105 protein-coding genes, 2 tRNA genes and 1 pseudogene (2 of these 108 running past the window's edge) are annotated in these 115,343 nt (G+C 72.9%); 62 read left to right on the top strand and 46 right to left on the bottom strand.

What is annotated here, in order from left to right; all coding sequences use genetic code 11:
• On the top strand, positions 1–39 hold the 3' portion of the coding sequence (locus OG799_RS25365) for a hypothetical protein (RefSeq protein WP_406038218.1). The gene continues 759 nt to the left of window position 1, outside the view; only the last 39 of its 798 coding nucleotides appear in the window; the start codon falls outside the window, past its left edge; it ends in the stop codon at positions 37–39.
• Between the two features lie 184 nt (positions 40–223).
• Positions 224–297 (top strand) — tRNA-Ala (locus OG799_RS25360).
• A gap of 42 nt (positions 298–339) precedes the next feature.
• On the opposite strand, the pseudogene OG799_RS25355 reads toward OG799_RS25360, so the two are convergent.
• From OG799_RS25355 to OG799_RS25340, 4 genes and pseudogenes are all read right to left on the bottom strand, one after another.
• Positions 340–927, bottom strand: a pseudogene (locus OG799_RS25355) (replication initiator); the annotation flags it as partial.
• A gap of 189 nt (positions 928–1,116) precedes the next feature.
• Positions 1,117–2,292: a low temperature requirement protein A gene (locus OG799_RS25350; RefSeq protein ID WP_406038216.1), complete on the bottom strand. Its 1,176-nt coding sequence runs from the start codon at positions 2,290–2,292 to the stop codon at positions 1,117–1,119.
• 716 nt (positions 2,293–3,008) lie between these two features.
• Positions 3,009–3,296, bottom strand: coding sequence for a DUF1905 domain-containing protein (locus OG799_RS25345; RefSeq protein WP_406038214.1), 288 nt, complete (start codon positions 3,294–3,296; stop codon positions 3,009–3,011).
• Between the two features lie 51 nt (positions 3,297–3,347).
• Positions 3,348–4,331 (bottom strand): hypothetical protein, encoded by a 984-nt coding sequence (locus tag OG799_RS25340; RefSeq protein WP_406038212.1) that lies wholly within the window; start codon positions 4,329–4,331, stop codon positions 3,348–3,350.
• Between the two features lie 202 nt (positions 4,332–4,533).
• On the opposite strand from OG799_RS25340, the gene OG799_RS25335 reads away from it, so the two are divergent.
• Positions 4,534–5,058 carry a DinB family protein gene (locus OG799_RS25335; RefSeq protein WP_406038210.1) on the top strand — a complete coding sequence of 175 codons (525 nt, stop codon included), beginning with the start codon at positions 4,534–4,536 and terminating at the stop codon, positions 5,056–5,058.
• Positions 5,059–5,138: 80 nt separating this feature from the next.
• On the opposite strand, the gene OG799_RS25330 is transcribed toward OG799_RS25335, so the two are convergent.
• The 3 genes from OG799_RS25330 to OG799_RS25320 all read right to left on the bottom strand — a co-directional run bounded on the left by OG799_RS25330 (position 5,139) and on the right by OG799_RS25320 (position 7,017).
• Complete coding sequence (locus OG799_RS25330; protein ID WP_406038209.1) at positions 5,139–5,828, bottom strand: hypothetical protein; 690 nt, start codon at positions 5,826–5,828, stop codon at positions 5,139–5,141.
• Positions 5,829–6,209: 381 nt separating this feature from the next.
• A complete protein-coding gene (locus OG799_RS25325; protein WP_406038207.1) occupies positions 6,210–6,866 on the bottom strand; it encodes a 4'-phosphopantetheinyl transferase in 657 nt (218 codons plus the stop codon).
• Complete coding sequence (locus tag OG799_RS25320) at positions 6,859–7,017, bottom strand: hypothetical protein (RefSeq protein ID WP_406038205.1); 159 nt, start codon at positions 7,015–7,017, stop codon at positions 6,859–6,861. Before OG799_RS25320 ends, OG799_RS25325 begins: the two co-directional genes overlap by 8 nt.
• A gap of 183 nt (positions 7,018–7,200) precedes the next feature.
• Between OG799_RS25320 and OG799_RS25315 the strand changes: the two genes are divergently transcribed.
• Positions 7,201–7,419, top strand: a complete 219-nt coding sequence (locus OG799_RS25315; RefSeq protein ID WP_406038203.1) for a hypothetical protein — start codon at positions 7,201–7,203, stop codon at positions 7,417–7,419.
• Between the two features lie 52 nt (positions 7,420–7,471).
• Here the strand turns inward: OG799_RS25315 and OG799_RS25310 are convergent, their stop codons facing one another.
• The 4 genes from OG799_RS25310 to OG799_RS25295 form a co-directional block, all read right to left on the bottom strand.
• Positions 7,472–8,251, bottom strand: a complete 780-nt coding sequence (locus OG799_RS25310; protein WP_406038201.1) for a peptidase — start codon at positions 8,249–8,251, stop codon at positions 7,472–7,474.
• Between the two features lie 2 nt (positions 8,252–8,253).
• Positions 8,254–9,537 (bottom strand): VWA domain-containing protein, encoded by a 1,284-nt coding sequence (locus OG799_RS25305; protein ID WP_406038199.1) that lies wholly within the window; start codon positions 9,535–9,537, stop codon positions 8,254–8,256.
• A gap of 65 nt (positions 9,538–9,602) precedes the next feature.
• The gene (locus OG799_RS25300) at positions 9,603–9,959 is read right to left on the bottom strand and encodes an MmcQ/YjbR family DNA-binding protein (RefSeq protein WP_406038197.1); all 357 of its coding nucleotides are present in this window, start codon (positions 9,957–9,959) and stop codon (positions 9,603–9,605) included.
• 257 nt (positions 9,960–10,216) lie between these two features.
• Positions 10,217–11,923, bottom strand: coding sequence for a dolichyl-phosphate-mannose--protein mannosyltransferase (locus OG799_RS25295; RefSeq protein ID WP_406038195.1), 1,707 nt, complete (start codon positions 11,921–11,923; stop codon positions 10,217–10,219).
• A 92-nt stretch (positions 11,924–12,015) separates the two neighbouring features.
• On the opposite strand from OG799_RS25295, the gene rsmI reads away from it, so the two are divergent.
• On the top strand, positions 12,016–12,855 hold the full coding sequence (gene rsmI, locus OG799_RS25290) for a 16S rRNA (cytidine(1402)-2'-O)-methyltransferase (protein WP_406046399.1): 840 nt from the start codon (positions 12,016–12,018) through the stop codon (positions 12,853–12,855).
• An 85-nt stretch (positions 12,856–12,940) separates the two neighbouring features.
• On the top strand, positions 12,941–14,743 hold the full coding sequence (gene metG, locus OG799_RS25285) for a methionine--tRNA ligase (RefSeq protein ID WP_406038193.1): 1,803 nt from the start codon (positions 12,941–12,943) through the stop codon (positions 14,741–14,743).
• 56 nt (positions 14,744–14,799) lie between these two features.
• On the opposite strand, the gene OG799_RS25280 is transcribed toward metG, so the two are convergent.
• Both OG799_RS25280 and OG799_RS25275 read right to left on the bottom strand, forming a co-directional pair.
• Positions 14,800–15,651, bottom strand: coding sequence for an alpha/beta fold hydrolase (locus OG799_RS25280; protein WP_406038191.1), 852 nt, complete (start codon positions 15,649–15,651; stop codon positions 14,800–14,802).
• A gap of 140 nt (positions 15,652–15,791) precedes the next feature.
• Positions 15,792–17,042: a hypothetical protein gene (locus OG799_RS25275; protein WP_406038189.1), complete on the bottom strand. Its 1,251-nt coding sequence runs from the start codon at positions 17,040–17,042 to the stop codon at positions 15,792–15,794.
• Positions 17,043–17,124: 82 nt separating this feature from the next.
• On the opposite strand from OG799_RS25275, the gene OG799_RS25270 reads away from it, so the two are divergent.
• The 6 genes from OG799_RS25270 to OG799_RS25245 all read left to right on the top strand — a co-directional run bounded on the left by OG799_RS25270 (position 17,125) and on the right by OG799_RS25245 (position 23,136).
• Positions 17,125–18,024: a TatD family hydrolase gene (locus tag OG799_RS25270; RefSeq protein ID WP_406038187.1), complete on the top strand. Its 900-nt coding sequence runs from the start codon at positions 17,125–17,127 to the stop codon at positions 18,022–18,024.
• 32 nt (positions 18,025–18,056) lie between these two features.
• A complete protein-coding gene (gene rsmA, locus OG799_RS25265) occupies positions 18,057–18,926 on the top strand; it encodes a 16S rRNA (adenine(1518)-N(6)/adenine(1519)-N(6))-dimethyltransferase RsmA (RefSeq protein WP_406038185.1) in 870 nt (289 codons plus the stop codon).
• A gap of 84 nt (positions 18,927–19,010) precedes the next feature.
• Positions 19,011–19,967, top strand: a complete 957-nt coding sequence (locus OG799_RS25260; protein WP_406038183.1) for a 4-(cytidine 5'-diphospho)-2-C-methyl-D-erythritol kinase — start codon at positions 19,011–19,013, stop codon at positions 19,965–19,967.
• A 226-nt stretch (positions 19,968–20,193) separates the two neighbouring features.
• Complete coding sequence (locus tag OG799_RS25255) at positions 20,194–21,996, top strand: ABC-F family ATP-binding cassette domain-containing protein (RefSeq protein WP_406038181.1); 1,803 nt, start codon at positions 20,194–20,196, stop codon at positions 21,994–21,996.
• 93 nt (positions 21,997–22,089) lie between these two features.
• Entirely contained in the window at positions 22,090–22,545 is a 456-nt protein-coding gene (locus OG799_RS25250; RefSeq protein WP_406038179.1) for a DUF4383 domain-containing protein, read from the top strand.
• A 114-nt stretch (positions 22,546–22,659) separates the two neighbouring features.
• Complete coding sequence (locus OG799_RS25245; protein WP_406038177.1) at positions 22,660–23,136, top strand: DUF4383 domain-containing protein; 477 nt, start codon at positions 22,660–22,662, stop codon at positions 23,134–23,136.
• Between the two features lie 13 nt (positions 23,137–23,149).
• Here OG799_RS25245 and OG799_RS25240 read toward each other — a convergent pair whose 3' ends face one another.
• Positions 23,150–23,833: a TetR family transcriptional regulator gene (locus OG799_RS25240; protein WP_406038175.1), complete on the bottom strand. Its 684-nt coding sequence runs from the start codon at positions 23,831–23,833 to the stop codon at positions 23,150–23,152.
• 180 nt (positions 23,834–24,013) lie between these two features.
• Positions 24,014–25,018 (bottom strand): acyl-CoA desaturase, encoded by a 1,005-nt coding sequence (locus tag OG799_RS25235; RefSeq protein ID WP_406038173.1) that lies wholly within the window; start codon positions 25,016–25,018, stop codon positions 24,014–24,016.
• Positions 25,019–25,139: 121 nt separating this feature from the next.
• Between OG799_RS25235 and OG799_RS25230 the strand changes: the two genes are divergently transcribed.
• From OG799_RS25230 to cysN, 9 genes are all read left to right on the top strand, one after another.
• Complete coding sequence (locus OG799_RS25230; protein ID WP_406038171.1) at positions 25,140–25,985, top strand: helix-turn-helix domain-containing protein; 846 nt, start codon at positions 25,140–25,142, stop codon at positions 25,983–25,985.
• Between the two features lie 31 nt (positions 25,986–26,016).
• Positions 26,017–26,088 (top strand) — tRNA-Gln (locus OG799_RS25225).
• 110 nt (positions 26,089–26,198) lie between these two features.
• Positions 26,199–27,725 carry a bifunctional UDP-N-acetylglucosamine diphosphorylase/glucosamine-1-phosphate N-acetyltransferase GlmU gene (gene glmU, locus OG799_RS25220; protein WP_406038169.1) on the top strand — a complete coding sequence of 509 codons (1,527 nt, stop codon included), beginning with the start codon at positions 26,199–26,201 and terminating at the stop codon, positions 27,723–27,725.
• Between the two features lie 53 nt (positions 27,726–27,778).
• Positions 27,779–28,759 (top strand): ribose-phosphate diphosphokinase, encoded by a 981-nt coding sequence (locus tag OG799_RS25215; RefSeq protein WP_406038167.1) that lies wholly within the window; start codon positions 27,779–27,781, stop codon positions 28,757–28,759.
• 286 nt (positions 28,760–29,045) lie between these two features.
• Positions 29,046–29,753, top strand: coding sequence for a 50S ribosomal protein L25/general stress protein Ctc (locus tag OG799_RS25210; protein ID WP_406038165.1), 708 nt, complete (start codon positions 29,046–29,048; stop codon positions 29,751–29,753).
• Between the two features lie 94 nt (positions 29,754–29,847).
• Positions 29,848–30,438, top strand: a complete 591-nt coding sequence (pth, locus tag OG799_RS25205; RefSeq protein WP_406038163.1) for an aminoacyl-tRNA hydrolase — start codon at positions 29,848–29,850, stop codon at positions 30,436–30,438.
• A 105-nt stretch (positions 30,439–30,543) separates the two neighbouring features.
• Positions 30,544–31,377: an inositol monophosphatase family protein gene (locus OG799_RS25200; RefSeq protein WP_406038161.1), complete on the top strand. Its 834-nt coding sequence runs from the start codon at positions 30,544–30,546 to the stop codon at positions 31,375–31,377.
• 79 nt (positions 31,378–31,456) lie between these two features.
• The gene (gene cysD / locus OG799_RS25195; RefSeq protein ID WP_406038159.1) at positions 31,457–32,368 is read left to right on the top strand and encodes a sulfate adenylyltransferase subunit CysD; all 912 of its coding nucleotides are present in this window, start codon (positions 31,457–31,459) and stop codon (positions 32,366–32,368) included.
• Positions 32,368–33,678, top strand: coding sequence for a sulfate adenylyltransferase subunit CysN (gene cysN / locus OG799_RS25190; protein WP_406038157.1), 1,311 nt, complete (start codon positions 32,368–32,370; stop codon positions 33,676–33,678). The genes cysD and cysN overlap by 1 nt, the downstream gene beginning before the upstream one ends.
• A gap of 57 nt (positions 33,679–33,735) precedes the next feature.
• Here the strand turns inward: cysN and galK are convergent, their stop codons facing one another.
• Both galK and galE read right to left on the bottom strand, forming a co-directional pair.
• On the bottom strand, positions 33,736–34,911 hold the full coding sequence (galK, locus tag OG799_RS25185) for a galactokinase (RefSeq protein WP_406038155.1): 1,176 nt from the start codon (positions 34,909–34,911) through the stop codon (positions 33,736–33,738).
• Entirely contained in the window at positions 34,908–35,891 is a 984-nt protein-coding gene (gene galE, locus OG799_RS25180) for a UDP-glucose 4-epimerase GalE (protein WP_406038153.1), read from the bottom strand. The genes galK and galE overlap by 4 nt, the downstream gene beginning before the upstream one ends.
• Positions 35,892–36,336: 445 nt before the next feature.
• On the opposite strand from galE, the gene OG799_RS25175 reads away from it, so the two are divergent.
• From OG799_RS25175 to OG799_RS25150, 6 genes are all read left to right on the top strand, one after another.
• The gene (locus OG799_RS25175) at positions 36,337–37,362 is read left to right on the top strand and encodes a hemolysin family protein (RefSeq protein ID WP_406038151.1); all 1,026 of its coding nucleotides are present in this window, start codon (positions 36,337–36,339) and stop codon (positions 37,360–37,362) included.
• Between the two features lie 33 nt (positions 37,363–37,395).
• Positions 37,396–38,421 carry a tryptophan--tRNA ligase gene (trpS, locus tag OG799_RS25170; protein ID WP_406038149.1) on the top strand — a complete coding sequence of 342 codons (1,026 nt, stop codon included), beginning with the start codon at positions 37,396–37,398 and terminating at the stop codon, positions 38,419–38,421.
• Between the two features lie 23 nt (positions 38,422–38,444).
• The gene (locus tag OG799_RS25165) at positions 38,445–39,029 is read left to right on the top strand and encodes a 2'-5' RNA ligase family protein (RefSeq protein WP_406038147.1); all 585 of its coding nucleotides are present in this window, start codon (positions 38,445–38,447) and stop codon (positions 39,027–39,029) included.
• Between the two features lie 57 nt (positions 39,030–39,086).
• Positions 39,087–40,022, top strand: a complete 936-nt coding sequence (locus OG799_RS25160) for a YihY/virulence factor BrkB family protein (RefSeq protein ID WP_406038145.1) — start codon at positions 39,087–39,089, stop codon at positions 40,020–40,022.
• 1 nt (position 40,023) lies between these two features.
• A complete protein-coding gene (locus OG799_RS25155; RefSeq protein ID WP_406038143.1) occupies positions 40,024–40,392 on the top strand; it encodes a GntR family transcriptional regulator in 369 nt (122 codons plus the stop codon).
• Between the two features lie 122 nt (positions 40,393–40,514).
• A complete protein-coding gene (locus tag OG799_RS25150; RefSeq protein WP_406038141.1) occupies positions 40,515–40,958 on the top strand; it encodes a hypothetical protein in 444 nt (147 codons plus the stop codon).
• Between the two features lie 183 nt (positions 40,959–41,141).
• On the opposite strand, the gene OG799_RS25145 is transcribed toward OG799_RS25150, so the two are convergent.
• Together OG799_RS25145 and OG799_RS25140 are read right to left on the bottom strand one after the other, a co-directional pair.
• Positions 41,142–42,779, bottom strand: coding sequence for a glycoside hydrolase family 13 protein (locus tag OG799_RS25145; protein ID WP_406038140.1), 1,638 nt, complete (start codon positions 42,777–42,779; stop codon positions 41,142–41,144).
• Positions 42,780–43,017: 238 nt separating this feature from the next.
• A complete protein-coding gene (locus OG799_RS25140) occupies positions 43,018–44,100 on the bottom strand; it encodes a LacI family DNA-binding transcriptional regulator (RefSeq protein WP_406038138.1) in 1,083 nt (360 codons plus the stop codon).
• Between the two features lie 197 nt (positions 44,101–44,297).
• On the opposite strand from OG799_RS25140, the gene OG799_RS25135 reads away from it, so the two are divergent.
• The 12 genes from OG799_RS25135 (at position 44,298) to OG799_RS25080 (ending at position 59,502) form a co-directional block, all read left to right on the top strand.
• Entirely contained in the window at positions 44,298–45,554 is a 1,257-nt protein-coding gene (locus OG799_RS25135; protein ID WP_406038136.1) for an extracellular solute-binding protein, read from the top strand.
• A complete protein-coding gene (locus OG799_RS25130) occupies positions 45,554–47,194 on the top strand; it encodes an ABC transporter permease subunit (RefSeq protein WP_406038134.1) in 1,641 nt (546 codons plus the stop codon). The genes OG799_RS25135 and OG799_RS25130 overlap by 1 nt, the downstream gene beginning before the upstream one ends.
• The gene (locus tag OG799_RS25125) at positions 47,191–48,090 is read left to right on the top strand and encodes a sugar ABC transporter permease (RefSeq protein ID WP_406038132.1); all 900 of its coding nucleotides are present in this window, start codon (positions 47,191–47,193) and stop codon (positions 48,088–48,090) included. Before OG799_RS25130 ends, OG799_RS25125 begins: the two co-directional genes overlap by 4 nt.
• A 188-nt stretch (positions 48,091–48,278) precedes the next feature.
• Positions 48,279–50,198 (top strand): glycoside hydrolase family 13 protein, encoded by a 1,920-nt coding sequence (locus OG799_RS25120; protein ID WP_406038130.1) that lies wholly within the window; start codon positions 48,279–48,281, stop codon positions 50,196–50,198.
• Between the two features lie 182 nt (positions 50,199–50,380).
• On the top strand, positions 50,381–50,722 hold the full coding sequence (locus OG799_RS25115; protein ID WP_089011257.1) for a hypothetical protein: 342 nt from the start codon (positions 50,381–50,383) through the stop codon (positions 50,720–50,722).
• 276 nt (positions 50,723–50,998) lie between these two features.
• A complete protein-coding gene (locus OG799_RS25110; RefSeq protein ID WP_406046398.1) occupies positions 50,999–52,069 on the top strand; it encodes a BMP family protein in 1,071 nt (356 codons plus the stop codon).
• Positions 52,070–52,269: 200 nt separating this feature from the next.
• Positions 52,270–53,844, top strand: a complete 1,575-nt coding sequence (locus tag OG799_RS25105) for an ABC transporter ATP-binding protein (protein ID WP_406046397.1) — start codon at positions 52,270–52,272, stop codon at positions 53,842–53,844.
• Positions 53,841–55,175 (top strand): ABC transporter permease, encoded by a 1,335-nt coding sequence (locus tag OG799_RS25100; protein WP_406038128.1) that lies wholly within the window; start codon positions 53,841–53,843, stop codon positions 55,173–55,175. The genes OG799_RS25105 and OG799_RS25100 overlap by 4 nt, the downstream gene beginning before the upstream one ends.
• Before the next feature lie 2 nt (positions 55,176–55,177).
• Positions 55,178–56,458 (top strand): ABC transporter permease, encoded by a 1,281-nt coding sequence (locus OG799_RS25095; protein ID WP_406038126.1) that lies wholly within the window; start codon positions 55,178–55,180, stop codon positions 56,456–56,458.
• Positions 56,459–56,580: 122 nt separating this feature from the next.
• Positions 56,581–57,288, top strand: coding sequence for a cytidine deaminase (locus OG799_RS25090; protein WP_406038124.1), 708 nt, complete (start codon positions 56,581–56,583; stop codon positions 57,286–57,288).
• A gap of 144 nt (positions 57,289–57,432) precedes the next feature.
• Complete coding sequence (locus OG799_RS25085; protein ID WP_406038122.1) at positions 57,433–58,713, top strand: thymidine phosphorylase; 1,281 nt, start codon at positions 57,433–57,435, stop codon at positions 58,711–58,713.
• 108 nt (positions 58,714–58,821) lie between these two features.
• Positions 58,822–59,502 (top strand): DUF4272 domain-containing protein, encoded by a 681-nt coding sequence (locus tag OG799_RS25080; RefSeq protein ID WP_406038120.1) that lies wholly within the window; start codon positions 58,822–58,824, stop codon positions 59,500–59,502.
• A gap of 4 nt (positions 59,503–59,506) precedes the next feature.
• Here OG799_RS25080 and OG799_RS25075 read toward each other — a convergent pair whose 3' ends face one another.
• Together OG799_RS25075 and OG799_RS25070 are read right to left on the bottom strand one after the other, a co-directional pair.
• Complete coding sequence (locus OG799_RS25075) at positions 59,507–60,364, bottom strand: putative RNA methyltransferase (protein WP_406038118.1); 858 nt, start codon at positions 60,362–60,364, stop codon at positions 59,507–59,509.
• A 1-nt stretch (position 60,365) separates the two neighbouring features.
• Complete coding sequence (locus tag OG799_RS25070; RefSeq protein ID WP_406038116.1) at positions 60,366–60,866, bottom strand: MarR family winged helix-turn-helix transcriptional regulator; 501 nt, start codon at positions 60,864–60,866, stop codon at positions 60,366–60,368.
• A 58-nt stretch (positions 60,867–60,924) separates the two neighbouring features.
• On the opposite strand from OG799_RS25070, the gene OG799_RS25065 reads away from it, so the two are divergent.
• The 4 genes from OG799_RS25065 to OG799_RS25050 are packed head-to-tail and all read left to right on the top strand — an operon-like array spanning position 60,925 to position 63,653.
• On the top strand, positions 60,925–61,554 hold the full coding sequence (locus tag OG799_RS25065) for a YitT family protein (protein ID WP_406038114.1): 630 nt from the start codon (positions 60,925–60,927) through the stop codon (positions 61,552–61,554).
• On the top strand, positions 61,542–62,111 hold the full coding sequence (locus tag OG799_RS25060) for an NADPH-dependent FMN reductase (protein WP_406038112.1): 570 nt from the start codon (positions 61,542–61,544) through the stop codon (positions 62,109–62,111). The genes OG799_RS25065 and OG799_RS25060 overlap by 13 nt, the downstream gene beginning before the upstream one ends.
• A complete protein-coding gene (locus OG799_RS25055; RefSeq protein ID WP_406038110.1) occupies positions 62,108–62,521 on the top strand; it encodes a PPOX class F420-dependent oxidoreductase in 414 nt (137 codons plus the stop codon). The genes OG799_RS25060 and OG799_RS25055 overlap by 4 nt, the downstream gene beginning before the upstream one ends.
• 55 nt (positions 62,522–62,576) lie before the next feature.
• Entirely contained in the window at positions 62,577–63,653 is a 1,077-nt protein-coding gene (locus OG799_RS25050; RefSeq protein ID WP_406038108.1) for an adenosine deaminase, read from the top strand.
• Here the strand turns inward: OG799_RS25050 and OG799_RS25045 are convergent, their stop codons facing one another.
• Entirely contained in the window at positions 63,654–64,112 is a 459-nt protein-coding gene (locus OG799_RS25045; protein WP_406038106.1) for an ATP-binding protein, read from the bottom strand. It lies immediately after the preceding gene.
• A gap of 342 nt (positions 64,113–64,454) precedes the next feature.
• Between OG799_RS25045 and OG799_RS25040 the strand changes: the two genes are divergently transcribed.
• From OG799_RS25040 to OG799_RS25025, 4 genes are all read left to right on the top strand, one after another.
• Positions 64,455–68,051, top strand: coding sequence for a nitrate- and nitrite sensing domain-containing protein (locus OG799_RS25040; RefSeq protein WP_406038104.1), 3,597 nt, complete (start codon positions 64,455–64,457; stop codon positions 68,049–68,051).
• On the top strand, positions 68,048–68,452 hold the full coding sequence (locus OG799_RS25035; RefSeq protein ID WP_089011242.1) for a roadblock/LC7 domain-containing protein: 405 nt from the start codon (positions 68,048–68,050) through the stop codon (positions 68,450–68,452). Before OG799_RS25040 ends, OG799_RS25035 begins: the two co-directional genes overlap by 4 nt.
• Before the next feature lie 102 nt (positions 68,453–68,554).
• The gene (locus OG799_RS25030) at positions 68,555–68,932 is read left to right on the top strand and encodes a DUF742 domain-containing protein (RefSeq protein WP_145775151.1); all 378 of its coding nucleotides are present in this window, start codon (positions 68,555–68,557) and stop codon (positions 68,930–68,932) included.
• A gap of 1 nt (position 68,933) precedes the next feature.
• Entirely contained in the window at positions 68,934–69,527 is a 594-nt protein-coding gene (locus tag OG799_RS25025) for an ATP/GTP-binding protein (RefSeq protein ID WP_091260490.1), read from the top strand.
• Positions 69,528–69,740: 213 nt separating this feature from the next.
• Here the strand turns inward: OG799_RS25025 and OG799_RS25020 are convergent, their stop codons facing one another.
• From OG799_RS25020 to OG799_RS25010, 3 genes are all read right to left on the bottom strand, one after another.
• Complete coding sequence (locus tag OG799_RS25020; protein WP_406038101.1) at positions 69,741–70,391, bottom strand: ABC transporter substrate-binding protein; 651 nt, start codon at positions 70,389–70,391, stop codon at positions 69,741–69,743.
• A gap of 131 nt (positions 70,392–70,522) precedes the next feature.
• Positions 70,523–72,922 carry a transposase gene (locus OG799_RS25015; protein WP_406038099.1) on the bottom strand — a complete coding sequence of 800 codons (2,400 nt, stop codon included), beginning with the start codon at positions 72,920–72,922 and terminating at the stop codon, positions 70,523–70,525.
• A 42-nt stretch (positions 72,923–72,964) separates the two neighbouring features.
• On the bottom strand, positions 72,965–73,957 hold the full coding sequence (locus OG799_RS25010) for a DNA primase (RefSeq protein WP_406038098.1): 993 nt from the start codon (positions 73,955–73,957) through the stop codon (positions 72,965–72,967).
• 78 nt (positions 73,958–74,035) lie between these two features.
• Between OG799_RS25010 and OG799_RS25005 the strand changes: the two genes are divergently transcribed.
• Positions 74,036–74,377 carry a PadR family transcriptional regulator gene (locus OG799_RS25005; RefSeq protein ID WP_406038096.1) on the top strand — a complete coding sequence of 114 codons (342 nt, stop codon included), beginning with the start codon at positions 74,036–74,038 and terminating at the stop codon, positions 74,375–74,377.
• Between the two features lie 44 nt (positions 74,378–74,421).
• Here the strand turns inward: OG799_RS25005 and OG799_RS25000 are convergent, their stop codons facing one another.
• From OG799_RS25000 to deoC, 10 genes are all read right to left on the bottom strand, one after another.
• The gene (locus tag OG799_RS25000; RefSeq protein ID WP_406038094.1) at positions 74,422–75,090 is read right to left on the bottom strand and encodes a permease prefix domain 1-containing protein; all 669 of its coding nucleotides are present in this window, start codon (positions 75,088–75,090) and stop codon (positions 74,422–74,424) included.
• Between the two features lie 58 nt (positions 75,091–75,148).
• Positions 75,149–77,179, bottom strand: a complete 2,031-nt coding sequence (cydC, locus tag OG799_RS24995) for a thiol reductant ABC exporter subunit CydC (RefSeq protein WP_406038092.1) — start codon at positions 77,177–77,179, stop codon at positions 75,149–75,151.
• Positions 77,176–78,852: a thiol reductant ABC exporter subunit CydD gene (cydD, locus tag OG799_RS24990; protein ID WP_406038090.1), complete on the bottom strand. Its 1,677-nt coding sequence runs from the start codon at positions 78,850–78,852 to the stop codon at positions 77,176–77,178. The genes cydC and cydD overlap by 4 nt, the downstream gene beginning before the upstream one ends.
• Positions 78,849–79,856, bottom strand: a complete 1,008-nt coding sequence (locus OG799_RS24985) for a cytochrome d ubiquinol oxidase subunit II (RefSeq protein ID WP_406038088.1) — start codon at positions 79,854–79,856, stop codon at positions 78,849–78,851. The genes cydD and OG799_RS24985 overlap by 4 nt, the downstream gene beginning before the upstream one ends.
• An 11-nt stretch (positions 79,857–79,867) precedes the next feature.
• Positions 79,868–81,115: a cytochrome ubiquinol oxidase subunit I gene (locus tag OG799_RS24980; RefSeq protein ID WP_406038086.1), complete on the bottom strand. Its 1,248-nt coding sequence runs from the start codon at positions 81,113–81,115 to the stop codon at positions 79,868–79,870.
• A gap of 148 nt (positions 81,116–81,263) precedes the next feature.
• Positions 81,264–82,169 carry a M56 family metallopeptidase gene (locus OG799_RS24975; protein ID WP_406038084.1) on the bottom strand — a complete coding sequence of 302 codons (906 nt, stop codon included), beginning with the start codon at positions 82,167–82,169 and terminating at the stop codon, positions 81,264–81,266.
• 10 nt (positions 82,170–82,179) lie between these two features.
• Positions 82,180–82,641 carry a BlaI/MecI/CopY family transcriptional regulator gene (locus tag OG799_RS24970; RefSeq protein ID WP_406038082.1) on the bottom strand — a complete coding sequence of 154 codons (462 nt, stop codon included), beginning with the start codon at positions 82,639–82,641 and terminating at the stop codon, positions 82,180–82,182.
• 175 nt (positions 82,642–82,816) lie between these two features.
• Complete coding sequence (locus OG799_RS24965) at positions 82,817–83,641, bottom strand: aldehyde dehydrogenase family protein (protein WP_406038080.1); 825 nt, start codon at positions 83,639–83,641, stop codon at positions 82,817–82,819.
• On the bottom strand, positions 83,634–85,064 hold the full coding sequence (locus OG799_RS24960; protein WP_406038078.1) for an aldehyde dehydrogenase family protein: 1,431 nt from the start codon (positions 85,062–85,064) through the stop codon (positions 83,634–83,636). The genes OG799_RS24965 and OG799_RS24960 overlap by 8 nt, the downstream gene beginning before the upstream one ends.
• A gap of 6 nt (positions 85,065–85,070) precedes the next feature.
• Positions 85,071–86,030, bottom strand: a complete 960-nt coding sequence (deoC, locus tag OG799_RS24955) for a deoxyribose-phosphate aldolase (protein WP_406038076.1) — start codon at positions 86,028–86,030, stop codon at positions 85,071–85,073.
• Between the two features lie 136 nt (positions 86,031–86,166).
• Between deoC and upp the strand changes: the two genes are divergently transcribed.
• Entirely contained in the window at positions 86,167–86,799 is a 633-nt protein-coding gene (gene upp, locus OG799_RS24950) for a uracil phosphoribosyltransferase (protein WP_406038074.1), read from the top strand.
• A gap of 98 nt (positions 86,800–86,897) precedes the next feature.
• On the top strand, positions 86,898–87,575 hold the full coding sequence (locus OG799_RS24945; protein WP_406038072.1) for a GPP34 family phosphoprotein: 678 nt from the start codon (positions 86,898–86,900) through the stop codon (positions 87,573–87,575).
• 21 nt (positions 87,576–87,596) lie between these two features.
• Here the strand turns inward: OG799_RS24945 and OG799_RS24940 are convergent, their stop codons facing one another.
• A complete protein-coding gene (locus OG799_RS24940) occupies positions 87,597–89,267 on the bottom strand; it encodes a phospho-sugar mutase (protein WP_406038070.1) in 1,671 nt (556 codons plus the stop codon).
• A gap of 49 nt (positions 89,268–89,316) precedes the next feature.
• Positions 89,317–91,374 carry a serine/threonine-protein kinase gene (locus OG799_RS24935; protein WP_406038068.1) on the bottom strand — a complete coding sequence of 686 codons (2,058 nt, stop codon included), beginning with the start codon at positions 91,372–91,374 and terminating at the stop codon, positions 89,317–89,319.
• 205 nt (positions 91,375–91,579) lie between these two features.
• On the opposite strand from OG799_RS24935, the gene OG799_RS24930 reads away from it, so the two are divergent.
• Positions 91,580–93,163 carry a methylmalonyl-CoA mutase gene (locus OG799_RS24930; RefSeq protein WP_406038066.1) on the top strand — a complete coding sequence of 528 codons (1,584 nt, stop codon included), beginning with the start codon at positions 91,580–91,582 and terminating at the stop codon, positions 93,161–93,163.
• A 639-nt stretch (positions 93,164–93,802) separates the two neighbouring features.
• Complete coding sequence (locus OG799_RS24925) at positions 93,803–95,062, top strand: amidohydrolase (protein WP_406038064.1); 1,260 nt, start codon at positions 93,803–93,805, stop codon at positions 95,060–95,062.
• Here OG799_RS24925 and OG799_RS24920 read toward each other — a convergent pair.
• Positions 95,019–96,026, bottom strand: coding sequence for a DUF4349 domain-containing protein (locus OG799_RS24920; protein ID WP_406038062.1), 1,008 nt, complete (start codon positions 96,024–96,026; stop codon positions 95,019–95,021). The two genes, OG799_RS24925 and OG799_RS24920, sit on opposite strands and share 44 nt — an antisense overlap.
• Before the next feature lie 117 nt (positions 96,027–96,143).
• On the opposite strand from OG799_RS24920, the gene OG799_RS24915 reads away from it, so the two are divergent.
• The 6 genes from OG799_RS24915 (at position 96,144) to OG799_RS24890 (ending at position 100,907) form a co-directional block, all read left to right on the top strand.
• Positions 96,144–96,773 (top strand): MBL fold metallo-hydrolase, encoded by a 630-nt coding sequence (locus OG799_RS24915; protein ID WP_406038060.1) that lies wholly within the window; start codon positions 96,144–96,146, stop codon positions 96,771–96,773.
• Positions 96,774–96,776: 3 nt separating this feature from the next.
• Positions 96,777–97,715 (top strand): hypothetical protein, encoded by a 939-nt coding sequence (locus OG799_RS24910; protein ID WP_406038059.1) that lies wholly within the window; start codon positions 96,777–96,779, stop codon positions 97,713–97,715.
• Between the two features lie 61 nt (positions 97,716–97,776).
• Positions 97,777–98,523, top strand: coding sequence for an SCO6745 family protein (locus tag OG799_RS24905; protein WP_406038057.1), 747 nt, complete (start codon positions 97,777–97,779; stop codon positions 98,521–98,523).
• A gap of 102 nt (positions 98,524–98,625) precedes the next feature.
• A complete protein-coding gene (locus OG799_RS24900) occupies positions 98,626–99,222 on the top strand; it encodes an RNA polymerase sigma factor (protein ID WP_406038055.1) in 597 nt (198 codons plus the stop codon).
• Positions 99,209–99,850, top strand: coding sequence for a hypothetical protein (locus tag OG799_RS24895; protein ID WP_406038053.1), 642 nt, complete (start codon positions 99,209–99,211; stop codon positions 99,848–99,850). The genes OG799_RS24900 and OG799_RS24895 overlap by 14 nt, the downstream gene beginning before the upstream one ends.
• A gap of 97 nt (positions 99,851–99,947) precedes the next feature.
• Entirely contained in the window at positions 99,948–100,907 is a 960-nt protein-coding gene (locus tag OG799_RS24890; protein WP_406038051.1) for a GNAT family N-acetyltransferase, read from the top strand.
• Between the two features lie 92 nt (positions 100,908–100,999).
• On the opposite strand, the gene OG799_RS24885 is transcribed toward OG799_RS24890, so the two are convergent.
• Complete coding sequence (locus OG799_RS24885) at positions 101,000–101,455, bottom strand: gamma-glutamylcyclotransferase (RefSeq protein ID WP_406038049.1); 456 nt, start codon at positions 101,453–101,455, stop codon at positions 101,000–101,002.
• 106 nt (positions 101,456–101,561) lie between these two features.
• Between OG799_RS24885 and OG799_RS24880 the strand changes: the two genes are divergently transcribed.
• The gene (locus OG799_RS24880; RefSeq protein ID WP_406038047.1) at positions 101,562–102,965 is read left to right on the top strand and encodes an NAD(P)H-quinone dehydrogenase; all 1,404 of its coding nucleotides are present in this window, start codon (positions 101,562–101,564) and stop codon (positions 102,963–102,965) included.
• On the opposite strand, the gene OG799_RS24875 is transcribed toward OG799_RS24880, so the two are convergent.
• Both OG799_RS24875 and OG799_RS24870 read right to left on the bottom strand, forming a co-directional pair.
• Entirely contained in the window at positions 102,922–103,557 is a 636-nt protein-coding gene (locus tag OG799_RS24875; RefSeq protein ID WP_406038045.1) for a DUF998 domain-containing protein, read from the bottom strand. The two genes, OG799_RS24880 and OG799_RS24875, sit on opposite strands and share 44 nt — an antisense overlap.
• A gap of 105 nt (positions 103,558–103,662) precedes the next feature.
• Positions 103,663–104,271, bottom strand: a complete 609-nt coding sequence (locus OG799_RS24870) for a DedA family protein (protein ID WP_406038043.1) — start codon at positions 104,269–104,271, stop codon at positions 103,663–103,665.
• A gap of 517 nt (positions 104,272–104,788) precedes the next feature.
• On the opposite strand from OG799_RS24870, the gene thrS reads away from it, so the two are divergent.
• Positions 104,789–106,006, top strand: a complete 1,218-nt coding sequence (thrS, locus tag OG799_RS24865) for a threonine--tRNA ligase (protein ID WP_406038041.1) — start codon at positions 104,789–104,791, stop codon at positions 106,004–106,006.
• 164 nt (positions 106,007–106,170) lie between these two features.
• Here thrS and OG799_RS24860 read toward each other — a convergent pair whose 3' ends face one another.
• The 3 genes from OG799_RS24860 to OG799_RS24850 form a co-directional block, all read right to left on the bottom strand.
• The gene (locus OG799_RS24860) at positions 106,171–108,150 is read right to left on the bottom strand and encodes an ABC transporter ATP-binding protein (RefSeq protein ID WP_406046396.1); all 1,980 of its coding nucleotides are present in this window, start codon (positions 108,148–108,150) and stop codon (positions 106,171–106,173) included.
• 195 nt (positions 108,151–108,345) lie between these two features.
• Positions 108,346–110,079, bottom strand: coding sequence for an ABC transporter ATP-binding protein (locus OG799_RS24855; RefSeq protein ID WP_406038039.1), 1,734 nt, complete (start codon positions 110,077–110,079; stop codon positions 108,346–108,348).
• Positions 110,073–110,594: a MarR family winged helix-turn-helix transcriptional regulator gene (locus OG799_RS24850; protein ID WP_406046395.1), complete on the bottom strand. Its 522-nt coding sequence runs from the start codon at positions 110,592–110,594 to the stop codon at positions 110,073–110,075. The genes OG799_RS24855 and OG799_RS24850 overlap by 7 nt, the downstream gene beginning before the upstream one ends.
• 90 nt (positions 110,595–110,684) lie before the next feature.
• Between OG799_RS24850 and OG799_RS24845 the strand changes: the two genes are divergently transcribed.
• Positions 110,685–111,242, top strand: coding sequence for a TetR/AcrR family transcriptional regulator (locus OG799_RS24845; RefSeq protein ID WP_406038037.1), 558 nt, complete (start codon positions 110,685–110,687; stop codon positions 111,240–111,242).
• 60 nt (positions 111,243–111,302) lie between these two features.
• Here the strand turns inward: OG799_RS24845 and OG799_RS24840 are convergent, their stop codons facing one another.
• Together OG799_RS24840 and OG799_RS24835 are read right to left on the bottom strand one after the other, a co-directional pair.
• Positions 111,303–112,742, bottom strand: a complete 1,440-nt coding sequence (locus tag OG799_RS24840) for a GuaB1 family IMP dehydrogenase-related protein (RefSeq protein ID WP_406038035.1) — start codon at positions 112,740–112,742, stop codon at positions 111,303–111,305.
• Positions 112,743–112,994: 252 nt separating this feature from the next.
• A complete protein-coding gene (locus OG799_RS24835; protein ID WP_406038033.1) occupies positions 112,995–114,746 on the bottom strand; it encodes an acetyl/propionyl/methylcrotonyl-CoA carboxylase subunit alpha in 1,752 nt (583 codons plus the stop codon).
• A 131-nt stretch (positions 114,747–114,877) separates the two neighbouring features.
• On the opposite strand from OG799_RS24835, the gene OG799_RS24830 reads away from it, so the two are divergent.
• Positions 114,878–115,343, top strand: partial view of a PadR family transcriptional regulator gene (locus OG799_RS24830; protein ID WP_406038031.1) — the 5' portion only. The gene runs 164 nt beyond the window's last position; only the first 466 of its 630 coding nucleotides appear in the window; the start codon lies at positions 114,878–114,880; its stop codon lies beyond the right edge, outside the window.

The following is a 115,343-nucleotide window of genomic DNA, read 5'->3' as shown; positions in this document are numbered from 1 at the left end:
CGCCCCTACCAGTCCGGCCGCGGGTCCCACTCGGCTTGATCGGCTCCAGGTGCGGGACATTGCGGCATTCCGGTGCCCATGAGACCGCAACTTGCCGCAGCGGGAGTGGATCAAGGGAGGGCTGCCGGAGGGGCGATTCGCGGCGGGGGCCGGAGACCTGTTAGCCTTGTCGCCGGCCCGCCCGGTGAAAGCCGGGTGGGACCGACGCTGGTTCGCCGGCGGAGGGGCTGTGGCGCAGACCGGTAGCGCACCTCGTTCGCATCGAGGGGGTCAGGGGTTCAAATCCCCTCAGCTCCACCCCAGGTCAAAGGCCGTTTCCCGTGGTGGGAGACGGCCTTTTTCGATGCAGTCCAGGCACAACGGTTGTCCGAGCCGCGGATCGTCAACATCGTGGCGGGCGAAGCAGACCGTGGGCTGCCCGTGCGGGCAGGTGCCGGCGGTGCTCCGGGCGCGGCAGGGGGCCGGGCGGCAGTCGCAGCGCTGCCGGCCGTTGCAGGTGTGGCGGGGGACGTGGCGGTGGTGGACCGCGCCGAAAGAGGGTGCGGTGAAGGTGGCGAAGACGACCGGGTGCTGGCCGACCGAGGCGGGGACGCCCTTGCCGCCGGTCAGGCCGCAGCGGACGAGCTGATAGGCGTCGCCCCGGTAGACCCAGGCGCAGTCTGGGCATTGCGATTCGCGGCGGTTGCCGCACGCCTTGTAGAGCGCCCGGTCGGGCAACTCGTCGGTGTGCTGCTCGCTCAGGATCCGGCCGGTGTCTCGGTCGGCGCCAACGATGGTGCCGGTGAGGCGGATCGGGCGGGAGCAGCCGCCGGCGGGACGGGTGTGCTCCAGCCAGCCGGAGAACTCCGGCGTGGCGGCGCGATGCAGGGCCTGGGCGTCACGACCGACAGCGAGGCCGGGCCGGTACAGGGTGAGCGGGGTGGACATCGGGGCTTTCTCCTCACGGCGTGGCAGGGACGGGAGACGAAGCACCACCAGCCGTAGACGTCTGTCCGCTGGTGGTGTTCGTCGTGTCTCCTGGCACCGCCGAGAGGGCGGCCGGCTGTCGCCAGGCCGCGTCGCGGAGTCCCTCATTGGCACGGATTGCGTTGACCGGGCCGTGACCGCCGCGCCTCGCTACTGCTCCTCCCTCAGGAGCGACTCGTGCAATTCACGGCGGGTGGCCTTGAAGTGCACGACCTCTACCGCGATGAAGCCGACGGCGACCGCCGCCAGCATGCCGAACGCCACGAACGCCGGCACCCGGGCGGCAAGCGGGATCAACGCCGCCAGGAGCACCGCCGCACCCACCCGCGGCCCGCTCGCCCTGCCCGTGGTGCGCAGTTGGAAGGCTGACCCACCGAGCAGGTAGATGATCACGCCGATGTACATGGCACCGAGGCCAACGCTGTCCAGCCGAGCGCCCATGCCGTGCTCCTCGAGGTGCTTGACAAAGTCCAGCGTCTTCTTGAGCCCGAGCGAGAACAGGACGATGCCGGCAATCATCGGCAGATGGAGGTAGCTGTAGGCATCGCGGGCGAGCGCCACCCGCGCTGCCCCGCTCGACCGTTGCAGCGCCCGCTCGCCAGCGAGCGCCGGGATGTCGAAGTAGGCCCACCAAAGCGTTGCCGACACGGCGATGCCGAGCAGGTCTGCCACGATGAGCGTCCAGGAGATCGGTATCTCCGTGCCACCCAGGCCGAGCGCGAGGAACGCCTCGCCCAGCGCGATGATAATAATGATTTTGTGCCGGTCCGCCCACATCTTCGCGGACCGGATCTGCCAGCCCTTGAGAATCGCGAAGCCCGCGCCGAACTCGACGACGATGGCGAACAGCCACAGCAAATCCTGCCCGACGTTGATCCACAGCCGGTCGTCGGTTAGCCGTGGCACTAGCGCGGCGCAGACGAGGAGCGCGCTGGCGACGAGCGCTGGCCCAGTGGCCCCCAGCAGTTGGCGCGACCGGCCGTCGCGGCTGACGTACCAGTAGGTCAGGGCGTGCAGCATCCGCACCGCGAGGTAGCAAGTGATGAGCAACAGGGGCCCATGCAGAACTCCGGGTGTATCGACAAACGCCTCCGGAATCGCCGAGGCTACCAGATACATGATCATCGCCGCCGCGAACATGGCGATCCGCACAACACCCTCGTCGGCCCGTACCGCGTTGCCCAGCCACGCGTAGCAGACCCAGACCCACCACAGCAGGGCCAGGATGACTCCACCCCGCGCCACGCCTATCGAGGGCTCATCGGCCACCACTTTGGTCACGTGAGTGATCGCGAAGACATAGACCAGATCGAAGAAGAGTTCCACCGAGGTGACCCTGGCGTGCACCGTGACCGGTCGCGCCGCCGGTGGTCGGCCCACGCCGCCATCGCTCGCCACTGGGCAAGTCTGGCAGCCGGACGGGGTCGAGGCAGGTCATTGGACAGTTCACGCACCGTCGATCACGGGGCGCATCCGCCGCCCCGGTGGTGCCATCGTTCTTTTGGACCGCCTTCCTGCGCCAGCGGCGAAGAACGCCTGGTCCGAACGCTTCCATGACAGCGGTTGATCTACGAAGACCGAAGGACGGTCACCATCGCATCCCGCATCGATATAGCAATAGACTGAGAAAGCTGGACCACCGGAGCACCTGTTTGCCCCTCTCTTGCGCATTCAGCCAAGGCTTCCGAAAGTTCAGGTGCTGGCCTCCAACTGGCGAATGCACCCCCCACCTCATCATCTCCGCTATCGATCTCCACCTCCGCCCCGGCCAGCCCGTGGCCATCGTTTATCCAATGGACGGGAATACCAGCTAGGTGGAGTGCCCCGCGAACCTGTTCCCCCAGTTCACGCCAACTAGCGATAGTCTCGTCAGAGGCACGCGAAAGGCCAAACACGTCACCCATTTCTGGACGATTGTTCAGGGATGTGAGCTTCAGGTGAAGTCCGCCTGAAGCTCACACCGACACCACTAGCGTCGCCCCCTCATTCGTCGGTGCCATCGTCCGCACGATGCCGCGGACAGCGGCACCCGGGCGGACTGGTTAGACGTCGACGCCGAGACGAACCTGCACGGTGTCCCCCACCTGGAGCCCTTCGGACTTCTGCACGGCCGCCTTCACCGGCATGATGTACCGCCCGTCCTTGGGGAAGAGCGAGGTCTTCCACCGGGTTCCGCCGATCTGAGCCGTGACCGGGATCATGCCCCAGCCGTAGCTCACCAGCCCGGAAGCCGCGTTCAGCTCGTGGCATTCCGCCTCCGGGACGGTGATGAAATGCCACGGCGCCGGGCCTCTCCAGAACCACATCTCGCCGCTGAACTCCAGGTCCATCGGCTCAGCATAGGAGCCCGACCAGGTCCGGCAGCGCGGAGGAGCGCCCGGTCACCGGCCGCACGTCCGGCACGGCCGGCGGGTCCGCTGGTGGAAGCTCAACGCGGCCAGGCCGAGCCCCCGGCCCCACAGCCAGTACGCCGGCTCGGCCACCCAGAAGAACGCCAACGGGAAGCGGCCGTCGCCCGGGTCGAAGGTGCCGGTTGCCGTCTCGACGGTGAGGTCGGCGATGCCGACGCCGAAGTAGACGATCAGCCCGACAGAGAAGACCGCCGCCGGCACGAGCAGTACCGCGCGGGGGATCCGCCGGCCGGCCAGCAGCGGCACCCAGCGGGGCCAGATCCGGCCCCAGGAGTGCACCAGGGCCAGTGGCAGCAGCACCCCGGCGAGCAGGAAGCCCACCTCGAAGGCGACCATCGACGCTCCCTTTGCCAGGGGCATGTCGCCGAAGCCGACCGCCAGCTGGGTGGCCAGGCGCAGCAGGCAGCCGGCGGCGGCGGCGTACGCGGCCGCCCGGGCCCAGCCCGGCACCGCCGCGTCCCCGCCGCGTCGCGCCGCCGGGCCGGTGCGCCCGCAGTCGCGGCAGTCACCCCGGTACCGCCGTCGGTGGCCGACGATCGCCGTGTTCAGCAGCACCGCGCCGGTGAAACAGCCGACCCGGCTGAGGAACGCGGCGACCGTGAACCCGTCGGTAGGCGCCAGGATCAGGAAGCCGACCAGGTCGAGCAGGAGCAGCGCGCAGGAGAGCACGATCGCCGCGCAGACCGCCCAGCCGGTCACGGCCAGCGCCGGATGCCAGGATCGGGCGGTCGCGAGCCCGCCGGCGACCGCCGCGCCGGCGGCGCAGAGCGCCACCGCCCACCAGCCGGTGAAGACCACCAGATCGGTGCCGAGCGGCGGGAACTCCGGCGCCCCGGCCACCGCCCACCACAGGCGGAGCGCGCCGTAGCCGACGGCCCAGGCGACGACGAGGTACGGCAGGAGTGCGCGGCGGGCCGAGTCCGGTGGGGCCTCGGGCGGCACGGTGAGGGTCATGGCCTCAGCCTGTCGTCGGGCGGTTCGCGGCGCCTCCCGCCGGGAGGGGATCCGCTCCCTCGGCCGGAGGAGCCGGCGGTTCGGCCACCGCCGGCCGGCGCTCCGACCCATCCCGTCGTGGGGGAAAGGTCGGCGGCTGATCCCGATCTCGTGGACGACCACGGGTCGGCGACGTGGTCGGGCGGGATGACAGACTCCGCACATGCAGCAGCCACCCGCCATCACGCCAGAGACCACCGACTGGACGTACGTCATCACCGAGGGCTGCGCGGAGTGCGGCTTCTCCGCGCAGGAGGTCACGTCGACGGGGGAGCGGCTGCGCGCCACGATCCCGACCTGGCGGGCCGTACTGGCGCGGGACGACGCCACCGTGCGGCCGGCGCCGACGGTCTGGTCCCCGGTGGAGTACGCCTGCCACGTCCGCGACACCTGCCGGATCTTCCGCGAGCGGCTGGAGCTGATGCTGCGGGAGGACGATCCGGTCTTCGCCAACTGGGACCAGGACGCGACGGCGGTCGAGGAGGACTACTTCCACCAGGCGCCGGCGGAGGTGGCCGACCAGTTGGCCGCGGAGGCGGCGGCGACGGCGGCGGCGTTCGACGCGGTCCGGGCGGACCAGTGGGAGCGGCCGGGCCGGCGCAGCAACGGCTCGGTGTTCACGGTGGCCACCTTCGCGGTCTACTTCCTGCACGACATCGAGCACCACGTGCACGACGTCACCCGCTGACGGAAGGCAATCATCCGCTACCCGACGACGGGGGCCGGTCCTTGCCGGACCGGCCCCCGTCGACTGCGTGCCGTCACGGCTCAGGGCTTCCAGGAGCCCGCCGTCTTGAACTTGTGCTGGTACTCCACGATGCCCTTCTTGTCCTTCACGTCGAAGACCAGTTGGCCGGCCCGCTTGCTGCCGGCGGGGAGGTCGTTGCCCGAGGGGAGCAGCTTGCCGCAGCCGGAGAGCGCGCCGCCCATCCCGCTGGCCTCCGTCCCGTCGGCACCGACCCAGCGGAAGAAGAACGGGTTGAACGAGCCGGTGCCCTTGGTGACCTCCGCGGTGACGTCCGCGATCACGTACATGCCCTCGTCCGGCCCCGGCAGGTAGGTCTTGCAGGCCTTGGCCGAGGTACGGAAGTTGTCGACGGTGAGCTGGATCGTCCCGTCCTCGTCGTCGATGACCAGCGTGGCGCCGGGCTCCATGCTGGACGTCTCGCCGGTGGTCTGGTCGGCGTCCGGTGTCGGGTCCGTTGCGCCCGTGGCCGGCGCGACGGGCGCGTTGGTCAGCGCCGGGGTGGGCAGGCTCTCCGCGGCCTTCTCCACTTTCTTGGCACCGGCGAGGACGGCGATGCCGCCACCGCAGCAGAGCAGCAGGAGTACCGCGGCCACGATGCCGATGGTCAGCCAGACCTTCTTCTTCGACGCGGGCGCGGCGGCCGGCGGGTACGGCCCGCTCGGCGCGTACCCGGCACCGGAGACCGGCGGCGGGTAGCCGGCACCGGGCACCGGCGGCGGGTACGCCGCGCCACCCGGGACCGGCGGGTACGGCGCGCCGGAGACCGGCGGCTGGGGCGGGTACGAGCACCCGGGGCGGGCGGGTAGGGCGGTGGATACGGTGAGCCCGACACGGGCGGCTGCGGCGTGGTCGGCGGGTAGGGATCACCAGCCGGGGCGGACGGCAGCGGCGCGGTCGGAGACTCGGGAGCGCCCGGCGCCGGCGGCAGCGGCGCGGTGGGGAACGCCTGCGTCGGCGGTTCCGAGGGCTGCTGGTTCGGGTCCTGCGGTCCGAACGGAGGCTGAGGGTGGCTCACCGTACTCCTAGGGGCGCCTTCGACGATCTTCAGTCGCACCGACGGTACCGGTGACGGGCACCCGCCCGTCACGGCCTCAGCGCGGCGGCAGGACGGCCGCGGTGCGGACCAGGTCGGCGTCCGTGGTGAATCGTCCGATGACCAGCGCCGGCGGGTCGGCGACCGGGGCCGCGTGCAGCCGGGCCGGCGCGATCCGGGCGGTGAACGTCCCGGCTTCCGGGTCGAGGGTCACCCGGGCGTCGTGGAAGTCCAGCCAGGTGCCGACGACCGGATGCCAGAGCTTGTAGACGGTCTCCTTGGCGCTGAACACCACCGCCGGCCAGGAGACGCCGGCCGGTAGCCCGGCGAGGTCCGCCTCCTCCTCGGGCAGGCAGATCATCCGGCGTACCCCGGCGTTGAGCTTTCGGTGCCGCTCGGCGTCCAGGCCGATCGACCGGATCTCGCCGGACCGGGCCGCGGCCGCCGCGCAGTAGCCGTGGGTGTGGGTGATGGCGCCGACCACGCCGGCCGGCCAGACCGGGGACCGGTCGGGCGCCGTGGGCACCGGCGCCGCCGGCAGCCCGAGCGCGGCCAGCGCCCGGCGGGCGCAGACCCGGCCGGCGGTGAAGTCGCGCCGGCGGCTCGGCACCGCACGCTCGCTCAGGCAGGCCAGCTCGGCGGGGAGCAGGTCGCCGGCCCAGTCGTCGGGGCCGGCCACGGCCACCGCGACCGTCGCCGGCAGCAGGTCACGCATCACCCACCTCCTTCAGGTACGACCGCAGCCGCGCCACCTCGGCGTCGAGCCGGTCGGTCGGCACCGGCGGCGCCTCCGGCCAGAGCCGGACCACCGGGTCGCCGTTCGGCTTCGGCGAGGCCTGCTCGACGGTCAGGTTCGGGACGGCCATGACCGGTGAACGTACCGCAACCATGTAACACCGGAGAGTTCCGAGGCGCTGAACTGGCGTCACTGGGGGGATCGCGATCCACACTCGACGCCGGCCTCGCGCCCGGCTGTCCGGGCGACGGTGAGGGGACATGGGATGACAGGTGGGGACGAATCCGGAACAAGGCCGGACGAGCACGCTCCGGTGACTCCCGACTGGACCTGCGGATCGTGCGGCGACGACTGGCCGTGCGCCACGAAGCGGACCCGGCTGCTCGACGAGTACCAGGTGGACCGGGCGTCGCTGAGTGTCTACCTCGGATCGTGCCTCGCCGCCGCCAGTCAGGACCTGCGCACCGCACCGGTGTCGTCCCTGCGGGACCGGTTCATCGGCTGGGTGCCGCGGACCCCACGGACCATCTGACCTCCCGCGCGTGGTGGCCGCCCCGAGCGGCGGAACGGCCACCACGGGCGGCTCACCGGCGCCGGGGCCGCCGGGTCAGGGCGAAGCCGACCACCCCGGCCACCGCGGCGAGGACGCCGCCGGTCGTGGTCCAGACCCAGCGCGAACCGGGCTCGGGGAGCCAGCCGGTGAGGATGCTCTCCTCCTTTGCCACGGGCTCGGCGGTCGGCTCGGTGGTGAGCACCGTCCCGGCCCGGTTGTTCGGCACCAGCGGTGCCTCCAGCTCACCGTCGTCGCCCGACGCGCCGCCCTCGCCGTCCGCCGCGACCAGCAGGTCCACGTCGATCGGCAGGCCGAGGTCCGGCTCCGGCAGGTCGAGAACGGAAAGCCGGACGTAGTAGGTGCCCGGCAGGGGATCGGCGGACCACGACTCGGCCCACGGCCGGACCCGCCGCAGCGTGCAGCCGAGGGTCACGGTGGTCGCCGCCGCGTCGACGGTCGGCGTCTGCGCCCCGGCCGTGCAGGCCTGCCGGCGGCGCAGCCCGTCGAAGACGTCGACGGTCCAGGTGGAGGCGCCGCTGCGGCCCTTGGGGAAGGTGACCGTGGCGCTGACCTGGTGGACCTGCCCGGCCTCGGCGGGGAACGCCCAGTAGAGGTGGTCACCGGTGGACGCACCGACCCGGACCGGCTGGCCGGCGGTGATCGCGGTGGCGGTGAGGAAGGAGGTGCCGGCCTTGGTGACCGTGGCCGCGCCCGGCGAGGGAGTGGGCGTGGGGGCGGCCGAGGCCGCGGCCGGGGCGAGGGTCAGTCCGGCGGCGGCCAGCGCCGCGGCGGACCTGAGCAGGGTACGCATCCTCAGTTCTCCCTCCAGGTGGCGACCCACCAGCGGGTGAGCAGCCCGGCGACCAGTCCGGTGAGCAGCCCGGCCAGGGTGAGCAGGAGCAGCAGGGCCCAGCCGCGGCCCAGGTCCGGGCCGTCCGGGGCGGGCGAGGAGGCGACCACGTCGACGGTCAGCTCCACCGGCATGCCGGGCGTGGCCTCGGTGCCGGGGCGGGGCGCGAAGGCATTGCTGACCACCAGGCAGACCGTCTGCGCGGGTCGGGTACCGCTCGGTTCGGGGCTCGGCGTGGCGGCGTCCTCCGCCGCCGACCAGCGCAGGCCGGCGGAGATCACGTCGGTGCGCCCGCTGCCGGCATCCACGCCCCGGACGAGTTCCCGGCCGTCCGGCGCGGTGGCCCGCAGCAGCACCCCGTAGTCGGGGTTGACCGGCCGGTCCAGTGCCACGCTGACCGAGGCGCGCAGCTCCTGGCCGGACCGCACCGGCACGCGGTACCAGCGGTGCTCGGAGAACGCCTCCCGGTCGGTGTAGACGCCGGGGGCGAGCAGCGGGGCGTTGTCGCACTCGGCCGCGCCGCCGACGACGGTCGGGGTGGCCGTGTACGTGTCCCGGGCCCGGTCCACCAGCTGCTTGATCCGGCCGGTCAGCTCGTCGGCGCTCTGCGCCGCCGTGTACGTGCCGCCGGTCGCGCCGGCGATGCAGAGCAGCTGCCGGCGGACCTTTTCGTCGGGGGCCAGGCCGAGGGTGTCGACCACCAGCCGGGTGCCCTGCGCGGCCAGCTCCCGGGCCACCGCGCACGGGTCCGGCGGGGCGCAGGTGTCCTCGCCGTCGGTGATCAGCACGATCCGGCGGGCGGTGGCGCCGGTGCCGAGGTCCCGGGCGGCCGAGCGGAGCGCCAGCCCGACCGGGGTGAAGCCGGTGGGCCGCAGGGTGGCCACCGCGGCCTTCGCCTGCGCCCGGTCGACCGGGCCGACCGGCACGATCTGCTGGGTGTCCAGGCAGCCCTGCCTCTTGTCCTTGCCCCGGTAGGTCGCGCCGAGCACCCGGATACCGAGCTGGGTCTCGTCGGGCAGCGCGTCGACCACCTCGTTGAACGCCTGCTGGGCGACCGAGATCCGGCTGCGCCCGTCGATGTCCCGGGCCCGCATCGAGCCGCTGACGTCGAGCACCAGCTCGACCTTGGGCGGCTCGGCGGGGGGCTCGGTGGTCTCGTCGTCGGCTGCGGCGGGGGCCGGACCGATCAGCGCGGTCGCGGCCAACAGCCCCAACAGGACGGCCGTCGATCGTCTCTTGTTGATCACGGCGGGAAGTGTAGTGAGATCCACTTTAGATGATCATCCGGGTCGGGCCGTCCCGGCTGTGGCGCTCAGTCCAGGAGCGCGACCAGCCGCTTCGGCGCCACGGCCCGGTACGCGTCGCGGCACAGCTCGTCGATCTCGGCCCAGTCGACCGTGCCGTCGAGGCGTACGCCGAGCCACCCCCGGCCGCCGACGTAGGGCGGGCGGAAGAAGCGGGCCGGGTCCTCCGCGACCAGTTCCTGCTGGGCCCCCGGCGGCGCCGCGCACCACAGGTGCGGGAAGTCGTTGTCGTGGTGCCCGTGGACGTGCAGCGTGACGAAGGTGCTCCGGCCGCGGACGAACCAGGTGGGTGCGCCGTGGCTGGGGCGCTCGGTCACCTCCGGTAGGGCGAGGCAGCTGGCGCGTACCCGGTCCAGCAATTTCATCGGCGCGCCCTCCGGTCCCGAGGAATTCGTAAGGTTCCCGTCAAATTACCCGTCGTCAGTTGCCGGATGTGAACCATTCGACCGGTGGTGCATCCGTCGGAAATCTGCCCTAACTCCACCCGTTGTGAAGGTGCTGGAGTGTGGTTAAGCTCTTCATGCGCGCCCCAATCGCCCGCTTCCCCCGTGGCAGGCGATCGGGGCGCGCTTCTCTGTGCCCGACCCGCTCCGGTGGCCCCACTGGCCCGGCCGCGCCGGCCTCAGATCCAGCGGCCGTCCAGCCACATCCGAGCCGACCAGTCCGCGTACGGCAGCAGCCGGCCGACGAAGATCGGGTAGAAGTACGCGAAGCAGAGGGCCACCAGCAGCACGTACGCGCCGGCGATGAGCCCGCCGACCAGCCGCCGGTCGGAGACCTCCTCCGCTCCGGGCGCCGCCACCCCGGTCGATCCGACGGGTGCACCGGCCGGCGACATGATCGCGCCGAGCGCGTACACCACCGCCAGGACCAGGAACGGCAGCGCGGGCGCGGCGTAGAAGGAGAACATCGTCCGCCCGTCCAGGGCGAACCAGAACCAGGGCAGCAGACCGGCCGCCGCGCAGAGCAGGATCGCCCCGGCCCGCCAGTCCCGCCGGGCCGCCCCGAGCCAGACCGTCGCCGCCAGCGCCGGCAGGAACGACCACCAGAGCAGCGGGGTGCCCAGCAGCAGGATCTCCGAGGCGCAGCTCGGTGCGCCGCAGGCGCCCTCGCCCGACCAGTAGAAGGCGACCGGCCGGCCCAGCAGCAGCCACTGCCACGGCCAGGACTGGTACTTGTGCGGGTCGTCGAGCTGGGTGTGGAAGCCGTACGCGGCCTTGTGGTACTCCCACAGGTTGATCAGCGGGCCGATCACCGGGGCGTCGCTCAGGCCGGGGGTGTTCGGGTAGCGGCTGGCCAGGCGGTAATAGCCGTCGTCGCTGAGCAGCCAGCCGGACCAGGTGACCAGGTAGGTGGCGACCATCAGCACCCCGGCCGCCAGCAGCCAGGGCAGCTCGTCGAGGAGGGCGTCCCGCCACGGGCGGCGCACCCCGGCGGACCGGCGGACGCCGACCTCCCAGAGGATCACCAGCAGCGCGAAGGCCGGCACGAAGTAGAGGCCGCTCCACTTCACCGCGCAGGCGCCGCCGAGCAGCACCCCGGCGAGCAGCCGCCACCACGGCCAGTCCCGCCAGCCCGACGCCGGCCGGCCGGCCCGCCCCGGACGGGACGGGTCCAACCCCGCGTCCAGCGCGCGGGCCCAGCGGCGCCGTCGAGCGTCCCGGTCGAGCACCAGGGCGCCGAACGCGGCCAGCACGAACAGCAGCAGGAAGATGTCGAGCAGGGCGGTGCGGGAGAGCACCAGGTGGAAGCCGTCCAGGGCGAGCAGCAGCCCGGCCGCGCAACCCAGGGTGGTGGAGCGGAACAGCCGGCGGCCGATCCGGACCAGCAGCAGCACCGACAGCGTCCCGGCGACGGCCGCCGCGAAGCGCCAGCCGAACTCGGGGGCGGTGGTCATCAGGTGCCCCGGAACGGAGATCTTCGTCTCGGCGTCCTGGTACCCGAAGGCCCACTCGCCGAGCCCGATCAGCCACTTGCCCAGCGGCGGGTGCACCACGTACGACGGGCCGTTGTCCTTGTAGTTCCACTCGACGCCCCGGTCGATCAGGCCGTACGCGTCGCGGGCGTAGTAGATCTCGTCGAAGATCTTGCCGTTAGGGCCGCTGAGGCCGACGAACCGCAGGATTGCCGCGATCAGCACGATCACCCCGGTGGCCAGCCAGGCGTGCCCGTCGAGCCGGGCGTCGACGGTGGCGAGTCGCCGTCGGACGATGGCCGGGACGCCGCCGCCCGTCGCCGCGGACTCGTCGGCCGGGTCGGTGGCGTGTCCGGTCGTCGCCGGGTCCGACCCGGACCGGCCCGCGCTCTGTGCTGTCGACGCGCTCGTCACCCGGCGATCGTAGGCTGCGAAGGTGCCCGGTGGCGCCCGTCGTCTCCGAGATTGGTACCGCCGTCGATGAAGGAGCGCCATCCGTGGGTGAAATGTCCGAGGTAGGCCGGCTGGTTCTGCTCGGCGCGCCGCTGGGCAACCCGGCCGACGCCTCGGCCCGGTTCCGCGAGGTGCTCGCCACCGCCGACGTGGTCGCCGCCGAGGACACCCGGCGGCTGATCCGGCTCGCCCGGGACCTGGGCGTCACGGTCCCCGGCCGGATCGTCTCCTACTTCGAGGGGAACGAGGAGCGCCGCACCCCGGAGCTGGTCGAGGTGCTCACCGCCGGGTACGTGGTCGCCGTGGTCACCGACGGCGGCATGCCCAGCGTGTCCGACCCCGGGTACCGGCTGGTCCGGGCCGCCCTCGACGCCGGCGTCCCGGTCACCGCCGCCCCCGGGCCCAGCGCGGTGACCACCGCCCTGGCGCTGTCCGGGCTGCCCAGCGACCGGTTCTGCTTCGAGGGCTTCCTGCCCCGCACCCCGGGCGCCCGCCGGTCCCGGCTGCGGGCCCTGGCCGCCGAGGAACGCACCCTGGTGCTCTTCGAGGCGCCGCACCGGATCACCGCCGCGCTGGCCGACCTGGCGGCCACCTTCGGCCCCGACCGGCCCGCCGCGCTCTGCCGGGAGCTGACCAAGACGTACGAGGAGGTGGTCCGCCGGCCGCTGGGCGAGCTCGCCGACTGGGCCGCCGAGGGCGAGCCACGGGGCGAGATCACGCTGGTGGTGGCCGGCGCGCCGCTCACCGCAGCGGCCCGGCCCGACGACGACACGCTCCGCGCGGCGGTGGCCGAGCGGGAGTCCGCCGGGCTGTCCCGGCGGGACGCCATCACCGAGGTCGCGAGCGAGTACGGGCTGCGGCGCCGCGAGGTCTACGGCGTCGTGCACAGCTGACCGGCGGCCCGCGGCCGGTCACCGGCCACCCCGGCGCGCCTATTGATTCGCCGGCACCCCGGGACGGTCACTAGGCTTGCTGGTCATGAGTCACGTTCTCGCCGCGGTCGCCTGGCCCTACGCCAACGGCCCGCGCCACATCGGCCACGTATCCGGATTCGGCGTTCCCTCCGACGTCTTCGCCCGGTACATGCGGATGGCCGGTCACGACGTGCTCATGGTCTCCGGCACCGACGAGCACGGCACGCCGATCCAGGTGCAGGCCGACGCCGAGGGAGTCACCCCGCGCGAGCTGGCCGACCGGTACAACCGGGTGATCGTCGAGGACCTGCACGGCCTCGGCCTCTCCTACGACCTGTTCACCCGGACCACCACCCGCAACCACTACGCCGTGGTGCAGGAGCTCTTCGAGGGGATGTACCGGAACGGCTACATCGTCCCGAAGACCACCATGGGGGCGATCTCCCCGTCCACCGGCCGGACCCTGCCCGACCGGTACATCGAGGGCACCTGCCCGATCTGCGGCTACGACAGCGCCCGCGGCGACCAGTGCGACAACTGCGGCAACCAGCTCGACCCGATCGACCTGATCAACCCGAAGTCGAAGATCAACGGGGAGACCCCGAAGTTCGTCGAGACCGAGCACTTCTTCCTGGACCTGCCCGCCCTCGCCGACGTGCTGCGGCAGTGGCTGGACACCCGGGAGGGCTGGCGTCCCAACGTGCTGCGCTTCTCGCGGAACCTGCTCGACGACCTCCAGCCCCGGGCGATCACCCGCGACCTGGAGTGGGGCGTGCCCATCCCGCTGGACGGCTGGCGGGACCGCACCGACAAGCGGATCTACGTCTGGTTCGACGCGGTGATCGGCTACCTCTCCGCCTCCATCGAGTGGGCCCGCCGCTCCGGCGACCCGGAGGCCTGGCGGAAGTGGTGGTCGACGGACGGCGAGGGCAAGGACGCCCTGGGCTACTACTTCATGGGCAAGGACAACATCGTCTTCCACTCGGTGATCTGGCCGGCGCTGCTGTCCGGCTACTCCGGCGAGGGCAGCCGGGACGGCGAGCCGGGCCAGCTCGGCCGGCTCAACCTCCCGACCGAGGTGGTCTCCAGCGAGTTCCTCACCATGGAGGGGCGCAAGTTCTCCTCGTCCCGCAAGGTCGTCATCTACGTCCGGGACTTCCTACAGCGGTACGACGCCGACGCGCTGCGCTACTTCATCGCCGTCGCCGGCCCGGAGAGCAACGACACCGACTTCACCTGGGCCGAGTTCCTCCGCCGCAACAACGACGAGCTGGTCGCCGGCTGGGGCAACCTGGTCAACCGGTCCGTCTCCATGGCGGCGAAGAACTTCGGGGCGATCCCGCCGGTCGGCCCGGCCGGGCTCACCGAGGCCGACCAGGCGCTGCTCGCCACCGCCCGGGCCGGCTTCGCCGTCGTCGGCGACCTGATCGCCAGGCACCGGCAGAAGCAGGCCATCGGCGAGGCGATGAAGGTGGTCGCCGAGGCGAACAGGTACCTCTCCGAGCAGGCCCCGTGGAAGCTCAAGGACGAGGCCGAAAAGCCGCGGATGGGCACCATCCTGCACGTCGCCCTCCAGGTGGTCAGCGACGCCAACACGCTGCTCACCCCGTTCCTGCCGCACTCCGCGCAGCAGGTCCACGAGCTGCTCGGCGGCACCGGGGTGCACGCGCCGATGCCCTCGATCGTGGAGGTGGAGGACCTCGACGGCGGGCCGGGCTACCCGGTGCTGACCGGCGACTACACGGTCGGGGCGCGTTGGGAGTCGGTACCGCTGGCGGCGGGCATGCCGCTGGCCGCGCCGAAGCCCGTGTTCCGCAAGCTGGAGCCCTCCATCGTCGACGAGGAGCTGGCCCGGCTCGCCGGCTGAGCCGTACGCGTACCGAGGCGGCCCCGGGTGTATCCCCGGGCCGCCTCGTGCGTCGATCAGGCGCGGGCCATCGTCGGCGCGCCGATGAACTCCATGATCGCCTGGTTCACCTCGGTCGGGTGCGTCCACGGGGTGCCGTGCGGCGCCCCCTTCAGGGTGATCAGCTTGCAGTTGGACAGCATGTTCTGCAGTCGCTGACCCGTCTTCGGGTACGGCAGCACGTTGTCCTTGTCGCCCTGGATGATCAGCACCGGGACGTCGATCTTGGGCAGGTCGCCCCGGAAGTCGGTCTGCCAGGCGTCCACCGAGTCGTGGGTGCCCTTCGCCGACGCCCGCGCGCCGATCTCCCAGTGCCCCCGGAAGGCCTCCTCACTCACCCACTTGCCCTTGTTCTCGCTGTAGTTGAAGAACGCGTCGCAGAACTGCGTCAGGTAGGCGAACCTGTCGGCGATGATGGCCTGCTGGAACCCCTCGAACAGGCTCTTCTCGACACCCTCGGGATTGTCGGCGGTCTTCAGCAGGAACGGCGCCAACGGCGCCATCAGCACCGCCCGGTCCACCCGGTTGGAGCCGTACGACCCGAGGTAGCGGGTCACCTCGCCGGTGCCCATCGAGTGCCCGATCAGGATCGCGTTGCGCAGGTCCAGCTCGGTCATCAGCACGTCGAGGTCCGCGGCGAAGGTGTCGTAGTCGTAGCCCATCGTCGGTTGGGCGGAGGCGCCGAAGCCGCGCCGGTCGTAGGTGATCGTCCGGTAGCCGGCCGCCATCAGCGGACCGCTCACCTTTTCCCAGGTCGCCCCGTTGAACGGGAAGCCATGGATCAGCACGACCGGCTGACCCGAACCGTGGTCCTCGTAGTACAGGTCGATGGGGGCGGAGTTCTCCGTCCCCACAGTGATGAAGGGCATGGTCATCTCCTGATCCGGTGCTGCGTCTCGGCCGCCCCGCGCATTCCCGGACCATCCCCGCTTATGCCCGCCGACCGAAGGGCATCGCGGTTTCCTGATCCGTGGCCGTCGGACCGCCCGCTTTCCCGACCCGCCCCGCGTCATGCCCCCGGGTACGGCAGGTCCACCACCCGGTCGTCGGTCAGCTCGGCGCCCGGCGCCCACGTCTCGTAGACCCCCCGTTCGTGGCACTGTGCCCCGGTCGTGGCCACCGCGTCCGCGTCCGGGCGGCACAGCCGCAGCCGCAGCCAGCCCGCCTCCTCCCGGAGCACCAGGCAGGGCACGCCCCGCCAGGCGGCGTGCCGCAGCCGGCGGGCCGCCGCGTCCACCGGGTAGCGGGCCGCCCGGGTCATCGCCAGGACCCGGAACCCGCCGGGCTGGTCGGCCACCGCCTCGTACTCGCCGCCCGCGTACGCGCCGACGAGCTGGGTGGAGCGGGGTGCGTCGCCGGTCGGCACGTACTCCTGGTCGGGGGAGAGGCCGGGCACCGCGGCGAGCAGGTGCCGCCACTGCGGGCCGACCATCCGCAGCCAGCCGCGCTGCTCCGCCTGGTAGGTGTAGAGCACCACCTCCACCCCCTCCGCCGGGTAGGCGAGCAGCGTGGCGTTGGCCGGCATCGGGAGGTCCGCGAAGTCCCGGGTGATGAACTCCGGGATCAGCTGGGCGTTGCTCGGCACGAACCCGGTGCCCAGCACCGGCGGCCCGAGCCGGTCCCGCGGCGGCAGCGCGGTCAACCCCCGGTGCGCCGCACCCACCGGCACGTCGTAGTCCTCGGGGCCGGCGGCCCGCCAGCGCAGCGCGTACGCCACGTCGGTGCCGTCCAGGCCGCCCTCACCGTCGCCCCGCAGCACGGCCATCCCCACCGGGGTGCGCAGGTGGGCGACGTCGTGCTCCCGGTAGCAGAAGCCGTGCGGCAGCCAGCCCCGCACGTACCCGCCGAGCTGGCGGGCGGAGAGCACCTTGACCATCCGGGTGCCCGGCCGGATCACCGCCGAGGCGCGGACCGCGGCGAGCACCGGATCCTCGGCCCCGGCGGGCTGCTGGCTGAGCTGGTGCACCTGCGCCCAGCCGCGCTCCCGGTGCACCGGCATCAACAGCGGCGACTCCGTCTCCTCGGTGGACTCGGTCCCCCCGTGCACCGCGGTCACCTCGGTGACGTGCACGAACTTCCGCCACGGGTGGGTGGCCCCCGGCCGGGGCGCCCACTCGAAACCGGGCACCTCGGCCGCGCTGAACAGCTCGTACGCCGCGCCCCGGGCGATCTCCTCCGCCGGGTGGACGCGGCCGTCGTACGTCACGTGCAGCCCGGCCCGCTCCGACGCGGTACCGCTGGCCTGGGGGGTGACGGTCACGACCGGAACGCTAAGCGTGACAGATGTTGCGCACGTGAACAGTCGGTGGCGGTCCGGGAACGCAGCCGCCCGTCGGTGTGTGATGCTGGCCGCGATGACCGAGCAGACCGAATCCCGCAAGCAGCGCGCGGCCCGCCGGGCCGGGGAGTTCCCGCCCGCCCCGGAGGCGCTGCCCCGGCCCGTGCTGGACAGCCACACCCACCTGGACATCACCGTCAGCGAGGCCGGTGTCCCCGGCGGTGGCCCCGCCGACGACCCGGTCGCCGCGGCGATCGAGGTGGCCGCCGGGGTCGGCGTGGACCGGCTGGTCCAGGTCGGCGTCGACCTGGACTCCTCCCGCTGGAGCGCCGACGTCGCCGAGAAGTACGGCGTCGTGGTGGCCACCGTCGCGCTGCACCCCAACGAGGCGCCCCGGCTGGCCGACCTGGACGAGGCGCTGCGCGAGATCGAGGCCCTCGCCGGCCGGGACCGGGTGCGCGGCGTCGGCGAGACCGGGATGGACTTCTTCCGTACCGGCGACGAGGGGCGGGCCGCGCAGGAGGAGAGCTTCCGCGCGCACATCGCCATCGCCAAGCGGTACGGCAAGGCGCTGGTCATCCACGACCGGGACGCGCACGCCGACGTGCTGCGCGTCCTCGACGACGAGGGCGCCCCGGACACCGTGGTGCTGCACTGCTTCTCCGGCGACGCCGAGTTCGCCGCCGAGTGCGTCCGCCGGGGCTACCTGCTCAGCTTCGCCGGCACGGTCACCTTCGGCAGCGCCGGGGCGCTGCGGGAGGCCGCCGCGATCACCCCGCTCGACCAGCTGCTGGTGGAGACCGACGCGCCGTACCTGACCCCGATGCCGCACCGGGGACGGCCGAACGCGTCGTACCTGATCCCGCTGACGGTCCGGTCGCTCGCCGCGACCACCGGCGCGGACCTGGACGAGCTCTGCGCGGCGATCTCGGCGACCGGCGACCGCGTCTTCGGCCCGTGGTGAGCGGGCCGGAACCCGCCGCTACGCTGCGGAGCATGACCGGTCTCCTCGGCCCGGCGGAGATCCGGGAACTCGCCGCCCGCCTCGGCGTCGCGCCCACCAAGAAGCTCGGCCAGAACTTCGTGCACGACCCCAACACGGTCCGCCGGATCGTCACCACCGCCGGGCTCGCCCCGGACGACGTGGCGCTGGAGGTCGGCCCCGGCCTCGGCTCGCTCACCCTGGCCCTGCTCCCGGTCGCCGCGCACGTGCACGCCGTGGAGATCGACCCGACGCTGGCCGGTGCGCTGCCGGAGACCGCCGCCCGGCACGCCGGCCCGGACGCCGCCCGGCTCACCGTGCACCACGCCGACGCGCTGCGCGTCCGCGCGGCCGACCTGGCCGAGCCGGCGCCCACCGCGCTGGTGGCGAACCTGCCCTACAACGTCGCGGTGCCGGTGGTGCTGCACCTCCTCGCCGAGCTGCCCACCCTCCGGCACGGCCTGGTGATGGTGCAGAAGGAGGTCGCCGACCGGCTCGTCGCCGGTCCCGGCTCCAAGGTGTACGGCATCCCGTCGGTCAAGCTCGCCTGGTACGCCCGGGCCCGGGCCGCCGGCAAGGTCCCGCCGAACGTCTTCTGGCCGGTGCCGAACGTCGACTCCGGCCTGGTCGCCTTCGCCCGCCGCGAGCCGCCCCGCGCCGACGTACCCCGGGAGGCGGTGTTCGCCGTGGTGGACGCGGCGTTCGCGCAGCGCCGCAAGACCCTGCGCGCCGCCCTCGCCGGCTGGGCCGGCGGCGCGGACCGCGCCGCCGCCGCGCTCACCGCCGCCGGGGTGGACCCTGGCGCCCGCGGCGAGTCACTCACCGTCGAGCAGTTCGCCGCCATCGCCGCGTCGGCCCCGACCGCCGCGCCGGCCGCGCAGTAGGCTGGCGCCGTTGTCCGACCCCGCCGAGGAGCTGACCGTGGAGAAGCCGTTCGACATCCGCCTGCGCCCGCGGGACATCGCCCCGTGACCGAGGCCTGGCGACCGGACGACGAGGACGAGCAGCAGCGGCGCGGGGCCAGCGGGCCGGTCAAGGTCCGGGTGCCCGCCAAGGTCAACCTGCACCTCGGGGTGGGCCCGCTGCGCCACGACGGCTACCACGAGCTGAACACCGTCTACCACGCGATCTCGATCTACGACGAGCTGACCGCGCGGCGGGGAGACACCCTCACCCTGACCATGGAGGGGGAGGGGGCCGGCGAGCTGGCCCTGGACGACACCAACCTGGTGATCCGGGCCGCCCACGCCCTCGCCGGGTACGCCGGCGTCCTGCCGCACGCCCGGCTGCACCTGCGCAAGCAGATCCCGCTGGCCGGCGGGCTGGCCGGTGGCAGCGCCGACGCGGCCGCCGCCCTGGTCGCCTGTGACGCCCTCTGGGGCACCGGGCTGTCCCGCGACGAGCTGGCCGGCATCGCCGCCGACCTCGGCTCCGACGTGCCCTTCCTGGTCCACGGCGGCACCGCGCTCGGCACCGGCCGGGGCGAGGCGGTCAGCCCGGTGCTGGCCCGCCCCACCTCCTGGCACTGGGTGGTGGCGGTCGCCGACGGCGGCCTGTCCACCCCCGCCGCCTACCGGGAGCTGGACCGGCTCCGCGACGCCGGCACCGCCGGCGAGCCGCTGGGCAGCACCGACGCGCTGCTCGGCGCGCTGCGCCAGCGCGACCCGCGGGTGCTCGCCGCCGCCTTCGGCAACGACCTGCAGGCCGGCGCGCTGAGCATGCGCCCGGCGCTGGCCGACACCCTGAAGGCGGGGGAGGCGGCCGGGGCGCTCGCCGGCCTCGTCTCCGGCTCCGGGCCGACCTGCGTCTTCCTCGCCGCCGACGAGGCGCACGCCGGCCGGATCGCCGCCGAGCTGGAGGCCGCCGAGGTGTGCCGGGAGGCCCGGGTCGCGCACGGCCCGGTGGCCGGAGCGCGCATCGTCTGAGCCGGCCGGGCCACCCTGGCCCCGCGTCATCGGGCCGGCCCGGGGGCGCCGCGGCGGGTACGTCACGCCGCGGCCGGGACGGAACAAGCGGGCGCCGGGGCCGGTTGACCCCCAGGGGCCCGGCGCTCGGCCGGACGGCCAGGTGCCCGCGTACCCTGAAACGTCGCAGGCGTCCCACGTGCCCCCGGGCACCGGGACGCCTTGATCATGGGAGGTAGGTGAGGTCGTGGCCAACATCGTCAACCTGGACCGGGTGTCCAAGGGGTACGGCGCCGCCGGGCCGCTGCTCACCGACGTCTCGCTCGGCCTGGACGACGCCGACCGGATCGGCGTGGTCGGCCTCAACGGCGCCGGCAAGTCCACCCTGCTGCGGCTGCTCACCAAGCAGGAGGAGCCCGACGACGGCCGGGTCACGCACCGCCGTGACCTGCGCGTCCTCTGGCTGCCGCAGAGCCTGACCCTGGCCCCCGACGCCACCGTCCGCGACGTGGTGCTCGGCACCGCCTGGCTCGGCCAGAGCATGGGCGCGGAGCACGAGTGGGCCGGCGACGCCGGCGTCCGGGCCATCCTCGACGGCCTCGGCATGCCGCACCTCGGCCTCGACCAGCCGGTCGGCCCGATGTCCGGCGGCGAGCGCCGCCGGGTCGCCCTCGCCGCGCTGCTGGTCCGCGAATCCGACCTGCTGATCCTCGACGAGCCCACCAACCACCTCGACGTCGGCGGCGTCGACTGGCTGGCGAAGTACCTGGTCACCCGCAAGGGCGCGCTCGTCGTGGTCACCCACGACCGGTGGTTCCTCGACGCGGTCTGCACCACCACCTGGGAGGTCGCCGACCAGACCGTCCGGGTGTACGAGGGCGGCTTCGCCGCCTGGACCCTGGCCCGCGTCGAGCGGGAGCGGGTCGCCGCCGCGACCGAGGCCCGCCGGCAGAACCTGCTCCGCAAGGAGATCGCCTGGCTGCGCCGCGGCCCGCCCGCCCGCACCTCCAAGCCGCGGTTCCGCATCGACGCGGCCAACGCGCTGATCGCCGACGTCCCGCCGCCGCGCGACACCATGTCGTTGCAGCGGATGGCCACCGCCCGGCTCGGCAAGCAGGTGTACGACCTGGAGAACGTCCGGCTGCACGCCGGGCCGAAGGAGATCCTGCACGACACCACCTGGCAGGTCGGCCCCGGCGACCGGATCGCCGTGCTCGGCCGCAACGGGGCCGGGAAGACCACCCTGCTGCGGATGCTGGCCGGCATCACCCGCCCCGACGGCGGGCGGTTCCACACCGGTTCCACGGTCAAGCCGGCGTTCCTCTCCCAGGAACTGGCCGAACTCCCCGGCCACCTGCGCGTCCTCGAAGCCGTCGAGGAGGTCGCGCGCCGGGTGCAGCTCGGCGACCGGGAGATCTCCGCCGCCCAGCTCGCCGAAGTCTTCGGCTTCGACGACCGGCGGCTCTGGACCCCGGTCAGCGACCTCTCCGGCGGTGAGCGCCGCCGACTGCAGATGCTCCGGCTGCTCGCCGGCGAGCCCAACGTGCTCCTCTTCGACGAGCCCACCAACGACCTGGACACCGACACCCTCGCCGCGCTGGAGGACCTGCTCGACTCGTGGCCCGGCACGATCATTGTGGCCAGCCACGACCGCTACCTGATCGAACGGGTCACCGAAACCGCGTACGGGATGTTCGGTGACGGGCGGCTGGTGCACCTGCCCGGCGGGGTCGACGAGTACCTGGCCCGGGCCGACCGTCCCGGCCCGGCGCGCGGCGAGGTCACGCCCGGTCCGGCAGCGCCGGTCGCCGCCCCGAGCGGGATGTCCGCCGCCGAGGTGCGGGTGGCGAAGAAGGAGCTGAGCCGGCTGGAACGGCAGGTCGGCAAGCTGGAGCAGAAGGAGGCGACCCTGCTCGACCAGCTCGCCGCGAACGCCACCGACTACGCCAAGGTCGCCGAGCTGGACGCGCAGCTCAAGGAACTGCGGACCGAGCGGGAGCGGACCGAGGAGGCCTGGCTGGCCCTCGCCGAGGAGCTGCCGGCCGGCTGAACCCCGCACGGGTGGGGGGTGTGCGGCGTCACTCCCCGCCGTGCGGGACAATCGTCGCCGACCCCTCACTCGAACGGTCTTGGAGACTCAGACATGGCCCACACCCCCGTCAACCACCCCGCGCGGCCGATCTACCGGGCGATCGGCGGGCTCGTTGGTCTGTACTTCGTGGTCTTCGGCGTGCTCGGCATCATCACGAGCGCCGGCAACGACGTCCTCGCGCAGAACGGCACCACGGTCCTCGGCCAGGGCACCAACACCGGCTACTCGCTGCTCGCCGTCCTGCTCGGGCTCGTGATCCTGGCCGGCACCGTCATCGGCCGCAACCTCGACGTGGCGATCAACCAGTGGCTGGCGTACGTGCTGATTGTCCTCGGCCTGGCCGAGCTGGCCTTCATCCGGACCGACGCGAACATCTTCAACTTCTCCATCGCCACGGTCATCGTGACGCTCATCCTCTCCCTGGTCCTGCTGATGGTCGGCATGTACGGCAAGGTCGGCAGCGAGCAGGAGAAGGAGGCCTGGGAGAAGGCCCGTCTCGTCCTGTAGATCTTCCTGCGCTCGCGGGGCCCGGCTGGTTGCCGGGCCTTCGGCGTTTTCGGGGACAGGCCCCCCACGGCCAAGTGACAATGTGGCAAATCGGTCACTTGACTGGAGGAGCTCATGCCGCACTTTCCGGTGAACCATCCCGCGCGGCCGCTCTACCGGGTCCTCTCCGGGCTCGTCGGGCTCTACATCCTGGTCTTCGGCGTGTACGGGGTGGCCGCGACCTGGGGCGACCCGCTCTTCGACCGCAGCTCGAACTACGCGCTCGGACTCCGCACCAACCTGGCCTTCTCGCTGGTCTCCGTGGTGTTCGGCATCGTGCTGATGATCGGCGCGTCCCGCCGGGGCAACCTCGGCCACTACATGAACCTCACCGCCGGGGTGGTCTTCCTGGTCACCGCCATCCTGATGATGTCGGTGCTGCAGACCTCGGCGAACTTCCTCAACTTCTCGATGTCCACCGTCCTCGTGTCCCTGCTGTTCGGGCTGATCCTGCTGGCCACCGGCCTCTACGACAAGGTCGGCACCGCGGAGCACGCCGAGGCCGAGCGCCGCCGCCGCAACCACTCGATCTCCGAGGCCGGCACCCGCTGACCCCGCCGACCGGTCAGCCCGGCTTGCGGACCGTGATCAGGCCCGGCTTGGCCTCGAGGTGCGAGAGCCCGCTCCAGGCCAGGTTGACCAGGTGGGCGGCGACCGTCTCCTTGCGCGGCTTGCGTACCTCCAGCCACCAGCGGCCGGTCAACGCCACCATGCCGACCAGCGCCTGCGAGTAGAGCTCCGCCAGCTTCGGGTCGTACCCCCGGCTGGAGAACTCCGCGCCGAGGATGTGCTCCACCTGGTGCGCGACGTCGTTCATCACGCTGCTGAAGTTGGCCGTCGCCGACAGCGGCGACTCCCGGACCAGCACCCGGAACCCGCTGGTCTCCTCCTCGATGTACGTCAGCAGGGTCAACGCCGCCTGCTCCAGCAGCTCCCGGGGGTGCCCGGCGGTCAACGCGGAGGTGATCCGCTCCAGCAGCGAGCGGACCTCCCGGTCCACCACCACCGCGTAGAGCCCCTCCTTGCCACCGAAGTGCTCGTAGACCACCGGCTTGGAGACCCGGGCCCGGGCCGCCACCTCCTCGATCGAGGTGGCGTCGAAGCCGCGCTCCGCGAAGATCTGCCGGGCGATCGAGATCAGCTGCTCGCGCCGCTGCGCCGCGGACATCCGTACCCGGGAGGAGGACTTCGCCGCCGGGACGGCCCGCCGCCGTGCGGCGCTGGCGTCGTTGCCGGGAACCTCGGTCATCTCGTCACCTCACTGGCGCTCGGTGACGCCCCTGCCGTGGGATCTGCGTGCTCATGTCGTGGACCCGCCGGCGCCGCCGCGGCGCCGGACCGGGTCGCCGGGCCGTCCTGCCGGTCGGCGGCGCTCAAGCTCGATCACCCGGCCATCCTGCCAGGCGACACCGACACACACCGACCGGTTTCAGCGCTCCGGCTTCGCCGTGACCCCCTCCGGCGTCGCCCGTCGATCGGTGGCCCGCTCCGGCGTGACCAGCTTGGCCGTGATCCGTTCCGGCTTCGGCCAGCGCACCGCCCAGGCGGCGCCGGCCTTCTCCAGCAGCCAGATCACCCGCGCGGACAGGTCGATCTGGCCGCGCAGCACCCCGTGCCGGGCGCTGGTCGGCTCGGCGTGGTGCAGGTTGTGCCAGCTCTCCCCGAACGACAGGACCGCCAGCGGCCAGAAGTTCGACGCCCGGTCGCCCTGGCGAACCGCGAACGGCCGCTCGCCGTAGACGTGGCAGACCGAGTTGATCGACCAGGTGACGTGGTGCAGCAGCGCGATCCGGACCAGGCCGCCCCAGAAGAGCGCGGTGAGCGCGCCCGACCAGGACCAGGTCAGCAGCCCGCCCAGCGCCGCCGGCCCGAGCACCGAGACCACCACCAGCAGCGGGAAGAGCCGGTCGACCCGCCGGGTCGCCGGGTCGGCGAGCAGGTCCGGGGCGAACCGCTCCCGGTTGGAGAGCTCCCGGTTGAACAGCCAGCCGACGTGGGCGTGGAACAGCCCCTTGGCCAGCCCGCCGACGCTCGCCCCGAACCGCCACGGCGAGTGCGGGTCGCCCTCCAGGTCGGAGAAGGCGTGGTGGCGGCGGTGGTCGGCCACCCACTGGATGATCTCGCCCTGGACGGCGAACGAGCCGGCGACGGCCAGCGCGACCCGCAGCCACGGCTTGGCCTTGAAGGAGCCGTGCGTGAAGTAGCGGTGGTAGCCGACGGTGATGCCGAGCCCGGACAGCACGTACCAGAAGCCGGCCACGGCGATGTCGGTCCAGCTCAGCCAGCCGCCCCAGGCGACCGGTAAGGCGGCGAGCAGGGCGAGGAACGGGACGACCACGAAGGCCCAGAGGGCGACCAGGATGCCCCGGGACTGGTGACCCTGGGTCAGCGGCTTCGGACCGGTGGCGTTCGGGTCGGTGAGGGCGGTCGACATGGCACCTCCCAGCGGTACGGCTTACGCCAACGTCACCGTAACCGGGGGCCTTCTAGATCATCAGGGAGAGTGTCGATCGTGGATGGAGTTACTGTCGTACGCCCGTTCTAATCTACGCGTCGTGACCGATCCCCTCGCCGCCGAGGCGCGCCGGCTGCGCGTCGTGGAGCAGCTCTCCGTCCGTCACATCCAGGCCCGCCTCGGCGTCGGCCGGGACCGGGTGTACGCGCTGCTGCGCGGCGTCCCGCCGCCGGAGTGGACCCGGCGTCCCCGCGCAAAGGACGAGCTGCGCGCCGAGGCGGTGCGCCTGCGGGCCGAGGGACGCTCAGTCAACGACATCGCGCAGCGGCTCGAGGTGGCCAAGTCGACGGCGTACCAGTGGGTCAGGCACATGCCGCTCGATCCGGACGACGCCGCGGCGGCACGCCGGCGGGCCCGGTCGAAGCTCATGACCGACGCCCGGTGGTCCGCTCACCGGGAGGCGCGCGATGCGGCGGCGGTGGCCGAACGGGCTCGCGGCGCGGAGGCTGTCGGCTCGCTCGACGAGCGGGACCTGTTGCTCCTCGGGGCGGCGATCTACTGGTGCGAGGGCGCCAAGTCGAAGCCGTGGCGCCAGCAGGACCGCCTCCAGTTCATCAACAGCGACCCGGGGCTGCTCGCTCTGTTCCTCCGCTTCCTCCGGGTGTGCGGGATCGAGGCTGACGTGCCGGGCTACCGGGTCAGCATCCACGAGTCGGCGGACGCGGACGCGGCGGTGCGCTGGTGGGTGGCGACGCTCGACCTTCCGGTGGAGCGGTTCGGGCGCCCGACGCTGAAGCGGCACAACCCCGCCACCGTCCGCCGCAACACCGGCGACGACTACCACGGGTGCCTGATGATCACCGTGCCGCGTAGCCGCGAGCTGTACTGGCGAATCGAAGGTATGATCGCCGAGCTGTTCCGGATCGTGGACGACATGCTGGCCTGATTCGATGGGCTGTAAGGTCTTGACACGGCGATGGGGTGTGGGGTAACGGCAACCCGCAGACCTTTGGAGTCTTGAGCTCCTGGTTCGAATCCAGGCACCCCAGCTCTGCGTCAAGCGGGTGCTGACGGCATTTGTGCGGCCGGGTGGGAATCGCAGCGAGCCGCGTGGTTAGCATGGCCGCGAGACTGTCGCCGTCCCGACGGGAGCCACGTCGTGCCCGAGCCCCACCTCCGCACCGTTGTCGTGCTCGCCGCCGGTGAGGGCAAGCGGATGAAGTCGTCCCTGCCCAAGGTGCTGCACCCGCTGCTCGGTCGTACCCTGCTGGGCCACGTGCTGGCCGCGGCCGCGCCGCTGCGCGCGGACCGCACCGTGGTGGTGGTCGGGCACGGCGCCGACCAGGTCGGCGCCCACCTGGCCGAGGTCGCCCCGGAGGCCACCCCGGTCCTCCAGGCCCAGCAGCTCGGCACCGGGCACGCCGTGCGCATCGCGCTGGACGCGGTGCCCGACGCCGCCGGCACCGTCGTGGTGATCAACGGGGACGTGCCGCTGCTGCGGCCGGAGACCGTCGCCGCTCTCGTCGAGGCGCACGAGGGCGCGGGCGCGGCGGCGACCGTGCTCGCCGCCGAGGTGCCCGACCCGACCGGCCTGGGCCGGATCGTGCGGGACGCCGTCGGCCGGCTGGAGCAGATCGTCGAGGAGCGCGACGCGACCCCCGAGCAGCGGGCGCTGCGGGAGATCAACGCCGGCATCTACGCCTTCGACGTGGCGCGGCTGCGCGAGGCGCTGGGCAAGCTCTCCACCGACAACGACCAGGGCGAGGAGTACCTGACCGACGTCTTCGGCCTGCTGCGCGACGCCGGTGAGCCGGTGGCGGTGTACTGCGCGGCGGACCACGTGGAGACACTGGGTTGCAACGACCGGGTGGAGCTGGCCGCGCTGCGCCGGCTGCTGCGCGACCGGGTCAACGAGGGCTGGATGCGCGCCGGGGTGAGCATCCTCGACCCGCACACCACCTGGATCGACGTGACGGTGACGGTCGAGCGGGACGCGGTGATCGACCAGAACACCCAACTCCAGGGCGCCACCGCGGTCGGCGCCGGCGCGGTCGTCGGGCCGGACGTGACGCTGATCGACACCACGGTGGGCGAGGGCGCCAGCGTGGTGCGCAGCCACGCGGTGGGCGCCGAGGTCGGTCCGCAGGCCACCGTCGGGCCGTACGCGTACCTGCGGCCGGAGTCGCGGCTGGCCCGCAAGGCGAAGGTCGGCACGTTCGTGGAGACCAAGAAGGCCATGATCGGCGAGGGTTCCAAGGTGCCGCACCTGTCGTACGTCGGGGACGCCACCATCGGCGAGCACAGCAACATCGGCGCGGCGACGGTGTTCGTCAACTACGACGGCGTGCGGAAGCACCACACCACGATCGGCAGCCACGCCCGGACGGGGGCGGACAACATGTTCGTCGCGCCGGTCGAGGTGGGCGACGGCGCGTACACCGCGGCCGGGTCGGTGATCATCGCTGACGTGCCCCCGGGCGCGATGGCGGTGGCCCGGGGGCAGCAGCGCAACGTCGAGGGCTGGGTGCTGCGCAAGCGGGCCGGTACGCCGGCCGCCGAGGCGGCGCAGCGGGCCCGCGAGGGTGCGTCGGGCGGGGCCGTCCCCGCAAGTGAAGGTGAGCCACTGCACGGGGGGCCGGAGACGGTGGGTGGGTCGTTGAACACGGGGGATACTGCAACCGAATAGTCCCCGGCTCCACCGCCGCCGGGAACCACCGACCAACGGGAGCAGACGGGCCCATGGGCAGCATCGTCGCCGAAAACCGCAAGAGCCTGATGCTCTTCTCCGGACGTGGCTTTCCGGAGTTGGCCACGGAGATCGGTGAGGTGCTCGGCGTCGCGCCGACGCCCTCCGACTCGTACGAGTTCGCGAACGGTGAGATCTTCGTCCGGTTCAAGGACTCGGTGCGTGGTTCGGACGCCTTCGTGGTGCAGTCCGTGACGCACGGGGTCAACACCTGGGTCATGGAGACCCTGATCATGATCGACGCGCTGAAGCGCGGTTCGGCCAAGCGGATCACCGTGGTGCTGCCGTTCTACCCGTACTCGCGGCAGGACAAGAAGCACCGCGGCCGCGAGCCGATCTCGGCCCGGCTGGTGGCGGACCTGCTCAAGACCGCCGGCGCGAACCGGATCCTCACGGTCGACCTGCACACCGCGCAGATCCAGGGCTTCTTCGACGGCCCGGTGGATCACCTCTTCGCGATGGACGTGCTCGCCGAGTACGTCGAGCGCAAGTACGCGGGCCGGCCGATGACCGTGGTGGCGCCGGACTCGGGCCGGGTGCGCGTCGCCGAGCGCTGGACCGACCGGCTGGGCGGTTGCCCGCTGGCCTTCATCCACAAGACCCGTGACCCGCTGAAGCCCAACCAGGTGGTGGCGAACCGGGTGGTCGGTGATGTCGAGGGCCGGGTCTGCCTGATCGTGGACGACATGATCGACACCGGTGGCACGATCACCAAGGCGGCCGACATCCTGCAGGAGTCCGGGGCGGCGGAGATCGTGGTGGCCTCCACCCACGCCCTGCTCTCCGACCCGGCGACCGAGCGGCTGAAGAACAGCCCGATCAGCGAGGTCGTGGTGACGAACACGCTGCCGCTGCCGCCGGAGAAGCAGCTCGACAAGATCACCGTGCTGTCGATCGCGCCGCTGCTGGCCCGGGCCATCCGGGAGGTCTTCGACGACGGCTCGGTGACCACCCTCTTCGGTGGACTGAGCTGACGTTCGCGCTGCGGCGACATCCGTCTGGCGGTATCGTTCCCGTCGGCCTCTGCGTCGGCGGGAACGGTGATACGGGGACTGCCGGAAGGCTCGGAAATCCCTCGGGTAGACTGGTGCGGTTGCCACGGCGAGGGTGCCCGGCGGGCCGCTGAAAAGCACCGCACGGAGGCGCCGTCATCGACGCGGTGCTCCGGGCAGTCGTTCATGACGCATGAGCCCCAGCGAGCCCCTCGCCCAGCACCGCAAGACGACAAGCCGCCGTAGCGACAGCATCAGGAGTTTCCCCGTGTCCGAGGTAAAGATCAGCGCCGAGCCCCGTACCGAGTTCGGCAAGGGTGGTGCCCGTCGTACCCGCCGGGCCGGCAAGGTGCCCGCCGTGCTGTACGGCCACGGCGAGAAGCCCAAGCACATCGCGCTCCCGGCGCGTGAGTTCGCGGCCGCGATCCGCAAGGGCGGTGCCAACCAGCTCTTCGCGATCGAGGTGAGCGACGGCACCCAGGTGCTGGCGCTGCCGAAGGCGATCCAGCGTGACCCGATCAAGGACACCTTCGAGCACATCGACCTGCTGCTGGTCCGCCGTGGCGAGAAGGTCACCGTCGACGTCCCGGTCCAGCTGATCGGTGAGGCCGCGAAGGACACCCTGATCGTGCACGACCACGACACCCTCTCGGTGACCGCCGACGCCACCAAGGTGCCGGACCACCTGGAGGCCTCGATCGAGGGCATGGAGGCCGGCACCCAGGTCACCGCCGCCGACGTGGAGCTCCCGGCCGGCGTCGAGCTGGTCGCCGACCCGGAGCTCGCGGTCGCGTCGGTCACCGCCGCGCCGACCGCCGAGCAGCTCGAGGCGACCCTCCCCGAGGTCGAGGTGGCCGACGAGGAGGTCGAGGCCGGGGTCGGCGAGGAGACCGCCGAGGGTGCCGAGGGTGCCGAGGCCGGCGAGCCGGCCACCGCCGGTGGCGAGGAGACCGCCGAGGCGAAGACCGAGGCCTGATCGGTTCGCAACGTTTGCGACAGGCGTCCCCGGATGGTCGGGGGCGCCTGTCGGCGTATCGGGACACGGACGGGGACGACCGGAGGGACGGGACGTGACGGACGAGGCGGGGCCGTGGCTGGTGGTCGGCCTGGGCAACCCCGGTCGGGAGTACGCGGGTAACCGGCACAACGTCGGCTTCCTGGTGGCGGAGCTGCTCGCCGGCCGGGTGGGCGGGAAGTTCGGCCGGCACAAGCGCGCGGTGGCGGAGGTCGCGGAGGGGCGGCTCGGCTTCGGCGGGCCGAAGCTGGTGCTGGTGAAGCCGCTGACGTACATGAACCTCTCCGGTGGCCCGGTCGTCGCGCTGGCGCAGTTCCACAAGATCCCGCCCGGCCGGGTGATCGCGGTGCACGACGAGCTGGACATCCCGTACGGGCAGCTGCGGGTGAAGTGCGGCGGCGGCGAGGGCGGGCACAACGGCCTGCGGTCGATGTCGAAGTCGCTCGGTACGAAGGAGTACGTCCGGGTGCGGTTCGGCATCGGCCGGCCCCCGGGGCGGCAGGACCCGGCCGACTACGTGTTGTCGGATTTCTCCGCCGTGGAGCGCAAGGAGTTGGAGTTCCTCGTCGACCGCGCGGCGGACGTGGTGGAGTCGGTGATCACCCGGGGTGTGGAGCCGACGCAGAACCTCTACCACGGCGGCTGACCCGGGCGGGGCGTACGCGGTGCGGGCGGCTCGGGCCGGTAGTCTGCGCCTTCTGGCCTGGCGGAGCCGACGACGCGGGTCGCGGCGGGGCGACGGGAGCGGTAGATGGGCAGTCCTCCGATGATCGACGGCGCGTTCGCCCGGTGGTTGGCGGCGCAGGCCGGTCAGGCGCTGGTCAAGCTGCGCGCGGAGCTGGGTTTCGCGGACCCGGGGGCGTTGAAGTCGGCCGGGGACAAGGTCTCGCACGACCTGATCCGCACCGAGCTGGCGAAATGGCGCCCGGCCGATGCGGTGCTCTCCGAGGAGGACGAGGGCTCCCGGCTGGCCTGGGTGGCCGAGGTGAGCAGCGAGGCGGTGTCCCGGCTGAACGCCGACCGGGTGTGGATCATCGACCCGTTGGACGGGACCCGGGAGTTCGCCGAGGAGGGGCGCTCGGACTGGGCGGTGCACGTGGCGCTCTGGTCGCGCAACGCGCCGACGCCGCACGGTCTGGTGGCGGGCGCGGTCGGCCTGCCGGCGCAGCACCGGGTGCTGGGCACGGACTACCCGCCGGCGTACCCGCCGATGACGTTGGAGGCGGCGACCTCGGCCGGTACGCGGACCATCCGGTTGGCGGCCAGTCGTAGCCGTCCGCCGGTTTTCCTGACCGATCTGGCAGCGGACGTCGGCGCGCATCTCGTGCCGATGGGCTCGGCGGGCGCGAAGATCGCCGCTGTGGTCACCGGCGAGGTCGACGCGTACATCCACGCCGGCGGTCAGTACGAGTGGGATTCGGCCGCTCCGGTCGCTGTGGCGACGGCCACCGGACTGCATGCTTCCCGGATCGACGGTTCTGCGCTGAAATACAACGAGGCCGACCCGCGTCTGCCGGACCTGCTGGTCTGCCGCAAGGATCTCGCCAGCCGGTTGCTTGCAGCGCTGCAGCGGCATTCCGGGTAACCTGTCGTTCTTCCTCACGTGTCCGACCGGAAAGGTCTGGAATCCCCATGAGCGGATCCGAGCGAATCGAGCCCGTGTCATGACCGCCCCCGCCGCGTACCAGGTCTCGCACCTCGACGCGCTCGAGGCCGAGAGCATCTTCGTGATGCGCGAGGTGGTCGCCGAGATGGAGCGCCCGGTGCTGCTCTTCTCCGGTGGCAAGGACTCGATCGTGATGCTCCGGTTGGCCCAGAAGGCCTTCGCCCCGGCCAACATCCCGTTCCCGGTGATGCACGTCGACACCGGGCACAACTTCCCCGAGGTCCTGGAGTACCGCGATCAGCGGGTCACCGACCTGGGCCTGCAGCTGATCGTGGCCAGCGTGCCCGAGGCGCTGGCCAAGGGGATGGTCCGTGAGGCGGCGGACGGCACCCGTAACCGCATCCAGACCCCGGTGCTGCTGGAGGCGGTCGAGAAGCACCGCTTCGACGCGCTCTTCGGCGGCGCCCGCCGCGACGAGGAGAAGGCCCGGGCCAAGGAGCGGGTGTTCAGCTTCCGCGACGAGTTCGGCCAGTGGGACCCGAAGAACCAGCGTCCCGAGCTGTGGTCGCTCTACAACGGCCGGCACCACCCGGGCGAGTCGATCCGGGTCTTCCCGCTGTCCAACTGGACCGAGCTGGACGTCTGGCACTACATCGCCCGCGAGCGGATCCCGCTGCCGTCGATCTACTACGCGCACGAGCGCGAGGTGATCGAGCGGGACGGCATGCTGTACGCGGTCAACGAGTTCTTCCGCCCCCGGGCGGGCGAGGAGCGGTTCAAGGCCCAGGTGCGGTACCGCACCGTGGGTGACGCCTCCTGCACCGCGGCGGTCCGCTCGGACGCCGACACGGTGGAGAAGGTGATCGAGGAGGTGGCCGCGACGCGGATCACCGAGCGCGGCGCGACCCGCGGCGACGACCGGGTCAGCGAGGCCGCCATGGAGGACCGCAAGCGGGAGGGCTACTTCTGATGAGCGTCGACACCGCGGCTCCGGCCGCCGACACCGGGCTGCCCGAGAGGCGGCCGATGGACCTGTTGCGGTTCGCCACCGCCGGCAGCGTCGACGACGGCAAGTCGACCCTGATCGGTCGGCTGTTGTACGACACGAAGTCGCTCTTCACCGACCAGCTCGCCGCGGTCGAGGCGGTCAGCGCGGCCCGGGGCGACGAGTACACCAACCTGGCGCTGCTCACCGACGGTCTGCGGGCCGAGCGGGAGCAGGGCATCACCATCGACGTGGCGTACCGCTACTTCGCCACCCCGCGGCGGAAGTTCATCATCGCCGACACCCCGGGGCACATCCAGTACACCCGGAACATGGTCACCGGCGCCTCCACCGCCGACCTGGCGCTGATCCTGGTGGACGCCCGCAAGGGCCTGGTGGAGCAGTCCCGCCGGCACGCGTTCCTGTGCTCGCTGCTGCGGGTGCCGCACCTGGTCCTCTGCGTCAACAAGATGGACCTGGTGGACTGGTCGCAGGAGGTGTTCGAGCGGATCGCCGACGAGTTCACCGCGTTCGCCGCGAAACTCGACGCCCCCGACCTGACCGTGGTGCCGATCTCCGCGCTGCGCGGCGACAACATCGTCAGCCGCTCGGAGAACATGCCCTGGTACGACGGGCCGTCGCTGTTGCACCACCTGGAGCGGGTGCACATCGCCAGCGACCGCAACCTGGTCGACGTGCGGTTCCCGGTGCAGTACGTGATCCGGCCGCAGTCCACCACCGTCACCGACTACCGGGGCTACGCCGGTCAGGTGGCCTCCGGCGTGCTGAAGCCGGGCGACGAGGTGATGGTGCTGCCGTCCGGCTTCACCAGCCGGATCGCCTCGGTGGAGACGGCCGACGGGCCGGTGGACGAGGCGTTCCCGCCGATGTCGGTGACCGTCCGGCTGACCGACGAGATCGACATCTCCCGCGGCGACATGATCTGCCGGCCGCACAACGCCCCGTCCGTGGCGCAGGACATCGAGGCGATGGTCTGCTGGATGGACGAGAGCCGTCCGCTCCAGGTCGGCGGCAAGTACGCCATCAAGCACACCACCCGGTCGGCGCGGGCGATCGTCCGGGGGCTGCAGTACCGGCTGGACATCAACTCACTGCACCGGGACGAGTCGGCGGCCGAGCTGAAGCTGAACGAGATCGGCCGGGTCCGGCTGCGGACGACGGTGCCGCTGCTGGCGGACGAGTACCGCCGAAACCGCACCACCGGCGGCTTCGTCATCATCGACGAGACCACCAACCGCACCGTCGGCGCCGGCATGATCGTCGAGGCCGGCTGACCGAGCTGTGAAGAGGGGCCCCCTGTCATGCGGCATTCGTTGACAGGGGGCCCCTGCTTACGTGCGGTGGGCGCCGACGGACGGGAGGACGGTCACGGTGCCGGGGGCGGCGAAGTCGCGCTCGGCGTACGCCTCGACGACGGCCCGCGCCACGACGTCGGCGGCGGCTGCCTCGACCAGGGCCAGGACGCAGCCGCCGAAGCCGCCGCCGGTCATCCGGGCCCCGTAGGCCCCGGCGGCCAGGGCCGCCTCGACCGCGGTGTCGATCTCCGGCACGGTGATCTCGAAGTCGTCCCGCATCGAGGCGTGCGAGGCGGTCAGCAGCGGGCCGATGTCGCGCACCCGGCCGGCGCGCAGCAGCGCGACGGTGTCGAGCACCCGCTGGTCCTCGGTGACCACGTGCCGGACCCGGCGGCGGGTCTCGTCGTCGTCGAGCCGGGCCAGCGCGGCGTCCAGGTCGTCGGGGGAGACGTCCCGCAGCGCGGGCACCCCGAGCTGGGCGGCGGCCCGCTCGCAGGACTTCCGGCGGGAGGCGTACTCGCCGTCGGCGTGCCGGTGCGGGGCCCGGCTGTCGATCACCAGCACCGCCAGGCCGGCGGCGTCCAGGTCGAACGGGATGTGCTCGACCGACTCGGTGCGGCAGTCCAGGAAGAGGGCGTGCCCCGCCCGGCAGCGGATCACCGCGGACTGGTCCATGATGCCGGTCGGCGCGCCCACGTAGTCGTTCTCGGCGCGCTGGGCGAGCCGGGGCCGCCGCTCGGCGGGGAGGTCCAGGCCGCCCAGGTCGACCAGGGCGGCCAGCACCGCCGCCTCCAGGGCGGCGGAGGACGAGAGCCCGGAGCCGAGCGGCACGTCGGAGGCGATGGCGAGCCGGGCGCCGGGCACGGCGTGGCCGGCCGCGCGCAGCGCCCAGACCACGCCGGCCACGTAGGCGGCCCAGCCGGTCAGCCGGCCGGGCTGGTCGGCCTCGGCGGCGCCGAACTCGACCGGGGAGTCGGCGAGCTCCGACCAGACCGTCCAGCGCTCACCGTCCTGCGGGGCGGCGGCGACGACCGTACGCAGTGGCAGCGCGAACGGCAGCACGAAGCCGTCGTTGTAGTCGGTGTGTTCGCCGATCAGGTTGACCCGCCCGGGAGCCGCCCAGCGGCCCGCGGGCTCCGCGCCGTACCGCTGACGGAAGCCGGCGGTGGCGCGCTCCGCGACGGCGCCGACCGGCGTGCCCGGCTCGGTCACCGCTGCTCCACGACGTGCTCGCGGTAGAACGCCCAGGCGTCGCCGACCATGTCGTGCAGGGTGGGCTTCTGCGGCACCCAGCCCAGCTCCTCGCGGGCCAGCGCGGAGGAGGCGACCAGCTCGGCGGGGTCGCCCTCGCGGCGCGGCGCCACCTCGACCGGCAGCGGGTGCCCGGTGACCTCGCGGACCACGTCGACGACCTGCCGGTTGGTGAAGCCGTTGCCGTTGCCCAGGTTGTAGATCCGGTGCCGGCCGGGCGTCGCGGCGGTCAGCGCCAGCAGGTGGGCGCGGGCCAGGTCCTCGACGTGGATGTAGTCGCGCACGCAGGTGCCGTCGACGGTGGGGTAGTCGTCGCCGAAGAGCTGGAGCTTCTCCCGCCGGCTGGCGGCGACGTCGAGCGCGATCGGGATCAGGTGGGTCTCCGGGTCGTGCCGCTCGCCGATCGCCCGGCCGTCGTGCAGGTACGCCCCGGCCACGTTGAAGTAGCGCAGCGAGACGGCGGCCAGGTCGTGCGCGATCGCCTCGGAGGTGAGCGCCATGTCGACGGCCAGCTTGGTGGCCCCGTACGTGTTGGTGGGAGCCTTGACGGCGGTCTCCGGGATGGGCAGCTCGGTGGGGTTGCCGTAGACGGCGGCGGTGGAGGAGAAGACCAGGCGGGGCACCCGGGCGGCCCGGACCGCGTCGATCAGGGCGAGCGAGCCGACGGTGTTGGTGTGCCAGTACAGCTCGGGCTTGACCATCGACTCGCCGGCGGCGATCAGCGCCGCGAAGTGCAGCACGCCTTCGAAGCCGGCGTCCGGGGTGAGCACCCGGGCGGCCTCGTGGATCGGCAGGTCGACGTGGGTCGCCTCGGGGGCGAGGGCTTCCCGGTGGCCGGTGCGCAGGTCGTCCAGGACGGTCACGTCGTGGCCGTTGTCCAGCAGCATCCGGGTCACCACGCTGCCGATGTAGCCGGCGCCGCCGGTGACGAGCAGTTTCACGTCGGGTTCCTCCTGCCTGGCCGCTCCCGCCGCGGCCGTTCGTGATCACCCTACGGCCGCCGGCTGGGCCGTGGCTGGGCGTGCCCCCTTCGCATTCCATCACGACTCGCCATGACTGAACAGATCCGAACATCGCCGCCGAGCCGGCCGGCGGCCGTTGTCTATCGAGACAAGCCGCAGTGCGCCGCCCTTTTGGGGAGGTGGCGAAGCGGCTTTCCGGTTCCGAGTGGCCGAACGCCGCGAGGGCTCTTGAGGGAACGCTGACCTGAACGCCGCGATCAACGTCAGGGACGCCGCCGAGGCGGCGTCCCCACTCACCGGGCGGGCAGTCCGGGACAGGGGCCGAAAGGCGTCCTGTCGACCACCCACCCAGCGTCGGCGACGCACGGCGCTGGAAGTGGGAATCTCCCGCCTTTAGGCGGGAGAGGATGTCAACATCCTTGTCATGCGGGAAGCAGCCGGTCCCGGGCTCCGGCGACGACCGCCCGGGCGGCCCCGACGCGAACCGGGGCCGGTCGCCCGGACCGTCGCCCGACTCGTGGTCCGCGCCGCGGACGGCGCCACCCGGCTCGTCACCGACCTGCTCGGGGCCAGCCCCACCGCCGGCCGGGAACGGATCAGCGAGGCCGAACTGCGCGACCTGGTCGCCGCCAACACGCTGCTCGACCCCGACGAACGCCGGATCATCGATGAGGTGCTGGTGGCCGGGGCGAGCCTGGTCCGCGAGGTGATGATGCCCCGCACCGAGGTCGTGTTCCTCTCCGCCCGGCTCACCATCGCCGAGGCGGAACGCCTCGTCCGGGCCGAGACGCACAGCCGGTACCCGGTGGTCGACGGCACCCACGACGACGTGGTCGGCTTCGTCCACCTGCGCGACGTGCTGCTACGCCCCGACCGCGACCCGTGCACCACCGTGGGTGAGCTGACCCGCGAGGTCAAGCAGTTCCCCGGCAGCAAGCGGGTGCTCGCCGCGCTCACCGAGATGCGCCGGGAGGGCCACCACCTCGCCGTCGTCGTCGACGAGTACGGCGGCACCGCCGGCATCGTCACCTGCGAGGACCTGATCGAGGAACTGGTCGGGGAGATCCACGACGAGTACGACGGCCCGCCCGACCCGGCCCACGCCGGCCTGCCCGCCGTCGTCGACGGGCGGCTCAACCTCGCCGACTTCGCCGAGCGCACCGGCGTCCCACTGCCCGTCGGGCCGTACGAGACGGTCGGCGGCTTCGTGATGGCCGCCCTCGGCCGGCTCCCGGTCGCCGGGGACGAGGTGCCGGTGACCCCCGGGCCGGACGACGGCGGGGGACCCGACCCGGACGAGCCGCCCGGCGGCTGGCTGCTGCGGGTGCTCGCCCTCGACGGGCGGCGGGTGTCCCGGCTCGCGGTCTCCCCGGCGCGGCTGCCCGAGCAACGGCGCGAGGTCAACGCCCCGGCGGTGCCGGTGGAGAGCCGAGCCGCGGGCCCGTCATGACGTACGCCGGCCGATGCTGACAGAATTGCCGGCATGTCCGACGTACCCGCCCGCCCGCGCGTCTTCTCCGGCATCCAGCCGACGGCCGACTCGTTCCACCTCGGCAACTACCTGGGCGCGGTACGGCACTGGGTGGCCCTGCAGGAGACCCACGACGCGTTCTACTGCGTGGTCGACCTGCACGCCATCACCGCGGGACACGACCCGAAGGTGCTGAAGCAGCGGTCCCGGGTCGCCGCCGCCCAGCTCTTCGCCCTCGGGCTCGACCCGGACCGCAGCACCCTGTTCGTCCAGTCGCAGGTGCCCGAGCACCCGCAGCTGGCCTGGGTGCTCGGCTGCATCACCGGCTTCGGCGAGGCCAGCCGGATGACCCAGTTCAAGGACAAGTCGCAGAAGCAGGGCAGCGAGCGGGCCAGCGTCGGCCTCTTCACGTACCCGATCCTGCAGGCCGCGGACATCCTGCTCTACCAGGCCAACGCCGTCCCCGTCGGCGAGGACCAGCGCCAGCACCTGGAGCTCTCCCGGGACCTGGCCCAGCGGTTCAACTCGCTGTTCGGGCCCACCTTCACGGTGCCCGCGCCGCACATCGTCAAGGACACCGCGAAGATCACCGACCTGCAGGACCCGACGGCCAAGATGTCGAAGTCGTCCTCCTCGCCGGCCGGCATCATCGACCTGCTGGAGGATCCGGCCCGCTCGGCCAAGAAGATCCGCTCGGCGGTCACCGACACCGGTCGCGAGATCGTCTTCGACGTCGAGACCAAGCCGGGTATCTCCAACCTGCTCACGATCTACTCCGCGCTCTCCGGCCGGGGCATCGACGACCTGGTGGCCGCGTACGCGGGCAAGGGGTACGGCGACCTGAAGAAGGACCTCGGCGAGGTGGTGCGGGAGTTCGTCACCCCGATTCAGGAGCGCACCCGCGCCTACCTGGACGACCCGGCCCAGCTGGACAAGCTGCTCGCGCATGGCGCGGAGAAGGCCCGCGCGGTCGCCGCGGCGACGCTGCGGACGGCCTACGAGCGGGTCGGGTTCTTCCCGCCGGTCCGCTTCCAATAGCGGCCCGGGCGCGACAGGAACGGGTGGGGACGCAGTCGGTGGCCGGAGGGGTGGCGCGGAGCGTGGATCGCAGGGACGGGGCGCCGGACGTCGGCGACACCATCCAGATCGGGATCGCGGTGGACATCCCCGAGCCGTGGGGCGGGATGCTGACCCGCCGCCGGGTCGAGGCCGGTGACCCGCAGGCCGTCCCGGCCCACGTGACGCTGCTCGGGCCCACCGAGATCCCGGTGGCGGCGCTGCCGGCGGTCGAGAAGCATCTCGCCGAGGTGGCCACCACCCACCTGCCGTTCACCCTGCACCTGCGGGGCACCGGCACGTTCCGGCCGGTGACCCAGGTGGTCTTCGTGGCCGTGGCCGCCGGGATCAGCGAGTGCGAGCTGCTCGCCGGGGCCATCCGCTCGGCGCCTGAGCTGCACCGCGAGGCCCGCTTCCCGTACCACCCGCACGTGACGGTGGCGCAGGATGTCGCCCCGGAGGCGCTGGACCGGGCGTACGAGGACCTGGCCGACTTCTCCGCGCTGTTCGAGGTGGAGGCGTTCACCCTCTTCTCCCACAGCGGGCAGACCCGGTGGCAGCCCCGCCGGGACTTCCGGCTCGGCGGCTGAGCTGCCCGCGCGGCCGGGCTGCCCCCGGGTACGCGGGGGATCGGCGAGGATGACGTGGTGAACGTGATCGGCCGGATCGAGGACAGTCTCGGCCGCCGGGTGGACGCGGTGCGGCGGCGCTCGGCGCTCTTCGACCACGTGTGGCGGGCCGGGACGCTCTACGGCGACGTGCTGGGCGGCCGGCTCGCGGCGGCGATCGCCTACTACGGCTTCTTCGCGGTCTTCGCGCTCGCCCTGGTCGCGTACTGGATCTTCGGCACGATCCTTCAGGACAACGCCGAGGTCAGCAAGGCGGCGGGGGACTTCCTCAAGGAGAACCTGCCCTTCCTCGACGCGCAGCAGATCGCCCAGAGCAGCAACACGGTCGGCGTGGTCGGCCTGGTCATCCTGGTCTTCACCGGGATCGGCTGGGTGGAGGCGATCCGCTCGTCGCAGCGGCTGATGTACGGGTTCAACCAGCAGCCCGGCAACCTGGTGGTCCGCCGCCTGGTCGACCTCGGCGTGCTGGTGGCGGTCTTCGTGCTGCTCGGCGTCTCGGTGGCCGCCGTCGACGCGCTGGAGTCGCTGCTGCGCTTCCTGCTGCGCAGCACCGGATCGGTCGGGCTGACCACGATCAGCGCCGTGCTCAGCGTCCTGGTCAACGCGGTGGTGGCGACCGCGCTGCTGGTGGCGGTGCCCCGGCTGCGGATGAGCCGCCGCCGGCTGAGGCCGGTCGTCCTGGCGGTCGCCGTCGGCATCACCCTGGTGAACACCGTCGGGCGCTACTACGTGGTGCGGGCCGAGCGGAACCCGGCGTACACCGTGGTGGCGACCGCGGTGGGCCTGCTGCTCTACCTCTACCTGCTCAACCAGCTGGTGCTCTTCGGTGCGGCCCTGGCCGCCACCAGCCGGTACGGCCGGGTGGTCGACCTGGCGGATGGCGGCCCCGCCGCGACGGTGGACGTGGAGGTCGACGAGGAGACCGAACCGGGAACGCCGGGAGGGGCGGGCTGACATGCGCATCATGATCGACCAGGCCTCGGCGGTGCCGCCGTACGAGCAGGTGCGCGGGCAGTTCGCCCGGATGATCGGCGACGGCCGCCTGCCGGTCGGCACCCGGCTGCCCGCCGTCCGGCAGCTCGCCGCCGACCTCGGCCTGGCGGTCAACACAGTGGCCCGGGCGTACCGGGAGCTGGAGACCGCCGGGCTGGTGGAGACCCGGGGCCGGCACGGCACCGTGGTGGCGCCGGGGCGCGACGACGCGACGGACCGGTTGCAGCGGGCGGCGGCGGAGTACGCCGCCGAGGCCGTCCGCCTGGGTGTACCCCGGGACCGCGCGCTGGCCCTCGTCCGCGCCGCCCTCGACGCCACCCACCCCGCCTGACAGTGCCGCGCGCTTTCCCGGAAGGGTGGCCTCCCGGCGTGCTGAGGCCACTTCTTCCCTGAACTGGTGCGGATCTTGGAAGGTGCGCCCGCGTCCCCGCCGGGAACGACCATGATGGGCGCGTGGGCGCACTCGTGACACTGGACCTGCCGGACGACTCGCCGATGCTCGGCCTGCCGTGGATCATCACCTTCGGCCCGCTCGGCGACGCCGACGAGTGGGAGCCGGTGGTCTGCGGGCCGTACGAGCGACCGCACGCGCTCGCCCTCGCCGAGGCGGTGGTGGCCGAGGAGCAGCTGATGGCGGTGGTCGAGCCGCTGCTGCCGGCGCTGTCGGCCGAGGAGATCCGCGGTGAGATCGCCGCCGCGCAGATCGCCGCCGAGGACGAGGCGGCCCAGGTCGACCAGGCCGACCTCTACGGCGACTTCGAGGACGTCATCGACGAGGAGCTGGAGCTGGCCGCCGAGCGGCAGCCGGAGCCGGAGCCGCTCACCGCCCCGAGCGAGGCCGAGCTGCGGGCCGGCTTCGCCCGGATCGCCAAGCTGCTCACCAACAAGGGTGCCTGAGGCCTCAGCGCGGCGGGCGGTCGAGCACGCAGAACGATGCTCCCAGATGGACACCGGCGCCTCGGGAAGCGGACTCCCCGAGGCGCCGGCGCCACCTCACCCCCCACCACAAGGGGTCGGTAGCCCAGCCGCCCGTCGGCGCGGGGCACAGCGGACGACCAGGTCAATGGCGGGTTACCCGGCTCAGCGCCGTTCGAACCACGCAGCTGTGTCAACCGGCAGGACGTGTCCGGCGCCCTGCTCGGTGAGGTCGGCGCTGGCGACTATCGGCCGGCCGTACCCGTCGATCGTGACCTCGGCGCCGCTGAGGTTGACCACGCAGGTCAGCACGGTGTACCCGGCGGCCCGGTGGAACGCCAGCACGCCGGGCTCGGTCTCCAGCCAGGTGACGCCGCCGGTGGTGCCGGCCAGCGCCGGGTGCTCGTGCCGGATCCGCAGCGCCGTCCGGTAGAGCTCCAGCGTGGAGCCGGGCACACCGGTCTGGGCGGCCACCGAGAGGGCACGCCAGGTCGCCGGGGCCGGCAGCCAGCTCAGCTCGCTGCTCGCCGGTCCGAAGCCGTACGGGGCCAGCTCGCCGCTCCACGGGATCGGCACCCGGCAGCCGTCCCGGCTCTCCCCGGTACGCAGGAACGCCGGGTCCTGGCGCAGCTCGTCGGGGAGGTCCAGCACCTCGGGCAGGCCCAGCTCCTCGCCCTGGTAGACGTACGCGCAGCCGGGCAGGGCCAGCATCAGCAGGGCGGCGGCCCGGGCGCGGCGCAACCCGACCTCGCCGTCGCCGTACCGGGTGACGTGCCGCTGCCGGTCGTGGTTGGAGAGGACCCAGGTGGTCGGGGCGCCGACGATGGTCGACTCGGCCAGCGCGGTGTCGATCACCTTGCGGAACGAGTCGGCCGACCAGGTGGCGTCGAGGAAGTCGAAGCTGAACGCCTGGTGCAGCTCGTCCGGACCGATGTAGCGGGCCAGCCGCTGCGGGGTCTCCGCCCAGGCCTCGGCGACCGCCATCCGGCCGCCGGGGTAGCTGTCCAGGATGGGCCGCCAGGCGCGGTAGATGTCGTGCACCTCGTCCTGGTCGAAGTACGGGAGCCGGCCCTTGCCGAGCAGCTCGGACTGGCGCTGGCCGGTGGTCATCGAGTTGAAACCGACGTCCGGCAGGCCCTCGGCCTTGATCATGCCGTGGGCCACGTCGATCCGGAAGCCGTCGACGCCCCGGTCGAGCCAGAAGCGCAGCACGTCCTCGAACTCGGCGCGGACCTCGGGGTGGCGCCAGTTCAGGTCCGGCTGGGCCGGGTCGAACAGGTGCAGGTACCACTGGCCGTCAGGTACCCGGGTCCAGGCGGGGCCGCCGAAGATGCTCTCCCAGTCGTTCGGGGGCAGCTCGCCGTGGGCACCCTTGCCGTCGGCGAAGAGGTAGCGCCCGCGCTCGACCGAGCCCGGGGCGGCGGCGAGCGCCGCGGTGAACCAGGGGTGCTGGCTGGAGGTGTGGTTCGGGACCAGGTCCACGATGATGCGCAGGCCCAGGGCGTGCGCGTCGGTGATCATCGCGTCGAAGTCGGTGAGGTTGCCGAAGAGCGGGTCCACGTCCCGGTAGTCGGCCACGTCGTAGCCGGCGTCGACCTGCGGCGAGGTGTAGAAGGGGGTCAGCCAGAGCGCGTCGACGCCGAGGTCGCGCAGGTACGGCAGGCGCTCCCGGATGCCCTGGAGGTCACCGACGCCGTCTCCGTTCGCGTCGGCGAAGCTGCGGACGTAGACCTGGTAGACGACCGCGGATCGCCACCAGTCGTCGTCGGAGGTCAGCGGCGTGGGGTTGGTGGCGGCGGTCATCGGTGACGATCCCCGTTCTCTGGCGCGGGACGGCGGCAGCCCGCGCGGGTGTGGTTGATGGGCGCGGGTGCCTGAGCAGAATGCCGGCCCGGCGCTGCAAGAGTCAAGCATTCCTTGCGCAAGAAATGACGTCGGTCACCCCTCCGGCCAGGGCCGCGCCGCGTCTTCTTTCTGTCCCACTGGGCGGGACGGAAGCTCTCGGCGGGCCGGCGACCCTCCGCTTTCGGGGTGGGGCAGGTCAGGCCGGGATGGGCAGGGCGGGCGGGACCGGGCGCTGCGGCGTCGGCCCGGCCGGCGCGGCGCCGGACTGGCGGACCACCGCGGTCGAACCGCGGACCACCAGCTCCGGACGGAACAGGTATTCCGAGTGCGGCGCGCCGTGCCCGTTGATCTCGTCGACCAGCGCCCGGACCGCGGCCACCGCCATGGCCGCGACCGGCTGGCGCATGGTGGTCAGCGGCGGGTCGGTGAAGGCCATCAGCGGGGAGTCGTCGTACCCGACCACGGAGACGTCGCCGGGAACGGTCAACCCGCGCTGCCGGGCGGCCCGGATCGCGCCGAGCGCCATCAGGTCGGAACCGCAGACGATGCCGGTGACGCCGCGCTCGATCAGCCGGCCGGCGGCGGCCTCGCCACCCTCCACCCCGAAGAGGGAGAGTTCGGCCAGCTCGTCGAGCTCGCTCTCGGGCACGCCGGCCAGCCGGGGCATCGCCGCCCGGAAGCCGGCCACCCGGCGCCGCACCGGCACGAACCGGTCCGGGCCGGTGATCAGGCCGATCCGGCGGTGGCCGAGCGCGACCAGGTGGGCGACGGCCAGCTCGGTGGCCTCCCGGTCGTCGCAGGAGACAAAGGGGGCGGCGATGCCGGGCGCGTATCCGTTGATCATGACCACGGGCAGCGGCCGGGCGATCAGCGCGCGGTACCGGTCGTGGTTGGCCGCGGTGTCGGCGTGCAGGCCGGAGACGAAGACGATCCCGGAGACCTGCCGGTCCAGCAGCATCTCCACGTACTCGTCCTCGGTAACCCCGCCGGGAGTCTGGGTGCAGAGCACCGGGGTGAACCCGCTCTGCGCCAGCGTCGACTCGATGACCTGGGCGAAGGCCGGGAAGATGGGGTTGTCCAGCTCCGGCACGACCAGGCCGACCAGCCCGGCGCTGCGCTTGCGCAGCCGGGCGGGGCGCTCGTAGCCGAGCACATCGAGGGCGGTCAGGACGGCCTGCCGGGTCTCGGGGGCCACGCCGGGGCGGTCGTTGAGCACCCGCGACACCGTGGCCTCGCTGACTTCGGCCTGTTGGGCGATGTCGGACAGTCGAGCGCGCATGGCGGCACTTTAGCTCAAGGGCAAGTTCTTGCGTACAGTCCTGCAAGCCCTTCCATTCTCTGCAACCTCTTGCTAACGTCCCGGCAACACGCGACAGCAGCGGCGCGGCACCCTAGCGCCGGTCAGCAAGAACTTTCAGAGCTTCCACTGGCGGCCCGCCCTTCCCCCGGCTGGCCGCCATGACGACAGGAGTACCGATGCGCATCCGTACCGCGGGTGTGGTCGCTGTCCTCGGCCTGGCGCTCGCCGCCTCTGGCTGCGGCGGCAGCGGCAGCGACAAGCCGGCCACCAAGGAGTCCGCCAAGCCCGCGGGCGCGACCGGCAAGCTGGTGATCTGGGCCGACGACAAGCGGACCGCCGCCCTCAAGCCGTTCGCCGAGCAGTTCGGCAAGGAGAACGGCGTCACCGTCGAGGTGCAGGCCGTCTCCAAGGACCTGCAGACCAACTTCGTCACCGCCTCCCAGCAGGGCAGCGGTCCGGACGTCGTGGTCGGCGCGCACGACTGGATCGGCAACCTGGTGCAGAACGGCGCCATCGACCCGGTGCAGCTCGCCGCCGAGCAGAAGAGCGGCTTCAACGAGACCGCGATCAAGGCCGTGACGTTCAACGGCCAGCTCTACGGCGTCCCCTACGCCACCGAGAACGTCGCGCTCATCCGCAACACCGAGCTGGCCCCCGAGGCGCCGAAGACGATCGAGGACCTGGTCACCGCCGGCAAGAAGCTCAAGGCCGAGAAGAAGGCCAGCGAGATCCTCTGCCTCCAGTCCGGACAGAACGGCGACGCGTACCACGTGTACCCGCTGTACACCTCCGGCGGCGGCTACCTCTTCGGCACCACGGCCAGCGGCGACTACGACCCCAAGGACCTGGGCGTGGGCAAGCCGGAGTCGATCGCGGCCTTCCAGAAGATCGCGAAGCTGGGTGAGAAGGGCGAGGGTGCGCTGAAGCGCTCCATCACCGGCGAGAACTCCATCGCCACCTTCACCGGCAAGAAGTGCGCCTTCCTGGTCTCCGGCCCGTGGGCGATCGCCGACGCCAAGAAGGCCAACATCAAGTACGACATCTCCCCGGTCCCCGGCTTCGCCGGTGGCAAGGAGGCCCAGCCGTTCGTGGGCGTCCAGGCGTTCTACGTCGCCGCCAAGGGCAAGAACAAGGCCCTGGCCCAGGAGTTCGTCACCAACTACGTGACCAAGCCCGAGCTGGCCGTCGCGCTGTACAAGGCCGAGCCGCGCCCGCCGGCGCTGACCGCCGCCTTCGACCAGGTCAAGGGTGAGGACCCGGACCTGGCCAAGTTCTCCGAGGCCGGTAAGAACGGCCAGGTGCTCCCGGCGATCCCGGCCATGGCCGCGATCTGGGACCCGTTCGGCAAGGCGGAGGCCGCCGTCATCGGTGGCGCCGACCCGGCCAAGACGATCACCGCCGCTGGCAAGACCATCGCCGGTCAGATCAAGTAATGAGCACGTCGCTGTCCGGCCCGGGGTCTGCCACGCAGGCCCCGGGCCGGGAGCCCGTTCGCTCCGGGCTCCCGCGCAAGTCCCGTACCGCGCGGAATCACGCGCCGATCACCGCGACCGGCCTCGTCGTCAAGGTGATCCTGCTCGGCCTGGTGGCCGGGATCGCGATCTGGGCGGCGTTCCCGCTCATCGAGGCCGAGATGTGGGTCGGCCTGGCCATCCTGGCGGTCACCACCGCTGGCCTGTTCTACCTCTATCTCACCCGCCGGCACATCCCGGCCAAGTACCTGGTCCCCGGCACGCTCTTCCTGATCGCCTTCCAGATCTTCCCGGTGCTCTACACCGCGAGCACCGCGTTCACGAACTTCGGCGACGGACACCGCGGCAGCAAGGACGACGCGATCGTCGCCATCCAGAGCTCCTCGGTGAAGCAGGTCGCCGGCTCGACCGAGTACTCGCTCTCCATCGCCACCAAGGGCGACCCGGCCACCGGCCCGCTGGTCTTCCTGTTGAACGATCCGAAGAGCGGCGAGGTATCTGCCGGTGACGCGGGTGGGCTGCGCAAGCTCGACGCCGGCCAGTTCACCGTCAGCCCGACCGGCAAGGTCACCGCCGCCGACGGCTACACGGTGCTCAACTTCGGCCAGGCCAGCGTCCGGAGCAAGGAGATCATCGACCTGGTGGTGCCGACCTCCGGCGGCGCGATCCGGTCCAACGGCCTGTCCCGCGCCTACGAGGGCAAGGCCATCCGGGCGTACGACGCGGGATGCGACTGCATCAAGGACAGCGAGACCGGCAAGACCTGGAGCGCCGACGCGGCGAGCGGCTCCTTCGTCGCCGACGACGGCGAGCGGCTCGCCCAGGGCTGGAAGGTCAACGTCGGGCTGAACAACTTCAGCCGGGTGCTCACCGACCCGAACATCTCCGGACCGTTCTTCGGCACGCTGGTCTGGAACTTCGCCTTCGCGATCGGCTCGACCGGGCTCACCTTCCTGCTCGGCATGGCCATCGCGCTGGTCCTGCACTCGCCCCGGATGAAGGGCACCAACCTCTACCGGGTGCTGCTGATCCTCCCGTACGCCATGCCGTCGTTCGCGATGCTGCTGGTCTGGCGGGACATGTTCAACACCGACTTCGGCCTGGTCAACAACCTGTTCGGGCTCGACGTCGACTGGTTCGGCCAGGCCTGGTCCGCGCGCGCCGCGGTGCTGCTGGTGCAGCTCTGGCTGGGTTACCCGTACATGTTCCTGGTGACCACCGGTGCGCTCCAGGCGATCCCGCGGGAGCTGACCGAGGCCACCTCGGTCGACGGCGCCAGCCCGTGGCAGTCGTTCCGGACGGTCACCCTGCCGCTGCTGCTGGTCGCGCTCTCGCCGCTGCTGATCGCGTCGTTCGCCTACAACTTCAACAACATCAACGCGATCTGGTTCACCACGGAGGGTGGACCGTTCGCGCCGGACAACCCGACCAACGGCGCCACCGACCTGCTGATCACCTACACCTACCGACTGGCCTTCGGCGCCCAGGGCGCCGAGTACGGCATGGCCACCGCGGTCTCGATCTTCATCTTCGCGATCGTGGCGACGGTGTCGGCGATCAGCTTCCGGCGGACCCGCAAGCAGGAGGAGGTGTACTCGTGACGACCCACGCGGACGCCCCCGTCGCCAGCCGCACCGCGACGCGGAAGTCGAAGAGTCGCTGGTTCGCCCGGGTGGGCTGGCGGCACCTCGTCGGGGTGCTGGCGGTGGTGTTCAGCCTCTTCCCGATCGTGTTCGTGCTCTCTGCGGCGCTCAACCCGCTCGGCACGCTCTCCTCGACCGAGCTGCTGCCGACCGGCGCGTCGTTCGAGAACTTCACCAACCTGTTCGACAAGTTCGCGTTCGCCCACTGGTTCCTCAACTCGCTGCTGATCGCCGGGACCGCCGCCTTCGTGTCGATCTTCCTGTCGGCGCTCGCGGCGTACGCGTTTTCCCGGATGCGGTTCGCCGGTCGGCGGTTCGGGCTGCTGTCGCTGCTGCTGATCCAGATGTTCCCGCAGTTCCTGGCCATCGTGGCGATCTTCCTGATCTTCACGACGGTCACCGACCTGTGGCCGGCGATCGGCTTCAACACCCCCTGGGGCCTGTTCCTGCTCTACATGGGCGGTGCGCTGGGCGTGAACACCTGGCTGATGAAGGGCTTCTTCGACACCCTGCCGCGGGAGCTGGACGAGTCGGCGACCATGGACGGCGCCACGCACGCCCAGGTCTTCTTCCGGATCATGCTGCCGCTGGTGGCGCCGATCCTGGCGGTGACCGCGCTGCTGTCGTTCATCGGCATCATCAACGAGTTCATGATCGCCAACGTGTTCCTCACCAACACCGAGTCGAAGACCCTCGCGGTCGGCATGTTCGGCATGGTCGCCGGTGAGCGCAACAACAACTTCGGGATGTTCGCGGCGGGCACGCTGCTCACCGCCGTTCCGACGGTGCTGGTGTTCCAACTCCTCCAGCGCTACATCGTCTCCGGCCTCACCTCCGGAGCAGTCAAGGGATGAATCGGAGGGGTGGCCACCGTCCGCGCAGCGCGCGGTGAGTGGTGCCGCTCCGAACTGAACAAGCACGCTGCGGCAAGGGCGTCGTGTCGACGTACACCGGAGCAGTCACGGGCTGACCGCCGCGGCCGGGAGACCGGCCGCGACGGGCAACCCCTCTCTCCCGTCCGAACGACGCGAAAGGCATCCCCATGTCCCTGCAGCCGCACCACGACGGATCCGCCCTGTACGTCCCGGACCAGGAGCCCGCGCTCGGACAGACCGTGCCGGTCTTCGTCCGGGTCCCCGAGGGCGCCGACGTCCGTCAGGTGCACGTCCGGACCACCGGGGACGGCGAGCCGCGCTTCGCCGAGGCCACCGTCGACCGTACCGAGGGCGGCGACGTGTGGTGGCGGGCCGACGTCGAGGTTCGCAACCCGGTCAGCAACTACCGGTTCATGCTCTCCGGCGCCAAGGGCTACCGCTGGCTGAACGCGGCCGGCCTGGTCGACCACGATGTGCCCGACAACGGTGACTTCAAGCTGGTCAGCTACGCCCCGCCGCCGGCCTGGGCGCGGGACGCGGTGATCTACCAGATCTTCCCGGACCGGTTCGCCCGCTCCGCCGCCGCCGACGGCCGGACCGCCCCGGACTGGGCCGTCCCCTGCGACTGGGACACCCCGGTCATCGGGCGCGGCCCGGAGACCCCGCGCCAGTTCTACGGCGGCGACCTGGACGGCATCACCGAGCGGCTGGACCACCTGGACCGGCTCGGGGTGAACACCGTCTACCTCACCCCGATCTTCCCGGCCCGCTCCAACCACCGGTACGACGCGGCCAGCTTCGACACCGTCGACCCGCTGCTCGGCGGGGACGCCGCCCTGGCCCGGCTCGCTGACGCGGTCCGCGCCCGGGGCTGGCGGCTGCTCGGCGACATCACCAGCAACCACACCGGTGACGCGCACGAGTGGTTCACCCGCGCCGCCTCGGACGTGCACGCGCCCGAGCGGGAGCTGTACTACTTCGACGAGGCCACCGGCTGCGACAACTCCAGCTCGGCTGACGGCCATAATTCGGCCTCCGCGCCGCTTGGCGGCGCTCCGGACCGAATGAAGGCCGGTCTGACGCCGCGCTGCGACCTGGAGCCGTCGTACGAGTCCTGGAATGGGGTCAAGTCGCTGCCGAAGCTGAACTGGGGCAGCGCGGAGCTGCGCCGGCGCTTCGCCACCGCCGAGGATTCGCTGCTGCGCCGCTGGCTGCGTCCGCCGTACGGGCTGGACGGCTGGCGGGTCGACGTGGCCAACATGACCGGCCGGCGCGGTGCCGACGCGTACACCCACGAGGTGGCGCGGCTGCTGCGCGAGGTGGTCGCCGACACCCGGCCCGACGGGCTGCTGCTCGCCGAGCACGGCCACGACCACACCGGCGACCTGGACCGGGACGGTTGGCACGGCACCATGAACTACGTCGGCTTCACCGACCCGGTCTGGTCCTGGCTGCGGCTGGGCGACCAGCCGGTGCCGAACTTCCTCGGCACCCCGGGCGGGGTCCGCCGACGGGACGCGGGCGCGGTGCTCGCCACCATGAACACCTACCGGTCGCTGATCTCCTGGCGGTCGTACGTGCACTCGTGGCAGCTGCTCGGCTCGCACGACTCGGCCCGGATCCGGACCGTGGTCGGCGACGCCGCCCGGCAGGAGGTCGCCGCCGGCCTGCTCGCCACCATGCCGGGCACGCCGGTGATCTTCGCCGGCGACGAGCTGGGGCTGACCGGCACGAACGGGGAGGGGTCGCGTACCCCGATGCCGTGGCACCGGCCGGATAGCTGGGACCAGCGGACGTTCGCCGCGTACCGGTCGCTGCTGGCGTTGCGCCGCGCCGAGCCGGCGCTGCGCCACGGCGGCCTGCGCTGGGTGCACGCGGACGCGGACACCCTGGTCTTCCTGCGGGAGGCGCCCACCGGCTCGGTGCTGGTGCTGGCCCGCCGCGCCGCCGGCACCCCGCTCCGCCTGACCCCCCTCCCGGCCGGGGAGAACGTCCACGGCGGCGCCCCCGCCCTGCGCCCGGACGCCGACGGTACGGTCACCCTCCCCGCCGACGGCCCCACCTTCCAGGTCTGGCGCCTGTCCTGATCGTCCCCGCGATCTTGCAGTTCGGGTCCGTGTCCCGCGGCTTTCGTGCCCTTCGTCGGGCACCAACTGAAAGATCGCGGGGACTCGGGGGGTGAGGTGCCGATCAGGCCGAGGTCACGGTATGAGCTCGGCTGGCCCGGTCGGCTACTACAAACTGTCGTTGATGGGGGAGGATGGCCGCCGTGGAAGCTCTTCGGCTGGTACTTCTCTACGTCCATCTGATCGGGTTCGCGCTGCTGCTCGGCGGCTCGATCGCCCAGTACGTCAGCGGCCGGCTGCGGATCAACGCCGCCATGCTGTGGGGCTCGGTGATCGGTCTGCTGACCGGTCTGGGCCTCGCCGCCCCGCTGCGCGACGGCGACGAGCCGGCGCCCGCCAAACTTGTTACCAAGTTGGTGCTCGCGCTGCTCATCTTTGTCATGGTCTTCTTCTCCCGTAAGCGGGAGTCGGTCAACCGCGGCCATTTCCTCGCGATCATCGGGTTGACCCTGGTCAACGCGGCGGTGGCGGTGTTCTGGCGGTAGCGTCAGGAGCAGGGGAAAGGCCACGGGAAACGGACGTTCGCGACACCCGGCCCGGCACGATAGCGGCACGAATGGTGATCTGCCCCACCCAAGGGTTACGTAGGGATAACAGGCACTCAACGTTCGTGCACGATTATCGGCCGGTGGGTGGGCGCGGGCGTACGCTCCCGTCCGTAACGTGGGACGCCGGCGGCAAGCGCAGGCCGGCTCAAGGGCTGCCACCGCAGGGAACGCGGTGTGCAATGGGAAGGAGACGTCTTGCGCTCTGTGCGTGGGATGCGGATCGCCTCCGCCTTCGTGGCGGGTGGGCTCGTGCTGGGCGCCGCCGCGTGTGGTGAGGCCCCGAAGGACGACAAGAACGCCGGCGGCAACGGCGGCAAGAAGTTCAGCGCCTGCATGGTGACCGATGTCGGCGGCATCGACGACAAGTCCTTCAACACCTCGGCCTGGAAGGGCCTGCAGGAGGCGAAGGCGGCCAACGACAACATCGACATCAAGAACGTCCAGTCGAAGGCCGAGGCGGACTACGAGGTCAACCTGACCGGGTTCGTCAACCAGAAGTGCGACTTCATCCTGGCGGTCGGCGGCCTGATGTCCGACGCCACCAAGAAGGCCGCGACCGCGAACCCGAACCAGCAGTTCGCGATCGTCGACTCGAACCCGGGTCTGGACAACATCTACCCGATGCAGTTCGACACCGCGCAGGCCGCCTTCCAGGCCGGTTACCTGGCCGCCGGGATGAGCAAGTCCGGCAAGGTCGGCACCTACGGCGGTCTGCCGATCCCGCCGGTGACCATCTTCATGGACGGCTTCGCCGACGGCGTCGGGTACTACAACAAGGCCAAGGGCAAGAACGTCCAGGTTCTCGGCTGGGACAAGGCGACCCAGAAGGGTTCCTTCACCAACGACTTCGTCAAGCAGGACGAGGGTAAGAAGGTCTCCGACGCGCTGGTCGCCCAGGGCGCGGACATCATCATGCCGGTCGCCGGTGGCTCGGGCCTCGGCACCACCGCCGCCGCCCAGGCCTCGGGCGGCAAGTACTCGGTGATCTGGGTGGACGTCGACGGTTGCGACAGCACCCCGAACTGCCCGGCGCTGGTGACCACGGTCGTCAAGAACATCCCGGACGCCGTCAAGGAGGCCGTGCTCAAGGCCGCCGGTGGTGAGAAGCTCCAGGCCAAGCCGGGCTTCGTCGGCACCCTGGCCAACAACGGCGTCTCGATCGCGCCGTACCACGACTTCGACAGCAAGGTCCCGGCGGACCTCAAGGCCGACGTCGAGAAGATCAAGGCGGACATCGCCGCCGGCACCATCACGGTCACCTCGAAGGCCCAGCCGACCAAGTGACCCGCCCGCCGGCCGCCGCGGTGAGATCATCGGCAGCGGAGGCCGGCGGACACCAGGCATGACGATCCGGCCGCCTCGGCGTACGCGGGGACACCCGCGCCGCCGGGGCGGCCGATCCGCACCATCCGGGACCGGGCCGGCTCGGCGCCCGACGCGGCAGCGGCTACGCTGCACCATCGCTCGCACTCCAGGAGGTTGCGCTGAGACTCGAACTGCGCGGCATCACCAAGCGGTTCGGTGATCTGGTCGCCAACGACCACATCGACCTGACGGTGGAGCCTGGAGAGATCCACGCCCTGCTCGGCGAGAACGGCGCCGGCAAGTCGACCCTGATGAACGTGCTCTACGGGCTCTACCAGCCCGACGAGGGTGAGATCCTGGTCGACGGGAAGCCGCTGAAGCTGACGGGACCGTCGGACGCCATCGCGGCCGGGATCGGCATGGTGCACCAGCACTTCATGCTGGTGCCGGTCTTCACCGTGGCCGAGAACGTCATGCTCGGCGCCGAGCAGGTCAAGGGCGGCATCGCCGGTTTCCTGGACCGCCGGCGGGCCCGGCGGGAGGTCGCCGAGGTCTCCGAGCGGTACAACCTCCGGGTCGACCCGGACGCGGTGATCGAGGACCTGCCGGTCGGCATCCAGCAGCGGGTGGAGATCGTCAAGGCCCTCACCCGCGACGTCGACCTGCTGATCCTCGACGAGCCCACGGCCGTGCTGACCCCGCAGGAGACCGAGGGACTGCTCGCGGTCATGCGGTCGCTCAAGGCCGCCGGCAAGTCGATCGTGTTCATCACCCACAAGCTGGGCGAGGTGAAGGCGATCGCCGACCGGATCACCGTGATCCGGCGCGGCAAGACCGTCGGCACCGCCTCGCCGACCGCCAGCCGGGACGAGCTGGCCGCGCTGATGGTCGGTCGCAGCGTCCGGCTGACCGTGGACAAGCAGCCCGCCACCCCGGGCCGACCCGTCCTGGAGGTCGCCGGCCTGGTCGTCGACGACGACCGGCAGATCCGGGCGGTCGACGGCGTCGAACTGACCGTGCACGCCGGCGAGGTGCTCGGCGTCGCGGGCGTCCAGGGCAACGGGCAGACCGAGCTGATCGAGGCGATCATGGGCCTGCGGCCGGCGCTCGCCGGCACGGTGACCCTGGACGGCGAGGCCGTGCACGGCTGGCCGACCAAGAAGGTGCTCCGCGCCGGCGTCGGCTACGTGCCCGAGGACCGCAGCGTCGACGGCCTGGTCAAGGAGTTCTCCGTGGCGGAGAACCTGGTGCTGGACATCTACGACCGGCCGCCCTTCGGCAAGGGCCTGTCGCTGAAGCCGGATGCCATCGCGAAGTCGGCCAAGGAGCGGATCGAGCAGTTCGACATCCGTACCTCGTCGGCGGACGCGGCGGTGGGCACCCTCTCCGGTGGCAACCAGCAGAAGGTGATCGTGGCCCGGGAGCTGTCCCGGCCGCTGAAGCTCTTCATCGCCGCTCAGCCCACCCGGGGCGTGGACGTCGGCTCGATCGAGTTCATCCACAGCCGGGTGATCCGCGAGCGGGACATCGGCACCGCGGTCATGGTCGTCTCCAGCGAGCTGGACGAGGTGATCGGCCTCGCTGACCGGATCGCGGTGATGTACCGGGGCCGGATCATCGGCATCGTCGGCCCGGACACCCCGCGCGAGGAGATCGGCCTGCTGATGGCCGGCATCACCCCGGAGACGGCCGAGGCCGGGACCGCCACGGCGGCACCGGCCCCCGAGGGCCCTGGTAGCGAGGACGAGGCATGACCAACCCGAACCCGGTGTCGGGCTCCCCGGACAAGGAGCCGGCGACCGAGTCCCAGGCGGCGCAGAACGCGGTCGGCAACACCGACCGCGCGGCGACCACCGCCACCGCCCCGAAGCGGCCCGAGGAGCAGCCTCGTCCCTCGCTGGGCCGACTGTTCCTGGAGAACCTCTGGGCCGCCAACACGGTCACCGTCACGGTGCTCGCGGTGGTCCTGGCGCTGCTCGTCGGCGCGGTGCTGATCATCGTCTCCGACCCGGAGGTGCTGGCCACCTACAGCTACATCACCGCCCGGCCGGCCGACGCGCTCACCTCCAGCTGGACGGTGGTCAGCGAGGCGTACGCGAACCTGTTCAAGGGCGCGATCTTCGACCCGCAGGCGTCCGGCTTCACCGCCGCGCTGAGCCCGATCTCGGAGACGCTCACCTACACCGCGCCGCTGGTCTTCACCGGCCTTTCGGTCGCGCTCGCCTTCCGCGGCGGCCTGTTCAACATCGGCTCTCAGGGCCAGGCGACCATCGGCGTCATCCTCGCCGCGGTTGCCGGCTTCGCGCTGCCGCTGCCGCCGGTGCTGCACCTGCTCGTCGCGCTGATCGCCGGCGCGGCCGGCGGCGCGCTCTGGGGCTTCATCCCGGGCATCCTCAAGGCGCGGACCGGCGCCCACGAGGTGATCAACACGATCATGCTCAACTACGTCGCGGTCTACTTCCTGGCCTGGATCATCGTTCAGCACGGCGTGCAGAACCCGAACCGATCCGACGCCATCAGCAAGCCGGTCGAGTCCTCGGCGCAGCTGCCCCGGCTGCTCGGCGACAACCTGCGGGTGCACGCCGGCATCCTGGTCGCGGTGCTGGTCACCTGGTTCGTCGCCTGGCTGCTCAACCGCTCCACGGTCGGCTTCGAGCTGCGCGCGGTCGGCGAGAATCCGGACGCCGCGCGGACCGCGGGCATCAGCGTCACCCGCACGTACGTGCTGATCATGGTGATCTCCGGCCTGCTGGCGGGTCTGGGCGGGTCGAACATGGTGCTCGGCTCGACCGCGGACGCGCTGACCCCGCAGGTGATCGCGCAGATCGGCTTCGACGGCATCCTGGTCGCGCTAGTCGGCCGGCTGAAGCCGTGGGGCGTGCTGCTGGCCGCGCTGCTGTTCGGCGCACTTCAGGCTGGCGGTAACCGGATGCAGTCGTACTCCGGGATCTCGCTGGAGCTGGTCACCGTGCTCCAGGCGCTGATCGTCATCTTCATCGCCGCGCCGGCCCTGGTGAAGGCGATCTTCCAGCTCCGGGCGGCCCGCGCGGCCCGGTTGAAGACGAGCCTCGCGAAGGGCTGGTGAGCATGTCCACCACCGCTGTCCCCGAGGTCGCGGTGACCACGGTCGACGAGGGCTTCTGGACGCGCGCCCGCAAGGCCGGGGCCGTCCTGCTGGCGCTGGGCGTGCTCGCGGCGGCGCTGTTCGGCGCGCTCGCCACCGACCAGCAGGCCCGGTTCACGCTCAGCGAGACCGAGGGCGGTGCCGCCCTGGAGATCAACGGCACGGTCGGCGCGATCCTGTTCGGGGTCATCGCCGCCGCGGCCGGCGCCGCCCTGCTCGCCGGGGTGCCGAAGCGCTGGTTCACCCTGGTGCTCGGGGTCGGGCTGGTCGCCTTCGTGCTGAGCTTCCTGTGCTGGCAGGTCTCCGCCGCCCCTGAGGGCCGCAACTTCATGCCGCTGGTGAACATCGTGCGGGGCACCTTCATCCTCGCCCTGCCGCTGATCTTCGGCGCGCTGGCCGGTGTGCTCTGTGAGCGCACCGGTGTGGTCAACGTGGCGATCGAGGGGCAGCTGCTGATGGGCGCCTTCTCCGGCGCGCTCTTCGGCAGCATCTCCGGCAATGTCTGGGTGGGGCTGGTCGCTGCCGCGATCGGCGGCGCGTTCATCTCGCTGCTGCTGGCCGTCTTCGCCATCCGCTACCTGGTCGACCAGGTGGTCCTGGGCATCGTGCTCAACCTGCTGGCGGTGGGGGTCACCGGCTTCCTCTACGAGCGGTTGATGCAGACCGACGCGACGAAGTACAACAGCGCGCCCCGGTTCAGCAACTGGGAGATCCCGCTGCTCAAGGACATCCCGCTGATCGGTCCGGCGCTGTTCCGGGGCAACATCTTCCTCTACCTCGGCCTGCTGCTGGTGCTGGGCATCCACATCGCGCTGTTCCGTACCCGGTGGGGTCTGCGGACCCGGTCGGTGGGCGAGCACCCGACGGCCGCGGACACCCTGGGCGTGAAGGTGCTGGGGCTGCGGTACCGCAACGTGCTCATGGCCGGGATGGTGGCCGGCATCGGCGGCGCCTCGTACACGCTGGCGCTCTACTCCTTCACCAAGAACATGATCGGCGGTAAGGGCTTCATCGCCCTGGCCGCGCTGATCTTCGGCCGGTGGAGCCCGACCGGCGCGCTGCTCGCGGCGCTCTTCTTCGGCTTCGCCGACCAGCTCGCCACCTACCTCGGCGCGATCGGCAGCAGCATCCCCAGCCAGTTCCTGGCGATGCTGCCGTACCTGGCGACGATCCTGGCGGTGGCCGGGCTGGTCGGCCGGGTCCGGGCACCCGCCGCCGACGGCAAGCCGTACATCAAGGGCTGAGCCCTGGTCCGATCGGTGCCCGGCGGGGGATTCCTCGCCGGGCACCGTCGTTCCCGGGTGTCAGCTGACACAGGGGCACCCCTTCCCGCGTCCGACCAGGGTGACTTGGGCAGAATGGTGGGATGACCGAGATCGACTGGGAACGACTGCGAGCCGCGGCCACCGAGGCGATGCGGCACGCGTACGCGCCGTACTCGAAGTTCCCGGTCGGGGCGGCCGCCCTGGTCGACGACGGCCGGGTGGTGGTCGGCTGCAACGTGGAGAACGCCGCGTACGGCGTCACCCTCTGCGCCGAGTGCGGGGTGGTCACCTCGCTGCACGCCACCGGCGGTGGCCGGCTGGTCGCCATGTCCTGCGTCGACGCCACCGGTGAGCCGCTGATGCCCTGCGGCCGGTGCCGGCAGCTGCTCTGGGAGAACGGCGGCCCGGACTGCCTGATCGAGACGAAGGGCCGGCCGCTGCGGATGGCCGAGCTGCTGCCGCACGCCTTCGGCGTGGAGGACCTGGAGGCCGTCGTCGGCGAGACCCCGGTACCGGTGGTGCCGGAGCGGCTGGCCGCCTGGCGGGGGCGCGGCACGGTCTTCGTCCACCCGGACCTCTCCGCCGGGCAGCAGGTCTGGACGGCGTACTGGGAGCGGTCCGCCGGGGACACCGAGGACGCCCAGACCGGCGTGCTGGAGGAGGGCCCGACCTGGGACGACCCGGCGGAGGCGATCACCTGGGGGCTGGCCCGGACACCCCGGGTGGTGGTGGTGGACGCGGCCGGCGCGATCTTCTGGGCTGGAGAAGGTGAACCGCCGATGGAGATCCCTGTTCGCTGGGCGGGTTGAGCTGGGGGGGATCGGGCCGACCGTGACCGGCTCCGGCGGTCAGTCTTGATCCCTCCGCCGGTCACGATCGGCCCGATCTCTCGGTGGGCACGGTCGCGGGTAGGCCTACCGGCGACCGACGCGATTATGGATTGGAACTCAAAGGTGAGTGCTTTTACGGCGGTTGACGTCATCCGGGCCAAGCGGGACGGGGGCGTGCTGAGCGACGGCCAGATCGACTGGGTGGTCGACGCGTACACCAAGGGGCTGGTGGCCGACGAGCAGATGTCTGCGCTGGCCATGGCGATCCTGCTGCGCGGCATGAGCGCGCCGGAGATCGCCCGGTGGACCGCCGCGATGATCGCCAGTGGGGAGCGGTTGGACCTGTCGTCGGTGTCCCGGCCGACCGTGGACAAGCACTCCACCGGCGGCGTCGGCGACAAGATCACCCTGCCGCTCACCCCGCTCGTCGCCGCCTGCGGTGGCGCGGTGCCGCAGCTCTCCGGGCGCGGGCTGGGCCACACCGGCGGCACGCTGGACAAGCTGGAGTCGATCCCCGGCTGGCGGGCCGCGCTCACCAACGACGAGTTCATCGCCCAGCTCCGCGACGTCGGCGCCGTGATCTGCGCGGCCGGCGAGGGGCTGGCCCCGGCGGACCGCAAGCTGTACGCGCTGCGCGACGTCACCGGCACCGTCGAGGCGATCCCGCTGATCGCCAGCTCGATCATGAGCAAGAAGATCGCCGAGGGCACCGGCGCGCTGGTGCTCGACGTGAAGGTTGGCTCCGGTGCGTTCATGAAGTCCGTGGACGACGCGCGCGAGCTGGCCCGGACGATGGTCGAGCTGGGCGGCGCGCACGGTGTGCGGACGGTCGCCCTGCTCACCGACATGTCCACCCCGCTCGGCCTGACCGTCGGCAACGCGGTCGAGGTGACCGAGTCGGTCGAGGTGCTGGCCGGTGGCGGGCCGGCGGACGTGGTGGAGCTGACCCTGGCCCTGGCCCGGGAGATGCTGGCCGCGGCCGGCCTGCCGGACGCCGACCCGGAGGCGGCGCTGCGCGACGGCCGGGCGATGGACGTCTGGCGGGCGATGATCCGGGCGCAGGGCGGCGACCCGGACGCGCCGATGCCCACCGCCAACGAGGTCGAGGTGGTCCGCGCCGTCGAGGACGGCTTCGTCGCCTCCGTCGACGCGTACGCCATCGGCGTGGCCGCGTGGCGGCTCGGCGCCGGGCGGGCCCGCAAGGAGGACCCGGTGAGCATCCCGGCCGGGGTGGTGCTGCACAAGCGCCCGGGTGATCCGGTCCGGGCCGGCGACCCCCTCTACGAGCTGCGTGCCGAGCACGCGGAGCGGATTCCGGCGGCGCTGGCCGAGGCGGAGCGGGCGGTCCGGATCGCGGCGGAGGCGCCGACGGCGAAGCCGCTGGTCATCGAACGCATCGGCTGATCAATTTCGGTCGGGGGGCCCGTGGTGCCGGCCACCCGGAGCGGCTATCCTCCCTGCCCAGGGGGGATGGACCGGCGATGAGCCGTGAGCAGACAAGGGACCTGAGCCGTGCGCGTACCCGCCCCCGATCCCCGGGCCGTCCGTGAGGCGAGCCTCGACGAGCTGTCCCGGCTGGGCCTGCCGCTTCCGCCGTCCCAGTTCCCGCTGGTGTGGGAGCCGGGCGACGAGATCGAGCTGCGACCCACCGTGGAGATCGAGGCCCGGATCGCGGTGCTGCACGTGATCCTGGCCCGGTGCTTCGGGATGCCCCCGCAGGCGGCGATGAGCTGGCTGCTCGCCTCGCACCTGGTGGACCTGGTGACCCCGCCGGAGTGGCAGTTCGTGATGGGTGGCAAGGGCGACCACCGGTCGTTCGTGCTGCACCACGACGCGCTCTTCTCGCTGTCCTGGGTGCTCGGGTTGAGCAAGCAGCTGGACCCGACGGTGCCGGTGGACGAGCGGCTGGTGGAGCGGATGCCGAACGTGGCGGCGGGGGAGACCTTCGCCGAGTGGCGGTCGCGGATCCTGGCCGCTCCGCAGCACCCCGCCGACGCGGCGGCCCTGCTCGACCTGCACTACTGCCTGGACTGGGCGTACCTGGAGACCGAGCGGGCCGGCCGGCGGCTGCCCGGGCTGGTCGACGCGAACGCGATCGGGCAGCGCCGGTGGGCGCTGGAGTGGGCGGTGATCCTCCGTGGCCCTTACCACGACGAGCCGCCCGGCTGGGAAGAGGTCGACCTCTCCACCTGAGCCGTCAGCGCGGCCGGTGCACGCCGAGCCGGAACGCGAGGGTGACGTCGACCGGCTCGGGCAGCGCGGCGATCCGCTCGGCGAGCCGGGTCGGGTCGGTGTGCCAGGCGCTGGGGCCCATCCCGACCAGGGTGGCCACCTCGGTGCGGGTGAGCGCGAGTCGGGCGCGGTGCACGGTGGCGGGCTCCTCGGTGAAGTGCCCGCCCAGGCTCCCGGCGACCCGGTCCGCCTTGGCCGGGTCCACCCGCAGCAGGTCGAGCGGGTCGACCAGTTCCACGAGGTGGTCCTCGGCCGGGGTGACCACCAGCAGCGCGCCGGCCGGGTCGAGCACCCGGTGGAACTCCGCGCCGTTGCGCGGGGCGAACACGTTCAGCAGCACGGTGGTGGAGGCGTCGGCGAGCGGCAGCCGCTGCCAGGTGTCGGCGAGCGCCGCCGCCGCGCGCGGGTGGGCCCGGGCCGCGCGGCGTAGCGCCGGCTTGGAGACGTCCAGGGCCAGCCCGACGGCGTCGGCCAGCGCCGCCAGCACCGCCGCGAGGTAGCGGCCGGTGCCCGCGCCGGCATCCACCACCAGCGGGTACGGCCGCCCGGCGCGGTCGGCGTACGGGATCGCGGCGGCGGCGAGGGCGGCGGCGATGCTGTCGTAGTGCCCGGCGGCGAGGAAGTCGGCGCGGGCGGCGACCATCTCGGCGCTGTCCCCGGCGTGCGGGGCGCGCCCGGCGAGCAGGTTGACGTATCCCTGGCGGGCGATGTCGAAGCTGTGCCGGCGCGGGCAGCGCAGCGCGCGGGCGGTGCCGGCGGTGGCCTCGGCCAGGGGCTCGCCGCAGACCGGGCAGCGCAGCCGGTCGAGGATGCGGGCGTCCACGTCAGGCTCCCGATCCGGCGGTCCCGGGAGTGGAGCGCGGGCGGTCCGCGCCGGTGAGGTGGTCGACCACCCGGTGGGTCAGCGCGCCGAGCGCCTCGACCTCCTCGGGGGTGAGCAGGTCGATCAGGTGACGGCGGACGGCGGCCACGTGGCCGGGGGCGGCGGCCTCGATGGCCTGCCGCCCGGCCGGGGTGAGCGCGATGACGGATCCGCGGCCGTCGGAGGTGCACTCCTCGCGGGTGACCAGGCCGCGCTGCTGCATCCGGGTGAGGTGGTGGGAGAGCCGGCTGCGGGACCAGAGCATCCGGTCGGCCAGCTCGCTGAGGCGCAGCCGCTGGTCGGGCGTCTCGGACAGGTCGGAGAGGACGTCGTAGTCCGGCTCGGAGAGCCCGGCGTCCTGCATCAGCTCGCGGGCCAGCTCCAGGTCGAGCAGGCGGCGCATCCGGCGGTAGCCGCGCCAGGCCCGCTCCTCCCGCCCGGCCAACCACCGTGGGGCGTCCATGCCGACCATCCTAGCTCAGTGGTTGACATGTCATCGAAAACTCCCTACGGTTGATGACATGTCAACCAGATTGCCCGTACGACTGGCCCGGCTCCTGCTGGGCCTGGTCCTCTTCGGCGCCAGCGTGGCGCTGATGGTCCGCGCGGACCTCGGGCTGTCGTCCTGGGACGTGCTGCACCAGGGCCTCGCCGCCCGGACCGGCCTGCCGCTGGGCTGGGTCGTCAACGGCGTGGCGCTGGTGGTCCTGCTGCTCTGGTTGCCGCTGCGCCAGCGCCCCGGCGTGGGCACGCTGACCAACGTCGCGCTGGTCGGGGTGGCGCTCGACGCGGTGCTGGCGGTGCTCCCGCCGGTGCCCGCGCTCCCCGTCCGGGTCGGCCTGCTGCTCCTCGGCGTCCTGCTCAACGGGGTCGCCACCGCCCTCTACCTCGGCGCCCGGCTCGGTCCCGGCCCGCGCGACGGGCTGATGACCGGCCTGGCCGCGCGCGGCCTGCCGATCGGCCGCGTCCGCACCCTGATCGAGCTGGGTGTGCTCGCCGTCGGCTGGCTGCTCGGCGGCACCGTCGGCGTCGGCACCCTGCTCTACGCGCTGAGCATCGGGCCGCTCGCCCAGTTCCTCATCCCCCGACTCGCCGTGCCCACCCCCGGCCGGCCCGCCCCGACAGGAGTGACCCCGTCATGCCCCGCCTGAACGTGATCGTCGCCAGCACCCGCCCCGGCCGGGTGGGCCGGCAGATCGGTGACTGGTTCACCGCCGCCGCCGTCCGGCACGACGGCTTCGACGACGTACGCCTGGTCGACCTCGCCGAGGTCGGGCTGCCCTTCCACGACGAGCCGCACCACCCCTCCGACGGGATCTACCTGCACCGACACAGTCGGGAGTGGAGCGCGACGACCGCCGCGGCGGACGCCTTCGTCCTTGTGATGCCGGAGTACAACTACGGCTTCAGCGCCCCGCTGAAGAACGCGATCGACTACCTCTACCACGAGTGGCAGCACAAGCCGGTCGGCTTTGTCAGCTACGGGATGACCTCCGGCGGCCTCCGCGCGGTGCAGATGATCAAGCAGGTGGTGACCACGCTGAACATGGTGCCGGTCAACGAGGCGGTGACCATCTTCCTGCGGCAGGCGCTGGACGACGGCGGCGAGCTGCGGCCCGACCCGGGGCGCGACGATGCCGCCGACCTGATGCTCGGCCAACTGGCCCGGCTGGCCGCCGCGCTCGCGCCGCTGCGGGTGGCGGCGTGAGCGCCCGGCTGTGGGAGCTGTTCGGCGAGCGGGGGCGCGGGGTGGTGGTCACCCTGCGCCGGGACGGCCGGCCGCAGCTGTCCAACGTCGACTACCTCGCCGAGCCGGGGCTGATCCGCTGCTCCACCACCGGCGACCGGGCCAAGGTCCGCAACCTGCGCCGCGACCCTCGGGCCAGCTTCCACGTGACGACCCCCGACGGCGGGGCGTACGCGGTGGCCGAGGGGACGGTGACGCTCACCCCGCCCGCCGCGGCGGACGGCGACGCGACCGTCGAGGAGCTGGTGGAGGTCTACCGGCGGATCCGTGGCGAGCACCCCGACTGGGTGGAGTACCGGGCGGCGATGGTGGCCGACGGCCGCGTGGTGATCCGCCTCGCGGTCGAGCGGGTGTACGGCTGGCGCCCCTGACCCGCCGGGCCCGGTCCCGTCCCGTCCAGAGGGCGCCGGTGACTAATGTCTGAGCATGGTCGCAATCCGGTACGAGGACATCGTCAAGGTCCCGAAGGCGCTGCTTCACGATCACCTGGACGGCGGTCTGCGGCCGGCGACGATCGTCGAGCTGGCCGCCGAGGTCGGTCACGAGCTGCCCACCACCGACCCGGTGGCGCTGGGCCGCTGGTTCGTCGAGGCGGCCAACTCGGGCTCGCTGGAGCGCTACCTGCAGACGTTCGCGCACACCGTGGCGGTGATGCAGACCGCGCCCGCGCTGCGCCGGGTCGCCCGGGAGTGCGCGCTCGACCTGGCCGCCGACGGGGTGGTCTACGCCGAGGTCCGGTTCGCCCCGGAGCAGCACCTCGAACAGAACCTGACCCTGGACGAGGTGGTCGAGGCGGTCGTCGCCGGGTTCGTGGAGGGAAGCGCGCAGGCGGCCAAGGCGGGTACCCCGATCCGGGTCGGCACCCTGCTCACCGCGATGCGGCACGCCGCCCGTTCCCAGGAGATCGCGGAGCTGGCCGTCCGGCACCGGGATGCCGGGGTGGTCGGGTTCGACATCGCCGGCGCGGAGGCGGGTTTCCCGCCCACCCGGCACCTGGACGCCTTCGAGTACCTCCAGCGGGAGAACTTCCACTTCACCATCCACGCCGGCGAGGCGTTCGGGCTGCCGTCGATCTGGCAGGCGATCCAGTGGTGCGGCGCGGACCGGCTCGGCCACGGGGTGCGGATCGTCGACGACATCACCCCCGGGCCGGAGCCGGTGCTCGGCCGGCTGGCCGCGTACGTGCGGGACAAGCGGATCCCGTTGGAGCTGTGCCCGTCGTCGAACGTGCAGACCGGCGCCGCCCCGTCGATCGTGGAGCACCCGATCGGGCTGCTCCGGGACCTGCGCTTCCGGGCGACGGTCAACACCGACAACCGGCTGATGAGCGGTACCTCGATGTCCCGGGAGATGGCGCTGCTGGTGGAGGCCTTCGGCTACGGCTGGAAGGAACTCCAGTGGTTCACCATCAACGCGATGAAGAGCGCCTTCATCCCGTTCGACGAGCGCCTGAAGATCATCGACGAGGTGATCAAGCCGGCGTACGGGAAGCTGATCGGCTGATCACGGATGCTGGTGCGGGTGGCCGGCGAGCAGGGCGGCCACCCGGCGCAGCACCTCGCGGGCCCGGGCCGCCTCGGCACCCAGCCCGGTCTGCCGGCGCAGCACCGCCGGCTCGGCGCGGAGCAGGGCCACCCCGCGGCTCAGCAGGACCCGGGGCGCCTTGCGCTGCTCGGCCAGGTCGCGGGCGAGCCGGCGCAGGAAGGTCGCCCCGCGCGGCCGGCGCAGCGCGTACGCCCCGGCCAGCAGACCCCGGCGGCGGCACTCCTCGACGATCTCGGCGGCGAAGATCCCTTCGGCGACGAAAAGTGGCGATCCGGCGACGTCGAATGGCCGGGTGGCCACCCTCCGGTCCGCGCCGATCGCATAAACCGGCACTTCGGCCTTGCCGTGTCGGGCCAGTCGGGCAATTGTTTCCACCGCCGTCTCGGCGTCCCAGGACGCGGGGGACTCCCAGTCCACCTGTCCGTTCCAGCGCGGCAACGTAGGGTCATCGCCGTCTTTGTAGAAGTCGTCCAGGCAAAGGACAGGAAGTCCGGTTCGATGCGCTATGTACGACTTCCCGGAGCCGGATGGGCCGGCGAGCAGGACGACGCGGTGACGATGTTCCATTACCTTGAGTGACTCCGGCCAGACGGATTGCTATCAAATTGCATCAACATCTCATCACACCTCCGGCGAGGGACAACCTGGGCTTTCTCTTTGCGGGGCGGCGTGATGGAATCTCGGAGGTCCGACCCGCCGGGTCGGTCGCTCGCCGTTGCCTAGGGCGACGTGCGAACGCTGTGATGCGAGGGCGGTGACGTGAGCAAACGGCCTAAGGCGGCGGGCTCCTTCCTGTCGCGTCTGCGCCGGCCGGCCAGCCGGCTCCGCGACATGCCGATCTGGTCCAAGCTCGGTCTGATCATGATCGTGCCGACCATCGCCACGGTCGTGGTCGGCACCACTGGTCTGGTCGACCACCTGCAGACGCTCAACAATGCCAACCGGGCCGGCGACCTGGCCAACCTGATCGGCTACTCGGGTGAGCTGATCGACACCCTGCAGGACGAGCGGACCGCCGCCGTGCTGCTGCTGAGTGCCGACACCCCCCAGGTCAAGACGTCGTACACCGCGGCGTACGACCAGGTGGACAAGAAGGTCGACCACGCCAAGGATCGGTACTCGCAGCAGCGCGCCAAGCTGAACGACCTGCCCGCCACGCTGGATAACCTCCTCGGCGGGATCGACCAGGACCTCACCGACCTGCCCGGCACCCGCAGTCAGGTCATCAACGGCAAGATGGCGACCAGCCAAGCGATCAGGGTGTACGAGGGCCTGATCAGCGACCTGCTGGCGGTCCGCGACTCGAGCACCCAGCTCGCCGGCGACAGCGACCTGAGCGACCGGATGCGCGCCGCCGCCGCCATCGCCCGCACCAAGGAGTTCCTCTCCGAGCGCCGGGTGGTCGTGCACCGCGCACTTGCTTCGAAACCCAAAAAGCTCAGCCCGAGCCTGCGCCAGGACTACATCTCCAGCGTCACCGCCGAGCGGCAGGCGCAGGAGGCCTTCTCCGCCATCGCCAACCGCTCAGAGGCCGAGTTCTACCAGCAGACCGTCGCCGGGGGCGACCTGCGCGAGGTGCTCTCCTACCAGGGCCAGATCTTCAGCAACGAGACCGGTGACCTGTCGGCCCTCTCCTTCGGTCCGGACCAGTGGGACTCCGCGATGGTCGGCAACGCCAAGCTGATCCGTACCGTCGAGTCGAAGCTCGACGGCGACGTGGTCAAGCAGGCCGACAAGCTGCGGTCGAACGTGCAGCGCCAGGTCTTCCTGGAGACCGGCCTGCTGCTGAGCATGCTGCTGCTGGCGATCCTCTTCGCGTACCTGGTCGCCCGGTCGATGGCCCGGTCGCTGCGCGACCTGCGGCAGGGTGCCCTCTCCGTGGCCCAGTACGGCCTGCCGCAGGCGGTGGCCCGGCTGCGGGATCCGCAGGTCACCGGGCAGCTCTCGCCGGTGCAGCTGGCCAACCAGATCGCCGAGCCGCTGCCCGTCCGGAGCAAGGACGAGTTCGGCCAGGTGACCGAGGCGTTCAACGCCGTCCACCTGGAGGCCGTCCGGACCGCCGCCGAGCAGGCCGCGCTGCGCGCCTCCGTCGCGACGATGTTCGTCAACCTGGCCCGCCGTTCGCAGATCCTGGTCGACCGGCTGATCGGTCACCTGGACCGGCTCGAGCGCGGCGAGGAGGACCCGGACCGGCTGGCCGAGCTGTTCCAGCTCGACCACCTCGCCACCCGGATGCGCCGCAACGACGAGAACCTGCTGGTCCTCGCCGGTGCCGACTCGACCCGCGTGCAGCGCGAGCCGGCCGCCCTGATCGACGTGCTCCGCGCCGCGCAGTCCGAGGTCGAGCACTACACCCGGATCGAGTTCGGCATCATCGACCGGGACATCGAGGTCGCCGCGCACGCGGTCAACGACCTGGTGCACCTGGTCGCCGAGCTGTTCGACAACGCCACCGCCTTCTCCCCGCCGGACTCCCACGTCATGGTGGAGGCCCGCCGGGTGGGCGACCGCGCCTCGCTGTACGTCGAGGACCGGGGCATCGGCATCACCGGCGAGCAGCTGCGGGACCTCAACGAGCGGCTCGCCACGCCCCCGCAGGTGGACGTGGCCGTATCCCGGATGATGGGCCTGGTCGTGGTCGCCCGGCTGGCCTCCCGGCACGGCGTCAAGGTCGAGCTGCGGCCCGGCGCCGACCGGGGTACCGTCGCCGACGTCACGCTGCCCACCTCCGTCCTGGTGCCGCGCGCCCTCTCCGGACGGGGGCAGCAGCCCGCGGCGCTCCCCGCGGCGAGCGGCCCGGCGCCGACCTTCGGTGGCCCTCAGCCGATCGGCCCGGCGCCCGCCCTCGGTGCCCTGGCGGCCCTGGGCAGCGGCCCGGCCACGCCGCAGGCCCCGCGCCCGGGCGAGTCGGGCAACCAGGTGACCCTCGGCGGTCGCCCGTTCGACCCGGCCTCGCGCAACGGCTCCGGCACCCCGGCCACGGCGGGCGGCATGCGCCCGATGCCCGCCTGGTCGGACCTGACCGGTGCCAGCGGGACCAACGGCGCCGACTCGTTCACGCCGCGAACCGCCAACGGCCAGCCGATCGACCCGCTGCCCCAGCGCCGCAACGGCGACGGCGGTGACCCGTCCGGCACCGGCCAACAGCCGGCGATCCCGCGGCAGCTGCCCAGCAGCCCGGAGACGCGTCCGTACAACCCGCCGCCGGTCTCCGCCCCGCCGCTGCCACCGATCTCCGGCGTACCGGTGTCGTCGTCGCCGGTGTCCGGTCACCCGGTCTCCGGCCAGCCGTACCCGGGTCAGCCGATGTCGGCCCCGCCCGGCCCGGGCCAGCCGTACTCGGCGCCCCCCGCGGCCCAGCCGTACTCAGCGCCGCCCGCGGCGCGGCCGTACTCGGCGCCCCCGGCGACCCAGCCGTACTCCGCGCCGTCTGCGGGCCAGCTGCCGCCGCAGGCTCCGGCGGCCGCCGCGCCGAGCGCCGCCGCCCCGCCGGCCTGGCCGCCGGTCGCCGCGCCCGATCGGGACGCGGCAACCCCGCCGGTGCCGGAGCGGCTCGCCGCGGCCCTGGACATGACCACCGAGCTGCCACGGGTGCCGCGCCCGGAGGCCGCCACGCCGCCGGCCGTCAACCGGCCGCCGGCCGCGAACCGACCAACGACGCCACAGCAGGCCGCGAACCGCCAGCGGTACGCGGACGAGACGATGGAGCTGCCGATCTTCCGGGAGCTCGAGTCGGCGTGGTTCCGCACCCGCCGGCCCGGGCCGGAGGAGGCGGCGGCCGCCGCGCCCGCCGCGCCCGCCGCCCCGGCGAGCGGTGCCGCGACCCAGCAGTTCGCCAAGGTCGACGCCGCCGGCCGGGCCGTCCAGCAGACACCCCCCGGGACGACAGGTAACACACCGATGGCACACACTCCGACGGCCGGTGGAGCGCCGCGCGACAACGGGACGGCCACGAACGGCGGCGTCCGCCCCGGTCCCGCCGAGGCGCTGCCGAACCGGCGGCCGCAGCCGCCGGCCGGTGGCTGGCAGACCGCGGCCGACGACGGCTGGCGGGCCGCCTCCGCGGCCACCGAGGTGCCGGTGGAGCAGACCACCCAGAAGGGGCTGCCCAAGCGCACGCCGATGGCGCAGCTGGTCCCCGGTGGGGTGGAGAAGCCGACGGCCTCGGTGCAGCGCCGGACGCCGGAAGGCGTACGGGGTCTGCTCTCGGCCTACCATCGGGGCGTGCAGCGGGGGCGTAACCACCCGACCGACAGCAACTCGACCGGCCCGGAGGCGACCCCGGGCGGGCAGCAGTCCTCGCAGTCTGGCTCAGGCCCGGTGGCCGGGAGCGGGCAGAAGGAGCAACAAGGATGACTACTACGCAGGATCTCGGATGGCTGCTGGCCAACTTCGCCGACCGGGTGCCCGGTGTCGCGCACGCGGTCGCCGTCTCCGCCGACGGCCTGCTGCTCGCGTCGTCTCGTGACCTTCCGCGGGACCGGGCCGACCAGCTCGCGGCGATCTCGTCCGGACTGGTCAGCCTGACCCAGGGCGCGGCTCGCTGCTTCGAGGGCGGGGCGGTGCTGCAGACCGTCGTGGAGATGGACAACGGTTTCCTGTTCCTGATGTCCATCTCGGACGGCTCGTCGTTCGCGGTCCTCGCCGCGCGCAGTTGCGACGTCGGGCAGGTCGGCTACGAGATGGCGCTGCTCGTCGACCGGGTGGGTGACGCACTGACCCCGCAGCCGCGTACGGCTGTCGGAATGATGGGCTGACCGAGCTGACCAGCGGGTCGGCACGGCAGGAACGACACGACAACAACGACGGGAACCACCGGGCGAAAGCCGGTGCCGGGTGCGAGGGAGGTGAGCGGCGACATGGTCGATCGTGACGAACCAACCGGAGCGTTGGTCCGTCCATACGCCGTGACCCGCGGTCGTACCCGTCCCCGGCTCGACATCGCCCTGGAGGCGCTCGTCGAGACGACGGTGCGCGGCCGGGCCGCTGCCAGTGGCAATGGCGGCCAGGGTCGTGAGCACCAGTACATCGCCGCGCTGTGTGACGGACGCGTGCAATCGCTTGCCGAGATCGCGGCGCGGATGCAACTTCCGCTCGGCGTGGCCCGGGTGCTCATCGCCGACATGGCGACGGACGGCCTGGTCGCGGTCCACGAGCCGACCATTTTGGACGACTCTGACGACGCGGTGGGCACTGAACTGCTGGAGAGGGTGCTGAGTGGACTTCGCAGGCTCTGACATGTCGCACCGGCCGCCGGCCCCGAGCGGGCGCGTGACGTCGGCGAAGATCGTTATCGCCGGTGGATTCGGCGTCGGCAAGACGACGCTGGTCGGCTCGGTCTCGGAGATCACGCCGCTGACCACCGAGGCGATCATGACTTCCGCCGGTGTGGGCGTCGACGATACCCGGCAGGTGCCGGGCAAGACGACGACCACGGTGGCGATGGACTTCGGTCGTATCTCGATCGACCGGGACCTGATCCTGTACCTGTTCGGTACGCCGGGTCAGACGCGGTTCTGGTTCATGTGGGACGAGTTGGTCCGCGGTGCCATCGGCGCCGTGGTGCTGGTGGACACCCGCCGGCTGGCCGACTGCTTCGCCGCGATCGACTTCTTCGAGCATCGGCGGCTGCCGTACCTGGTGGCCATCAACTGCTTCGACGGCATGCAGTACCACGACCCGCAGGACGTCCGGGACGCGCTGGCCATCTCCAGCGACGTGCCCGTGGTGGCCTGCGACGCCCGGAACCGGGAGTCGACCAAGCATGTGCTGATCTCGCTGGTCGAGTACGTGCTCACCATGCGTCGCTCGCGGGCGGTCGCGCCCGCCTGACCGGCGTCAGGACGCGCCCGGTGACCGCCTCGGCAGTCACCGGGCGCTTCTCGCTGTGCGAGTGACGGCCCGCCCTCCCCTAGGGCGGCGGGCCGGACCGTCAGGCGTACGGCGTCCAGGTGCCCTGGGTGACCACGTAGACGCCGAGCGAGTCCCGTTCCATGACCCCGTGCCGCATCGGCGCGAAGGAGTACCCGCTGGCGATGCCCTCGGTCACCTCGGTCTGCAGGTACGCGCGCAGCCGCCCCCGGTCGACGCTGTTGGCCAGCCGGGCGGCAGTGGCGAGCAATGCAGCGCGTTCGAACCGTACGGGGCGAAGCCGCTGAAGCTGCCGTGCCGCTGGAGGTAGCGGAAGGTGAAGTCCCGGCGGGCGAGCGCCGCGAGGGGCAGCACGATGTCGTCGCCGGCGGCGAACGACAGGAACGGGACCTGGAGCTTCTGGGCCACCCCGACGATGGCCATGGAGGTCTCGGCCAGCGTGCCACCGACCAGGGCGTGTACGTTGTCCCGCCTGGTCAGCTCGGTCGCCTGCCGGGCCGCGAGCCGCGGATCGCTGCCGTTGTCCCGCACCTCGAGCCGAATGGTGCGTCGCAGGTTGCCGACCGGGATCCCGTTGACGTTCAGCGAGTCGAGGGTGATCTCCATCGCCCGCTGCCGGAGGACGCCCAGGGCGGCGCCCAGACCGGACAGCTCCAGACTGGCCCCGCCCACGAGCTCGTGGCCGCCCGCTGCCGCGCTGCTGCCGGCGCTGGCCTGATCCTGCGGCCCGGCCGGCCCGCAGGCGCTGGGCAGCAGGGTGCCCGCCGCGGCGGCGAGGACGCCACGACGGGTGAGCACAGCGGATTCGGTTGCCGGCGTCGCCATTGGAGTCGCCTTCCCACCCGGCGACACCCGCCGCCGGCAGTTCCGCCGGTATGCTTCCGGCCGCCCCGACCCGGCGTCAAATTATCCGGGTGTGGGCAGGAATACGCAGGTGGCAGGCGGTCGGCGCCCGGTCAGGAACGGTAGCCGGCGGAGCGGTACTCGTACTCCCGGTCGTCGTCCCGATCGCCGGTGTCGCGGCTGAAGTCCCAGCCGCCGGCCGCCTCCCGGCCGGGGCGACCGCCGACCGCGAACCCGCCGATCTCCTGGCCGCGCCGCCAGCCACGGAAGTAGCCGGTGGTGTTCTCGGCGAGGCTCGCCGCGTTCCGGACGATCCGCAGTGGACGCTCCTCGCGCAGCGGCGAACCGGGGACCAGGTTGGCCTGGGGGACCCGCTTCGGCAGACCCGCCGTCGTCTCCGCGCCCACCGCCGGGCGGGCCGCCTGCTCGGCGGCCTGCCAGCCGGTGTCCGCGGTGTTCGACCAGTCCAACTCGGACTCTTCTTCGGTGTGGCCGACGAACCAGGCGGACTTCGCCTGGGCGAAGATGAGCAGGTCGCCGTCGCCCTCGTCGGAGACCGGCGGGGGCCGGTGCTCCTTCGGCGCGGGCCGCCGCTCCAGTGGTGCGGGCCGCCGCTCCGGTGGTGCGGGCCGCCGCTCCAGCGGCGCCGGCAGGTCGGCACGGGGACCGGACCGCCCGGCGCGCTCCGCCTCGGCCCGCTCGACCAGCCGCAACGGCGGGGCGTCCAGCCCGGGGTCGGTCGGCGGGTTCAAGCCGTCCCGCAGCGCCCGGTCGGCCAGCGGCGGCGGCTCGACCAGCCGCAGCATCGGGGGCTCCTGGGGCAGGTCGTCGGCGAGCCAGGGCGGGGTGACCCGACCCTTGCCCGGGTCGGTCGGCGCGTCGACCTTCCGCACCTCCCGGTCGCCGTACGAGTAGGCGGCCGGGGCGTCGCCGGGGCCGTCGGCGGGGTCGTCGCCGTTGTTGACCAGCGGCCAGTTGGCCCGGCTTCCCGGGGGAGCGGACTCCTGGCCGGGCCGGGGCGTCGGCACCGGGACGCTCAGGTCGGTCGCGCTGAAGCCGCCGATGGGCGGCGCCGGCTCGGGGGTGGTCTTGGGACGCGGCGGGATGATCGTCCGCTGCCGTTCGGCGCGGGCGCTGTTGATCGCCGCGGTGGTCAGCGTGGGCCGGAACGGCTCGCCGGCCTCGGCCGGGGGAATGTTGCCGCGTTGCGCCGGAGCGATCGGGGTGATGCCGGGCGGCGGGGGCGGCGCGGAGACCGGACGACTGGCCGGCGCGTCCACCCGGCGCGGCATCGGCGAGACCGGTTCGGGGCGTGCGGGCGGCGCGGAGATCGGCGTACCGCTGGCGGCGGCCGGGGTGACCGGGGTCGGTGCGATCGGCGGCGGCGCGACCGGGGCGGGAGCGACCGGCGGCGGGCCGAGCGGCCGGGGCGGCAGCGGCGTGGTGCCGCCGGCGAGCGGCTCGGGACGGCTGCGGCGGCCCACCGGCTCGGGCTCCGCGGGCCGGATCGTCCGCAGGCCGGTCGCGGTGGTGCCGGTCAGACCGGCGAGCCTCGCCGACCTGCTCGCCCCGGCGGGCCGCCGGCCGGGAACCGGGGCGGGCATGGTGACCCGGGCACTGAGGGCGCCGACCAGGGCGTCGCAGCCGGCGTCGCAGGCCCGGACGGCGGCGACCGCCTGCCGCACGGTCTCGGCGACGGCCGAGGTGAGCACCCGGTTGACCGTGGCCCGGCGGGGCGTCTCGGTGATGGCGACCCGCAGGGCGGTGATCGCGTCGTTGATCTGGTCGGCGCTCGCGAGGCCCTCGGCGGCGAGGTGCGCGGCGACGGCGTCCGCGGCGACCGAGACCTCCCGGCCCCGGGTGACCGTGCCGCCGAGCATGCCCGGCTCCGGCAGCGCGTCGAGGACCGCCAGCGAGACCGGCTCGGCCGGGTCCGGGTAGGCCCGCAGGGCGGCGGGGTAGAGCTCCCGCAGCACCTCGCGCAGCGCCACCGCGGCGGAGTGCCGCCCGTTGGCCAGGGCGGCGTGCGCGGCCAGGACCTGCTTGTAGTTGGCCAGGTCACGGGGGGCCGGCAGGGTGACCGCGGAGAGCGCGCCGGCCTGCAGCGCCCGGGCCAGCCCGACGGCGCGACGCTCGGCCGCCGGGGACTGCATCTCCTCCAGGGAGTCGTCGTCGGCGAAGCGCTCGGCGAAGTCGTCCACCGAGTCGTCGTCCGCGATCGCCAGTGGACGACCGGCCGCGCTGAGCAGCGAGGTGACCGTGTGGTCGTCGCTGTCGGCGGCGATGGCCGCACCGCTCGGCCCGCCCGACCGCTCCACGAGCAGCGCGACCAGCTGGGCGTAGCCCGCCGGGTCGTCGCTGATCTCGCAGACATGCAGCAGACGGCCTGCGTCGTCGACCACAGCGGACGTCAGCGCCGAACCGGCCGATGCCGGTCGGTCGGCCGGATCCGCCGAGGCCAGACCGCAGTACACGCGCACGAGCGCCACGGCGTCGTCCTCCTCCCGGGACACAGGTCGTTACTTCTGCCAGAGACTGATGCTCCCCGTTACGGGTCAGTCGCGCCAGTCCACGACAGCAGAGATCTTGCCGACAATGGTGCGCCAACCCAAACTTGCGGTTTGTGCCCCGATTTTCTTGAGCCGCCGCCGGCCCAGAAAAGCACCGATTCCGCCATTGACAGAGGCCCGCAGCGCCTCGTCCAGGTCATCCAGGCTGGAGTCTGCGGAGAGCATGTCCAGTACCGCCGGTAGGCGCAGCGCGTACGCAACGTCACGGGCGACCTCGCCGGCCTCGATCAGGAGCGTGGGGTCCCAGGTGTCGTGCCCGCCGCGGAGGTTCTCCACCACCAGGTCGAGCTCGTAGGTGTCCTCGTCCAGCGGGGCGATGTCGGCCGGTTCCACCCGTTCGGACAGTTCATTCCAGCTGTCCAGTTGGGACAGGTCGTTGGGCGCACCGGATCGGACGAAGCTGACCAGCGACTCCGGCGTCTTGAACAGCAGCAGCTTGCCGCGGTGGCTGAGGAAGACGGGCACCTCCTCGTCGCTCGCGGCGTCGCCGTCCTCCTCCTCGTCCTCGCCGGCCTTCTCCTCGGCGGTGTCGCGCCGGCGACCCTCGGGCCGCTCGTCGTCCTCGTCCTCCGCCGTGGACAGGGCGGCGAACTCCTCGTCGAGGATCACCACCTCCTCGTCCTCGTCCTCGGCCTCGACGACCTGGCGGCGGGCCAGGAAGGGGTCGTCCTCGTCGCGCTCGGCGACGTCGGTCGGCGTCAGCTCCCGCGCCGGCCGGTACGCGCGCAGCGTGAAGCCGGTGCCGGCGGGCAGGGCGATCTCCACCGGGTCGATCCGCAGCTCGTCCCAGAGCGCGCGGTCGGCCGCCGGGCGGTCGACGTCGACCTCGTCTGCTGCCGCCGACGCGGTGTTCTCGTCGAGCTCGGGCTCGTCGGCGTCGGGCCGTTGGGGCGACTGGCGGGCCACGCTGACCTCCGTGTGCTTTCGGGTTTGTCCCACCCGGCGACGTCTCCGGCCGCCGAGTGACTCTGCGCACATACCCTAGTGGGCGACCCTGGGGCACCGGGACCGCACCCCGGTGGCGTCGCGGCGGGCGGACAAGTAGCGTTGCTACCTATGAAGGCCCAGGCGCTGCACGGACACCTGGACGCGCTGCTGCTGGCGGTCCTGGAGCAGGGCGAACTGCACGGCTACGCGATCATCGAGGCGCTCCGGGCGCGCAGCGGCGGCACGCTGGATCTCCCGACGGGCACCATCTACCCGGCGCTGCGCCGGCTGGAACGGGCGGGCTACGTCGTCAGCGCGTGGAGCACGGTCAACGGCCGGGAGCGACGGACCTACCAGCTCACCGAGGCCGGCGGGCGCGCGCTGGCCGGCGAGCGGGCCGGCTGGCGTGAGTTCAGCGCGACCGTCGGCCGATTCCTCGGCGCCGACCACCCGCCGACCGCCCCGGCCTGACCTGGCCCGCCCGGCCCGCTGGTGCCGGGCGGGTGGCCGGGGCGTCACCGGGTGGTCAGCAGCCAGCAGCGGGCGGCCCGGGCCAGCGCGAACCAGGCCGCGCTGACCAGCACCGTCCCGATGATCATCGGCGGCCAGGTCAGGGCCGCCTGCCAGAGCCCGATCGACCAGCCGAGCAGGGCGCTGCCAGCGAGCGCGCCCAGGCCCAGCGCGCCGGTCAGGCCGAAGCCCACCGCACGCCCGAGGCGGGGCAGTCGGGCCGAGGAGTATCGCGCAGCGAGGAAACCCAGCAGCAGCCCGGCCAACGCCAGCCCGGCGACCAGGCCCCAGATCCCGTTCAGCGAGGCGGACAGCAGCCGGTAGCCCTCGGGCGGCGGGCCGCCCTGCCAATGGGCGCCCCGCCACGTCAGATCGCCGCCGGCCATCAGCGCCACCGCCACCGCCAGCGCCCGCACCGCCAGCCGATGCAGCGCCCCGGCCGTCAGCTCGGCCTGGTAACCCGGCACGAGCTGGGCGGGGCTGCCGAACTCGGCGACCGCGCGCCGCTCGGCCTCCGCCGCCGGCAGGCCGTCCTCCCGGTACGCCTCGGTGGCGTCCAGCAACGCGTGCCGTGCCTCGATGAGCAGGTCGGCCTTCAACCTGACCGGCCCGTGCAGGCGCCCGGCCAGCTCCCGCAGGCGCTCCTCCACGAGCACGCCGTCGTACCCCCGCATGACACCCACCCTGCCAGCCGGCGCGGCCCGGCGCGTCCGGGGATTTCCCGGAGACCGATCAGGGGGTCAGGGCCAGGTAGCCGCGTTCCGCCGCCTCCTGGAGCAGCCATTGCTCCCGGTACCAGCCCGGCCGGGCCACCAGCTCGGCGTGCCGGCCGCGCTGCACCACCCGGCCGGCGTCGAGCACCACGATCTCGTCCAGCTCCGCCAGGCCGCTGAGCCGGTGGCTGATCAGCAGCACGGAGTGCCCGGCCGGGGTGGCGGCGAGCGCCGAGGCGAGCACCGCGTCGGCGGCGGCCGGGTCGAGACCCTCGGTGGGCTCGTCCAGCACCAGTACGGCCGGCGCGGCCAGCAGCGCCCGGGCCAGCGCGAGCCGCTGCCGCTGCCCGCCGGACAGCTGCCCACCCTCCTCGCCGACCACGGTGTCCCAGCCCGCCGGCTGGGCGCGTACCCAGTCGAGCAGGCCGGCCGCCCGGGTCGCGGCGGCCAGCTCCGCCTCGCCCGCCCCGGGGCGGCCGAGCAGCAGGTTCTCCCGTACCGAGGCGTGGAAGACGTACGCCTCGGCGAGCAGGCCGCCGATCGACCGGGGCAACTCCTCGGCCGGGTATGCGGACACGTCGACCCCGTCCAGGGTGACTCGGCCGGCGTTGGGGCGTACCGCGCCGGTGAGCACCGCGGCGAGGGTGCTCTTGCCGGCGCCGCTGGGCCCGACCACAGCGACCCGACGGCCGGCCGGCAGGTCGAGGCCGACCCGGTCCAGGGCGGGCGCCGCCCCCGCCCGGTACCGGACGGTCACCTCGTCGAATCGCACGTGGTGGCCGGGCACGCCGGCTCCGGCCCCGGCCGTCGGTCCCGCGCCGGTCGCCGGGACGGGCCCGGTGAGCAGCACGGCGACCCGGGCCAGGGCGGCCCGGAGCTGGGTGCGCTGCCGCGCCGCGCCGACCAGCGCCAGCGCCACCTCCACGGCGGCGAGGGCGCCGACGGCCAGCACCCCGACCAGCACCCCGCCGACGCCCGCGCGGAGCGCGACGGCCACCACGGCGGCGGCGGTGAGCCCACCGACCAGCACCCCGGCCGCGTCGAGCGCGAAGCCGACCGCGGCGAGCCGGCGTTCGAGCCGGGCGAGGCGTCGGGAGCGCCGGTCGGCCGCCCCGAGCGCCGCGCCGGTGGCGCCGAACGCGGCCAGGTCGGCGGCGCCGTGGGTCAGGTCGACCGCGTCCACGGCGAGCGCGCCGCGCAGCGGGGCCACCTCGTCGGCGGCCCGCCGGGTGAGCACGGTGGCCAGCGCGGGCAGTGCCACCCCGGCGACCAGCAGCCCGGCGGCCAGCACGCCGGCCGCGGGGAGCGAGATCAGCGCCGCCCCGCCGACCGCGAGCACGCTGACCAGCGCGGCGGCCGCGCCCGGCACCAGCACCCGGAGCAGCAGGTCCTGCACGGCCTCCACGTCGGACACGAGTCGGCTCAGCGCGTCGCCGGACCGCTGCGACGCGGTGTCCCGGCGGGCGGCGAGGGTGCCGAACACCCGGGCCCGGACGTCGGTGATCATGCGGAGCACGGCGTCGTGCCCGGCGAGCCGTTCGGCGTAGCGGAACACGCCCCGGCTGATGGCGAGCGCCCGGACCGCGACGATGGCCACGGTCAGCCGGTCCAGCGGCGGCCGGCCGGCGGCGCTCATCAGCAGCCAGGTGGCGGTGGCCATCAGCGCCAGGCCGGCGAACTCGGTGGCGGCGGCGAGCAGCCCGGCCCCGACGAGCCGGCCCAGGTACGGCCGCGCCAGCCGGAGCACGGCCCGCTCGGCCCGGACACCGCCGGCTCCCGCCGGCACGGCCCGCCCACCGCCCACACCGGCGGGTACCGGACCGGTGGCGACAGCCTCGCCGGGCGTCGGCCCGGTGGGGACGACCTCGTCCTCGTCCGGGGTCGGCTCGGTGGGCACGGCACCGGGTGCCAGCTCCGGCGGGATCGCCTCCGCCGGGGTGGGGGTTCCCCGGTCACGCGCGGCCGGCGTGGTCCCGTCGGCCGAGACACCGCCCGGGACTGCCCGTCCCGGCTGGTCGGGGCGGTCCGGGACGGCCGGTCCGGGGCTCATGGGGTCGCCTTCCCGGCTGGTGTCGGGGTCAGCTCGGTGACCCGGCCGTCCTCGACGCGGATGATCCGGTCGGCGTCCTCCAGCAGCGCCGGCCGGTGCGCGACCAGCAGCGCCGTACGCCCGGTGACCAGTCGCCGGGTCGCGGCGAGCACCACCGCCTCGCTGGCGGAGTCGAGCCGGGCGGTCGGCTCGTCGAGGAGCACCACCGGGGCGTCCCGGAGGAACGCCCGGGCCAGCGCCACCCGCTGCCGCTGGCCGCTGGAGAGGCCGTGCCCGCGCTCGCCGAGCTCGGTCGCCAGCCCGTCGGGGAGGGCGGCGACCACGTCGTCCAGGGCGGCGTCGGTGACCGCCGTGCCGAGGGCGGCGTCCGTGGTGTCCGGGGCGCCGAGGCGGATGTTGTCGGCGAGCGAGGCCGCGAAGAGGTGCGCCCGCTGCGGCACCCAGGCCACCTGGCGGCGCCAGGCGTCGGGGTCGACGTCGGCGAGGTCGACCCCGTCGACGGTGACCCGGCCGGCGGTCGGGGTGACGAAGCCGAGCAGCAGGCCGAGCAGGGTGCTCTTGCCGGCGCCGCTCGGCCCGATGATCGCGATCCGCTCGCCGGGGCGGATGGCCAGCGTGACGTCCCGCAGCGCGGTGGTCCGCTCGTACTCGACGGTGACGTTCTCGAACCGGATCTCGCCGCGGCCGTCCGGCGCGGGCAGTGGCGGGACGGTCGGGGCGGCGGTCGGGGCGGCGGAGAGGGTCAGCGCCTCGTCCAGCGCGGTGAGCCCTTCCATGCTGGCGTGGAATCGGCTGCCCGCCGCCCTCAGCGGCAAATACGCCTCGGGGGTGAGCAGCAGCACCAGCAGCGCGGTGGAGAGGGTGATCCCGCCGCCGAGCAGCCGGATGCCGACCGGCACGGCGACCAGCGCCACCGAGAGGGTGGCGACCAGTTCCAGCACGAGCGCGGAGAGGAAGGCGATCCGCAGCGTCCGCATGGTGGCCTGCCGGTGCCCGTCGGCCATCCGGCGGACCACCTCGACCTGCGCCCTGGCCCGGCCGAACGCGCGCAGCGTCGGCAGCCCGGCGACCATGTCGAGGAAGTGCCCGCCGAGGCGGGAGAGCCGCCGCCACTGCCGCTCGGTGGCGGCCTGCGCCTGCCAGCCGAGCAGCGCCCCGAAGACCGGGATGAGCGGGATGGTCAGCGCGATGATCAGCGCCGAGCTCCAGTCGGCGAGGACGATCCGGGCCAGCACGGCGAGCGGCACGGTGACGCTGAGCACGAGCTGGGGGAGGTAGCCGGTGAAGTAGGCGTCCAGCGCGTCGAGGCCACGCCCGGCGAGGGTGGCCAACTGGCCGGCCCGCTGCCCGGCGACCCAGCCGGGACCGTGCCGGCCGACGGCGCGGAGCAGATCCGCCCGCAGCGCCGCCTTCACCGTCGCCGCGGCCCGCGCCGCCACCGTGCCCTGGGCCCAGCTGACCAGCGCCCGGGCGGCGACCGCCGCCACAAGGCCGGCCAGCGCCGGCCGGTGCAGCCGCCCGTCGACCGCGGTCGCCAGCAGCGCGGCCAGCGCGGTGGCCTGCGCGACCACCAGCAGCGCGGTCAGCCCGCCGAGGGCCGCGAGCACGGCGAGGTCGCGCCGGGCCGCGGGGACCCGGCGCAGCAGACGCGGGTCGAACGGGCGGCGGTTCACCAGTACACCGGTGCCCTACCGTCGGTCCGTCCCCGGAACACCCACCAGCACATCGCCTGAAAGCCTAGTAGGGCCGGCAGGAGCGGCAGCGCCAGCCAGCCCAGCAGGCGCAGGGTGGGTCCGCTCGCCGCGGCGTCCGCCACGGTCAGCCCGGCTCCCGGCTCGACCGTGGAGACCAGCGCCCAGGGCCAGAGCGCCGCCCCGACCAGCACCACCGGCAGCGCCAGCGCCGCGCTGGTGGCGGCGAAGGCCAGCCCGGGCCGCCGCCAGCGGAGCGCCGTCCGGGCCGCCAGCAGCGCCGCCACCAGCACCACCGGCAGCAGTACGGCTGCCGCCGGCTGCGCCACCGCGGCGCGTACCCGGTCGGAGAGCAGGCCGAGGACGGTGGCCGCGCCGACCGCGGCGAGCGTCACCGGGATCAGCCGGCGGGCCAGCCGGGCGACCGGCGCGACCTCGGTGGCCGGCAGCCGCAGCGTGAGGAACGTCGCACCCTGCACCGCGACCAGCGCCAGCATGGCCAGCGCGGCGGCGGCCGCGAACGGCGTGAAGACGTGCGTCACCCCGGCGACGTGGCCGTCGGCCCCCAGCGATACGCCCTGGAGCAGCCCGGCGAGCAGCGCGCCCCAGCCCAGCGCGGCGAGCGCGCTCCCGGCGACGACCACCCGGTCCCACCCGGCCCGGGCCCGCTCGCCGGCCGGCCGGCTGCGCAGCTGCACCCCGGCGGTCACCAGGATCACCCCGGCCAGCGCGCCGACCACGGCGGGATAGAGACCGGAGAGCAGCTCGCCCTCCAGGGTGGGGAAGGCGCCGAAGAGGATGCCGACGGCGGCGACCAGCCAGACCTCGTTGCCGAGGAAGAACGGCCCGACGGCATTGAGCGCCGCCCGGCGGGTGGCCGGGGTGGCGCGCCGGGCCAGCAGCAGCCCGACGCCGTAGTCGTAGCCGCCGAGGACGAGGTAGGTGGCGAAGAAGAGGCCGAGCAGGGCGTACCAGGCGAGTTCCACGGCGGGCTCCCTCAGGCGAACACGGGTTCGGGGCGGGTGTCGGTGTCGGGCGCGGGCGGGCGGCCGAGGGCGGGATCGTCCGCGCCGCGGGCGGCGTGCCGGGCGAGCAGCACCCAGTTGGTGACGGCGAGGGTGCCGAGCAGCAGGCTGAAGCCGATCAGCGAGGTGAGCATGACTCCGGCGCCGACCGGGGAGACCGCCTGGCCGGTCGGCAGCAGCCCGTACGCGACCCAGGGCTGGCGGCCCACCTCGCGGGCGATCCAGCCGAGGATCACCGCGACGAAGGGGAGCGGCAGGGCGAGCAGGATCAGCCAGAGCGGGAAGCGCAGCCGGATGATCCAGTCCCGGAAGAGCAGGGGCACCAGCAGGGTGCCGAGGAAGAGCGTGAAGCCGATCAGGATCATGAAACCGAGCCCGACGCTGGAGAGCGCCGGCGGGGTGTAATCGCCCGGCCCGAACCGCGCCGTCCACTCGGCGATCAGCGCGTCCCGGTCCGGGCCACCGCCGAACTTCGTGGGCTGCACCCGCCCGACCGGGCCGAACTGGGCGAAGCCGAAGCCGATCAGGAAGACCACCGAGATCGCGGCGGTTAGCACGCCGATCCGCAGGGATTTGCGGAACAGCGCGAAGTCCGGCGTACGCCGGATCAGGTGCCCGGCGCTGACGGCGGCCATCAGCACGCCGCCGGTGACCAGCCCGGCCGAGACCACGTGGGCGAAGGCGAAGCCGAGGGTGGGGTTGGTGAGCAGGGCGCCGAAGTCGGTCAGGTGGGCGACGCCGTCGCGCAGCTCGTACCCGACGGGGTGCTGGAGCCAGGAGTTCGCCACCATGATCCAGAAGGCCGAGGCGTACGCGGTCACGGCGACGCCCCAGAGCAGCGCGAGGTGGACGCCGCGGCGCAGCCGGTGCCAGCCGAAGATCCACATGCCGAGGAACGTGGACTCCAGGAAGAACGCCACCAGCGTCTCGATGGCCAGTGGTGCGCCGAAGACGTTGCCGACGTAGCGCGACAGTCCGCTCCAGTTCAGCCCGAACTGGAACTCCATCACGATCCCGGTGGCGATGCCGAGCACGTAGTTGATCACGTAGAGCTGGCCCCAGAACCGGGTCAGCCGCTCGTAGACCGGCTTCCCGGTGATGAAGCCGGCGGTCTGCAGGCCCACCAGCAGGGTGACCAGGCCCAGCGTGACCACCACGAAGAGGAAGTGGATCGAGGTGGTGGTGGCGAACTGCAGGCGCGCGAGGAGCAGGGTGTCCATGGTCGATCTCCCACGGGTCGACTCGCTTGTCGTAGCGAGCCTACACGTAGATTCCCTACGCATCTCTACTACGTCATGTCGTAAAGGAGATTACGACACATCGTAGTAGTTGTGGGGGTGGGGTTGTGCCGCCCCTGACGGGCTCGCGTCAGCTCAGGAAGAGGGAGATCGGCAGGGCGACCAGGGTGGCCGCCACCGCCAGCGCGGTCGCGCCGAGCAGCCGCGGCGGGCGGTCGGCGGCCAGCAGCCGCTGCACCCGTACGTCCAGGTCGCGGTCGCCCATGCCGAGCGCGCCGGCCGGGGTGACCCGGTGACCGGCCGCGGCGAACCGGCGCAACGCCCCCGCCAGGGGCTCCTCGGCGTGCAGCTCGCGGGCCTTGTCGTCGGCCCGCATCTCGACCAGCAGGGCCACCCGCTCGTGCGCGTCGCGCACCCAGCGGAACCAGGGCAGCGCCCGGCGGAGCGCGGTGAACGGCAGCAGCACCAGGTCGTGCCGCTCCTGCGCGTGCGCCCGCTCGTGGGTCAGCACCGCCGCCAGCTCGGCCCGGTCCAGCAGGCTCAACGCCCCGGCGCTCACCACCACCCGCGGCTTCACCCCGGGCAGGCAGTACGCGGCGGCGCTCGGGTGGTCGAGCACCAGCGCGCCGGGCACCGTCGGGTCCCGCCGGGCGACCAGGGTGAGCAGGTCCCGGTGCCGACGCTGGGCGCGGACCGTGCCGTGGATGCTCCGGACCGTCGTGGTGAGCAGCACCGCGCCGATGCCGAAGCCCACCCCGACCAGGCCGAGGTGGATCGAGTTCAGCCCGGCCGGCAGGGTGCCGTGGGCCAGGTCGGTGGCGAGGGCGAGCAGCGCGCTGCCGGTGGGCCGGTCGTACGCACCCAGACCCGTCGCCATCGGCAGGCCCATCGCGGAGAGGCCGAGCGCCAGCCCGACCGCCTGCCAGCAGACGATCGCAACCCGGGGAGCGCGCCACGTCCAGGTGGACGCGGCCAGGACCTGCGCGGTCAGCCAGCAGGCCAGGATGGTCGCGGCGAAGTGCACGGCGTACGCCACGGCGGCCGCCCTACCGGTCCGTCGCCTCGTCGGCCGGCGCCGGCCGTCCGGCCCGCGGGTCCCCGATCCGGTCGGTCAGGCCCGCGCCGCCGTCGGCCGGCCCGGTGTGGCCCGCCTCGGCGCCCAGCGCCGCGCGCAGCACCTCCGCCTCGGTGCCGGTGACCGAGCGGGCGAAGCGCACCAGCGCGGCGTCCCGGCTGCCGCCGAGGTCGAGCGCGTCGAGCATGAGTTGGGCGATGTGCGCCTCGCGGCTGGCGGCGGGCCGGTAGCGCCAGGCCCGGCCCTCCCGTTCGCGCTGCACCATGCCCTTGCCGGCCAGTCGGTCCAGCACGGTCATCACCGTCGTGTACGCCAGCTCGCGCCCGTCGAGGGCGTCGGCGACCTCGCGCACGGTGACCCCGTCCGACGTCCCCGGGACGGAGTCCCACAGCACGTCCATCACCGCACGTTCAAGATCCCCAAGCCGCGTCACGCCGCAATCCTACCCCGCGTAGTAGAACCCTTCCCAGGGCAGGACCGCTGAGCTCGACCTCGGCGCGGACCGGGACCACAACAGGTTTTCGGGGGAGCCCCGGCCGCGGAGGGATCAAGCCTGACCGCCCGGAGCGGGTGGGGCTCCCCCGAAAACCCCACCCGGACCAGCGGCCTCACACCCCCTTGGGGTGCCAGACCGTCTTCGTCTCCAGCAGCGTGGTCATCCGGGTGATCCCCGGGTCGGCGGTCCAGTCGTGGTCGGCCGGGGCCGGCCGGAGCACCCGCTTGAGGTTGTCCGCCGCCCTGACCTCCAGGTCGGCCGCCAGTTCGGCGTCGGCCACCCCGGTCAGGTCGATCGCGTTGACGTCCATGTGCGCGGCCAGCGTGGGCACGGTCTCCGACAGGCGGCCGGTGAGGATGTTGACCACACCGCCGGGCAGGTCGGAGGTGGCCAGCACCTCGGCCAGGGTCACCGCGGCCAGGGGCTGCGACGGCGAGGCCGCCACCACCACGGTGTTGCCGGTGACGATCGCCGGGGCGATGACGCTGACCAGGGCGAGCAGTGCCGGGGACTCCGGGGCCACCACGGCCACCACGCCGGTCGGCTCGGGCGCCGACAGGTTGAAGTACGGCCCGGCGACCGGGTTGGCCCCGCCGTACACCTGGGGGAGCTTGTCGGACCAGCCGGCGTACCAGACCCAGCGGTCGATCGCCGCGTCGACCTCGTCGGCCGGCACGCCGAGGGCGACGAACTGCTCGCGCCGGCCCTCCAGCATCTCGGCCACCCGGTAGAGGATCTGACCCCGGTTGTACGCGGTCGCCCCGGCCCAGCCCTTGACGGCGGCCCGGGCGGCGACGACGGCGTCTCGCGCGTCCTTGCGGGAGGCCAGTGACACGTTGGAGTCCTGCACGAGATACGACCGTCCCGACTCGCTGCGGGGGAACTTCCCGCCGATGAAGAGCTTGTACGTCTTGCGTACCGCGACCCGCTCAGACATTGAGGTAGCCCTCCAGCCCGTGCCGGCCGCCCTCGCGACCGTAGCCCGACTCCTTGTACCCGCCGAACGGCGAGGTGGGGTCGAACTTGTTGAACGTGTTGGCCCAGACGACGCCGGCGCGGAGCCGGTCGGCCGTCCAGAGGATCCGGGAGCCCTTGTCGGTCCAGATCCCGGCCGACAGCCCGTACGGCGTGTTGTTGGCCTTCTCGACGGCCTCGGCCGGGGTGCGGAAGGTCAGCACGGACAGCACCGGCCCGAAGATCTCCTCCCGGGCGATCCGGTGCGCCTGGGTGACCCCGGTGAAGATGGTCGGCGCGAACCAGAAGCCCCGGTCGGGCAGTTCGCACGGCGGCGACCAGCGCTCCGCGCCCTCGGCGGAGCCGGCGTCCGACAGCTCCTTGATCCGGGCGAGCTGGGCGGCCGAGTTGATCGCGCCGATGTCGGTGTTCTTGTCCAGCGGATCGCCGACCCGCAGCTGGGCCATCCGCCGCTTCAGCGACTCCAGCACCCGGTCGGCGACCGACTCTTGGACCAGCAGCCGCGAGCCGGCGCAGCAGACGTGCCCCTGGTTGAAGAAGATGCCGTTGACGATGCCCTCGACCGCCTGGTCGATCGGGGCGTCGTCGAAGACGATGTTGGCGGCCTTGCCGCCCAGCTCCAGGGTGAGCTTCTTGCGGGTGCCGGCGACCGACCGGGCGATGGCCCGGCCGACCTCGGTGGAGCCGGTGAAGGCGACCTTGTCCACGCCCGGGTGCTCGACGAGGGCACGGCCGGTGTCGCCGGCGCCGGTGACGATGTTGACCACCCCGGCGGGCAGGTCGGCCTGCTGGCAGATCTCGGCGAAGAGCAGCGCGGTCAGCGGCGTGGTCTCGGCCGGCTTGAGCACCACCGTGTTGCCGGCGGCGAGGGCCGGGGCGATCTTCCAGGCCAGCATGAGCAGCGGGAAGTTCCACGGGATGACCTGCGCGGCCACGCCGAGCGGTCGCGGGTTCGCACCGAAGCCGGCGTGCCCCAGCTTGTCGGCCCAGCCGGCGTAGTAGAAGAAGTGCGCGGCGACCAGCGGCAGGTCGACGTCCCGGGACTCCTTGATCGGCTTGCCGTTGTCCAGGGACTCCAGCACGGCCAGCTCGCGGGAGCGCTCCTGGATGATCCGGGCGATCCGGAACAGGTACTTGGCCCGGTCCCGGCCCGGCATCGGACCCCAGACCTTGTCGTACGCCTCGCGGGCGGCGCGGACGGCGCGGTCCACGTCCTGGCTGCCGCCCTCGGCGATCTCGGCGAGGACCTCCTCAGAGGCCGGGTTGATCGACTTGAAGCTGCCGCCGTCGGTCGGGTCGACGAACTTCCCGTCGATGAACAGCCCGTACGAGGGCTTGATGTCCACCACCGAGCGGGACTCGGGGGCGGGTGCGTATTCGAACATCGGCTCTCAGTCCAGGGTGAAGTAGTCGGGACCGGAGTAGACGCCGGTCGTCAGCTTGGTGCGCTGCATGAGCAGGTCGTTGAGCAGGCTGGACGCGCCGAACCGGAACCAGTCCGGGTCCAGCCAGTCCGCGCCGACGGTCTCGTTGACCATGACCAGGTACTTGATCGCGTCCTTGGTGGTCTTGATGCCGCCGGCCGGCTTCACGCCGACCTGCCGCCCGGTGGCGGCGCGGAAGTCGCGGACCGCCTCCAGCATCACCAGGGTCACCGGCATGGTGGCCGCGACCGGGACCTTGCCGGTGGAGGTCTTGATGAAGTCGCCGCCGGCCAGCATGGCCAGCCAGGAGGCCCGGCGCACGTTGTCGTAGGTGGCGAGCTCGCCGGTCTCCAGGATCACCTTGAGGTGGGCGGCGCCGCAGGCTTCCTTGGTGGCCACGATCTCGTCGTAGACCTCCTTGTAGCGGCCGGCCAGGAACGCGCCCCGGTTGATCACCATGTCGATCTCGTCGGCGCCGGCCGCGACGGCCGCCCGGACGTCCGCCAGCTTGATCTCCAGCGGCGCCTGGCCCGACGGGAAGGCGGTGGCGACGCTGGCCAGGTGCACGCCGGTGCCGCGCAGCACCTCGGCCACGTACGGGACCATCGCCGGGTAGACGCAGACCGCGCCGACGTGCGGGCAGCTCAGGTCCGCCGGGTCGGGGCGCAGCGCCTTGGCGGCGAGCGCCCGCACCTTGCCGGGGGTGTCCGCGCCCTCGAGGGTGGTCAGGTCGACCATCCGGATGGCCAGGTCGATCGCCTGGGCCTTGGCCGTGGTCTTGATGGAGCGGGTGCCGAGCTGTGCCGCCCGCTGCTCCGCGCCGACCTGGTCCACGCCGGGCAGGCCGTGCAGGAAGGTCCGCAGAGCGGTCTCGGATCGTCCCAGCTCGGAGAGCTCCGACCGGGCCGACGTCGCTGTCGCCGTCATGCCCCGAAGTCTACGCACCGGACCGGGCAGTGATCTTGGTCACGGCCACCTCGTCGGCGGTGTCACACGTGAGCGGCGTCGCCGGTCACCCCGCACCCGCACTGCCGGCCCCCGCGGACCGGTAGGTTGAGCGATCGTGGACGTACACGTCATTGACCACCCGCTCGCCCAGTCGCGGCTGACCGCCATGCGGGACGCCCGGACCGACTCGTCGTCGTTCCGGGCCGCGCTGCACGAACTCACCACCATGCTGGTGTACGAGGCCGCGCGCTCCTTCCCCGTCGAGAAGTACCCGATCCAGACCCCGGTCACCGCCACCGAGGGCACCCGGCTGGCCAACCCACCGCTGCTGGTGCCGGTGCTGCGGGCCGGCCTCGGCATGGCCGACGCCGCCCTCGCGCTGCTGCCGGAGTCGTCGATGGGCTTCGTCGGCCTGGCCCGGGACGAGGTGACGTTCGAGCCGCGCGCGTACATGGAGTCGCTGCCCCGCGACCTGGCCGGCCTGCCGGTGCTGGTCCTCGAACCGATGGTGGCCACCGGCGGCTCGCTGGAGCACAGCTGCCGGCTGCTCGCCGACCGCGGCTGCACCGACATCACCGTGCTCTGCGTCCTCGCCGCGCCAGTGGCCATCGAGCGGCTGGAGAAGTCGGGCCTGCCGCTGCGCCTGGTCACCGCCTCGATCGACGAGGGCCTGAACGACCGGATGTTCATCGTCCCGGGCCTCGGCGACGCCGGCGACCGCCAGTTCGGCGGCATGCCCCGCTTCTGACCCGACCGGTCGGCCCGCCGGTCACCCGGCGGGCCGGACGGGTCGACCGGGCGAGTTGCCGCGCGGGGGGATGCGGACAACCGATACCGTCTCGGGCCATGACTGGTGTTGCGCTCGCCGAAGAGCTGCTGCTCCTCGCCTATGACGACGAAACCGGCAAGGCGACCATGCCGCGGATCAGCCTGGACCTCGGGATGGCCGCCGCGGTGCTGATCGAGCTGGCCCTGGCCGGCCGGATCGCGTACGCCGAGGGAAACCTGGCGGTGGTCGACCCGGCGCCCACCGGCGTGCCGGTCGCCGACGAGGTCCTCGCCCGGATCGCCGCCGACACCCCGCACACCCCGTCCTCCTGGGTGCAGCGGCTGCGGCACGGCCTGCGCGACCGGATCCTCGGCGACCTGTGCGGCCAGGGGGTGGTCCGGGACGTCGACGAGACCGAGCTGGGTTTCATCCACGTGCACCGCTACCCGGTCACGGACCCGTCGGTGGAGGCGGACATCCGCCGCCGGCTCGCCGAGGCCCTGACCAGCGGCCAACTGCCGGACGAGCGCACCGCCGCGCTGGCCACCCTGGTCGCGGTGCTGCGGATGGAGCCGGCGCTGGGGTTGACCGGTGCGGACGCCCGGGACGCCCGCCGCCGGCTGGAGGAGATCGCCGGCGGCGCCGGCTTCACCGGCAACGTCAGCCTGGACGACTCCGTCGTCCGCCCCTCGGTCGCCCTCGTCGTCACCGCCCTCGGCCAGGCCGTGGACGCAGCCCTCGGCAAACGCGCCTGACAGCCTCGGCCTCGGGGCGGGTCAGCGGCCGAGGGCGGTGGCGATCTCGGTGCGGAGGGCCGCGATCGCGGCGGCCGCGCGCTGCCGGGCCGCGGGGACGTCGCCGTCCGCGACCGGCTCCACCACCTCGAGGTACGCCTTGAGCTTCGGCTCGGTGCCGGAGGGGCGGATCACCACCCGGGCCGCGTCGGTGCGCAGGATCACCACGTCCGACTCCGGGAGCAGGTCCGTCGAGTCGGTGACCGGGTGGCCGAGCAGGCTGGTCGGGGTGGCGGCCCGGATCCGGGTCATCATCCCGGCGATCAGCCCCAGGTCCTCGACCCGGACCGAGAGCTGGTCGGTGTGGTGCACGCCGAACTCGGCGGCCAGCTCGTCGAGTCGGTCGTTGAGCGTCCGGCCCTGCGCCTTGAGGCCGGCGGCCAGCTCGGCGACGGTCAGCGCGGCGGAGATGCCGTCCTTGTCCCGCACCTGCTCCGGCGCCACGCAGTAGCCCAGCGCCTCCTCGTAGCCGAAGACCAGCGGCTGCGCCCCACCCCCGGCCCGGACGATCCACTTGAACCCGGTCAGCGTCTCGTCGTACGGCAGGCCCCGGGCCGCGCACATCGCCCGCAGCAGGGACGACGAGACGATGGTGGTGGCGTACAGGCCGGTCACGCCCCGGCGCATCAGGTGGTCCGCGAGCAGCGCGCCCACCTCGTCCCCGCGCAGCATCCGCCAGCCGCCGGTCGCGTCGTCGCGGACGGCCACCGCGCAGCGGTCCGCGTCCGGGTCGTTGGCGATCGCGAGGTCGGCGCCCGTCGAGTCGGCCAGCGCCACGAGCTTGTCCACCGCGCCCGGCTCCTCCGGGTTGGGGAAGCTCACCGTCGGGAAGGCCGGGTCCGGCTCGGCCTGGTCGGGCACCACGCCCGGCACGGCGAAGCCCGCCCGCGCGAAGGCGGCGGTCAGCACCGCGGCGCCCACCCCGTGCAGCGGGGTGTACGCCACCTTCAGGTCCCGAGGGCCGTCCGGGTCGATCAGCGTGGCGGCCCGGGCCACGTAGGAGGCGACCAGGTCGTCGCCGAGCACCTCGCCGGCCGGGCCGAGCGGCACCTGAGCCAGCGGGCCCACCGCCCGGATCGCCGCCTCGATGCCGGCGTCGGCCGGCGGCACGATCTGCGCGCCCGCGCCGAGGTCCCCGCCGAGCTGGGCACCCAGGTAGACCTTGTAGCCGTTGTCCTGCGGCGGGTTGTGGCTGGCGGTGACCATCACCCCGGCCACCGCGCCGAGGTGCCGCACCGCGTACGCGAGCACCGGCGTGGGCAGCGGCCGGGGCAGCAGCAGCGCGGGCCGCCCCGCGCCGGTGGCCACCTGCGCGGTGCGCTCGGCGAACGCCCGGGAACCGTACCGGGCGTCGTACCCGATCACCAGCGGGCCGGTCCCGCCCTGGGCGGCGAGCCAGCCCACCAGCCCGGCGGCGGCCTGGGTGACCACCGCGAGATTCATCCCGTTCGGGCCGGCGCGCAGCGGGCCGCGCAGGCCGGCGGTGCCGAAGGTCAGCGGCCCGGCGAACCGGTCGGCGAGCTCCGGCGCGCTGCCCGGCAGCCCGTCGAGCACCGCCCGCAGCTCGTCCCGGCTGGTCGGGTCCGGGTCGTCGTCGAGCCACCGCCGGGCCAGCTCGCGAAGTTCGTCAAGGTCAGTGGTTTCCGCCGCCATTGCCCTTTGATAGCACGGCGGCGGATCACCACTGACCGTTGCCCTCGACTCAGTTGGCCCCGGTGAGCTGGAACGAGCTCGCCATCGCGTCGAAGATCGGCTTGCTCGCGGCGAACTCGGTCTCGTTGGCGGTCAGGTAGAACGAGTAGACCTTGCCGTCCTTCACCACGCCGCGCCACACCCCGTGCCGCTTGGTCGCGCCGTCGCCGCAGGTGTACTCGAACTCGGCCGCCGGCTCGCCGGCGAGCTTCGGCTCGGACATGGCGAGCTGGTTGTAGGGCTTCGCGCAGGACTTGCTCTTCTCCCGCAGGTTCCGCGAGGCGAACTCCGCCCAGCTGACCGAGGTGCCGCTCCACGTCTCGGCGAGGATCCGCACCTTGCGACCGCTGTCCTGCGGGTCGACGTAGTCGACGAACACCCCGCCGGACTTCCGGTCCCAGCCCTTCGGCACCTGGACGGTGACGCCCTTGGCCGAGTGCTCCTGCATCTCCACGCCCGGCCCGGCCGGCGCGGTCGCGGTCGGCAGCGACGTCACGATCTGCCGGATCGGCTCGTCGTCCCCGCTGAACAGCACGACCGCGCCGATCAGCAGCAGCACCGCCAGCCCGCCGGCCGCGGCGAGCTGCACCTTGCGCGGCCAGCCCTTGACGGTGCCGACCACCTTGTCGCCGGTGCCCTTCAGCCCGCCGAGCGCGCCACCGGAGCCGGACCCGGCGGGGGCGGCGGTCGGCGCCGCCCACGGCTGCCCGGTGCCCGGCACCGACCACTGGCCGCCGCCGTACCCGGGCTGGGTGGCCTCGGGGGCGCGGCCGTACATCGCCTGGGTGGCGTCCGGGTGGCCGCCGCCGATCCGCTGGGTGGCCTCCGGCGTCGCCTGGTGGCCGAGGCGCTGGTTGGCGTCCGGGGAGATCCGCTGGGTGGCCTCCGGCATGCCGTACGGGGTGCCGGCGCGGCCCGGCGGGGGCATCGCGCCGGTCGGGGTGTGCAGCGGGCCGGCGAGGGCGTCCGCGCTGGTCTCGTCGAGCGCGGCGCCCGCCGGCCCGGGGCGTTCGCCCTTGCGCAGCGCGGCGAGCCGGTCGGTCAGTGACTCGCCGGGCCCGATCATCGCCCGGCCGCCGATCTGGCCGCTCGGCTTCGGCTCCGGCGCGGCCGGGGGCGGCGGCGCGGACGGCCGCTGCACCGGCACCACGGCGTACGGGTCGGTGACCGAGTTGACCGCGGTCGCGGTGCTGGCCAGCGGTCCGGCGAGCAGCTCGCGCAGCATCGCCCGGGCGGTGTGCACGTCCAGCCGGCGGCCCGGGTCCTTCTCCAGCAGCCCCATCAGCACCCGGGTCAGCGGGCCGCTGCGCTGCGGGGTGGCCGGTGGGTCCTCGACCACGGCGTGCATGGTCTCGATGGGATCGCCCTTGTCGAAGGGCGGTCGCCCTTCCACCGCCGTGTAGAGCGTCACGCCCAGCGAAAAGAGGTCGCTCGGCGGCCCGAACTCCTGACCCATCGCCCGCTCCGGCGAGATGAAGTGCGGCGACCCGAGCACCATGCCGGGCGTGGTGAGCTGCACGTCGGTGGGCATCCGGGCGACACCGAAGTCGGTCAGCACGCAGCGGCCGTCGGAGCTGATCAGCACGTTGGCCGGCTTGACGTCGCGGTGCAGCACGCCGATCGCGTGCGCGACCTCCAGGGCGCCGAGCAGGGCGATGCCGATCTTGGCGACGGCGCGCGGCGCCACCGGACCGTCCTCGATGACCATGTCGGCGAGGCTGCGGGCGTCCAGCAGCTCCATCACGATCCACGGTCGGCCACCCTCGGTGACCACGTCGTACACCTGGACCACGGCCGGGTGCTGGATCGCGGCGGCGGCGCGGGCCTCGCGCAGGGTCCGCTCGTACATCGCGTCGCGGTCGCTCGGGGCCAGCCCGGGCGGGAGGACGACCTCCTTCACCGCCACGTCGCGGCGCAGCAGCGTGTCTGTGGCGCGCCAGACCGTGCCCATGCCGCCGTTGCCCACCGGGGACCGCAGCGAGTAGCGACCACCGATGGTGGTGCCGGGTGCCGCGCGTCCGTTGGGGGGACTGACTGGTCCGCCGCTCCACGTCGGGATCTGAGTCACAGAAAAGCCACCGGGGGATATCGAGGGGGGCTGGGACACAACTCCCCTATCTTGCTGGTTCCGACGGCCGATGCGAAACCCGACGCGGCGGACGTTTACCTACTCGACGGTATGTGGCCAGGTCTTCACCTCTCGTCGACCTTCGTCGACGTGGTGTGCGGTATCCCTCACCCAACGACGACCGGTCGCGTCCTACCATCCGGTAATGAGCGAACGGCGGTCAAGCGAGTCCGGTTTCCCGATCCAGGGCGTCTACACGGCGGCCGACCTTCCGGAGGACCTGGACTCCCGGCTGGGCGCGCCGGGTGAGTTCCCGTACACCCGGGGGGTCTACCCGACGATGTACACCTCCCGTCCGTGGACCATGCGGCAGTACGCCGGCTTCGGCACCGCCACCGAGTCCAACGCGCGCTACCACCAGTTGTTGCGGGCCGGCACCATGGGCCTCTCCGTCGCCTTCGACCTGCCCACCCAGATGGGGTACGACTCGGACGACCCGATCGCGCACGGCGAGGTGGGCAAGGTCGGCGTGGCCATCGACTCCATCGAGGACATGCGGATGCTGTTCGACGGCATCCCGCTGGACAAGGTCTCCACCTCGATGACCATCAACGCGCCCGGCTCGGTGCTGCTCCTGCTCTACCAGCTCGTCGCCGAGGAGAACGGGGTCGCCGGGGGCGTGCTCAACGGCACCATCCAGAACGACATCCTCAAGGAGTACATCGCCCGGGGGACGTACATCTTCCCGCCGAAGCCGTCGCTGCGGTTGGTCGCCGACACCTTCGCGTACTGCCGCAAGGAGGTGCCGAAGTGGAACACCATCTCCATCTCCGGCTACCACATGGCGGAGGCCGGCGCGACGCCCGCGCAGGAGATCGCGTTCACGCTGGCCAACGGCGTCGAGTACGTCCGGGCCGCGCTGGCGGCCGGGCTGGCCGTGGACGACTTCGCGCCCCGGCTGTCGTTCTTCTTCGTGGCCCGGACCACCCTGCTGGAGGAGGTCGCGAAGTTCCGCGCGGCCCGGCGGATCTGGGCCCGGCTGATGCGCGACGAGGTCGGCGCCAAGGACCCGAAGTCGATGATGCTGCGGTTCCACACCCAGACGGCGGGCGTGCAGCTCACCGCCCAGCAGCCCGAGGTCAACCTGGTCCGGGTGGCGATCCAGGGGCTCGGCGCGGTGCTCGGTGGCACGCAGTCGCTGCACACCAACAGCTTCGACGAGGCGATCGCGCTGCCCACCGAGAAGGCGGCCCGGCTGGCGCTGCGTACCCAGCAGGTGCTGGCGTACGAGACGGACCTGACCGCCACCGTGGACCCGTTCGCCGGGTCGTACGTGGTGGAGGCGATGACCGCCGAGGTCGAGGCGGCGGCGACCGAGCTGATGGAGCGGGTGGCCGACCACGGCTCGGCGGTGGACGCGATCGAGGCCGGCTTCCAGAAGCGGGAGATCGAGCAGTCGGCGTACCGGATCGCGCAGGAGATCGACTCCGGCGAGCGGGTGGTGGTGGGCCTCAACCGGTTCACCATCGACGCCGAGGAGCCGTACGAGCCGCTGCGGGTGGACCCGGCGATCGAGGCGGCGCAGGCGGAGCGGCTGGCGAAGCTGCGCGCCGAGCGGGACAACGACGCGGTCGACCGGGCGCTGGCTGAGCTGCGCGCCGCCGCCGAGGGCTCCGCGAACGTGCTCTACCCGATGAAGGAGGCGCTGCGGGCCCGGGCCACGGTGGGCGAGGTCTGCGGCACGCTGCGCGCGGTGTGGGGGACGTACCGGCCGAGCGACCGGTTCTGACCTTCGTCGACGGCGGTCCCCGCCGGCGCCCCGGCGTCGGTGTGGGCCGCTGTTCGCGCTTCCGAGCTGCGAAAACGGGCGTCGCCGGGGGTCGTCGGGCGGCGCTACAGTCGGTCTTCTCCCCGTACGTCGGCGGAGCGGAGGGCGCGGCGCGGACCTCCCGGGCGACGCCGCCCGGCCCGTCCGGCCTGCCCGGGGCAGCGGGGCCCCGCCGCCCGTCCGAGTGTGCGGATCGGGAATGCGGGTAAACCCGGTCGGGTGATCGGGACGGACAGCCTGTGCGGTCGCGTTCGGGTCGGTCATGTCACCGTCGGGAGCCGCCCGGCCGCCGAGCGTCGTCGGTTAATTGTCGGAGCGGCAGTTAATTGTCGCGACTAATGCGACAATTCGGAACGACGTCCCGGGTTTTCGTGACCGCCGAAACGGTTACGCGTTGTAGGAGGTGGGGGGCAGATGACGGCGTTCGACCGCGATCTACCTGCTGTCCCGCAGATATTCGAGCCCTCTCACCAGGGGATTCGTGACGCTGTGCGGTCCGATCGCTACGGGAAAGATGTTGCCCAGCGTCACCGCCGGAGGTCTAGGCTGTCTGCTGTCCTCCCCGATGATCCATCCATCTCTAGTGATCGAGAATTCGACGTGACGAGTGCGTTGACGCTGCCCACGGGCGGTCACCTGGCGTCGTCCTGGCCGGAGGCGCCAGCCGGGTCCCAGCCCCTGCCCTTCGAGCTCGACCATCTGCTCGCCCTGCGGGTACCCGGCCTCATCGCCACCCGCCGTCACATCCACTCCCACCCGGAGCTCTCCGGCGAGGAGTTCGAGACGGCGGCCCTGATCGCCCGGGAACTCTCCCTGGCCGGGTTGAACCCGCGCCTGCTGCCCAAGGGCAACGGCGTCATCTGCGACATCGACGGGCGGCCGGACGGCCCCGTGATCGCGCTCCGCGCCGACATCGACGCGCTGCCGCTGACCGACCCCAAGGACGTGCCGTACCGGTCCACCGTGGACGGCGTCTGCCACGCCTGCGGCCACGACGTGCACACCGCCGTGATGCTCGGCGTCGGCATGCTGCTGGCCCAGCTCGCCGACCTCGGCCAGCTCGACGGCCGGGTCCGGCTCATCTTCCAGCCCGCCGAGGAGATCCTGCCCTGCGGGTCGCTGGAGGTCATCGAGGCCGGCGGCCTCGACGACGTGGTGCAGATCTTCGCCGTGCACTGCGACCCGAACCTGCCGGTGGGCAAGGTCGGCCTGCGGGTCGGCCCGATCACCGCCGCCGCCGACAACGTCACCGTCCGGCTCACCGGGCCGGGTGGGCACACCGCCCGTCCGCACCTCACCGTCGACCTGGTCGACGCGCTCGGCCGGCTGGTCACCGAGGTGCCCACCCTGGTCAGCCGCCGAGTGCCGGCCAACAGCGGGCTGCTGCTGGTGTTCGGCCACGCCTCGGCCGGCACCCGTTACAACGTCATCCCGTCCGAGGCCTGCGCCGCCGGCACCCTGCGGGTGATGGACCGCGACACCTGGGAGCAGGCGCCGAAGATCGTCGCCCAGGTGGTCCGGGACGTCATCGCCCCCACCGGCGCCACGGTCGACCTGGAATACCTGCGCGGCCGGCCGCCGGTCAGCAACGACGCCCGGGCCATCGGGGTGCTGACCGCCGCGACCGCCGCCGCGCTCGGCCCCGAGGGGATCGCGGAGACCCCGCAGAGCATGGGCGGCGAGGACTTCTCCTGGTACCTGGAGCACGTGCCCGGGGCGCTGGCCCGCCTCGGCGTCGGCCGGGCCGGTCCCAACGTGGACCTGCACCGGGCCTCGTTCGACCCGGACGAGCGCGCCATCCCGGCCGGCGTACGCCTCATGGTGCAGACCGCGTTGCGGGCACTGGCGGCGGCGCGGTAGGACCACCCGGCGGGCCGGCCGGCGGCGCCAGCGGCATCGGCCCGGCCGGCGGCATCGGACCGACCGGCGGCGCCAGCGGCATTGGCCCAGCCGGCGGCGTCCGACGCCGACGGCGGCGGCGCAGCACCCGGATCAACAGTGCCACCGGCAGGCCGACGGCCACCAGCCACGGCAGCAGCGCGCCGAGCACCGTGAGCAGCACGGTCACCGAGGCGACGAAGACCTGCCAGCCACCCCGCAACCCGGCCAGGAACCCGATGTCGGCCGGCTCCTCCTCGGTGGAGGCGTCCTTCCCGACGAAGGTCACCGTGATGGTGGACAGCGCGGTCAGGTCGGCCAGCCGGCGCTTCTTCGCCTCCAACGAGGCGAGGTCGGCCTCCCGCCGGCCCAGCTCGTTCTCCAGGCTCACCAGCTCGCTGGTCGAGGTGGCCCGGGACAGCAGCCGGCGGGCACTATCCACCCGGGCCCGCTGGCTGGTGATCCGGGCGTCCAGGTCGACCGTCTCCTCGGTGACGTCCTGGGTGTGCACCTCGCGCCGCTGCTGCCGGCCCAGCTTCGCCAGCTCGTCGACCACCTCGGTGAACTTCGCCGCCGGCACCCGCAGCTCCAGCTCGGCCCGCGCGTCCGCCGACTCGCTGCGCCGCTGGTCGCCGCCGACGAACCCGCCCGCCGCGTCCGCCGTGGCGATCGCCTCCCGGGCGGCCCGCTCCACGTCGTCCACCTGCACCTGCACCGTTCCGGTGTAGATGATCGACCGCTGGTCGACCCGCAGGTCCGGCGCGCCCGCGCCGGCCTCGCCCGGCGCCGCCTGGCCCTGGTCCGCCGCGCCGCCGGCCGGCGCCTTCGCCGCCGGAGCGCTGTCATTCTGCACGCCGCCCGCGCCGCAACCCCCCGCGAGCAGCACCGCGGCCAGGCCCACCGCCGCCAGGGGTACGCCCCGACGCCCTTTTCCCAATACGCTCATCCCGGCTCCGATCCTCACGGCCCCGCATCGGGGCGATACGTCGGACGCGGCGCGGTGCCGCGCCGGTTCCGGCAGACTGCGCTCAGGACGTCACGATTCGATAATCGAGGAGTCACGATGCAGGTCACCAAGTACGCCCACTCCTGCCTCCGGTTGGAGCACGACGGGGGTGTCCTCGTCGTCGACCCCGGGGTGTACAGCGAGCCCGAGGCGTTGGACGGGGCGGACGCGGTGCTGATCACCCACCAGCACCCGGACCACGTGAACCCGGAAACGCTCGCCCGGGCGCTGGAGCGTCGCCCGTTCACCGTCAACGGTCCGGCCTCCCTCGCCGGCGTCCTCGGTGACGCGGCCGAGGCGCTGACCGTGGTCGCGCCGGGAGAGTCGTTCACCGCCGCGGGGGTGGCGATCCGCGCGTACGGCGGTCAGCACGCCGTCATCCACCCCGACATCCCCGTGATCGAGAACCTCGGCTACCTGATCAACGACGTGGTCTACCACCCGGGGGATTCGCTGGTCGTCCCCGAGGAGGTCCAGGTGGACACCCTCTTCGCGCCGATCCACGCGCCCTGGTCGAAGTTCTCCGAGGTGGTCGACTTCATCCGGGCGGTCGCCCCGCGCCGCGCGTACGCCCTGCACGACGGCCTGCTCAACGGCAACGGGTTCGCCGTGCTCGACCGGCAGTACAAGGCACTCTCGAACACCGAGTACCAGCGGCTCGAACCGGGCTCCCGGTTCGACGCCTGACCCGTGGCCGGCCCCTCCCGCGAACTGGTCGAGCGGCTCTTCGCGACGCCGCCGGACCGGTTCGTCGCGGCCCGGGACGCCGCCGCCGAGGAGGCCCGCCGGGCCGGCGACCGGGCCGCCGCCCGGGAGATCGCCCGGCTGCGCCGGCCCACCGTGGCGGCCTGGCTGGTCAACCTGCTGGCCATCCGCCGGCCCGAGCTGGTGGCCGACCTGGCGCAGCTCGCCGACGCGCTCCGCGCCGCCCAGCGCGACCTGCGCGGCGCCAAGCTCCGCGAGCTCTCCGCGCAGCGCCGGGCCGTGGTCGGCGCCCTGGTCGCCGAGGTACGCCGGCTGGCCGCGGAGACCGGCGAGGCCCCGCCCGCTGGGAAGCTGCCGCTGGCCGAGGTCGAGGCGACCCTCAACGCGGCGCTCTCCGACGCCGAGGTGGCCGAACAGATCCGCGCCGGCCGGCTGCTCCGGGCCACCAGCTACGCCGGTTTCGGCGAGGTGCCCCGACCCCAGCTGCGGCTGGTCACCGGGGGCGCGGAGGAGCCCGCCGTACCGGACCGGGCGGCCGAGCGGGCCGAAGCCCGGCGGGCGCGCGACGAGCGGGCGGCGGACCGGGCCGCCCGGGCCGAGCGGGCGAAACGCCGCCGGACGCTGGACCGGGAGCTGGCCCGGGCCCGGGCCGACCAGGACCGTGCCGAGGCGGAGCTGGCCGGCGCGGTGCGGTCCGCCCAGGACGGTGCGGCGGAGCTGGACCGGATCGAGACCGAACTCGCCGAGCTGGAGCGCCGGCGGGCCGTCGCCGAGCAGGAGCTGAGCCGGGCCAAGCTGGCCCGCCGCGCCGCCGAGCGGGCGGTCACCGCCGCCCGCCGGCGCGCCGGCGAGGTCGAGGCCGCGGTGGAGGCGCTGGACGCCGAAGAGGGGGATGCCGCCGGCGACGGTCACGAGGCAGACTGACCGGGATGGATGACCACGGTGGACGGACGGTGTCCGCGCCCCCCGCTGCGCTGTCCGGCGCATGACCCCCGAGCAGGTCGCCGCCGCCAGCAAGCCGCTGGTCCTGGAGCTCGGGGAGGCGTTCAGCCGCTGCCCGGGGACCCTGCGCCGGGCCCGCCTGCTCGGCATCTCCGGCTGGGCGTTCTACATCACCGGCCGGGCCGGCGCGCTCGGCGACGTCCGCGCCGAGACGGTCGCCGCCGCCCTCGGCTTCATCGCCCCCGACGCGCTCGCCGACGGTTGGGATGCCGCGGCCCGTACCATCCCACCGGTGGACGTGGCCGCGGCGAACCTGGCCGAGTGCTGCCGCTGGGGCGGCCAGCACCTCGCCGACGCGCCGGGGGTGACCCGGCTGGTCGGGCTGCTGGAACGGATCGTCGACGCGGCGGAGGCCAGCGGGATGCCGCTCTTCGCCGCCTGGCGGGCCATGCCGGTGCCGGACCGGTCGCCCGGGGCCCGGACGGCCGTCGGGCTGCTCCTGCTCCGCGAGCACTTCGCCGGGGCGTACCTGCTCGCCGTTCGGGCGGCCGGGATGACCCCGCTGGAGGCGGTGCTGGCCGGGCCGGAGGGCGAGGCGGGCGCCGCCGCCTGCGGCTGGCCGCCCCCGTACCCGCCGGTGGGGCCGCTGGTCCGGCGGCGGCTCTGGGCCGAGGCGGTGACCGACCGGCTGGCCTCGACCGCGTTCCGGGCGCTGGGCCCCGGCGAGGGGGCGGAGCTGCTGGACCTGCTCACCGCCGCCCGACTGCAGCTGCGCGGTCCGGCCCGCTGAGGCTGCCCCGGTCGGGCCCGATCCGGCACCGGATGTAACACCAGGGTCCGCCCGGCCCAAGTACAGGTGGACAGCGAGTCGGAGCAGCGAACCGGAGGAGCCGTGGGTGATGTTGAACAGACGGATCACGATGAAGCGGGCATAGCGCAGGACCCTGCCGCCTTCGAGGAGTTCTACCGCCGGTACGTCCCGGAGGTCACCCGCTTCATCGCGCGGAGGGTCGACGACCCGTACCTGGTGGGGGACCTGACCGCCGATGTGTTCCTGGCGGTCATCGAGTCCGCGCACACCTACCGACCGGATCGCGGCAGCCTGATCGGCTGGGTGTTCGGGGTCGCGCACCGGGTGCTCGCCGCCGAGCGTCGCCGCGCCCGGCGGGAGTCGGACGCCACCCGACGAATCTCCGGACGGCGGCTGCTCGACTCGACGGATCTGGCGCGCCTGGAGGAGCGCATCGACGCGGAGAGCGCCGCCCGGCGGGTGTACCAGGCTCTGGCGAATCTGCCCGAGGCGACGCGTCGGCTCCTGGAGTTGGTGGCCGTCGACGGCCTGACCGTGGCCGAGGCGGCAGCCGCCCTCGGCGTCTCACCGATCGCGGCGCGGGTGCGGATGCACCGGGCCCGCAAGGTGCTGAGCGACGTAGTTGCCACTCACGTTCCATCGCGCTCGACAGGAGGAACCACGCATGAATTCGTCTGAGCACCCGTCCGTTCCCTTCGAGGAGCGCCTGCTCGTCCAGCTCAAGGAGGTCGTCGCGGAGCGGGCGGCGGCCAGACCGGCGGATGCCGCGCCGGACCCGGCAGGCGCCCCGGCGGCCGGCAGCCGGGACGATCGGCTGGTCCGCCCGCGTCGTCGGCTGGTGTTCGCGCTCGGCGGCGCCCTGACGCTCGCGGCGGTCGGCGTGGTCGCCGGCCCGCCGCTGCTGGGCCTGCGGGAAACCCCCGCGTACGCCGTCGTGCGCGATCCGGACGGCTCGATCCGGGTCTACATCCGGGACTACCGCGACCCGAAGGGCCTGGAACACCGGATCGAGTCGTTCGGGGTGCGGGCGGCCGTGGACTACCTGCCCGGGGGCATGAGGTGCCGGGAACCCCGGGGAGACCTCGTGCCCCCCGACCAGACGCCACGGGAGATGGTCGACTGGGGCCCGTTCGGTGACGAGGGCAACCGCTACTGGAAGCTCAACCCGCGGTACATCAAGCCGGATCAGACCTTCGTGTACGTGGTCCAACTCGCCAAGGACAAGCACGGAAACCGCAGCCAGCGGGCCGTGATCCGGTTGGCCAACGGGCCGGTCACGCCCTGCGCCCCGGAACCCGCCGGCTGAGCGCCTCTCCAGCGGTCGGTGCCCGCACCGGCCGCTGGATCGTCGCCCGGCAAAAATCGGCGGCGCGGTCGGCGGGTGGCCTGCCAGGATCGGCGGCGTGACGCTCCCCGCCGGCTGGACCGCCCGCCGACCCACCCTGGACGACGTACCGGCGATCCTGGCGGTGGTGCACGCCGCCGACACCTTCGCCATCGGGTACCCCGACTTCTCCGCCGAGGACGTGGCGGGGTGCCTGACCGCGCCGAACGTCGATCCGGCGGTGGACTCCTGGCTGGGGCTGGACCCGGACGGCGCGGTCGTCGCCTGGGCGACCCTCGACAACCCCACCGGGAAGGGACGCGAGTTCGTCGAGGTGTTCGTCGACCCCGACCGTGGGTCCGCCGTCCGCGCCCCACTGCTGGACCGGCAGCTCGCCCGGGTCGCCGAGCGGGCCGCCGAGCGGGGACTGCCGTCACTCACCGTCCGGTGCGCCGCGTACGAGCCCGAGGAGCAGTGGCGGAAGATCCTCCTCGACGCCGGGTTCGCCCTGGTCAAGCGGTACGTCCGGATGAGTCGCCCGCTGGCCGGGCTGCCCGCCGCCCCGCCGCCCCCGCCGGCCGGCGTGGCGATCCGTCCGGTCCGCGCCGACGACGAGGCGGACCTGCGCGCCTTCCACCGGGTCTACGACGTGGCGTTCCGGGATACCCCCGACTACGAGCCGCAGGACTACGCCGCCTGGCGGGCCCGGTTCGGCCCCGACACCGACTGGGACGAGTGGTGGGTGGCCGAGGTGGACGGGGAGCCGGCCGGCGTGCTGCAGTCCTCCGGTCAGGGGCTCGACCAGAACGAGGGCTTCGTGAAGAACCTGGCCGTGCGGCCCGAGTCGCGGCGCCGGGGGGTGGGGGCGGCGCTGCTCACCCACGCCTTCACCCGGTACGCGGCGAAGGGCCGGGCCAGCGCCGGCCTCGGGGTCGACCTGGCCAACCCGACCGCCCCGCTGTCCCTCTACCGGTCGGTGGGGCTGCGCGAGGTGCGGGCCGTCGACATGTACGAGCTGGTGGTGAAGGCCGCCGGCTGACCCGCCGCCGACGTGTGGCGTTGGCGACCCGGGCCGGGGTCGGCGGCCGGTCCGGGCGGCGGCCGGAGCAGACTGGAGGCGTGCGATACGCGCTACGCCGACGCGGTGCCGGTGGGGCGGGACCGCAGCTCGGTGACGTAGTCGTCCGGCGCGCCCGCCTTCTCCGCCGCGTTCGCGATCTCCGACAGGTACCACGACGTCGGCAGGCCGCCCTCGTACCCGTCGAAGACGTAGACCCAGGCGGTCACGTCCCCGTCCAGGGTCGAGACGCGGACGGTGAGCTTGCGGTACGTCCCGGCGGTCACGCCCTCGATCTCGTCGAGCTGGGCGGCGTCGTACGGGTGGATGTCGTAGAGCGCCACGAAGACCCGGTCACCGGGGGACTCGACCACGGTGCTGACCGAGCCCTCCCAGCCGATGACGTCCTCGCCCGCGAAGGTGAGCCGCCACCCCTCCAGCCAGCCGGTGCCCACCATCGGCGAATGCGGGCAGTAGGCGCGCATCCGGGCGGGGTCCAGGTTTGAGCCGTAGGCGGCGTAATGACGCACGGCGATGACGATAGCCCGGCCGGTGGGTGGGGGAGAATACGACGGTGCGTGTCGAGCGCGTTGGGGAGAAGAAAGTCACTGTGAGCACTGACGAGGGGCGAGCGCTGTGAGCCAGATCGTGATCATCGGCGGGGGGCCGGCCGGGTACGAGGCGGCGCTGGTCGCCGCCCAGCTCGACGCCGAGGTCACCGTGGTGGAGGCGGAGGGGGCCGGCGGTGCCTGCGTGCTCTCCGACTGCGTTCCGTCGAAGACCTTCATCGCCAGCTCCGAGGTGGTGACCGGGTACCGGGACACCGAGGAGTTCGGGGTGCACTCCGACGGGCTGGAGGCGGTCACCGTCGACGCCCGGGCGGTGCACGGGCGGGTGAAGCGGCTCGCGCTGGCCCAGTCCGCCGACATCCACACGAAGCTGGTCAAGGCCGGGGTGGAGTTCGTCGCCGGCGCCGCCCGACTCGGCGAGGACACGCTCGGTCACACCCACCGGGTGATCGTGACCCCGGCCGACGGTGGCGCGGAGTACTCCATCGCCGCCTCCACGGTGCTGGTCGCCACCGGCGCCACCCCCCGCCAGCTCCCCACCGCCGTGCCGGACGGCGAGCGCATCCTGACCTGGCGCCAGGTGTACGACCTGCCGGAGCTGCCCGAGCACCTGATCGTGGTCGGTTCCGGCGTGACCGGCGCCGAGTTCGCCTCGGCGTACCTCGCGATGGGCGTCGAGGTCACCCTGGTCTCCAGCCGGGACCGGGTGATGCCGCACGAGGACGCCGACGCCGCGATGGCGATCGAGCAGGTGTTCCGTAACCGGGGGATGAGCATCCTCAACAACTCCCGGGCGGACGCGGTCCGCCGTACCGAGGGCGGCGTCGAGGTCGAGCTCTCCGACGGTCGCAAGGTGTCCGGCTCGCACGCGCTGATCGCCGTCGGCTCGATCCCGAACACCGCCGGCCTCGGCCTCGCCGAGTACGGCGTGGAGCTGGCCCGGGGCGGCTACGTCACGGTCGACCGGGTGTCCCGGACCAACGTTCCCGGCGTCTACGCCGCCGGCGACTGCACCGGCGTGCTGCCGCTGGCCAGCGTGGCCGCCATGCAGGGCCGGATCGCGATGTGGCACGCGCTCGGCGAGGCGGTCCGGCCGCTGCGGCTGCGTACCGTCGCGGCGAACGTGTTCACCGACCCGGAGCTGGCCACCGTCGGCGTCTCGCAGGACGAGGTGGACGCCGGCAAGACCCCGGCCCGCCAGGTGATGCTGCCGCTGTCGGGCAACGCCCGGGCGAAGATGGACGACCTGGCCGACGGTTTCGTCAAGCTGTTCTGCCGGCCGGCGAGCGGCCAGGTGATCGGCGGCGTGGTGGTGGCGCCGAAGGCCAGCGAGCTGATCCTGCCGATCACCATGGCGGTGGAGAACAACCTCACGGTGAACGAACTGGCCCAGACCATCACCATCTACCCGAGCCTGTCCGGCTCGATCACCGAGGCCGCCCGCCAGTTGATGCTCCACGAACTGGAGTGACCGCCGCGCCGTCGGGCCGGCGGACCAGGCTCGCCGCGACCACGGCGAGCAGGCCGACCTCGGTGAGGATCAGCAGCCGTTCGGCGAGGCCGATCAGCACCCGGTGGCCGGGGTAGGCGGACCAGACCATGGCCGCGGCGAGAGCCAGGCTGGTCAGCGCGAGGGCACGCAGCCACGGGGCGGCGCGGCCCCGGTGCCGGGCGAGCAACCAGCCGGCGAGCGGAAGGGCGAGGAAGGCGACCACCGAGGCGTACCGGTGCAGGTAGGCGGCGGCGTCCAGGGGCGCGCCCGGCTCGTTGGTCGGCACCAGCGCGGCGACCACCAGGCCGGCGGTCCACGCCCCCAGCAGGGCCGCCGCCGGCCGACCCGCCCCGAGCCGCCGGAGGACCGGGATCAGTGCGGCGGTGGCCGCGGCGAGCACCGCCATCGCCACGTCGATCACACCGCCCCGGTCGGAGACGGCGAAGTCGCTGACGGTCAGCGACCAGGGGCTGAGGTCGTCGTTCACCTCGAGGTGACCGATCAGGGTGAGCACCGCCGCCACGGCGATCCCGCCGAGGGCGAGCAGACCACGCGTCCGGGTTCCAGGCATGCCTCAGCCTGTCGCCGCGGGCACCCGAAGCGGATCCGGGACCGCCACCGACATCGATCCCCGGGACGTCCCCTAGAGGAAGCCTGTCGCCGCTCGGGCGTTCGGTCAGTCGACCGGGACCTCGCGGCGGGCGTTGCGGGCGCTGATCAAGGTCATCGCCCAGCCCGCGCCCGCGAACCCGGCCGCTGCCGCGCCGCCGATCAGCGCCAGCCGCCACGCCGACTGGGTCAGCGCGGTCCCGCCCAGGTGCCCGACCAGCGTCCCGTACGTCGCCCAACCGGCCGCCGCGGCGGCCTCGTAGAGCAGGAAGAGCCGGTACGGATAGCGACTGCGCCCGGCGGAGAAGCAGGCCGCCATCCGGCCGCCCGGCACGAAGCGGCAGAGCAGGATCACCAGCGGCCCCGGTTCGCGCAGCCCTCGGGTCACCCGGCCGGCCATCCGGCGGGCCCGGCCCGGCATGGCGTGCCGGGCCTCCCGGCGGTCCGGCGCGCCCCGCCCGATCAGGTAGCAGGCCAGGTCGCCGGCGAATACGCCGAGCGCGCCGACGGCGATGGTGAGCGGCAGGCTCAGCCCGCCGTAGACGGTCAGCGCGCCGCTGGTGATCATGACGACCTGGGTCGGGATGACCGGCACGAAGGCGTCGGCGATGAGCAGCCCCAGCAGCGCGAGGTACGCCCAGGTCGGCGACGCGATGTCAGTGATGAGTTCGGGCACGACTGCCACCTCGCCGATTTCCCCCGATTGCCTGCACCGAGCCTGACGGCGTGTCCGGCGTCACCGGGCGGGGCCCTGGCCGGTGGTGACCGCTGACACGGCAGGACCACTGAATGACAACGACACGGCGACGCCGGATGTGACGGGACGTCGGCGTGGCCCGTGGCCCGGCGACGGGCGGCGGATCGGCGCTCGTCGGCGTACCGTTGTCGGCGCGCGGCCCCACGGACGTCGGGTCCCCCGTTCCTGACGACCGGGCCGCCGCGGGTCGCCGGCAGGTCCCGTGCCGGCGACCCGCACCCTCTCCGTCCTCGTCACCACGAAATCCGGATGTGCGCGCCAGCCTCGTGGGCGTACCGTCGCCGCATGCGCAGCGCGATGGTGACCACGACGCCGGGAATCCCCGGCGTGCCGCGCTGACGTAACCGTCGACCAGGCCCCGGGGCGAACCGCCCCGGGGCCGCGTCGCGTTCCGGGCCGCGTCGCCTCCGGGTCGTACCCGATCAAGGAGAGCGACATGATCGACCACCGCAGGCTCGGCCGGGAGCTGGAGCTGTTCGTCTCCGACCCGCTCGCGGGCGCCGGCCTGCCCATCTGGCTGCCGGCCGGCGCCGCCGCCCGGCACGCCGTCGAGGAGTACGTCCGCGACCTGGAGCGCCGGGCCGGCTACCGGCACGTCTACTCGCCGCCGCTGGGCAAACGGGAGCTGTTCGAGATCTCCGGCCACCTGGGCTACTTCGCCGACGACATGTTCCCGCCGATGCGGCTGAGCGCCGACGACGAGTTCGTGCTCCGGCCGGCGCTCTGCCCGCACCACGCGCTGGTGTTCCGGGCCCGTGGCCGCTCCTACCGGGAGCTGCCGCTGCGGATCGCCGAGCTGGGCGGGATGTACCGGGCGGAACGCTCCGGCGTGCTGGGCGGGCTGTCCCGGGTCCGCGCCATCTCGCTGAACGACGCGCACAACTTCTGCGCCCTGGAGCAGGTCGGCGACGAGGTCCGCGAGATCCTGCGGCTGATCCGCGAGGCGCACGCCGCGCTCGGCGTACGACCGGCCGGGTTCCGGCTGTCGCTGCGCGGGCCGGGGGAGAAGTACGTGGGGGACGACGCCGAGTGGGCGCGGGCCGAGGACCTGCTCCGCGCCGCGCTCGACGGGGTGAACTTCACCGAGGCGCCCGGCGAGGCCGCCTTCTACGGCCCGAAGATCGACATCCAGATCGTCGACGCGGCCGGCCGGGAGTCCACCATCTCCACCATCCAGCTCGACTTCGACAAGCCCGAGAAGTTCGACCTGTCGTACACCGACTCGGACGGGTCGCGGCGGCGGCCGGTGCTGGTGCACCGCAGCCTGGTCGGCAGCATGGAGCGGCTCTTCGCGTACCTGATCGAGGTGCACGCGGGCGCCTTCCCGGCCTGGTACGCCCCGGTGCAGCTGGTCCTGCTCCCGGTCGACGAGGGGCAGGCCGACGCGGCGGTCGAGCTGATCCGCCGGGCCGAGGCGGCCGGCCTGCGGGCCGAGGTCGACGTGGCCGGCTCGCTGGGCGCCCGGATCCGCGACGCCGCCCGCCGCCGCGTCCCGTACGTCGGGGTGGTGGGCCCCCGGGAGGCGGCCGACGGCGCGGTCTCGCTGCGGCTGCGCGACGGCCGCGTGCTGAACCCGATGCCGGTCGCCGACGCCCTCGGGTTGATCGGGCAGGTGGTCGCCGTCCGCTCGGCCGGCCTGCTCCCGGCGGACTGACCCGGCCGCGCCGGGCCCCGGTCCCGCCCGCGCCGGCCGCCCCGGCCGCCCGTGGCCGACCGACCGGGTCGCCGTCGCGGTCGACGCCGCCGCCCGTCGCGCGCCCGCCGGCTCCCGTCCGTCGCGGACGGGAGCCGGTGTCGGGCCGGCTGGATCGTCCACCGTCAGCTCCCCGCCCTGGCCGGTTGGGCCAGCGGCTCGGCCTCGTCGGCCACCACGGCCTGGCTGAACTGGGACCGGTACATGCGGGCGTACGCCCCGTCGGCGGCGACGAGCTGATCGTGGGTGCCATGCTCGACGATCCGGCCGTTCTCCATCATCAGGATCAGGTCGGCGTCGCGGATGGTGGAGAGCCGGTGCGCGATGACGAAACTCGTCCGGTCCGACCGCAGCGCGGCCATCGCCCGCTGGAGCAGCACCTCGGTGCGGGTGTCCACCGAACTGGTCGCCTCGTCGAGGATCAGCAGTGACGGCTCGGCCAGGAACGCCCGGGCGATGGTGATGAGCTGCTTCTCGCCGGCGCTGACGTTGCTGCCCTCCTCGTCGATGACGGTGTCGTACCCGTCGGGGAGGCTGCGGACGAACCGGTCCACGAAGGTCGCCCGGGCGGCGGCCAGGATCTCCTTCTCGGTCGCGCCCGGCCGGCCGTAGGCGATGTTGTCCCGGATGGTGCCGCCGAAGAGCCAGGTGTCCTGCAGGACCATGCCGATCCGGCCGCGCAGCTCGTCCCGGCGCATCGCGGTGATGTCCATGCCGTCGAGGGTGATCCGGCCGGCGTCCAGCTCGTAGAACCGCATGATCAGGTTGACCAGGGTGGTCTTGCCGGCGCCGGTGGGCCCGACGATCGCCACGGTGTGGCCGGGCTCGGCGACCAGCGACAGATCGTCGATCAGCGGCTTGTCCGGGTCGTACCGGAAGGAGACGTGCGAGAACTCGACCCGGCCGGTGACCCGGGCCGGTGCGGGCCGGTCCGGCGCCTGCTCGTCGGCGTCGAGCACCGCGAAGACCCGTTCGGCGGAGGCCACCCCGGACTGGAGCAGGTTCGCCATCGAGGCGACCTGGGTGAGCGGCTGGGTGAACTGCCGCGAGTACTGGATGAAGGCCTGCACGTCGCCGAGGGTCATCGTCCCGGACGCCACGCGCAGCCCGCCGACCACCGCGATCGCGACGTAGCTGAGGTTCCCGACGAACATCATCGCCGGCATGATGATGCCGGAGATGAACTGGGCACCGAAGCTGGCCTGGAACAGCTCCTCGTTCTTGGCCGCGAAGGCGGCTTCCACCTCGCGCTGGCGACCGAAGACCTTGACCAGCTCGTGGCCGGTGTAGGCCTCCTCGATCTGGCCGTTCAGCTCGCCGGTGTGCGTCCACTGCGCGATGAACCGGCGCTGCGACCGCTTGGCGATCTGCCGGGTGACGAGCACCGACAGCGGCACCGCGACCAGGGCCACCAGCGCCAGCAGCGGCGAGATCCAGACCATCATCGCCAACACGCCGACCAGGGTCAGCAGCGAGGTGAGCAGTTGGCTGAGCGTCTGCGAGAGGGTCTGCGAGATGTTGTCGATGTCGTTGGTGACCCGGCTGAGCAGCTCGCCCCGGGGCTGCCGGTCGAAGTAGGGCAGCGGCAGCCGGTTGAGCTTCTCCTGCACCTCGGCGCGCAGCCGCAGCACGGTCCGCTGCACCACCCCGTTGAGCAGCCAGCCCTGCCACCAGGAGAGCAGGCTGGCCGCCAGGTAGAGCGCGAGGGCCAGGACGAGCACCCGGCCGAGGGCGGTGAAGTCGATCCCGGCGCCGGGCACCACGTCCATCCGGGCGAGCATGTCCGCGTAGTTGTCGTTGCCGGCCGCCCGGGCCGCCGCCGCGGCCTGCTCGGTGCTGGTCCCGACGGGCAGCTGCCGGCCGATCACTCCACTGAAGATGATGTCGGTGGCGTGGCCGAGGAGCTTCGGCCCGGCGACGCTGAGCCCGACGCTCACCAGGGCCAGCGCGATCACGGCGGCCAGCTGGAGCCGGTGCGGCCGCAGCCGGCCGAGCAGCCGCCGGGCCGACGGCCCGAAGGTCATCGACTTCTCGGCGGGCATCGCGGCGCCCATCCACGGCGGGCCGCCGGGGCGCCGCCCGGCGGGCGGCAGCCGCTTCGGCATCGCCCCCTCCGGGGCCTGCTTCTGACCCGGTACGGCGACCCGGCCGTCCCGGGGGCCGGGCTGTCTGGTCGGCTCGGTCACGGCGTCACCTCGGTTCGCGACTGCGGGGCTCGCAACCCCGGCTCACTCCTCGCGCTCACGGCGCCATCTCGGTTCGCGACTGCGGGGCTCGCAACCCCGGCTCACTCCTCGCGCTCACGCCGGCACCTCCGCGGTCTGCTGGGACGCCACGATCTCGGCGTACGTCGGGCAGTTCTCCAGCAGGTTCTCGTGCCGCCCGATGCCGACGACGCCGCCGTCCTCGAGCACGATGATCTGGTCGGCGTCGACGATCGTGGAGACCCGCTGGGCCACGATCACCACCGTCGCGTCCGCGGTGACCGGCCGCAGCGCCGCCCGCAGCCGGGCGTCGGTGCCGAGGTCGAGCGCCGAGAACGAGTCGTCGAAGAGGTAGATCTCCGGCTGGCGGACCAGCGCCCGGGCGATGGCCAGCCGTTGCCGCTGGCCGCCGGAGACGTTCGTGCCGCCCTGCGCGATCGGGGCCTCCAGCCCGCCCGGCATCTCGGCCACGAAGTCACGCGCCTGGGCGATCTCCAGCGCCTGCCAGAGTTCCTCGTCGGTCGCGTCCGGGTTGCCGTACCGCAGGTTGCTGGCGACCGTGCCGCTGAACAGGTACGGCCGCTGCGGCACCAGCCCGATCCGGCGCCATACCTCGTCCGGTTCCAGCAGCCGCACGTCCACCCCGTCGACCAGCACCGCGCCGGCGGTCGGGTCGACCAGCCGGGGGATCAGCGTGAGCAGGGTGGTCTTGCCGGCGCCGGTGGAGCCGATGATGGCCGTGGTCCGGCCGGGGCCGGCCCGGAACGAGATGTCGTGCAGCACCGGCGCGCTCGCCCCGGGGTACTGGAAGGCGACGCGGCGCAGCTCCAGCTCGGCGCGCCTGGTCACCGCGATCACCGGGTCGGCCATCGGTACCACCGACGACTCGGTGTCCAGCACCTCGACGATCCGTTCGGCGCACACCGTCGCGCGCGGCACCATCATCAGCATGAAGGTGGCCATCATGACGGCCATCAGGATCTGCATCAGGTACTGCAGGAACGCGGTCAGCGCGCCGATCTGGATCTGGCCGGCGTCGACCCGCTGCGCGCCGAACCAGAGCACCGCGACGCTGGAGACGTTGAGGACCAGCATCACCACCGGGAAGATCAGGGCCATCAGCCGGCCGACGCGCAGCGCGGTCGCGGTCAGGTCGGCGTTGGCGACGCCGAACCGCCGCGTCTCGTACGGCTCGCGGACGAACGCCCGGACCACCCGGATGCCGGTGATCTGCTCGCGCAGCACCCGGTTGACCGTGTCGATCCGGGTCTGCATCTCCCGGAAACCCGGCACCATCCGCCGGATGATCATGGCCAGCGCGATGGCCAGCACCGGCACGCTGACCAGCATCAGCCAGGAGAGCCCGAGGTCCTCGCGCAGCGCCATCACCACGCCGCCGACGCACATGATCGGCGCGGCGACCAGCATGGTGCAGCTCATCAGCACGAGCATCTGCACCTGCTGCACGTCGTTGGTGTTCCGGGTGATCAGCGACGGCGCGCCGAACCGGGCGACCTCGCGGGCGGAGAAGCGGTTGACGTGCGCGAAGATGGCCGCCCGGACGTCCCGTCCGAACCCCATGGCGGTCCGCGCCCCGAGGTACACCGCGGCGATCGAGCAGGCGATCTGGAGCAGGCTGACCGCCAGCATCCAGCCGCCCGTACGCATGATCTGGTCGGTGTCGCCGAGGGCGACGCCCCGGTCGATGATGTCGGCGTTGAGGCTCGGCAGGTAGAGCGAGGCCATCGTGCCGACGAACTGCAGCGCCACCACGGCCGCGAGGGGTCGGCGGTATGGGCGCAGCTGGTCGCGGAGCAGGCGGATCAGCATGGACGGCTCCTCGGCGTCGGATCGGCTGCGGAATCCTCGCTCTGGTTCAACCGACCGACCTCCCCGTCGGACATGGTCGTGATCAGCTCGGTGAGGAACTCCCGGATCACCGCCTTCTTCGCCGGGTCGGCGTCGACCGAGGTGAGCGGGCGATCGCTGTGGATCAGGTCGGTGACCTGCTGGGCGTGCCGGCGGCCCTTGTCGGTCAGGGTCAAGTGGACGGTGCGGCGGTCGGTGCCGTCCCGGCGACGTTCGACGAAGCCGTCACGTTCCAGGGTGTCGACGATGCCGGTGAGGGTGGCGGGCCGGATGAAGCATCGTTCGGCGACCTCCCGGTGGGTGCTGTCGCCGATGCGGCTCAGGATGAACAGCACCCGCATGCCGGCCGAGGTGAGACCGTGGTGCTCGGCCAGGTAGCGCCCCCAGTGCTGCTCGACGACATGCCCGGCGATCGCGATCAGTCGCCCGAGCGGCGCGTGCTGGAGCATGTCGGGGAAGCGGACGAGCGGTTCCATCTTCACAGCCGTCAGATTAGCTACCGGACCGTCAGGGGCCAAACTAATTCCCGACAGACAATCTTGTCGCTGCCAAGATATGCTGCCGGGGTGACGACGACCCGCGGATATCACCATGGCGACCTGCGGCGGGCCCTGCTCGCCGCCGCGGCCGAGGCGATCGCCGAGGCCGGGCCGGCCGCGCTGAGCCTGCGCGACCTGGCCCGTCGGGCGGGTGTCTCGCACGCCGCCCCCGCACATCACTTCGGCGACAAGGCCGGCCTGCTCACCGCGCTCGCCGTCGAGGGCTTCGACCTCCTCGCCGAGGCGCTGCGGCGACCCGCTGGCGACCTGCTCGAGACCGGCGTGGCGTACGTCCGCTTCGCGGTCGACCACCGCGCCCACTTCGAGGTGATGTTCGCCCCCGGGCTCTACCGGGCCGACGACCCCCAGGTGGCCGCCGCCCGCTCCCGGGCCGGGGCGGCGCTGCGCGGCGGGGTCGCCGCCCTGCCCGCCCGCCCTGCCGCCGAGCCCGCCCGCGACGCCCTCGCCGCCTGGTCGATCGTGCACGGCTTCGCCACCCTCTGGCTGGCCGGCGCGCTGCCGCCCGACGCGGGCGACGACCCGGAGGACGCCGCTCGCGCCGTGATCCGCCGCCTCTTCGACTGACCACGCCCGACGCCCGAGGCCGGGCTTGATCAACACGAGCCGGGCGGGGCGGGTGGGTGGTTACCAGCTGGTGGGGAGGGGCATGCCTTCGGTGTAGCCGGCGGTGCTCTGCACGCCGACGAGGGCCTGCTCGTGGAACTCGTCCAGGTTGCGGGCGCCGGCGTAGGTGAAGGCGCTGCGTACCCCGGAGATGATCTCGTCGATCAGGTCCTCCACGCCGGGGCGGGCGGGGTCGAGGTACATCCGGGCCGAGGAGATGCCCTCCTCGAAGATCGCCTTGCGGGCCCGGTCGAAGGCGCTGTCCTCGGCCGTCCGCGCGCTGACCGCCCGGGCCGACGCCATGCCGAAGCTCTCCTTGTAGCGCCGCCCGTCGGCGTCGGTGTAGAGGTCGCCGGGGGACTCGTAGGTGCCGGCGAACCAGGACCCGATCATCACGTTGGACGCGCCTGCGGCCAGCGCCAGGGCCACGTCGCGTGGGTGGCGTACGCCGCCGTCGGCCCAGACGTGCCGGCCGAGCGCCCGGGCCGCCGCCGCGCAGTCGAGCACGGCGGAGAACTGCGGCCGGCCGACGCCGGTCATCATCCGGGTGGTGCACATCGCACCCGGGCCGACGCCCACCTTGACGATGTCGGCGCCCGCCTCGACCAGGTCGCGTACGCCCTCGGCGGTGACCACGTTGCCGGCCGCCACCGGGACCGCCGGGTCGAGCTTGCGGACCGCCCGAAGCGCGGAGATCATCCGCTCCTGGTGGCCGTGCGCCGTGTCCACGACCAGCGTGTCCACCCCGGCCTCCAGCAGCGCGGCGGCCTTGCCGGTCACGTCCCCGTTGATGCCCACCGCGGCGGCGATCCGAAGCCGGCCCCGGTCGTCCACGGCCGGCTTGTAGAGGGTGGCGCGCAGCGCGCCCTGCCGGGTCAGCACCCCGATCAGGCGGCCCTGGTCGTCGACCACCGGGGCGAGCCGCCGCCGCCCGGCCGAGAGCCGGTCGAAGCCGGTACGCGGATCGGCGTCCGCCGGCACGGTGTGCAGCTCGGTCGACATGACGTGCCGGAGCTGGGCGAACCGGTCCACGCCCACGGTGTCCGCCTCGGTGACCACGCCGACCGGGCGGCCGGCCTCGTCGACCACGATCACCGCGCCGTGTGAGCGCTTCGGCAGCAGGTGGATCGCGTCGCCGACGGTGTCCGTCGGGCCGAGGGTGATCGCCGTGTCGTGCACCAGGTGCCGCTGCTTGACCCAGGCGACAACGTTCGCCACCACCTCGATCGGGATGTCCTGCGGGATCACCGCGATCGCGCCGCGCCGGGCGACCGTCTCGGCCATCCGGCGGCCGGCGACGGCGGTCATGTTCGACACCACCAGCGGGATGGTGGTACCGGTGCCGTCGCCGGTGGCCAGGTCGACGTCGAGCCGCGAGCCCACCTCGGAGCGGGCCGGCGCCATGAAGACGTCGTTGTAGGTCAGGTCGTGCGCGGGGACCGCGCCATGAAGGAACCGCACCCGGCCATCATTCCTGCTCGCGCCCGCTCCCGCCGCCGCTGGTGGCCCAAACCACCCGGCTGGCCGCCGCGCGCCCATGCCGGCGAGCCGAGGGTACGGCCGCTCGCCCGGTGGGTTCGGCGGGGTCGTGCCATGTCGCCCGGGCACATGCCTGGTGAGCGATATGCCTGAGAGGCACAAATATGACTCTCAGGCATATCGCTCACGGCGGTGTCGGTTCCCAGCAGCTGGCGAGCCGGTCGGGGCGACGAATCAGACGATGGTGCAGATCGCGGCGCCCGCCGTGATGACTCCGCCGACCTCGGCGGAGAGGCCGCTGATGGTGCCAGCCTTGTGAGCGTGCAGCGGCTGCTCCATCTTCATCGCCTCCAGCACCACGACCAGGTCGCCCTCGGCCACGGTGTCCCCGTCCGCCACGGCGATCTTCACGATGGTGCCCTGCATGGGGGAGGTGAGCGCGTCCCCGCTGACCGCGGCGCCCGCCTTGGCCCCGCCGCCCCGGCGGGCCGGCTTCTTCGCGGCGGGCGCGGCGGTGGTCGTACCGGCGCCGAGGCCGGCGGGGAGGATCACCTCCAGCCGCTTGCCACCCACCTCGACCACGACGGTCTCGCGCTCGGCCGGCGCCTCGGCGGTGCCGGCGGCGGCGGTGAACGCCGGCACGGTGTTGTCGAACTCGGTCTCGATCCACCGGGTGTGCACGGTGAACGGCTCGGCGGTGAACGCCTCGTCGCGCACGACCAGCCGGTGGAACGGCAGGGCGGTGGCCATGCCGTCGACGACCATCTCGTCGAGCGCCCGGCGGGCCCGCTCGATCGCCTCGGCGCGGGTCTCGCCCGTGATGATCACCTTGGCCAGCAGCGAGTCGAAGTTTCCGCCGATGACGTCGCCGGCCGAGATGCCGGTGTCCACCCGGACGCCCGGACCCGTGGGGAGCCGCAGCGCGGTGATGGTGCCCGGGGCGGGCAGGAAGTTGCGGCCCGGGTCCTCGCCGTTGATGCGGAACTCGATGGCGTGGCCGCGCGGGGTCGGGTCCTCGGTGAACCGCAGCTTCTCGCCGTCGGCGATCCGGAACTGCTCGCGGACCAGGTCGATGCCGGCGGTCTCCTCGGTGACCGGGTGCTCCACCTGGAGCCGGGTGTTCACCTCGAGGAAGGAGATGGTCCCGTCGGCCCCGACCAGGTATTCCACGGTGCCGGCGCCGTGGTAGCCGGCCTCCCGGCAGATGGCCTTGGCGCTGTCGTGGATCTGCCGGCGCTGCGCGTCGGTGAGGAACGGCGCGGGGGCCTCCTCGACCAGCTTCTGGTGCCGGCGCTGGAGCGAGCAGTCCCGAGTGCCGACGACGATCACGTTGCCGTGCTGGTCGGCCAGGACCTGCGCCTCGACGTGGCGGGGCTTGTCGAGGTAGCGCTCGACGAAGCACTCGCCCCGGCCGAACGCGGCGACCGCCTCGCGGGTGGCCGACTCGAACAGGTGCGGGATCTCCTCCATGGTGCGGGCGACCTTGAGGCCGCGCCCGCCGCCGCCGAAGGCCGCCTTGATGGCCACCGGCAGGCCGTGGTCGACGGCGAAGGCCATCACCTCGTCGGCGTTGCCGACCGGATCGGGGGTACCGGGGACCAGGGGTGCGCCGGCGCGCTGGGCGAGGTGCCGGGCGGTCACCTTGTCGCCGAGGTCGCGGATCGCCTGCGGGGTGGGGCCGACCCAGGTCAGCCCGGCGTCGATGACGGCCTGGGCGAAGTCGGCGTTCTCGGAGAGGAAGCCGTAGCCGGGGTGCACGGCGTCCGCGCCGGCCTTGCCCGCGACGTCGGTCAGCTTGTCGATCCGCAGGTAGCTCTCGGCCGCGGTGTCGCCGCCGAGCGCGTACGCCTCGTCGGCGAGGGTGACGTGCAGGGCGTCCCGGTCGGAGTCCGCGTAGACGGCGACGCTGCCCAGGCCGGCGTCGCGGCAGGCGCGGATGACGCGGACGGCGATCTCGCCGCGGTTGGCGATGAGTACCTTGCGCACCTTGGTGGCTCCTCCCGGGAGGTCGATGCCGGGAGTGTATCGGCCGGCCCGGCGACCCTAACGATCGCTCAGTGTGGGATGCCGCACTCCAATGCCGAGCATTAGTCAAACTTGTTTATTACGCTTGTCGAATGTCGGCGACGCGGATGATGATTCTCGGTCTGGTCAAGTGGATGCAGCCGGTGCACGGCTACGACGTGCGCCGCGAACTGCTGAGCTGGAGCGCCGACAAGTGGGCCAACGTCCAGCCCGGTTCGATCTACCACGCGTTGCGGAAGCTGACCGAGGAGGGGCTGCTCCGCGCGGTCGCCACCGAGCAGGTCGGCGGCCGGCCGGCCCGGACCACGTACGAGATCACCGAGAAGGGCGCGGACGAGTTCGAGTCCCTGCTGCGCGGGCTGTGGTGGCAGTTGCAGGAGCCCAGCGACCCGTTCGCCGCGGCCTTCTCGTTCCTGCCGGCCCTGCCTCGGGAGGAGGCGGCGGCGGCGCTGCGGAACCGGGCGATGCTGCTGCGGGCCAACGGCGAGTCGATGCGGGCGGCGATCGACTCCGAGTGGATGCGGACCACCCGGCCGGTCTACGTGGGCTGGATCTTCG

The sequence above is a fragment of the Micromonospora sp. NBC_00898 genome (assembly GCF_045207895.1).
GTDB lineage: Bacteria > Actinomycetota > Actinomycetes > Mycobacteriales > Micromonosporaceae > Micromonospora.
This window is presented reverse-complemented; position numbering and strand designations above follow the sequence as displayed.

Coding starts and splice junctions, on each gene's coding strand:
- OG799_RS25345 (WP_406038214.1), bottom strand. CDS start 3,296: ATGGACCTGGAGTTCAGCGGCGAGATGTGGTTCTGGAGAGGCCCGGCG.
- OG799_RS25340 (WP_406038212.1), bottom strand. CDS start 4,331: ATGACCCTCACCGTGCCGCCCGAGGCCCCACCGGACTCGGCCCGCCGC.
- OG799_RS25335 (WP_406038210.1), top strand. CDS start 4,534: ATGCAGCAGCCACCCGCCATCACGCCAGAGACCACCGACTGGACGTAC.
- OG799_RS25325 (WP_406038207.1), bottom strand. CDS start 6,866: ATGCGTGACCTGCTGCCGGCGACGGTCGCGGTGGCCGTGGCCGGCCCC.
- OG799_RS25320 (WP_406038205.1), bottom strand. CDS start 7,017: ATGGCCGTCCCGAACCTGACCGTCGAGCAGGCCTCGCCGAAGCCGAAC.
- OG799_RS25310 (WP_406038201.1), bottom strand. CDS start 8,251: ATGCGTACCCTGCTCAGGTCCGCCGCGGCGCTGGCCGCCGCCGGACTG.
- OG799_RS25300 (WP_406038197.1), bottom strand. CDS start 9,959: ATGAAATTGCTGGACCGGGTACGCGCCAGCTGCCTCGCCCTACCGGAG.
- rsmI (WP_406046399.1), top strand. CDS start 12,016: ATGTCCGAGGTAGGCCGGCTGGTTCTGCTCGGCGCGCCGCTGGGCAAC.
- metG (WP_406038193.1), top strand. CDS start 12,941: ATGAGTCACGTTCTCGCCGCGGTCGCCTGGCCCTACGCCAACGGCCCG.
- OG799_RS25280 (WP_406038191.1), bottom strand. CDS start 15,651: ATGCCCTTCATCACTGTGGGGACGGAGAACTCCGCCCCCATCGACCTG.
- OG799_RS25270 (WP_406038187.1), top strand. CDS start 17,125: ATGCTGGCCGCGATGACCGAGCAGACCGAATCCCGCAAGCAGCGCGCG.
- rsmA (WP_406038185.1), top strand. CDS start 18,057: ATGACCGGTCTCCTCGGCCCGGCGGAGATCCGGGAACTCGCCGCCCGC.
- OG799_RS25250 (WP_406038179.1), top strand. CDS start 22,090: ATGGCCCACACCCCCGTCAACCACCCCGCGCGGCCGATCTACCGGGCG.
- OG799_RS25245 (WP_406038177.1), top strand. CDS start 22,660: ATGCCGCACTTTCCGGTGAACCATCCCGCGCGGCCGCTCTACCGGGTC.
- OG799_RS25240 (WP_406038175.1), bottom strand. CDS start 23,833: ATGACCGAGGTTCCCGGCAACGACGCCAGCGCCGCACGGCGGCGGGCC.
- OG799_RS25235 (WP_406038173.1), bottom strand. CDS start 25,018: ATGTCGACCGCCCTCACCGACCCGAACGCCACCGGTCCGAAGCCGCTG.
- OG799_RS25215 (WP_406038167.1), top strand. CDS start 27,779: ATGGGCAGCATCGTCGCCGAAAACCGCAAGAGCCTGATGCTCTTCTCC.
- OG799_RS25200 (WP_406038161.1), top strand. CDS start 30,544: ATGGGCAGTCCTCCGATGATCGACGGCGCGTTCGCCCGGTGGTTGGCG.
- cysD (WP_406038159.1), top strand. CDS start 31,457: ATGACCGCCCCCGCCGCGTACCAGGTCTCGCACCTCGACGCGCTCGAG.
- cysN (WP_406038157.1), top strand. CDS start 32,368: ATGAGCGTCGACACCGCGGCTCCGGCCGCCGACACCGGGCTGCCCGAG.
- OG799_RS25175 (WP_406038151.1), top strand. CDS start 36,337: ATGCGGGAAGCAGCCGGTCCCGGGCTCCGGCGACGACCGCCCGGGCGG.
- trpS (WP_406038149.1), top strand. CDS start 37,396: ATGTCCGACGTACCCGCCCGCCCGCGCGTCTTCTCCGGCATCCAGCCG.
- OG799_RS25155 (WP_406038143.1), top strand. CDS start 40,024: ATGCGCATCATGATCGACCAGGCCTCGGCGGTGCCGCCGTACGAGCAG.
- OG799_RS25145 (WP_406038140.1), bottom strand. CDS start 42,779: ATGACCGCCGCCACCAACCCCACGCCGCTGACCTCCGACGACGACTGG.
- OG799_RS25140 (WP_406038138.1), bottom strand. CDS start 44,100: ATGCGCGCTCGACTGTCCGACATCGCCCAACAGGCCGAAGTCAGCGAG.
- OG799_RS25135 (WP_406038136.1), top strand. CDS start 44,298: ATGCGCATCCGTACCGCGGGTGTGGTCGCTGTCCTCGGCCTGGCGCTC.
- OG799_RS25130 (WP_406038134.1), top strand. CDS start 45,554: ATGAGCACGTCGCTGTCCGGCCCGGGGTCTGCCACGCAGGCCCCGGGC.
- OG799_RS25120 (WP_406038130.1), top strand. CDS start 48,279: ATGTCCCTGCAGCCGCACCACGACGGATCCGCCCTGTACGTCCCGGAC.
- OG799_RS25110 (WP_406046398.1), top strand. CDS start 50,999: ATGCGGATCGCCTCCGCCTTCGTGGCGGGTGGGCTCGTGCTGGGCGCC.
- OG799_RS25100 (WP_406038128.1), top strand. CDS start 53,841: ATGACCAACCCGAACCCGGTGTCGGGCTCCCCGGACAAGGAGCCGGCG.
- OG799_RS25095 (WP_406038126.1), top strand. CDS start 55,178: ATGTCCACCACCGCTGTCCCCGAGGTCGCGGTGACCACGGTCGACGAG.
- OG799_RS25090 (WP_406038124.1), top strand. CDS start 56,581: ATGACCGAGATCGACTGGGAACGACTGCGAGCCGCGGCCACCGAGGCG.
- OG799_RS25070 (WP_406038116.1), bottom strand. CDS start 60,866: ATGGACGCCCCACGGTGGTTGGCCGGGCGGGAGGAGCGGGCCTGGCGC.
- OG799_RS25065 (WP_406038114.1), top strand. CDS start 60,925: ATGTCAACCAGATTGCCCGTACGACTGGCCCGGCTCCTGCTGGGCCTG.
- OG799_RS25060 (WP_406038112.1), top strand. CDS start 61,542: ATGCCCCGCCTGAACGTGATCGTCGCCAGCACCCGCCCCGGCCGGGTG.
- OG799_RS25050 (WP_406038108.1), top strand. CDS start 62,577: ATGGTCGCAATCCGGTACGAGGACATCGTCAAGGTCCCGAAGGCGCTG.
- OG799_RS25035 (WP_089011242.1), top strand. CDS start 68,048: ATGACTACTACGCAGGATCTCGGATGGCTGCTGGCCAACTTCGCCGAC.
- OG799_RS25030 (WP_145775151.1), top strand. CDS start 68,555: ATGGTCGATCGTGACGAACCAACCGGAGCGTTGGTCCGTCCATACGCC.
- OG799_RS25025 (WP_091260490.1), top strand. CDS start 68,934: ATGTCGCACCGGCCGCCGGCCCCGAGCGGGCGCGTGACGTCGGCGAAG.
- OG799_RS25020 (WP_406038101.1), bottom strand. CDS start 70,391: ATGGCGACGCCGGCAACCGAATCCGCTGTGCTCACCCGTCGTGGCGTC.
- OG799_RS25010 (WP_406038098.1), bottom strand. CDS start 73,957: ATGTGCGCAGAGTCACTCGGCGGCCGGAGACGTCGCCGGGTGGGACAA.
- OG799_RS25005 (WP_406038096.1), top strand. CDS start 74,036: ATGAAGGCCCAGGCGCTGCACGGACACCTGGACGCGCTGCTGCTGGCG.
- OG799_RS25000 (WP_406038094.1), bottom strand. CDS start 75,090: ATGCGGGGGTACGACGGCGTGCTCGTGGAGGAGCGCCTGCGGGAGCTG.
- cydC (WP_406038092.1), bottom strand. CDS start 77,179: ATGAGCCCCGGACCGGCCGTCCCGGACCGCCCCGACCAGCCGGGACGG.
- OG799_RS24980 (WP_406038086.1), bottom strand. CDS start 81,115: ATGGACACCCTGCTCCTCGCGCGCCTGCAGTTCGCCACCACCACCTCG.
- OG799_RS24965 (WP_406038080.1), bottom strand. CDS start 83,641: ATGTCTGAGCGGGTCGCGGTACGCAAGACGTACAAGCTCTTCATCGGC.
- OG799_RS24960 (WP_406038078.1), bottom strand. CDS start 85,064: ATGTTCGAATACGCACCCGCCCCCGAGTCCCGCTCGGTGGTGGACATC.
- deoC (WP_406038076.1), bottom strand. CDS start 86,030: ATGACGGCGACAGCGACGTCGGCCCGGTCGGAGCTCTCCGAGCTGGGA.
- OG799_RS24945 (WP_406038072.1), top strand. CDS start 86,898: ATGACTGGTGTTGCGCTCGCCGAAGAGCTGCTGCTCCTCGCCTATGAC.
- OG799_RS24940 (WP_406038070.1), bottom strand. CDS start 89,267: ATGGCGGCGGAAACCACTGACCTTGACGAACTTCGCGAGCTGGCCCGG.
- OG799_RS24930 (WP_406038066.1), top strand. CDS start 91,580: ATGAGCGAACGGCGGTCAAGCGAGTCCGGTTTCCCGATCCAGGGCGTC.
- OG799_RS24920 (WP_406038062.1), bottom strand. CDS start 96,026: ATGAGCGTATTGGGAAAAGGGCGTCGGGGCGTACCCCTGGCGGCGGTG.
- OG799_RS24915 (WP_406038060.1), top strand. CDS start 96,144: ATGCAGGTCACCAAGTACGCCCACTCCTGCCTCCGGTTGGAGCACGAC.
- OG799_RS24905 (WP_406038057.1), top strand. CDS start 97,777: ATGACCCCCGAGCAGGTCGCCGCCGCCAGCAAGCCGCTGGTCCTGGAG.
- OG799_RS24895 (WP_406038053.1), top strand. CDS start 99,209: ATGAATTCGTCTGAGCACCCGTCCGTTCCCTTCGAGGAGCGCCTGCTC.
- OG799_RS24875 (WP_406038045.1), bottom strand. CDS start 103,557: ATGCCTGGAACCCGGACGCGTGGTCTGCTCGCCCTCGGCGGGATCGCC.
- thrS (WP_406038041.1), top strand. CDS start 104,789: ATGATCGACCACCGCAGGCTCGGCCGGGAGCTGGAGCTGTTCGTCTCC.
- OG799_RS24860 (WP_406046396.1), bottom strand. CDS start 108,150: ATGCCGAAGCGGCTGCCGCCCGCCGGGCGGCGCCCCGGCGGCCCGCCG.
- OG799_RS24855 (WP_406038039.1), bottom strand. CDS start 110,079: ATGCTGATCCGCCTGCTCCGCGACCAGCTGCGCCCATACCGCCGACCC.
- OG799_RS24850 (WP_406046395.1), bottom strand. CDS start 110,594: ATGGAACCGCTCGTCCGCTTCCCCGACATGCTCCAGCACGCGCCGCTC.